97 protein-coding genes, 2 tRNA genes and 1 pseudogene (2 of these 100 only partly in view) are annotated in these 115,343 nt (G+C 71.2%); 68 read left to right on the top strand and 32 right to left on the bottom strand.

Translation table 11 applies throughout. The features are described from left to right. From ACZ49J_RS01600 to obgE, 5 genes are all read left to right on the top strand, one after another. Positions 1-720: the 3' end of an Rne/Rng family ribonuclease gene (locus tag ACZ49J_RS01600; protein ID WP_467455489.1), read on the top strand. The gene continues 3,462 nt to the left of window position 1, outside the view; the window shows 720 of its 4,182 coding nt (coding positions 3,463-4,182); the start codon falls outside the window, past its left edge; its stop codon occupies positions 718-720. A 427-nt stretch (positions 721-1,147) separates the two neighbouring features. Continuing rightward, a complete protein-coding gene (locus tag ACZ49J_RS01605) occupies positions 1,148-2,494 on the top strand; it encodes a phospholipase D-like domain-containing protein (RefSeq protein WP_467455487.1) in 1,347 nt (448 codons plus the stop codon). 232 nt (positions 2,495-2,726) lie between these two features. Next, on the top strand, positions 2,727-3,047 hold the full coding sequence (gene rplU / locus ACZ49J_RS01610) for a 50S ribosomal protein L21 (RefSeq protein ID WP_003990208.1): 321 nt from the start codon (positions 2,727-2,729) through the stop codon (positions 3,045-3,047). 14 nt (positions 3,048-3,061) lie between these two features. Further along, positions 3,062-3,316, top strand: coding sequence for a 50S ribosomal protein L27 (gene rpmA, locus ACZ49J_RS01615; RefSeq protein WP_030051735.1), 255 nt, complete (start codon positions 3,062-3,064; stop codon positions 3,314-3,316). A 129-nt stretch (positions 3,317-3,445) separates the two neighbouring features. Then, positions 3,446-4,882: a GTPase ObgE gene (gene obgE, locus ACZ49J_RS01620; protein ID WP_467455486.1), complete on the top strand. Its 1,437-nt coding sequence runs from the start codon at positions 3,446-3,448 to the stop codon at positions 4,880-4,882. Positions 4,883-4,925: 43 nt separating this feature from the next. On the opposite strand, the gene ACZ49J_RS01625 is transcribed toward obgE, so the two are convergent. After that, positions 4,926-5,894: a phage baseplate protein gene (locus tag ACZ49J_RS01625; RefSeq protein WP_467455485.1), complete on the bottom strand. Its 969-nt coding sequence runs from the start codon at positions 5,892-5,894 to the stop codon at positions 4,926-4,928. 124 nt (positions 5,895-6,018) lie between these two features. Continuing rightward, a complete protein-coding gene (locus ACZ49J_RS01630; RefSeq protein WP_467455484.1) occupies positions 6,019-8,094 on the bottom strand; it encodes a hypothetical protein in 2,076 nt (691 codons plus the stop codon). Between the two features lie 476 nt (positions 8,095-8,570). On the opposite strand from ACZ49J_RS01630, the gene proB reads away from it, so the two are divergent. From proB to ACZ49J_RS01655, 5 genes are all read left to right on the top strand, one after another. Next, positions 8,571-9,677, top strand: a complete 1,107-nt coding sequence (gene proB, locus ACZ49J_RS01635; RefSeq protein WP_467455577.1) for a glutamate 5-kinase — start codon at positions 8,571-8,573, stop codon at positions 9,675-9,677. 155 nt (positions 9,678-9,832) lie between these two features. Further along, positions 9,833-10,321, top strand: a complete 489-nt coding sequence (locus ACZ49J_RS01640) for a hypothetical protein (RefSeq protein ID WP_467455575.1) — start codon at positions 9,833-9,835, stop codon at positions 10,319-10,321. 147 nt (positions 10,322-10,468) lie between these two features. Continuing rightward, positions 10,469-11,755, top strand: a complete 1,287-nt coding sequence (locus ACZ49J_RS01645; RefSeq protein WP_467455482.1) for a glutamate-5-semialdehyde dehydrogenase — start codon at positions 10,469-10,471, stop codon at positions 11,753-11,755. 180 nt (positions 11,756-11,935) lie between these two features. Further along, a complete protein-coding gene (locus ACZ49J_RS01650; protein ID WP_467455480.1) occupies positions 11,936-12,553 on the top strand; it encodes an SCO2584 family spore wall biosynthesis protein in 618 nt (205 codons plus the stop codon). A 112-nt stretch (positions 12,554-12,665) separates the two neighbouring features. Continuing rightward, entirely contained in the window at positions 12,666-13,733 is a 1,068-nt protein-coding gene (locus tag ACZ49J_RS01655; RefSeq protein ID WP_467455478.1) for an SCO2583 family membrane protein, read from the top strand. An 85-nt stretch (positions 13,734-13,818) separates the two neighbouring features. On the opposite strand, the gene ACZ49J_RS01660 is transcribed toward ACZ49J_RS01655, so the two are convergent. After that, positions 13,819-14,907 carry a M48 family metallopeptidase gene (locus ACZ49J_RS01660; protein ID WP_467455476.1) on the bottom strand — a complete coding sequence of 363 codons (1,089 nt, stop codon included), beginning with the start codon at positions 14,905-14,907 and terminating at the stop codon, positions 13,819-13,821. A 101-nt stretch (positions 14,908-15,008) separates the two neighbouring features. Here ACZ49J_RS01660 and ACZ49J_RS01665 point away from each other — a divergent pair, with 101 nt between their 5' ends. The 10 genes from ACZ49J_RS01665 (at position 15,009) to ACZ49J_RS01710 (ending at position 21,038) form a co-directional block, all read left to right on the top strand. Further along, a complete protein-coding gene (locus ACZ49J_RS01665) occupies positions 15,009-15,173 on the top strand; it encodes a hypothetical protein (protein WP_194238631.1) in 165 nt (54 codons plus the stop codon). A 348-nt stretch (positions 15,174-15,521) separates the two neighbouring features. Then, entirely contained in the window at positions 15,522-15,686 is a 165-nt protein-coding gene (locus ACZ49J_RS01670; RefSeq protein WP_192583393.1) for a hypothetical protein, read from the top strand. Positions 15,687-15,745: 59 nt separating this feature from the next. Then, positions 15,746-16,456 carry a nicotinate-nucleotide adenylyltransferase gene (gene nadD, locus ACZ49J_RS01675; RefSeq protein ID WP_467455473.1) on the top strand — a complete coding sequence of 237 codons (711 nt, stop codon included), beginning with the start codon at positions 15,746-15,748 and terminating at the stop codon, positions 16,454-16,456. 16 nt (positions 16,457-16,472) lie between these two features. After that, positions 16,473-18,353 (top strand): LCP family protein, encoded by a 1,881-nt coding sequence (locus tag ACZ49J_RS01680; RefSeq protein ID WP_467455472.1) that lies wholly within the window; start codon positions 16,473-16,475, stop codon positions 18,351-18,353. 206 nt (positions 18,354-18,559) lie between these two features. Continuing rightward, a complete protein-coding gene (rsfS, locus tag ACZ49J_RS01685; protein ID WP_467455471.1) occupies positions 18,560-19,006 on the top strand; it encodes a ribosome silencing factor in 447 nt (148 codons plus the stop codon). Then, positions 19,003-19,677, top strand: a complete 675-nt coding sequence (locus ACZ49J_RS01690; RefSeq protein ID WP_467455470.1) for a histidine phosphatase family protein — start codon at positions 19,003-19,005, stop codon at positions 19,675-19,677. Before rsfS ends, ACZ49J_RS01690 begins: the two co-directional genes overlap by 4 nt. Before the next feature lie 210 nt (positions 19,678-19,887). Beyond that, positions 19,888-19,960: transfer RNA gene (locus ACZ49J_RS01695), tRNA-Ala, on the top strand. Positions 19,961-20,407: 447 nt separating this feature from the next. Beyond that, positions 20,408-20,581 (top strand): hypothetical protein, encoded by a 174-nt coding sequence (locus ACZ49J_RS01700; protein ID WP_467455469.1) that lies wholly within the window; start codon positions 20,408-20,410, stop codon positions 20,579-20,581. A gap of 3 nt (positions 20,582-20,584) precedes the next feature. After that, on the top strand, positions 20,585-20,818 hold the full coding sequence (locus ACZ49J_RS01705; RefSeq protein WP_467455468.1) for a hypothetical protein: 234 nt from the start codon (positions 20,585-20,587) through the stop codon (positions 20,816-20,818). Between the two features lie 147 nt (positions 20,819-20,965). Further along, positions 20,966-21,038: transfer RNA gene (locus tag ACZ49J_RS01710), tRNA-Ala, on the top strand. 130 nt (positions 21,039-21,168) lie between these two features. Here ACZ49J_RS01710 and ACZ49J_RS01715 read toward each other — a convergent pair. After that, on the bottom strand, positions 21,169-22,788 hold the full coding sequence (locus ACZ49J_RS01715; protein WP_467455466.1) for an NADH-ubiquinone oxidoreductase-F iron-sulfur binding region domain-containing protein: 1,620 nt from the start codon (positions 22,786-22,788) through the stop codon (positions 21,169-21,171). Beyond that, the gene (locus tag ACZ49J_RS01720; RefSeq protein ID WP_467455464.1) at positions 22,785-24,179 is read right to left on the bottom strand and encodes a cytochrome b/b6 domain-containing protein; all 1,395 of its coding nucleotides are present in this window, start codon (positions 24,177-24,179) and stop codon (positions 22,785-22,787) included. Before ACZ49J_RS01720 ends, ACZ49J_RS01715 begins: the two co-directional genes overlap by 4 nt. A gap of 423 nt (positions 24,180-24,602) precedes the next feature. Between ACZ49J_RS01720 and leuS the strand changes: the two genes are divergently transcribed. The 8 genes from leuS to holA all read left to right on the top strand — a co-directional run bounded on the left by leuS (position 24,603) and on the right by holA (position 35,877). Next, positions 24,603-27,491 (top strand): leucine--tRNA ligase, encoded by a 2,889-nt coding sequence (leuS, locus tag ACZ49J_RS01725; RefSeq protein ID WP_467455463.1) that lies wholly within the window; start codon positions 24,603-24,605, stop codon positions 27,489-27,491. A 183-nt stretch (positions 27,492-27,674) separates the two neighbouring features. Further along, on the top strand, positions 27,675-28,487 hold the full coding sequence (locus ACZ49J_RS01730; RefSeq protein WP_467455462.1) for a hypothetical protein: 813 nt from the start codon (positions 27,675-27,677) through the stop codon (positions 28,485-28,487). 72 nt (positions 28,488-28,559) lie between these two features. Beyond that, positions 28,560-29,405, top strand: coding sequence for a DegV family protein (locus ACZ49J_RS01735; RefSeq protein ID WP_467455460.1), 846 nt, complete (start codon positions 28,560-28,562; stop codon positions 29,403-29,405). A 133-nt stretch (positions 29,406-29,538) separates the two neighbouring features. Continuing rightward, complete coding sequence (locus ACZ49J_RS01740; protein WP_467455459.1) at positions 29,539-30,648, top strand: ComEA family DNA-binding protein; 1,110 nt, start codon at positions 29,539-29,541, stop codon at positions 30,646-30,648. Between the two features lie 98 nt (positions 30,649-30,746). Then, on the top strand, positions 30,747-33,329 hold the full coding sequence (locus tag ACZ49J_RS01745; RefSeq protein WP_467455458.1) for a ComEC/Rec2 family competence protein: 2,583 nt from the start codon (positions 30,747-30,749) through the stop codon (positions 33,327-33,329). Between the two features lie 237 nt (positions 33,330-33,566). Further along, the gene (locus tag ACZ49J_RS01750; RefSeq protein ID WP_467455456.1) at positions 33,567-34,448 is read left to right on the top strand and encodes a YceI family protein; all 882 of its coding nucleotides are present in this window, start codon (positions 33,567-33,569) and stop codon (positions 34,446-34,448) included. Positions 34,449-34,538: 90 nt separating this feature from the next. Beyond that, on the top strand, positions 34,539-34,784 hold the full coding sequence (locus ACZ49J_RS01755) for a hypothetical protein (protein ID WP_467455455.1): 246 nt from the start codon (positions 34,539-34,541) through the stop codon (positions 34,782-34,784). Positions 34,785-34,890: 106 nt separating this feature from the next. Continuing rightward, on the top strand, positions 34,891-35,877 hold the full coding sequence (gene holA / locus ACZ49J_RS01760; protein ID WP_467455453.1) for a DNA polymerase III subunit delta: 987 nt from the start codon (positions 34,891-34,893) through the stop codon (positions 35,875-35,877). Between the two features lie 191 nt (positions 35,878-36,068). Here holA and rpsT read toward each other — a convergent pair whose 3' ends face one another. Then, on the bottom strand, positions 36,069-36,335 hold the full coding sequence (gene rpsT / locus ACZ49J_RS01765; RefSeq protein WP_467455452.1) for a 30S ribosomal protein S20: 267 nt from the start codon (positions 36,333-36,335) through the stop codon (positions 36,069-36,071). A gap of 461 nt (positions 36,336-36,796) precedes the next feature. Between rpsT and lepA the strand changes: the two genes are divergently transcribed. Next, complete coding sequence (gene lepA, locus ACZ49J_RS01770; RefSeq protein WP_467455451.1) at positions 36,797-38,665, top strand: translation elongation factor 4; 1,869 nt, start codon at positions 36,797-36,799, stop codon at positions 38,663-38,665. A 294-nt stretch (positions 38,666-38,959) separates the two neighbouring features. Beyond that, positions 38,960-40,837 carry an AMP-dependent synthetase/ligase gene (locus ACZ49J_RS01775; RefSeq protein ID WP_467455450.1) on the top strand — a complete coding sequence of 626 codons (1,878 nt, stop codon included), beginning with the start codon at positions 38,960-38,962 and terminating at the stop codon, positions 40,835-40,837. Positions 40,838-40,946: 109 nt separating this feature from the next. Here the strand turns inward: ACZ49J_RS01775 and ACZ49J_RS01780 are convergent, their stop codons facing one another. Beyond that, positions 40,947-41,519: a response regulator gene (locus ACZ49J_RS01780; RefSeq protein ID WP_467455448.1), complete on the bottom strand. Its 573-nt coding sequence runs from the start codon at positions 41,517-41,519 to the stop codon at positions 40,947-40,949. Between the two features lie 15 nt (positions 41,520-41,534). Next, positions 41,535-45,614, bottom strand: coding sequence for a HAMP domain-containing protein (locus ACZ49J_RS01785; RefSeq protein ID WP_467455446.1), 4,080 nt, complete (start codon positions 45,612-45,614; stop codon positions 41,535-41,537). 193 nt (positions 45,615-45,807) lie between these two features. Here ACZ49J_RS01785 and ACZ49J_RS01790 point away from each other — a divergent pair, with 193 nt between their 5' ends. Further along, positions 45,808-47,793: a SpoIIE family protein phosphatase gene (locus ACZ49J_RS01790; protein WP_467455444.1), complete on the top strand. Its 1,986-nt coding sequence runs from the start codon at positions 45,808-45,810 to the stop codon at positions 47,791-47,793. Positions 47,794-47,851: 58 nt separating this feature from the next. After that, on the top strand, positions 47,852-49,084 hold the full coding sequence (gene hemW / locus ACZ49J_RS01795) for a radical SAM family heme chaperone HemW (RefSeq protein WP_467455442.1): 1,233 nt from the start codon (positions 47,852-47,854) through the stop codon (positions 49,082-49,084). Between the two features lie 299 nt (positions 49,085-49,383). Here hemW and ACZ49J_RS01800 read toward each other — a convergent pair whose 3' ends face one another. Both ACZ49J_RS01800 and ACZ49J_RS01805 read right to left on the bottom strand, forming a co-directional pair. Beyond that, the gene (locus tag ACZ49J_RS01800; RefSeq protein ID WP_467447230.1) at positions 49,384-50,193 is read right to left on the bottom strand and encodes a DUF3097 domain-containing protein; all 810 of its coding nucleotides are present in this window, start codon (positions 50,191-50,193) and stop codon (positions 49,384-49,386) included. Between the two features lie 34 nt (positions 50,194-50,227). Then, the gene (locus ACZ49J_RS01805; protein ID WP_467447231.1) at positions 50,228-51,007 is read right to left on the bottom strand and encodes an MBL fold metallo-hydrolase; all 780 of its coding nucleotides are present in this window, start codon (positions 51,005-51,007) and stop codon (positions 50,228-50,230) included. Between the two features lie 257 nt (positions 51,008-51,264). Here ACZ49J_RS01805 and hrcA point away from each other — a divergent pair, with 257 nt between their 5' ends. The 5 genes from hrcA to ACZ49J_RS01830 all read left to right on the top strand — a co-directional run bounded on the left by hrcA (position 51,265) and on the right by ACZ49J_RS01830 (position 56,457). Beyond that, positions 51,265-52,281 carry a heat-inducible transcriptional repressor HrcA gene (gene hrcA, locus ACZ49J_RS01810; RefSeq protein ID WP_467447232.1) on the top strand — a complete coding sequence of 339 codons (1,017 nt, stop codon included), beginning with the start codon at positions 51,265-51,267 and terminating at the stop codon, positions 52,279-52,281. Continuing rightward, positions 52,282-53,418, top strand: coding sequence for a molecular chaperone DnaJ (dnaJ, locus tag ACZ49J_RS01815; protein ID WP_467447234.1), 1,137 nt, complete (start codon positions 52,282-52,284; stop codon positions 53,416-53,418). A 289-nt stretch (positions 53,419-53,707) separates the two neighbouring features. Next, positions 53,708-54,802, top strand: a complete 1,095-nt coding sequence (locus ACZ49J_RS01820; protein ID WP_467447235.1) for a nitronate monooxygenase — start codon at positions 53,708-53,710, stop codon at positions 54,800-54,802. Further along, positions 54,799-55,539: a 16S rRNA (uracil(1498)-N(3))-methyltransferase gene (locus tag ACZ49J_RS01825; RefSeq protein ID WP_467447236.1), complete on the top strand. Its 741-nt coding sequence runs from the start codon at positions 54,799-54,801 to the stop codon at positions 55,537-55,539. The genes ACZ49J_RS01820 and ACZ49J_RS01825 overlap by 4 nt, the downstream gene beginning before the upstream one ends. 354 nt (positions 55,540-55,893) lie before the next feature. Next, on the top strand, positions 55,894-56,457 hold the full coding sequence (locus ACZ49J_RS01830) for a hypothetical protein (protein ID WP_467447237.1): 564 nt from the start codon (positions 55,894-55,896) through the stop codon (positions 56,455-56,457). 66 nt (positions 56,458-56,523) lie between these two features. On the opposite strand, the gene ACZ49J_RS01835 is transcribed toward ACZ49J_RS01830, so the two are convergent. Continuing rightward, positions 56,524-59,775 (bottom strand): S41 family peptidase, encoded by a 3,252-nt coding sequence (locus ACZ49J_RS01835; RefSeq protein WP_467447238.1) that lies wholly within the window; start codon positions 59,773-59,775, stop codon positions 56,524-56,526. A 200-nt stretch (positions 59,776-59,975) separates the two neighbouring features. On the opposite strand from ACZ49J_RS01835, the gene ACZ49J_RS01840 reads away from it, so the two are divergent. Genes ACZ49J_RS01840 through ACZ49J_RS01850 form a run of 3 tightly spaced genes read left to right on the top strand, consistent with a single transcriptional unit; the run spans position 59,976 to position 62,254 of the window. Beyond that, complete coding sequence (locus ACZ49J_RS01840) at positions 59,976-60,329, top strand: histidine triad nucleotide-binding protein (RefSeq protein ID WP_467447239.1); 354 nt, start codon at positions 59,976-59,978, stop codon at positions 60,327-60,329. Positions 60,330-60,335: 6 nt separating this feature from the next. Then, on the top strand, positions 60,336-61,241 hold the full coding sequence (locus ACZ49J_RS01845) for a ribonuclease Z (protein ID WP_467447240.1): 906 nt from the start codon (positions 60,336-60,338) through the stop codon (positions 61,239-61,241). A 20-nt stretch (positions 61,242-61,261) separates the two neighbouring features. Then, complete coding sequence (locus ACZ49J_RS01850; protein WP_467447241.1) at positions 61,262-62,254, top strand: adenosine deaminase; 993 nt, start codon at positions 61,262-61,264, stop codon at positions 62,252-62,254. A gap of 327 nt (positions 62,255-62,581) precedes the next feature. On the opposite strand, the gene ACZ49J_RS01855 is transcribed toward ACZ49J_RS01850, so the two are convergent. Then, positions 62,582-63,397: an IclR family transcriptional regulator gene (locus ACZ49J_RS01855; RefSeq protein WP_467447242.1), complete on the bottom strand. Its 816-nt coding sequence runs from the start codon at positions 63,395-63,397 to the stop codon at positions 62,582-62,584. 318 nt (positions 63,398-63,715) lie between these two features. Here ACZ49J_RS01855 and ACZ49J_RS01860 point away from each other — a divergent pair, with 318 nt between their 5' ends. The 10 genes from ACZ49J_RS01860 (at position 63,716) to ACZ49J_RS01905 (ending at position 73,802) form a co-directional block, all read left to right on the top strand. Then, a complete protein-coding gene (locus ACZ49J_RS01860) occupies positions 63,716-64,828 on the top strand; it encodes a carbohydrate kinase family protein (RefSeq protein WP_467447243.1) in 1,113 nt (370 codons plus the stop codon). Positions 64,829-65,181: 353 nt separating this feature from the next. Continuing rightward, positions 65,182-66,258, top strand: coding sequence for a PhoH family protein (locus ACZ49J_RS01865; protein ID WP_467447244.1), 1,077 nt, complete (start codon positions 65,182-65,184; stop codon positions 66,256-66,258). 12 nt (positions 66,259-66,270) lie between these two features. Then, entirely contained in the window at positions 66,271-66,768 is a 498-nt protein-coding gene (gene ybeY / locus ACZ49J_RS01870; protein ID WP_467447245.1) for an rRNA maturation RNase YbeY, read from the top strand. Continuing rightward, positions 66,765-68,072, top strand: a complete 1,308-nt coding sequence (locus ACZ49J_RS01875; RefSeq protein WP_467447246.1) for a hemolysin family protein — start codon at positions 66,765-66,767, stop codon at positions 68,070-68,072. Before ybeY ends, ACZ49J_RS01875 begins: the two co-directional genes overlap by 4 nt. After that, a complete protein-coding gene (locus tag ACZ49J_RS01880) occupies positions 68,069-68,428 on the top strand; it encodes an MmcQ/YjbR family DNA-binding protein (RefSeq protein WP_467447247.1) in 360 nt (119 codons plus the stop codon). The genes ACZ49J_RS01875 and ACZ49J_RS01880 overlap by 4 nt, the downstream gene beginning before the upstream one ends. Positions 68,429-68,498: 70 nt before the next feature. After that, entirely contained in the window at positions 68,499-68,852 is a 354-nt protein-coding gene (locus ACZ49J_RS01885; protein ID WP_467447249.1) for a cytidine deaminase, read from the top strand. Positions 68,853-69,080: 228 nt separating this feature from the next. Continuing rightward, positions 69,081-70,166: a hypothetical protein gene (locus ACZ49J_RS01890; protein WP_467447250.1), complete on the top strand. Its 1,086-nt coding sequence runs from the start codon at positions 69,081-69,083 to the stop codon at positions 70,164-70,166. Positions 70,167-70,672: 506 nt separating this feature from the next. After that, positions 70,673-71,149 carry a hypothetical protein gene (locus ACZ49J_RS01895; protein WP_467447252.1) on the top strand — a complete coding sequence of 159 codons (477 nt, stop codon included), beginning with the start codon at positions 70,673-70,675 and terminating at the stop codon, positions 71,147-71,149. Positions 71,150-71,392: 243 nt separating this feature from the next. Continuing rightward, positions 71,393-72,736: a beta-xylosidase gene (locus ACZ49J_RS01900; RefSeq protein ID WP_467447253.1), complete on the top strand. Its 1,344-nt coding sequence runs from the start codon at positions 71,393-71,395 to the stop codon at positions 72,734-72,736. Between the two features lie 118 nt (positions 72,737-72,854). Then, the gene (locus ACZ49J_RS01905) at positions 72,855-73,802 is read left to right on the top strand and encodes a COG1470 family protein (protein WP_467447254.1); all 948 of its coding nucleotides are present in this window, start codon (positions 72,855-72,857) and stop codon (positions 73,800-73,802) included. Positions 73,803-73,860: 58 nt separating this feature from the next. On the opposite strand, the gene ACZ49J_RS01910 is transcribed toward ACZ49J_RS01905, so the two are convergent. Then, on the bottom strand, positions 73,861-74,199 hold the full coding sequence (locus ACZ49J_RS01910) for a P-II family nitrogen regulator (protein ID WP_467447256.1): 339 nt from the start codon (positions 74,197-74,199) through the stop codon (positions 73,861-73,863). Next, positions 74,196-74,342: pseudogene (locus tag ACZ49J_RS01915) on the bottom strand (ammonium transporter); the annotation flags it as partial. The pseudogene ACZ49J_RS01915 and the gene ACZ49J_RS01910, both read right to left, overlap by 4 nt. 120 nt (positions 74,343-74,462) lie before the next feature. Between ACZ49J_RS01915 and era the strand changes: the two are divergent. After that, complete coding sequence (gene era / locus ACZ49J_RS01920; protein ID WP_467447257.1) at positions 74,463-75,416, top strand: GTPase Era; 954 nt, start codon at positions 74,463-74,465, stop codon at positions 75,414-75,416. Positions 75,417-75,760: 344 nt separating this feature from the next. Here era and ACZ49J_RS01925 read toward each other — a convergent pair whose 3' ends face one another. From ACZ49J_RS01925 to ACZ49J_RS01940, 4 genes are all read right to left on the bottom strand, one after another. Further along, complete coding sequence (locus tag ACZ49J_RS01925; protein ID WP_467447258.1) at positions 75,761-77,002, bottom strand: MFS transporter; 1,242 nt, start codon at positions 77,000-77,002, stop codon at positions 75,761-75,763. Continuing rightward, the gene (locus tag ACZ49J_RS01930; protein WP_467447260.1) at positions 76,999-78,315 is read right to left on the bottom strand and encodes a GH1 family beta-glucosidase; all 1,317 of its coding nucleotides are present in this window, start codon (positions 78,313-78,315) and stop codon (positions 76,999-77,001) included. Before ACZ49J_RS01930 ends, ACZ49J_RS01925 begins: the two co-directional genes overlap by 4 nt. A 271-nt stretch (positions 78,316-78,586) precedes the next feature. Further along, entirely contained in the window at positions 78,587-78,853 is a 267-nt protein-coding gene (locus ACZ49J_RS01935; protein ID WP_467447261.1) for a protealysin inhibitor emfourin, read from the bottom strand. A 20-nt stretch (positions 78,854-78,873) separates the two neighbouring features. Further along, positions 78,874-79,944 (bottom strand): M4 family metallopeptidase, encoded by a 1,071-nt coding sequence (locus ACZ49J_RS01940; RefSeq protein WP_467447262.1) that lies wholly within the window; start codon positions 79,942-79,944, stop codon positions 78,874-78,876. A 352-nt stretch (positions 79,945-80,296) separates the two neighbouring features. On the opposite strand from ACZ49J_RS01940, the gene leuA reads away from it, so the two are divergent. From leuA to ACZ49J_RS01965, 5 genes are all read left to right on the top strand, one after another. Continuing rightward, positions 80,297-82,018 (top strand): 2-isopropylmalate synthase, encoded by a 1,722-nt coding sequence (leuA, locus tag ACZ49J_RS01945; protein ID WP_467447264.1) that lies wholly within the window; start codon positions 80,297-80,299, stop codon positions 82,016-82,018. A 366-nt stretch (positions 82,019-82,384) separates the two neighbouring features. Next, the gene (locus tag ACZ49J_RS01950; RefSeq protein ID WP_467447682.1) at positions 82,385-83,044 is read left to right on the top strand and encodes a TerB family tellurite resistance protein; all 660 of its coding nucleotides are present in this window, start codon (positions 82,385-82,387) and stop codon (positions 83,042-83,044) included. A gap of 1,001 nt (positions 83,045-84,045) precedes the next feature. Continuing rightward, positions 84,046-86,142 carry an MMPL family transporter gene (locus tag ACZ49J_RS01955; RefSeq protein WP_467447265.1) on the top strand — a complete coding sequence of 699 codons (2,097 nt, stop codon included), beginning with the start codon at positions 84,046-84,048 and terminating at the stop codon, positions 86,140-86,142. An 88-nt stretch (positions 86,143-86,230) separates the two neighbouring features. Next, positions 86,231-87,499: a sensor histidine kinase gene (locus ACZ49J_RS01960; RefSeq protein WP_467447266.1), complete on the top strand. Its 1,269-nt coding sequence runs from the start codon at positions 86,231-86,233 to the stop codon at positions 87,497-87,499. Continuing rightward, a complete protein-coding gene (locus tag ACZ49J_RS01965) occupies positions 87,496-88,191 on the top strand; it encodes a response regulator transcription factor (protein ID WP_467447268.1) in 696 nt (231 codons plus the stop codon). Before ACZ49J_RS01960 ends, ACZ49J_RS01965 begins: the two co-directional genes overlap by 4 nt. A 229-nt stretch (positions 88,192-88,420) precedes the next feature. Here ACZ49J_RS01965 and ACZ49J_RS01970 read toward each other — a convergent pair whose 3' ends face one another. The 5 genes from ACZ49J_RS01970 to ACZ49J_RS01990 form a co-directional block, all read right to left on the bottom strand. Next, complete coding sequence (locus ACZ49J_RS01970; protein WP_467447269.1) at positions 88,421-89,407, bottom strand: dihydrodipicolinate synthase family protein; 987 nt, start codon at positions 89,405-89,407, stop codon at positions 88,421-88,423. Beyond that, positions 89,404-90,543 carry an oligopeptide/dipeptide ABC transporter ATP-binding protein gene (locus tag ACZ49J_RS01975; RefSeq protein WP_467447271.1) on the bottom strand — a complete coding sequence of 380 codons (1,140 nt, stop codon included), beginning with the start codon at positions 90,541-90,543 and terminating at the stop codon, positions 89,404-89,406. The genes ACZ49J_RS01970 and ACZ49J_RS01975 overlap by 4 nt, the downstream gene beginning before the upstream one ends. Then, positions 90,540-92,543 carry a dipeptide/oligopeptide/nickel ABC transporter permease/ATP-binding protein gene (locus ACZ49J_RS01980; RefSeq protein WP_467447273.1) on the bottom strand — a complete coding sequence of 668 codons (2,004 nt, stop codon included), beginning with the start codon at positions 92,541-92,543 and terminating at the stop codon, positions 90,540-90,542. The genes ACZ49J_RS01975 and ACZ49J_RS01980 overlap by 4 nt, the downstream gene beginning before the upstream one ends. After that, entirely contained in the window at positions 92,543-93,502 is a 960-nt protein-coding gene (locus ACZ49J_RS01985; RefSeq protein WP_467447274.1) for an ABC transporter permease, read from the bottom strand. The genes ACZ49J_RS01980 and ACZ49J_RS01985 overlap by 1 nt, the downstream gene beginning before the upstream one ends. 153 nt (positions 93,503-93,655) lie before the next feature. After that, positions 93,656-95,284: an ABC transporter substrate-binding protein gene (locus ACZ49J_RS01990; protein WP_467447275.1), complete on the bottom strand. Its 1,629-nt coding sequence runs from the start codon at positions 95,282-95,284 to the stop codon at positions 93,656-93,658. A gap of 216 nt (positions 95,285-95,500) precedes the next feature. Between ACZ49J_RS01990 and ACZ49J_RS01995 the strand changes: the two genes are divergently transcribed. Together ACZ49J_RS01995 and ACZ49J_RS02000 are read left to right on the top strand one after the other, a co-directional pair. Beyond that, positions 95,501-96,241, top strand: a complete 741-nt coding sequence (locus tag ACZ49J_RS01995) for a FadR/GntR family transcriptional regulator (protein ID WP_467447683.1) — start codon at positions 95,501-95,503, stop codon at positions 96,239-96,241. 89 nt (positions 96,242-96,330) lie between these two features. Further along, positions 96,331-96,771: a protein-tyrosine phosphatase family protein gene (locus tag ACZ49J_RS02000; protein ID WP_467447276.1), complete on the top strand. Its 441-nt coding sequence runs from the start codon at positions 96,331-96,333 to the stop codon at positions 96,769-96,771. Positions 96,772-96,787: 16 nt separating this feature from the next. Here ACZ49J_RS02000 and ACZ49J_RS02005 read toward each other — a convergent pair whose 3' ends face one another. Beyond that, the gene (locus tag ACZ49J_RS02005) at positions 96,788-97,621 is read right to left on the bottom strand and encodes an isoprenyl transferase (RefSeq protein WP_467447277.1); all 834 of its coding nucleotides are present in this window, start codon (positions 97,619-97,621) and stop codon (positions 96,788-96,790) included. A 56-nt stretch (positions 97,622-97,677) separates the two neighbouring features. Continuing rightward, the gene (recO, locus tag ACZ49J_RS02010) at positions 97,678-98,427 is read right to left on the bottom strand and encodes a DNA repair protein RecO (RefSeq protein WP_467447278.1); all 750 of its coding nucleotides are present in this window, start codon (positions 98,425-98,427) and stop codon (positions 97,678-97,680) included. Positions 98,428-98,632: 205 nt separating this feature from the next. On the opposite strand from recO, the gene ACZ49J_RS02015 reads away from it, so the two are divergent. Both ACZ49J_RS02015 and ACZ49J_RS02020 read left to right on the top strand, forming a co-directional pair. Continuing rightward, on the top strand, positions 98,633-99,013 hold the full coding sequence (locus ACZ49J_RS02015) for a hypothetical protein (RefSeq protein ID WP_467447280.1): 381 nt from the start codon (positions 98,633-98,635) through the stop codon (positions 99,011-99,013). Between the two features lies 1 nt (position 99,014). Next, the gene (locus ACZ49J_RS02020) at positions 99,015-99,635 is read left to right on the top strand and encodes a hypothetical protein (RefSeq protein WP_467447281.1); all 621 of its coding nucleotides are present in this window, start codon (positions 99,015-99,017) and stop codon (positions 99,633-99,635) included. 21 nt (positions 99,636-99,656) lie between these two features. On the opposite strand, the gene ACZ49J_RS02025 is transcribed toward ACZ49J_RS02020, so the two are convergent. The 3 genes from ACZ49J_RS02025 to ACZ49J_RS02035 form a co-directional block, all read right to left on the bottom strand. After that, positions 99,657-100,820: a M48 family metalloprotease gene (locus tag ACZ49J_RS02025; RefSeq protein ID WP_467447283.1), complete on the bottom strand. Its 1,164-nt coding sequence runs from the start codon at positions 100,818-100,820 to the stop codon at positions 99,657-99,659. A 188-nt stretch (positions 100,821-101,008) separates the two neighbouring features. Continuing rightward, positions 101,009-101,239 carry a hypothetical protein gene (locus tag ACZ49J_RS02030; RefSeq protein WP_467447284.1) on the bottom strand — a complete coding sequence of 77 codons (231 nt, stop codon included), beginning with the start codon at positions 101,237-101,239 and terminating at the stop codon, positions 101,009-101,011. Further along, on the bottom strand, positions 101,236-101,463 hold the full coding sequence (locus ACZ49J_RS02035) for a hypothetical protein (RefSeq protein ID WP_467447286.1): 228 nt from the start codon (positions 101,461-101,463) through the stop codon (positions 101,236-101,238). The genes ACZ49J_RS02030 and ACZ49J_RS02035 overlap by 4 nt, the downstream gene beginning before the upstream one ends. A 114-nt stretch (positions 101,464-101,577) precedes the next feature. Here ACZ49J_RS02035 and ACZ49J_RS02040 point away from each other — a divergent pair, with 114 nt between their 5' ends. From ACZ49J_RS02040 to ACZ49J_RS02065, 6 genes are all read left to right on the top strand, one after another. Beyond that, positions 101,578-102,411: a helix-turn-helix domain-containing protein gene (locus ACZ49J_RS02040; RefSeq protein WP_467447288.1), complete on the top strand. Its 834-nt coding sequence runs from the start codon at positions 101,578-101,580 to the stop codon at positions 102,409-102,411. Beyond that, complete coding sequence (locus tag ACZ49J_RS02045; RefSeq protein ID WP_467447289.1) at positions 102,393-102,614, top strand: DUF397 domain-containing protein; 222 nt, start codon at positions 102,393-102,395, stop codon at positions 102,612-102,614. Before ACZ49J_RS02040 ends, ACZ49J_RS02045 begins: the two co-directional genes overlap by 19 nt. Positions 102,615-102,817: 203 nt before the next feature. Further along, positions 102,818-105,946, top strand: a complete 3,129-nt coding sequence (locus ACZ49J_RS02050; protein WP_467447290.1) for an AfsR/SARP family transcriptional regulator — start codon at positions 102,818-102,820, stop codon at positions 105,944-105,946. 296 nt (positions 105,947-106,242) lie between these two features. Then, complete coding sequence (locus tag ACZ49J_RS02055; RefSeq protein ID WP_467447292.1) at positions 106,243-106,872, top strand: M15 family metallopeptidase; 630 nt, start codon at positions 106,243-106,245, stop codon at positions 106,870-106,872. Between the two features lie 286 nt (positions 106,873-107,158). Continuing rightward, entirely contained in the window at positions 107,159-108,553 is a 1,395-nt protein-coding gene (locus ACZ49J_RS02060) for a prolyl oligopeptidase family serine peptidase (protein ID WP_467447293.1), read from the top strand. Between the two features lie 135 nt (positions 108,554-108,688). Then, the gene (locus ACZ49J_RS02065) at positions 108,689-109,960 is read left to right on the top strand and encodes a poly(ethylene terephthalate) hydrolase family protein (protein WP_467447294.1); all 1,272 of its coding nucleotides are present in this window, start codon (positions 108,689-108,691) and stop codon (positions 109,958-109,960) included. 106 nt (positions 109,961-110,066) lie between these two features. Here ACZ49J_RS02065 and ACZ49J_RS02070 read toward each other — a convergent pair whose 3' ends face one another. From ACZ49J_RS02070 to ACZ49J_RS02085, 4 genes are read right to left on the bottom strand one after another with little or no spacing between them, the layout of a single operon-like run. Beyond that, on the bottom strand, positions 110,067-110,483 hold the full coding sequence (locus ACZ49J_RS02070) for a Fur family transcriptional regulator (protein WP_467447296.1): 417 nt from the start codon (positions 110,481-110,483) through the stop codon (positions 110,067-110,069). A gap of 59 nt (positions 110,484-110,542) precedes the next feature. Then, complete coding sequence (locus tag ACZ49J_RS02075; RefSeq protein ID WP_467447297.1) at positions 110,543-111,472, bottom strand: metal ABC transporter permease; 930 nt, start codon at positions 111,470-111,472, stop codon at positions 110,543-110,545. Between the two features lie 14 nt (positions 111,473-111,486). Beyond that, entirely contained in the window at positions 111,487-112,269 is a 783-nt protein-coding gene (locus ACZ49J_RS02080) for a metal ABC transporter ATP-binding protein (protein ID WP_467447298.1), read from the bottom strand. A 19-nt stretch (positions 112,270-112,288) separates the two neighbouring features. Continuing rightward, positions 112,289-113,260 carry a metal ABC transporter substrate-binding protein gene (locus ACZ49J_RS02085; RefSeq protein WP_467447299.1) on the bottom strand — a complete coding sequence of 324 codons (972 nt, stop codon included), beginning with the start codon at positions 113,258-113,260 and terminating at the stop codon, positions 112,289-112,291. Between the two features lie 229 nt (positions 113,261-113,489). Here ACZ49J_RS02085 and ACZ49J_RS02090 point away from each other — a divergent pair, with 229 nt between their 5' ends. After that, positions 113,490-114,869, top strand: a complete 1,380-nt coding sequence (locus ACZ49J_RS02090) for a glycine--tRNA ligase (protein WP_467447300.1) — start codon at positions 113,490-113,492, stop codon at positions 114,867-114,869. A gap of 161 nt (positions 114,870-115,030) precedes the next feature. After that, positions 115,031-115,343: the 5' end (the start) of a DUF4394 domain-containing protein gene (locus tag ACZ49J_RS02095; protein WP_467447684.1), read on the top strand. The gene runs 614 nt beyond the window's last position; only the first 313 of its 927 coding nucleotides appear in the window; the start codon lies at positions 115,031-115,033; its stop codon lies beyond the right edge, outside the window.

Raw genomic sequence — 115,343 nt, forward strand, 5'->3', positions numbered from 1 at the left:
GCGCCGAAGCCGCGGTACGACGCGGAGGCCGAACCGGCGGCGGTGGAGGACCCGGTGGTGGAGACCCCGCCCGCCGTGGTGGAGACGCCGCCCGCCGTCACGGAGGAGGCTCCGGTGGTCTCGGAGGAGCCCGGGGCCGACGCGGCCGCTGTCGCGGCCGAGGCCGCGCCCAAGGGACGTACGCGGCGGCGGGCGACCCGGAAGGTGTCGGCACCGGCGGGGGCGCCTTCGGGCGAGGAGGCCGTGGTGACGGTCTCGGAACCGGCTGCCGAGCCGGCCGCGGAGCCGGCTGCCGCTGAGCCGGTGGCCGCGGCTGAGGCCGTGGGTGAGGAGCCGGCCGAGTCGGCGGCGCCCGCGCGGCCGAGGCGGCGGGCCGTGCGGAAGGCGACGGCGCCCACCGCCCCCGCGGAGGCGGCTGTCGTGGTCGTACCGGCGGCTTCGGCGGAGGCGACGCCGGACGAGGGGTCTGCTGAGGCCCCTGCCGAGGCCCCCGCGGAAACCTCTGGCGAGGAGGCCGCGCCTGCCAAGAAGGCGGCGCGGAAGGCCGCGAAGAAGGCGACCGCGAAGAAGGCCGCCGTGAAGAAGACGGCGGCCAAGAAGACGGCTGCCGCCAAGAAGACGACGGCGAAGAAGGCGACGAAGAAGGCGACGTCCAAGAAGACGGCCGCGGCGACGCAGCAGGCGCCGTCCACGGTGACGGCTTCCGCCGAGGAGGGCTGAGCCTCTCGGCGCACCGGTGCCCCGGTCCAGCGGTTCGTCCGCCGGACCGGGGCACCGGTGCGCCTGTTCGTGGGTCGGAGGCGCGTCGTGATGCGGGTGCGCCCGACTGCTTTCACGGGCGCGGGAAACTGCGCGACAAGCCACACAGGACCCGCACCCGGCCACGTACAGAACCCGGCAGACGAGACACCCCCGCAGACGAGACCCCCGCCTGACCACCGGACGCCCGTGTGGGGAATGTCATCCGGAGACAACGTGACCCTTTTGGGTGACGATGGTGAGGTTTCTGAGGGGGTAGGGGTCCAATAACCGCACGGGCCCCTTGGATCACGGGTAAGTACCTGTAAAACTCATCGAGTCACATGAATGAACTCCGGGCGGGCTCAGGGGAGAGCGCTTGCCCGAGGGGTAACGGGGAGGGGATCGCATGGCGCGCGTGCGCCTGAAGGCCACTGGGCGGCACCGTGCTGTGAAGCCGGTGAAGGGCGGGCGGCAGGCCGTGGCGCTGGCCACGGTGTTGTCGGCGGCGGGCGTGCAGACGGCTGTGACGGCGGGGACCGCCGAGGCCGCGCCCACGTGGACCGAGGGGCCCATCTTCAACGACCCGCTGGGCACCAGCGACGAACAACTCGCGATCCGTACGCGGCTGATCCAGCTGACGGACGCGGCGCTTCCGGGTTCCACCGTCAAGGTCGCCGTCTACCACGTGTGGGAGGCGTCGGTGGTGAACGCGTTGATCGCCGCCAAGAACCGCGGGGTGAACGTGCAGGTGCTCCTCGACGAGTCGAGCATCAGCGACCGGCCCGCCAACACGTCGTACAGCACTCTGAAGTCGGCACTCGGCACGGACCGCACCAAGGGGTCGTACATCGCGACCTGCCCGGTGGACAAGTCGTGTCTGGGCGACCCGAGGTTCGGGCAGTCGATCATGCACAACAAGTTCTGGCTGTTCTCGGCCGTCGAGGGTGCCACGAACGTCGTCGTGCAGACCACGTCCAACTCGACGCCCTCGGCGCACACCAAGTTCTTCAACGACGCCCTGTTGCTGCCGAACAACCCGACGATGTACGACGCGTACGCGGACTACTTCGACACGATGGTCGCCAAGGACTGGAAGTCCTGGGAGTACCGGACCGTGAGCAACGGCCTCTACAAGGCGTACTTCTTCCCGCGGGCCGGGAACACACGGGACACCGACACCGTGTACTCCGTGCTCAACAACGTCCAGTGCACCTACAGGGACACCGCGGGAGTCACCCAGAAGACCTGGGTGCGGGTGTCCATCTTCAAGATCACGCGACTGGCCATCGCGGAGAAGCTGGTCGCGCTGAAGAAGGCCGGCTGCAACGTCAGCATCGTGTACGCCGAGTCGGACAGCGCCAAGAGCTCGGGCGGCACCCCGGGTACGTGGGAGAAGATGCACACGTCCGGTGGCCCGACGGTGCGCTGCTACAACGACGACCGGGACCCGTTGAACCCCGGGCAGAAGCTGACCACGCCGTACATCATCCACTCCAAGTACATTCTCGTGGACGGGATGTACGACGGCGTGCGGAACAAGATCAGCTTCACCGGGTCGGGGAACTACACCGGGCCCGCCCTGCGGGAGAACGACGAGTCGATCGTCAAGGTCGACGACGACGCCGTGCACGACATGTACAAGGCGCACTTCAACAAGGTGATCGGGGTCGCCTACCCGGGCAAGGCGGACACCACGGACCTGTGCAAGGGCGTGAAACCGCTGCCCGCGGACGGTGAGAATCCCGTCACGTGAGAGACGCCCGTCACGTGACGAATCCCGTCACGTGAGAGCGGAGGGGCTCGGTTTGACCCCTTCGGGCGTGGCCCCGTAACCTTGACCGTCGGCGTGTCAACGGATGTTCATGGCGCGCCACATCCCCGTAAACCTCATCCTTCCGGGCGCCGGGCGTCCCGGGAGAGGCCGTTCGCGTGCCGGGCGGCTGGACTGCGGGGGTGCCGTTCCCGAGCGAGAGAGTGAGATCCGCGTGTACGCCATCGTGCGCAGCGGTGGTCGCCAGCACAAGGTTGCTGTCGGCGACATCGTTGAGGTTGACAAGATTTCCACCGCCAAGGTTGGCGACACGGTCGAGCTCTCGACCCTGCTCGTTGTCGACGGCGACGCTGTGACCAGTGACCCGTGGGTGCTGGCCGGCATCAAGGTCCAGGCCGAGGTCGTGGACCACCACAAGGGCCAGAAGATCGACATTCTGCGCTACAAGAACAAGACCGGCTACCGCCGTCGTCAGGGCCACCGCCAGCAGTACACGGCGATCAAGGTCACTGAGATCCCCACGGCTGCGAAGTAAGGGACTGAGGAGAGATGGCACACAAGAAGGGCGCATCGTCCACCCGGAACGGTCGCGACTCGAACGCCCAGCGGCTCGGCGTGAAGCGCTTCGGCGGTCAGGTCGTGAACGCCGGTGAGATCCTGGTCCGCCAGCGCGGCACCCACTTCCACCCCGGCGCGGGCGTCGGCCGTGGCGGCGACGACACGCTGTTCGCGCTGCAGGCCGGTGCGGTGGAGTTCGGCACCAGCCGTGGCCGCAAGGTCGTGAACATCGTTCCGGTCGCCTGATCGGAATTCCTCGCGAGGCGGACCTCACTTCCCGGCAGGGAAGGCGGGTCCGCCTTTCGCGTGTTGCAGTAACTGCAACACCCACACAGCAGTACCGATGACACTCGTACGTTTCTGGAGGCACTGACCATGACCACCTTCGTGGACCGCGTCGAACTGCACGTCGCCGCGGGTAACGGAGGTCACGGCTGTGCCTCCGTCCACCGTGAGAAGTTCAAGCCGCTGGGCGGGCCCGACGGGGGCAACGGCGGGCGCGGCGGTGACGTGATCCTCGTCGTCGACCAGTCCGTCACCACGCTGATCGACTACCACCACTCGCCCCACCGCAAGGCCACCAACGGCAAGCCCGGCGAGGGCGGCAACCGCTCCGGCAAGGACGGCCAGGACCTGGTGCTTCCGGTGCCGGACGGGACCGTGGTGCTCGACAAGGCGGGCAACGTGCTCGCGGACCTCGTGGGGCACGGGACCTCGTACGTCGCCGCCCAGGGCGGCCGGGGCGGGCTCGGCAACGCGGCGCTGGCCTCCGCCCGGCGCAAGGCCCCCGGCTTCGCACTGCTCGGCGAGCCGGGCGATCTCCAGGACGTCGTGCTGGAGCTCAAGACCGTCGCGGACGTGGCCCTGGTGGGCTACCCGAGCGCCGGCAAGTCCTCGCTTATCTCCGTGCTCTCCGCCGCCAAGCCGAAGATCGCGGACTACCCCTTCACGACGCTCGTCCCGAACCTGGGCGTGGTGACCGCGGGCGCGACCGTGTACACGATCGCCGACGTACCCGGACTCATCCCGGGAGCCAGCCAGGGCAAGGGCCTGGGCCTGGAGTTCCTGCGCCATGTGGAGCGCTGCAGCGTGCTCGTGCACGTCCTGGACACGGCCACGCTGGAGTCGGACCGCGACCCCGTCTCCGACCTCGACGTCATCGAGGAGGAGCTGAAGCAGTACGGCGGGCTGGGCGACCGCCCGCGGATCGTGGTGCTCAACAAGATCGACGTGCCCGACGGCAAGGACCTCGCCGAGATGGTCCGGCCCGACCTGGAGGAGCGCGGCTACCGCGTCTTCGAGGTGTCGGCGGTCGCGCACACGGGCCTGAAGGAGCTGTCCTTCGCCCTCGCCGACCTGGTGGCCAGGGCGCGCGCGGCCCGGCCGAAGGAGGAGGCGACCCGGATCGTCATCCGGCCGAAGGCCGTCGACGACGCCGGCTTCACCGTCGTGCGCGAGGCCGACGGCCTCTTCCGCGTGCGCGGCGAGAAGCCCGAGCGCTGGGTCCGCCAGACCGACTTCAACAACGACGAGGCCGTGGGCTACCTCGCCGACCGGCTGAACCGCCTCGGCGTCGAGGAGGAGCTCATGAAGGCGGGCGCCCGGACGGGCGACGGCGTCGCCATCGGGCCCGAGGACAACGCCGTCGTCTTCGACTGGGAGCCCAGCGTCACGGCCGGCGCCGAGATGCTCGGCCGCCGTGGCGAGGACCACCGTTTCGAGGGCGTACGGCCCGCCGCGCAGCGCCGCCGCGACCGAGAGGCCGAGCGGGACGAGGCGCAGCGGGAGTACGACGACTTCGAGCCGTTCTAGCCGTGCCGGCGGGTGCCCGTGCCGCGACAGGCCTGCCGCGGCACTAGACCAGGACGTTCTTGTAGAAGATGTTCGAGAGGCGCTCGCCCGGGGTCGTGTTGGAGGCGAAGCCGAAGAAGAGGCGGGGCTCGCCTCCCGCGGTGGTGTAGACGGCCATGCCCTCCGGCTCGCGGTAGCTGAGGGTGGACCCGGCCGCTGTCAGGAACTTCTCCTTCACCTGACCGGTGTTCAGGTCGACGCTCCAGAGGTACGTCGCGGGGTCGTCGTGCGTACCCGTGAGGCAGTACAGGTACTGCCCGTAAGCCGTGTACCCCTGGAAGTCCCCCGCGGATGTGATGGTGCCCGGCTGCAGGAAGTCGCTGATCAGCGGGTTGCTGAAGTCGCCGTTCGTGGCGGCGGTCAGGTCGTACGCCGTGAAGCGATGGGTGCTGGCGCCCGTCGGCCGGTAGCGCACGATCAGCCGGTTGTGCGTGGGGTCGATGGCACAGGTGTGCCGGTCCGCGACGGACACCGGTGTGAGCTGCGTGACCGCCGACGAGCCGGGGGTCAGCGTGGCGCCGTTGGTGTACTTGAAGCGGGCGAGCCGTCGTCCGTAGCCGTCCGCGTCCGCGAGGGTGTCGGTCCACAGGTAGGTCGACGAGCCCACGGCCTGCGCGCCGATGGAGACGGCGTGGCCGAAGCCCGTCAGGTACATGTGGCCGATGGTGGTCCAGGTCGACCATGAGAGCTCGGTGATGCACAGGTCACCGGACTTGTCGTCCGAACCCTCTCGCAACTGGGCCACGAACAGCCGCTGGTTGGTCTGGTCGAAGGCGAAGCTCTGCATCACGGTGCCGTTGTAGAGCGCCCGGTTCCGGTACAGGTCGTGCGAGTCCACCCCGCTCAGCTGGAACCGCTTCGACGTCGGTACGGCCGCCGACGCGGCCCCCGCGCCGTATCCGAGTCCGAGCGCGGCCAGTCCGAGGCCGCCTGTCGCGCGGAGCAGTGTGCGGCGGCTCAGGGCTTCTTCCATCAGGTCCTCCCGTTGACAGATGGCACGCGTGTAGTCGGCATGCGTGTGAACAGCAGAAGGACCCTATGCGAAGGGCCCCGGGGAGTGATCTCCCGGGGCCCAACTCACGCCGTACGAACAGGCGTCACGCGTTCACGGAGTCCGTGCCGTTGGAATCCGGCTCCTCGGACATCTCCTCGGAGGCCTCACGCGGCGAGGGGATCTCGCCGGCCAGGCGGGACTCCATGAGCACGCGGCGGTCCTCCGCCTTCGCGCACAGGGTCTGGACCGCCCGGTTGAAGCGGGCCAGGGACGGCGGGTCGGACGGGCCGAGCAGGTGCTCCTTCAACTCGGCGCGCGCCGCGGTGAAGTGGTCCTTCTCCGGGTGGCGCACCGACTCCAGGAGGGCCGGGATGCCCTCGGCGGACGGAGTGAGGATGACGCCCGCCGACACCGTCGGGAAGTTCGTGCGGAACGCCTCCTCCGGCATGCCCGAGGTGTTGGCGACCGCGTACGGCTTCTCGCTGGACAGCCAGTCGGAGACCACCGACGAGACATCGCTGATCAGCAGGTCGGCCTGGTTGAAGCAGGCGAAGATCGCGGGGCGCGCGTCCGTGATGATCTGGTGCTCCCACTCCGGGAACGACGCCCAGTAGGCCTTCTCCCACGCGGTCGTGGCCTCGGCGATCGCCGCCTCGCGGTCGCCCCCGGGCGTGCTCTGGAGCAGCATGCGCTCCAGTTCGTCCGCGCTGCGCCGGAAGTGCGTCGAGGTGAGCTTGTCCAGCTCGACGGTGCGGCGGGCCAGCTCGGCGGCGGCCTCCGGTCCCGGGCGGGAGCCGGAACGCCGGGCGTTGGCCTCGCGGATCATCGCCTTGATGCGCTCGTTCGCGGCGCCCGCGCGCGGGTCGACGGAACCGGTCATCGGGTGCGGCTTGTACAGCAGGCGCACGCTGTCGTCGGCAAGGAGCCCGCGGACGATGTTCTCACCGGCCAGGACCACGGAGGTGTTGCCGGGGTTGCCGTCCCAGCCCTCCCAGGTGGGGGCGTACAGGACCGTCGTGTACGTGCCCGTGGGCGCGCCCGAGTAGGGGCGGATCGGCGCGAGCTGCGGCCGGCCGACCTCGACGATGTCCTTGTCCTCGACACCGACCTCCGCCAGCGCGTACCGCTCGCGCGCCGCGGGACCGGCGACCCACACCTCGTCGTACGCCTTCGCGTACGGGTTGCAGGAGGACAGCTTGTCGCTCTCGCCGTGGTTGATGAACGCGTGCTTGATCGAGGGGATGCGCAGCACCTGCGAGGTCTTCGCGGCGTTCGCCGGGTGCAGCATCATCTGCAGCGTCGAGTTCTCCAGCGAGAACATCGTGGCGACCTTCGGGAAGCAGATGATGGGCACGTCGGTGGCGTCGATCTTCTGCACCATGAACCGCTCGCGCAGCACGATCAGCGGCTTGCCCTCGACCCTGGACAGCGTGGAGAGCCACATGTTCGCCTGGTACGCCGACGTCGTGCCGCCGGAGAAGTACATGGCGACCGTCGGCCGGTAGTCGGCCAGCCACTGGTCCAGCCACTGCATGACCTTCTGCTCGCTCTGCGCCCGCTTCCCCGGGAGCAGCCAGGTGCCCAGGTACACCGTGCCGCCGAGGGCCAGGGCGAGCGCGACACCGAGGCCGATGCCGCCCCAGAGCCCGTCCTTGGTGGTGGCGGTGGCCATCAGACCGGCGGTGGTCGGCAGCGAGAACGTCAGCAGACGGTGGGCCTGGCGGCGGGCCAGCAGACGGGGCGGGGCGGTGGTCAGTCGCAGAGCGGACGCGTCGATGTTCCGCGTCACGATCGGCAGCGTCCGGCTGCGGCGCACCAGCACGGCCACGCCCTGGCAGGCGAAGTGCACCGTGTAGAAGGCGCACAGTCCGATCACCAGGGGCGCGTGCTCGGTCTCCGGGTCGATGCCCTCGATCCGCAGCAGACCCACCAGGACCAGCATGTCGCGCAGCAGCTGCCGTACCAGTGGCTCGAACCGGACCTTGCCGAGGATCGCGAGCAGACCGGGCTGCCGGTACTGCAGGGTGGTGTCCAGGACGAGGCCCGCCGCGCTCGCGGCGACGAACACCGGGACGTTCGGCAGCAGCGCGGAGATGATCTGGGCCGTGAAGAGCGCGAACATCGCCAGCAGCGCGGACAACTGCGCGATGCGGCGGGGGGCGAGCCTTGCGGAGGGCACGGGCTGGGCTCCTGCGGAGGGAATGACGACGGATGGGGGGAAGGCAAGCGGTGAGGGTAGTGGGGGCGGCCCGCCTCCGTGCGCGCGCCCCCGGGCGCTCTTTTCCGCGCCGGGAACGCCTCGAACAGGGAAGGCCGAACCATGACGGTAGGACCTAGGGCGCCGGAGGAGCAATCTCCGGAGGGATCAACTGCAGGAAAAGGTACATAATTTCTGGAACCTCACGGGAGTTCTGAGCGTCTTCTCATAGTCCTGTGACAGACATTCCATTCCCGTGGGAGTTCCATCTCTCCCTCTGCCATCCGTCCGCCTATCGTGCGCCGTTCCTGAGCCGTCCGGCGGGCGTCCATCCACCGAAATGCCGCGACATCCGTCCCTCGCGCTCACGTAGATTGCAGACACGGGTCGGTCGGAACAGCGGAAATGTGGGGATACGCGTGTCTACGGCAAGGCAGGGCGTCGCGGGACGGCAGAGCGTGGCGGAAGCGCGCAGGATCGTCGTCAAGGTGGGCTCCTCCTCCCTGACCACGGCCGCCGGGGGTCTGGACGCGGACCGGGTGGACGCCCTCGTCGACGTGCTCGCGAAAGTCCGCAGTGGCGGGGAGAAGGAGATCGTGCTGGTCTCCTCCGGTGCCATCGCCGCCGGGCTCGCGCCGCTGGGCCTGCGCCGGCGCCCCAAGGACCTCGCCCGGCAGCAGGCGGCCGCGAGCGTCGGCCAGGGCCTGCTCATGGCCCGCTACACGGCGTCCCTGGCCCGGTACGGCATCCGCGTCGGCCAGGTGCTCCTCACCTCCGACGACATGAGCCGCCGGGCCCACCACCGCAACGCCTCGCGCACGCTCGACAAGCTGCTCGCGATGGGTGCGCTGCCGGTCGTCAACGAGAACGACACCGTCGCCACGGACGAGATCCGATTCGGCGACAACGACCGCCTCGCCGCGCTCGTCGCCCATCTCGTCCGGGCCGACCTGCTGGTCCTGCTCTCGGACGTGGACGGCGTCTACGACGGCGACCCCAGCAGGCCCGGCACCTCGCGGATAGCGGAGGTGCGGGGACCCGGGGACCTCGCCCACGTCGAGATCGGCAGCGCGGGCAAGGCGGGCGTCGGCACCGGCGGCATGGTCACCAAGGTCGAGGCCGCCGCGATCGCCACCGGGGCGGGCGTTCCCGTGGTCCTGACCAGCGCGGTCCACGCGGCGGACGCCCTCGCCGGCCGCGACACCGGCACGTACTTCCACCCCACCGGCAAGCGCTCCGCCGACCGGCTGCTGTGGCTCCAGCACGCCTCCACCCCGCAGGGCTCGCTCACCCTGGACGACGGGGCCGTCCGCGCGGTCGTCGAGCGCCGCAAGTCGCTGCTGCCCGCGGGCATCGCGGCGGTCGAGGGCGACTTCGCCGCGGGGGACCCCGTCGAGCTGCGGGACGGCGAGGGGCGCGCGGTGGCGCGGGGGCTCGTCAACTTCGACGCCAAGGAGATCCCCCTGCTGATCGGCCGCTCGACGCGGGAACTGGCGCGCGAGCTGGGTCCCGCCTACGAACGAGAGGTCGTACACAGGGACGACCTGGTCCTGCTCCACCCGTGACCGAACGTGCCCGGGAAAGGCCGAATCACAGGCTTTCGGTGGTGCACGTTCCGTAAAACCGCCACGCGGAGCCGTCCGGCCTGCTCAACTTTGTTGCAGGGGATTCCGCCCGGCAAAGGCCCGGACAGTGCGAAAAGGAGGCCGTCGTGAGACGAGTGCGCCCTGGGGCGGCGGCGTCCCGCGGTGGTGGTACCTCCCACGGGGCGGGCGAGGAGCGCGCGCTGACCAGCGTCGCGGCCGGCGACGCGTACGACGGGGGGCAGCCTTCCGGGCAGCCGTCCGGCGCGGAGAAGCCGGCGGACGTTCCCCGGCTGTGGCATGTGACGCTCAGCGTCTCGGGGGACGAGGCCCCGCTGACGGAGGTACGGCGCGGTCTCGAACAGCTCGCCCACGACCACCCCTTCCTGCTGACCAGCCGCTACGCCACCGACCACGCCGAGATCCGCTACTGGGAAGAGGCCCGCGACCTGCACGACGCGGCCGCCGTCGCCCTGCGCCTGTGGGGCGAGCACCGGCAGACCGCCAAGCTGCCGCCCTGGGAGATCGTCGGCCTGGAGGTCATCGACCGCGAGACGTACCACCAGCGTGTCGCCGAGGGGTACGGTCCGCTGCCGGCGACGCCAGTCGGCGTACATCCGTTCTAAAGCGACCACGGACCGCAACCGTCAATTGAGGAACCACAGCGGCGAGTAACCACCTCCGCGAGAGCGGCGCCGGATCAGGCGTAAAAGGGCGTCTCGCGGTGTGGGACCGACGATGGACGTCTCCGCCCCGCGCACTACCCTTCCAGCATGACCACGCTCTCGCCGTACGACGCCATGTCCCCGGTCACCCAGGCCGCCTACCGTGCCAAGGCCGCCGCCGCCGATCTCGCGCCGATGCCGCGCGCCGAGAAGGACGACGCGCTGCTCGCGATCGCGGACGCGCTGGAGGTCCGCACGAGCGAGATCGTCGCGGCCAACGCCAAGGACATCGAGCGTGCCCGCGAGGCCGGCACCAGCGAGGCGATCATCGACCGGCTGACGCTGACCCCGGAGCGGGTGCGGGCCATCGCCTCCGACGTGCGCGACGTCGTGTCGCTGCCCGACCCGGTCGGCGAGGTCGTCCGCGGCTCCACCCTGCCGAACGGCATCGACCTGCGCCAGGTGCGCGTCCCGCTGGGCGTCGTCGGCATCATCTACGAGGCCCGGCCGAACGTGACCGTCGACGCCGCGGCCCTGTGCCTGAAGTCCGGCAACGCGGTGCTGCTGCGGGGCTCGTCGTCCGCGTTCGAGTCGAACACCGCGCTCGTCCGGGTGCTCCGGGACGCCGTCGGCGGTGCCGGGCTGCCCGCCGACGCCGTGCAGCTCGTGCCCGGCGAGAGCCGCGAGTCCGTCCGCGAGCTCATGCGCGCCCGCGGTCTCGTGGACGTGCTCATCCCGCGCGGCGGCGCCTCCCTGATCCGCACGGTCGTCGAGGAGTCCACCGTCCCCGTGATCGAGACGGGCACCGGCAACTGCCACGTCTACGTCGACGCCCAGGCCGACCTCGACACGGCGATCGAGATCCTGATCAACTCCAAGGCCCAGCGGGTGAGCGTCTGCAACGCCGCCGAGACGCTGCTGGTCCACCAGGACATCGCCCCCGAGTTCCTGCCGCGCGCCCTGGACGCGCTGGCCGACGCCGGCGTGACCGTGCACGGCGACGAGCGCGTGCTGGCCTACGCCAAGGACACGCGGGCCACCGTCGTCGAGGCCACGACGGACGACTGGGAGACCGAGTACCTCTCGTACGACATCGCCGCCGCCGTCGTCGACTCGCTCGACCGGGCGGTGGAGCACATCCGGCTGTGGACCTCCGGGCACACCGAGGCGATCGTCACGACCTCGCAGCAGGCCGCCCGCCGCTTCACCCAGCTGGTCGACTCGACCACCGTCGCGGTGAACGCCTCCACCCGCTTCACGGACGGCGGTCAGTTCGGCTTCGGCGCCGAGATCGGCATCTCGACGCAGAAGCTCCACGCCCGCGGGCCGATGGGGCTGCCCGAGCTGACGAGCACCAAGTACATCGTGACCGGCGACGGCCACGTGCGGCGCTGAGCACGAGGTGACGGAGCGCCCGGCGCGCGCCCGGCTCGCGGCGGAGGGTGTGCGCGCGGGCGCCCGCGGGTGCCCCAGGGAGCGCCGGGGCCGGTCACGTTCCCGTGAACTGTCTTCGCAAAGCGGATGAATTTCCATACCGTCTGCCCAAATTGACACCCCAGGACTACTCTGGATCCCGTGCCGGAGGACGTGGGGGGCACGCCGTTCCCTGACGGCTGGGAGCCCGACGACGACCGCGACCGCGGGGGTATGGACGAAGAGTTCGCCTCCGTGGTCTTTGACGAGGCCTTCGTGCGGGCGGCCGTGGTCCATGAGCCGACCGCCGTCGAACGCCTCCTGGCGGCCGCCCAGGCCCGCGCGGAGGCGCAGGAGGCCGAAGCGCGCCGGTCGCACACCAGAGGCGCGCACCGCGACGACGAGCGCTACGAGGACGGCTTCGGACCCGACGGTGATTTCGGCCACGGCCCGGACTTCGACGACCTGGACGATCCGGACATCCTGGAGGACCGCTACGGCGCGCCGGGGCCCTACGGCCGGGGATACGGCAAGCAGGTCCGCTGGCACCGGCCCGTCGCCTGGGTGCTCGCCCTCGTGATGGGCGTGGGCATGGTCGCCCTCGCCTTCACGGCGGTCTACCGCGGCGCCTCCTCGGGCGGCCGCCAGGACCAGGTCCCGAAGCCCGCCTCCACGGGCGTCGAGCAGGGCGGCGGCACGGGCCCGGCGGGCCCCTCCGGCCCTTCGGCGTCGGCCGACTATTCCCAGCCACCGGTGTCCGCGGTGCCGCGCACACCCTGAGCCAGGGCCCGTTCCGCGGTTCGACGACCGTTCGAGAACCTGGTGAGAACCTGTCAGAACTTGTCACACGGCCGGGCGTTTACCTGGCCCCCACGGGACCTACTCTGAAGGTATGGGCGGGCCAGGAGAGCCACCTGAGGGGCCACTCGAGGGACCTCCCGGTGGTGGCGAGGACGAATACCGATCCGTCGTTTTCGACGAGTCGTTCGTCCGGGCTGCCCGCCTCCAGGAGTTCTCCGCCCGGGAACGCATCGGCGACCACGCCCCCGCCGTACGCCGCCGCCCGCCCATGCGGCGCGGCCTGTCCCGGCAGGCGGTGATCCTCGTCCTGCTGATCGCCGTGGCCTTCGGCACCGCGATCTACATGGGCGTACGCCATCCGTACCAGACACCGGCCGCCCAGCCCACCGAGCCGCTGCGGATGACCGTCATCCCGCTCGCACCCCAGGCCCCCGTGCCCGGCTCCACCGACCCCGAGAACCTGTACGCGCACAGCCCGGCCGCACAGTTCCGCATCGGTGCCAAGGGCATCACCATGCCCGCCACCCGCCGCACCGCGCACTTCTCCGACAGCCAGGTCGTCACCGCCCTGAGCACCGCCAAGGACTACCTCGTGGCCTCCTCCCTCGCCCCTGAGGTGCTGAACGGCAGGTCCGTCCGGCCAGCGCGGATGCTGCTCGACCCGCAGCAGCTCGACCAGTTCGACCAGAGCTTCGACCGCCCCACCGCCGACGGACGGCACGCCCCCACCGGCTGGCTGATCCGCTTCGACCCCTCCCGCGCCGAGCTCGCCGACACCAAGGTCCGCGTTCAGGGCACACTGCAGGCCGCCGAGTACGACGCCCGCACCCTCGAGGTCATCGCCGAGCACACCCTGGTCTACGCGCTGCGGCCCGCCGGTGCCGACGACAAGGCCAAGGCCTCCCTGTTCACCGTCCGGCGCGAGCTGCACTTCCGCTTCGACACCGACGACCTGCGCACCCACCAGGCCGAGCTCGTCGTCTCCTACGTCCAGGCCGGGCCGCTCGCCTGCTCCGAGGACTCCACGAACCACCTGCGCCCGCTGCTCGCCGGTCAGACGGCCAAGGAGGGCGGCCCGGCCGGCACGGATCCCTTCGCCACGGGCGGCGCCACGGCCCTGTGCGGGTCGCTGGCCCAGAGCGCACAGCCGAAGGTGTGACCCGGGCCCCTCACGCGGCACTCAAGTGAAGGGCCCGGCCGGGCCGGATCCGCCGATCCGCCGAGCGGTCGGTGCGGCGCCCGCGTCACTCGTCCTCGGCGGGACGCCTGTCCTTGGAAGAGCCGCCACCGTTGCCCGCGAAGCCCTCGAACCCCCGCCGCACCCGGCCGCCGAGGTCGCCCGCGCCGCCCGCGAGGTCGCTGACCAGCTTCATCAGCGGGTCCTTGGAGTTCTTCACATCACTGGCGTAGCTCGCCGCGGACTGCCGGAACGAGTCGGTCACCGAGGTGTCCCGGTCCTCGTCGCGTCGAGGGTAGTGACCGTCCATGATCCGCTGGTAGTCGCGGGACTCCGCCCACTTCTTCAGCTCGGCCGCGCGCACCGTGGTGAAGGGGTGCGAGCGGGGCAGCACGTTCAGGATCTTCAGCACCGAGTCGCGCAGGTCGCCCCCGGCCTCGTACTCGTCGGCCTGCGCGAGGAACGCGTCCACGTTCATCTCGTGCAGGTGGTTGCCGCCCGCGATCTTCATCAGACCGCGCATCGAGGCCCGCAGGTCCTGGCCGACCAGCAGGCCCGCACGGTCCGCGGACAGCTCCGACTTGCGGAACCACTCGCGCAGCGCGGTCACGATCGCCATGATCGCGAGGTTGCCCAGCGGGATCCACGCCACCCTCAGGGCCAGGCTGGTCAGGAAGAGCAGGATCGTGCGGTAGACGGAGTGGCCCGAGAGCGCGTGGCCCACCTCATGGCCGATGACCGCCCGCATCTCCTCCTCGTCGAGCAACTCGACGAGCCCCGTCGTGACGACGATGATCGGCTCGTCCAGGCCTATGCACATCGCGTTCGGCTGCGGGTCCTGGTTGACGTACATCGGCGGGACCTTCTCCAGGTCCAGGATGTAGCAGGCGTCCCGCAGCATGTCGTTCAGATGGGCGAACTGCGCGTCCGAGACCCGTACCGAGTCGGACAGGAACAGCAGCCTCAGGCTGCGCTCGGGCAGCAGACCGCTGAGCGCCTTGAAGACGGTGTCGAAGCCGCTGAGCTTGCGCAGGGCCACCAGGGCCGAGCGGTCCGCCGGATGTTCGTACGCCCGCGAGGAGATCCCCTCGAAGCGCCTGCGCTGCCTGCTGGGCACCTTCTCGTGCCCGTTCTGCTGGTGGCTGTCGTCGGACATGTGTCCCCCATGCGTCTGATTGCCCTCTGTGGCCCCCCGAGGCGAGCTCCAGCCTAGGCGGAGATACCGTGGCGGGGCAGCACACCGTAAGGAGCGATCCCATGGAGCACGTCCCGGCAGCCCGCTGGATCACCGAGGCCGCGTCGGCGGCCGAGAGGCAGGGGCCGGGCAACCTGCTGCGTGTCGTGCTGATCGTGATGGTCGTCGGATGTGTTCTGGTCGGGTGGTTCCTCCTGCGCGGCTACCGGCGGGACGACGACGGCTGACGGCCGGCTCCTGGCCGGCGCGGGTCAGCGGGACTGCGGGGCGGTGGTGCGGTGGTTTCGGAACGGCTGCCACGTACGTCCTGGGCGGGGGCTCGCGTACGTGACCCGGGCGGGCGGTCCGGCACATGACCCCGGACGGGACTCCTGCGCGCCTCCCGCGCGGTCTCGGTGACCTCCTGGGCGCGGTGCGCACGGCCATGAATACGGACGCGGCGGCGGCCCCGTTCACCGGCCGGCCGGCCGCGGTGCGCGCCGACGGCGGAGTCGGGGTGATCGAGGCGGAGGCGCCCGCATACGATGGGCCGGAGTCTTTGTCCCGATCCCACACCCGGATAGGTCCAGCCGACGATGAGCTTCCACAGCACCGCTGCCCAGTTGGTCACTCTCGCCGCCGAGGGCGAGGAGCACGGCGGCAACCACGAGAGCCTCAGCCCCTACCTGACCGGCGGCGGAGCCCTCTTCGTGCTGCTGCTCCTGCTGTGGATCACCACCCGGTTCAACCGCGACCGCTGAATCCCCGCAAAAGGACGTTCGACCGGGGCTCGTCGGCCGGGCCGGTAGGGTCTGCACGCATGGGAGAGCAGGAAATGCCTACCGGTCCGGAGCACACCAAGGCGGACGGCCCGGCGCACGAGACGGAGCACGACCCGGCGATAGGCCAGGTGCACGGCCCCGGAAACGGCCCTTCCGCCACGGGGCGGCGACGCCTCGGAGTCATGGGCGGAACGTTCGACCCGATCCACAACGGGCACCTCGTCGCCGCCCAGGAGGTCGCCGCCCAGTTCCACCTCGACGAGGTGGTGTTCGTGCCGACCGGCGAGCCGTGGCAGAAGTCGCACCGCGCGGTCTCCCCGGCGGAGGACCGCTACCTGATGACGGTCATCGCGACCGCCGAGAACCCCCAGTTCTCGGTCAGCCGCATCGACATCGACCGCGGCGGCCCCACCTACACCACGGACACCCTGCGCGAGCTGCGGGCGCTCAACCCCGACACGGACCTCTTCTTCATCACCGGCGCCGACGCGCTGGGCCAGATCCTCACCTGGCGTGACACGGACGAGTTGTTCTCCCTCGCGCACTTCATCGGCGTCACCCGGCCCGGCCACACCCTGGCCGACCCGGGCCTGCCCGCGGGCGGTGTCTCTTTGGTGGAGGTTCCGGCGCTGGCCATCTCGTCCACGGACTGCCGTGCGAGGGTCGCGAAGGGCGATCCCGTCTGGTATCTGGTGCCGGACGGTGTGGTGCGCTACATCGACAAGCGTGAGCTGTACCGCGGCGAGTGAGCCGAGAGGGGCACCGGTGAACGACCGATACGACGCTGGCTACGGGGGCGACCAGTACGAACTCGTCGGCTACGACGAGTTCGGGCAGCCTGTGTACCAGCAGGTGCCGGCCCAGCCCCCGCAGGGGCCTCCACAGGGGTACGACCCCTACGGCACGCAGCCCCAGCAGCAGCCCCAGGGCTACGGCTACGACCCGTACGCGACCGGCGGCCGGCAGCAGGCCCCGGTTTCGTACGACACGGGCAGGCAGCAGCCGGCGGCCCCGTACGACACGAGTCAACAGCCGTACCCCTCCTACGACCCGTACGGGAGTGCTCCCGCCGACGGGCCCGCGGGGGCCGGCGCGGGCTACGACCGGTACGACCCTTACGGGCAGGCCGCCGGTACCGGCCGGCAGTCGCGGGCCACCGGCCAACAGGCCCACACCGCCGAGCAGACCCCCTACATCCCGCAGCAGTCGGGGCCCACCGGAGCCGCTCATGACGGCAGCGGGGCACGTCCGGGCGGCATGGCCGCCGGCGCTCCGGCCACCGACGGCCGGCCGCAGGACCACCCCGGCGGCCCGCCGGGCGAGCGGCCCGGTGACCACGACCCCCACGGCGACGAACGGGAGTACCGCACCGAGCAGTTCGCCTTCGTGGAGGAGCCCGACGGCAACTCCGAGGACGTCATCGACTGGCTGAAGTTCACGGAGAACCGCACCGAACGCCGCGAGGAGGCCCGGCGCCGGGCCCGCAGCCGGATCGTCGCCCTGGTGGTGACCTTCGCCCTGGTCGCCGTCGGCGGCGTCGGCTACCTGTGGTACGAGGGCAAGCTGCCAGGGACGTCGGCCGCGGAGGAGAAGGCGGGCACCACGACGGCCGCGGGCGCCCAGAAGCGGGACGTGCTCGTCGTCCACCTGCACAACACCGCCAAGGGCGGCACCTCCACGGCACTGCTCGTGAACAACACCACCACCAAACGCGGCGCCACCGTCCTGCTGCCCAACTCCCTCGCCCTGACGGACGACGACGGCAACACCACCACCCTCGCCAAGTCCGTCGACGACGACGGCTCCTCCGGAACCCGGGACGCACTCGACACCGTCCTGGGCACCAGCATCGAAGGCAGCTGGCGCCTCGACACCCCGTACCTGAACAACCTCGTCGAACTCGTCGGCAACATCGACGTCGACACCAACGCCGCCGTGCCCGACCCCGACGCCAGGAAGAAGGGCGAGGCGCCCCTGGTCAACAAGGGCAGGGCGCAGACCCTCAGCGGCAAGATGGCCGTCGCGTACGCCACTTACCGCGCACCCGGCGAGCCGCAGAACGCCCAGCTGGAACGGTTCGGACAGGTCATGCAGAGCGTGCTGCGCAAGCTGTCCTCCGACCCGCAGGCCGCCACGACCACCGTGCAGACGCTGGCCCAGATCCTCGACCCCCCACTGACCGACAACGACCTCGGGACCTTCCTCGCGGGGCTCGCCGACCGGGCCAAGGGCGGCGACTACGAGACCGACCTGCTCCCCGTGCAGCAGGACGGCACCCTGAGCACGCAGGCCGCCGACAAGGTGGTCAAGGATGTGCTCGGCGGCACCGCCAAGAGCCCTGACGCGGGCGACGCCGTCCGGGTCGGCATCAGGAACGCCACCGGCGCCAAGGACGCCACCGAACAGGCCCGGGTGGTCCTGCTCAACGGCGGCTACACCTTCCTCGACGCCGGCACCGCCTCGGCCCAGGCCACGTCCGAGGTCACGTATGCCGACGCCGCGAGCAAGGACGACGCCGAAGAGGTCGCCAAGACCCTCGGCCTGCCCGCCGGCTCGGTCAAGAAGGGCAGGACCACGTCCAGCGCCGACGTCTCGGTCGTCCTCGGCCAGAACTACAAGGTGACCGCCTCGGGCTCCTCGGGGTGACCGGAACCCGGTACGGGCCGGCCGGCGCGCCGGCCGGCCCGCCGGGACGCCGAGGAGGCTCCGGGAGGCGCCCGAGGCCCGGGCCTGAGCTCGGCCGATCAGGTGATCGACCGCGTGGCCGTTAACCCCTGGGGTGCCCTCGTCCGTCCGTGAGACCCTTGAGGTAGCCCTTGAGGGTTCACTGACCGTCGACCGAAAGCCTTGTAGTGACCGCTACCGACCGCGCTACCGAGCTCATCAACACCGCCGCCCAGGCGGCCGCCGACAAGCTCGCGCACGACATCATCGCCTACGACGTGAGCGACGTCCTGTCCATCACGGACGCCTTCCTGCTCGCCTCCGCACCCAACGACCGCCAGGTCAAGTCGATCGTCGACGAGATCGAGGAGCGGCTGAACAAGGAGCTGGACGCCAAGCCCGTGCGCCGTGAGGGCGACCGCGAGGCCCGCTGGGTGCTCCTCGACTACGTCGACATCGTGGTGCACGTCCAGCACAGCGAGGAGCGCGTCTTCTACGCCCTGGAGCGGCTCTGGAAGGACTGCCCCGAGCTGGAGCTGCCGGCCGACGCCAAGGCCACCCGGGGCAAGGCGGAGGAGCACGCCCGGCTGCTGGCCGCCGAGGAGGCGGCCGAGCTCGGCGGGGAGCTGCGATGAGCGCCGCCCCGGGCACGGAGGCGGCCGGCCGGAAGGGGCGCGGCCGCCGCCTCATCCTCTGGAGGCACGGCCAGACCTCGTGGAACCTGGAGCGCCGCTTCCAGGGCACCACGGACATCGAGCTCACCGAGACCGGTCTGGGGCAGGCACGCCGGGCCGCCCGGCTCCTGGCCTCCCTGAAGCCGGACGCGATCCTCGCCTCCGACCTCAGCCGCGCCGCCGCCACGGCCGCCGAGCTGGCCCTGCTCACCGGGCTCGACGTGACGCACGACGAGGGGCTGCGCGAGACCTACGCGGGCGTCTGGCAGGGGCTGACGCACGAGGAGATCATCGAGCGGCACGGCGAGGAGTACGCCGCGTGGAAGCGCGGTGAGCCGGTCCGCCGCGGTGGTGGGGAGCTGGAGACCGAGGTCGCCGACCGGGCCGCCCCCGTGGTGCTGCGGCACGCCGACAAGCTGCCCGCGGACGGCACCCTCGTGGTGGCCAGCCACGGCGGCACCATCCGCACCACCATCGGCCGTCTCATCGGCCTGGAGCCGCACCACTGGGAGAGCCTCGGCGGCCTCTCCAACTGCTGCTGGTCCGTCCTCGGCGAGGGCGCCCGCGGCTGGCGCCTGCTCGAGCACAACGCCGGGACCCTTCCGGAGCCGGTGCTCGGCGACGACGACTGACCCCCCGGCGGAGCGGCCGCAGGACGACCGGCACGCTCCGCGGGGAACGGCGCGGGAGGTCTTCGGCCCGGCCCACCGGACCTCCGCCCCAGCCGGTCACGTGGCCCCCGGGCCCGGATTTCACTTTCCGGCTGGTCGCAGGCTAGAGTTCTTCTTGTTCGCCCCGCCGAGCGGAGCGAAACACCACACGGCTTCGCCGCGTGAAAGCAAGGGGCTATAGCTCAGTTGGTAGAGCGCCTGCATGGCATGCAGGAGGTCAGGAGTTCAATTCTCCTTAGCTCCACAGATCGACACTCTTCAGTCGTCGAGGATCAGTACCGAGATCCCGTTCCCCTCAGGGGAGCGGGATTTTTCGTCGTGGTGCCCACGACCGGTTCCGAACTTCGCGCCCACTGGGAGGCGTTGCCACTGGCGGTCGCGGGGTACTCCCTCACGTGCACGGTCCTGTCTGTCTCAACGCCGCGTGCTGTACGCGACGGTCACCCGGACCGGGCGGCCGACCGGGGGGCGTGGCCTTCGGCACACTCTTCTCGAAGCGTTTTGAGTCACTTGGGGCCCCCGGGGCGTATACCTCTGCGGACGCCCTTCTCGCATGCGTGTGCGCAGTCGCCGGGACGGCATTCCTGGGTGCCGTGTCCGGACTGGTACGAAGGCGTCGCTGACCGTATTGGTCCGGCCGTGGCAGAATCAAACGGCCGGAAGGGGGCGGACCCGACGGGAGGGAGAAGCGATGCCTGGGAGCATCCGCGGGGAGGTCGGCGATCTCCTCGCCACGGTGGTGAGACGGAAGAACGCCACCCTCCTCAACTGCCCTTCCTGCGGCTCACTCCAAGTGGCCCAAGTCCTCGGTGACAACGGGGGGATCTCCTACGTGTGCACGACCTGCGGCCACAGCTGGAGCTGATCAATGGGTGCACACAGGAGGAAATGCGACTGGTGCGGCAGCGGCACGCCGATTGTCCGCGACATGGAACCCCTCAACCGCGACTACCAGTACTGGTGCGAGGAATGCGCGCGGGCGCTGATCATAAAAGGCGACCCGATCGAGGTGTACCGCGAGCTGGAGGGTGAGCCGATCTACGGCCGGCTCCTCGAGGAGCACTGCACGCTCAAGCGGTTCTACTCGTTCGTGACGGCCTGAACAGCGGGGCCAGGGGACATCGTTGAACGTATCCGGACAGAACGGAAACGATTTGGTGGTGCACCCGGGGGACCGTGTAATGTTGGCGTCGCCGCCGGGGAGACCGGGCGGCAGAGGCAGAAATGCGGTTCCGCCGCATGGCCGCGAGGGGCTATAGCTCAGTTGGTAGAGCGCCTGCATGGCATGCAGGAGGTCAGGAGTTCAATTCTCCTTAGCTCCACAGAAAACGATCCCGTCCGATCAGTTCGATCGGGCGGGATCTTCCGTTGATGGGCCCTCGGGTCCCACGACGACGTCCCACAACGACGTGAGGGGGGCCACCGCGACGCGGTGGCCCCCCTCACGCGTGCTCAGCGGCCGCTGCCCAGGGCCCGGCGGCCGCGGCCCTGCGAGAGGACCGGCAGGTTGTTGCGGGACGGCGCGGAGCCGCGCTCCTCCTCGATGCGCAGCGCGAGCGCCGGGCAGCGCCGTACCGCACGCAGGGCCTTCGCCTCGGCGTAGCGGGGCACCGCCGCCTGGGCGACGGTCGGGAAGCCGTCGGCGCCCAGCTCGAAGACCTCCGGGAGGATGTCCGCGCACAGGCCGTGGCCGCGGCACAGCGTCCAGTCGACGAAGATCTTCTGACGGCTGGGGCCGTTCTCCTCCTCGGCCGCCGCGCCGCCGGGGATGCCCGTGGGTGCCCTGCCGCCCTCGAAGAGCGGCAGAACGCCCTCCACGGGTCTTCCGCAGCCGTTCCCGAGGACGTGGGCGGCCAGGTCGTCCGTGAACGCCTTGATGGTCGACTCCAGGAACATCGCGGAGCCGTCCGGGTGCGAGCACGCGCCGCGCCGCTTCACGTTCTTGGCGACCTGCTTGAGGGCCTCCAGGGCGGCCGGGCCGCCGCCGTTGAGGATGTCCTCCATGCCGCGCGCCGCGGCCGGCAGGCCGAGGTAGCAGGGACCGCACTGCCCCGCGCTCTCCTCGGCCAGCCACTTCGCCACCTGCAGCGACTCGCCCAGCGGGCAGGTCTCCTGGGTGATCGGGAGGATCGCGCCCGCTCCGAGCGCACCTCCCACCGCGTCCAGGGAGTTGCGCGAGACGATCGCCTCGTTGACGGTCGCCGCGTCGATCCACTTGCCGTGGTAGCCGCCGGTGAGCACACCCTGCGGGACCGGCGGGGCACCGGCGAGCTGCAGGATGTAGCGCAGCGGTACACCCGTGGGCGCCTCGATCACCATGGGGCGCGCGACCGCGCCGGAGATCGTGAGCATCACGGTGCCCGGCTCGTCGTACAGACCGGTGTTGCCGTAGCGCTCGGAGCCGATGCGTGCGGCGATCGCGAGCTGGGCGAACGTCTCGGCGTTGGACAGCAGCGTGGGCGCGCCCCCGACACCGCTGCGCGACGCGCTGGTCTTGCGGCCGGGCGGGATGGCCGGGCCCCCGTCGATCGAGCGGATCAGCGAGGCGGCGGCCCCGGTCACCATGCGGACCGGGTTGCGCTGCACACTGGCGCGGATGGCCGCGCCCCGCCGGTTGCTCAGCCCGCGCTCGGAGAGGGCGGCCTCCATCGAGCGCTGGGTGGATTCACGTGTCACCCCGACGACGAGCTGGCGGGCGCCCAGGGCCTCCGCGACCAGCAGGGCGCCGTCCAGGATGAGGTGCGGGGCACGGTTGATCAGCACCGTGTCCTTGCGGCAGGCGGGCTCGTCCTCGCTTCCGTTGACGACGACCACCGGCCGGATGCCACGCTTGATCGCCGACTCGGCGACCGACCGCAGCTTCTTGTGGAAGGGGAAGCCCGCGCCGCCGCGCCCCTTCAGGTTGATCCGCTCGGAGAGCTGGGCGAGCTGCTCGCCGCCCATCGGTTCGAGCGGACCGTGCACCTTGAGGTGCATGGGGAGGTCGAGTCTCTCGACGAGGTCGAAACCCGAGGTGAGCTGGGGAAGACCCACCACACGGACTTCGGGGACGTCGGGAAGGGCCTCGTTCACTTAAAGCCTCCGGAAGGCGCGTTCCAGGGTTCGCCTGAACCCGGCGCCTCGTAGTCGTAGGCACCGGGAAGCGTTTCAGTGGCGGGACCGCTGTTGTACGTGTCGTTCGGGTTGTACGTGCCGTAGGGGGCGTTCGTCTCAGCCATTCCGTAGGAAGTTTCGGGAGTTCCCGAGTACGTCTGGCCCTGATACGTCTGGCCGGGGTAGGTCTGACCGGCGAACGTCTGGCCCGCGAACGTGTCCTGCATCGGGTCGTAGGCCGACGGGGGTGCCTCTCCGACCGGCGGCGGGGACGGGGCCGGCCAGCGCGTGCCCGTGGTGGAGCCCTCGTCGTAGCGCGGGATGGCCTCGGTGGGCTGCATGTCCATCGGCAGGTCCACGCGCTGGGGCGGCTGGGGCGTCAGCGGGTCCTGCTGCGTGCGCGGGGTGGCCGACACGGCACGGTAGGCGGCCGCGAAGCCGGGGCCGGGGTCCGGTGCGTCGGCGCGCGAGGCGGACTCGTAGAAGCCGGGGGACGGCGTCCGCGGCGGCGGCACCATCGTGTCCCCGAGGGGGCTGCCCCCGCGCGTGCCCATGCCCGGCAGCGGCGAGTCGCCTCCCCGGCCGCGGCCGGGGTCCTGGCCGAAGCCGGCCGCTCCGGCCATCGTGGCCTCGGCCATCCTGGCGCGGCTCATGTCCAGTTCCTCGCGGCCCGGCCGTGTGTCGGCGGTGCCCAGCACGGCGGCGACCCGGTCGGCCACCTGGCGCTTGAAGGGGCGGGGGGCCGCGCGCAGCATGAGGGCGGCGGCGACGCCGACGAGGCACAGGCTGTACAGGACGATGAAGACCGGCTTCGCCTCGCGACCCGCGTAGAGTCCGTGGACCAGCGCGAAGCACCAGGCCGGATAGGCCAGCATGTGGAACACCCGCCAGCGCGCCGCGACATCCGCCCGGGTCATGAAGGCGCTGCGGAGCGCGCCCGTGAGAGCCGTGGTGATCATGAGCAGGCCGGCGATCGAGCCGAACCCGATGAGGATCGCGGTGCCCGTGAAGCCGAGGCTGAAGGGGATGAGCGCGGCGTAGAAGGGCGCGTGCTCCAGAACGATCTTCACCGTGACGTGCAGCAGCAGGAAGGCGACCGAGGCGATCGCGGTCGTGCGGTGCACGGCCTGGGAGAGGATGCGCTGGCGCGTGTTGAGGAACAGCCGGTCGCTGGCGACCAGGCCCCAGATCACCGAGCAGGAGAGGGCGACCAGCGACAGCACGCCGGCGCCGAAGTCGAGGAACTCACGGACTGCGTCACCTCCGGCCAGCACGATCACGGGTATGAGCAGCAGAGCGGCAGCGGTCGCAGCCCCATAGGCCGAACGGCCCGTCCTGGGGAGCGTGCTGTTACTACTACGAGGGTTCATGGGGGCAACTCCGAACGGTTCGGGAAAGCGGTCCCGTGACTCGACTGTAAGTGGAGGCAAACCGAGCGGTACGAGGTTTGAGTTATTGGCTCGTTATCAAGGGGCAATCTCACACGCGTGATGCCCCTTAGCGGCTGTTACGCGAAGTAACTTTTGAACATCGTTCAACTTTTTTGGCTGGTTCCGGTGGCCGACGGACGACCCCCGCGCGTACCGGAACCTCGTCGCGGCGCGCTCGGAGGCTGCGGTACCCTGACGCCATGCGTGCCGTACGCCTTCTGCTTAGCGGGCCGCGCTGACCAGTCCCGACCACCGGCGAACCGTGGTCGGAGTCGGCGCGGCGTCCCCTCCTGTGCGAGGGGATTTTTCGTTTCTTGAACGTCACAGTCGCTGGCAGAGACGATCGATGGAGCTTTGAGGATCATGAGCGAGACGAACCCCGCTGCCGCCGCCGTGTCGGCGGAGGCAGCGCCGCACCGCTACACGGCCGCCGTCGCGGCCGAGATCGAGGCACGCTGGCAGGACTTCTGGGACGCGGAGGGCACGTACGCGGCGCCCAACCCGAGCGGTGACCTGGCGGACAGCCCGGAGCGGGCCGCCAAGCCCAAGAAGTTCATCATGGACATGTTCCCGTACCCCTCGGGTGCGGGCCTGCACGTCGGTCACCCCCTGGGCTACATCGCCACCGATGTCTTCGCCCGCTTCCAGCGGATGACCGGCCACAACGTCCTGCACACCCTGGGCTTCGACGCCTTCGGCCTGCCCGCCGAGCAGTACGCCGTGCAGACCGGCACGCACCCGCGCGTGTCCACCGAGGCCAACATCGAGAACATGAAGGTCCAGCTGCGCCGGCTGGGCCTGGGCCACGACAGGCGCCGGTCCTTCGCCACGATCGACCCGGACTACTACAAGTGGACCCAGTGGATCTTCCTGCAGATCTTCAACTCCTGGTACGACGACGAGGCGAGGAAGGCCCGCCCGATCGCCGAGCTGGTCGCCGAGTTCGAGTCCGGTGAGCGCGCCGTACCGGGACACACGCGCGCGTGGAGCGAGCTGACCGCCGCCGAACGCGCCGACGTCCTGGGCGAGTTCCGCCTGGCGTACGCCTCCGACGCGCCGGTCAACTGGTGCCCCGGCCTGGGCACCGTGCTGGCCAACGAGGAGGTCACCGCCGACGGCCGCTCCGAGCGCGGCAACTTCCCCGTCTTCAAGGCCAAGCTGCGCCAGTGGAACATGCGCATCACCGCCTACGCCGACCGGCTGCTGGACGACCTGGAGGCGCTGGACTGGCCCGAGGCCATCAAGCTGCAGCAGCGCAACTGGATCGGCCGCTCCGAAGGCGCCCGCGTCGACTTCCCCGTGGACGGCGAGCGCATCACGGTCTTCACCACGCGCCCCGACACCCTGTTCGGCGCGACCTACATGGTGCTGGCGCCCGAGCACCCGCTGGTCGAGAAGTTCACCGCGGACGCCTGGCCCGAGGGCACGCACCAGGTGTGGACCGGCGGACACGCGACCCCGGCCGAGGCCGTCGCCGCGTACCGCGCGCAGGCCGCCTCCAAGTCGGACGTGGAGCGGCAGGCCGAGGCCAAGGACAAGACCGGCGTCTTCATCGGCGCGTACGCCACCAACCCCGTCAACGGCGAGCAGATCCCCGTCTTCATCGCCGACTACGTGCTGATGGGCTACGGAACCGGCGCCATCATGGCCGTCCCGGCGGGCGACCAGCGGGACTTCGAGTTCGCACGCGCCTTCGAACTGCCGATCCGCTGCATCGTCGAGCCCACCGACGGCCGCGGCACGGACACGTCGACGTGGGAGGACGCCTTCGCGTCGTACGAGGCGAAGATCATCAACTCCGCCAACGACGAGGTCTCGCTGGACGGCCTGGGAGTCGCCGAGGCCAAGGCCCGCATCACCGAGTGGCTGGAGCGCCGGGGCGTCGGCGAGGGCACCGTCAACTTCCGGCTGCGCGACTGGCTGTTCAGCCGCCAGCGCTACTGGGGCGAGCCCTTCCCGATCGTCTACGACGAGGACGGCGTCGCCCACGCGCTGCCCGAGTCGATGCTGCCGCTGGAACTGCCGGAGGTCGAGGACTACTCGCCGCGCACCTTCGACCCGGACGACGCCGACACCCAGCCCGAGACCCCGCTGTCCCGCAACGAGGAATGGGTCAACGTCACGCTGGATCTGGGCGACGGCCCCAAGCGGTACCGCCGCGAGACCAACACCATGCCCAACTGGGCCGGTTCCTGCTGGTACGAGCTGCGCTACCTGGACCCGCACAACAGCGAGAAGCTGGTCGACCCGGCCGTCGAGCAGTACTGGATGGGCCCGCGCGAGGGCATGCCGCACGGCGGCGTCGACCTGTACGTGGGCGGCGCCGAACACGCCGTGCTGCACCTGCTGTACGCGCGCTTCTGGTCCAAGGTCCTGTACGACCTGGGGCACGTCTCGTCGGCCGAGCCGTTCCACAAGCTGTTCAACCAGGGCATGATCCAGGCGTACGTCTACCGCGACAGCCGTGGCATCGCGGTGCCCGCCGCCGAGGTCGAGGAGCGCGACGGCGCCTACTACTACCAGGGCGAGAAGGTCACCCGCCTGCTGGGCAAGATGGGCAAGTCCCTGAAGAACGCGGTCACTCCCGACGAGATCGCCGCCGAGTACGGTGCCGACACGCTGCGCCTGTACGAGATGGCGATGGGCCCGCTGGACGTGTCGCGGCCGTGGGACACACGCGCGGTGGTGGGCCAGTTCCGGCTGCTGCAGCGGCTGTGGCGCAACGTCGTGGACGAGACGACCGGCGAGGTCACCGTCGTCGAGGTCGAGGACGCCGACATCGACGTGGACACCCTGCGGGCGCTGCACAAGGCCATCGACGGCGTGCGCCAGGACCTGGAGGGCCTGCGGTTCAACACCGCGATCGCCAAGATCACCGAGCTGAACAACCACCTGACCAAGGCGGGTGGCCCGGTGCCGCGTTCCGTGGCCGAGCCCCTGGTGCTGCTGGTCGCGCCGCTGGCCCCGCACATCGCCGAGGAGCTGTGGCGCAAGCTGGGCCGCACCGACTCGGTCGTCCACCAGGACTTCCCTGTCGCCGACCCGGCGTACGTCGTGGACGAGACCGTCACCTGCGTCGTGCAGATCAAGGGCAAGGTCAAGGCGCGTCTGGAGGTTCCGCCGTCCATCTCCGAGGAGGAGCTGGAGAAGGTGGCGCTGACCGACGAGAAGGTCGTCGCCGCGCTGGGCGGTGCGGGGATCCGCAAGGTCATCGTGCGGGCGCCGAAGCTGGTGAACATCGTCACGGCGTGACACCCGCCGCGGCCGGGTGGGCGGCTGTTCCGCACGTCGGCGGCTCATCGGGCGGCCTGCGTACGGCTCCGGGTGATCCCTTACGGGCAGGTTCGGGGTTCTTCAGGAACTCTGGACCTGCCCGTGGCGTTTACCGTGGAAGAACAGCGCAGCAGCTGCCGAGCGGGTCGGAGGAGGAGCGTCGTGGAGGCCGTGATCGCAGTGGTCGCCCTGATCTTCGTGCTGTTCGTGGTGCTGGGCGCGTACGCCACGGTGAAGGTGGTCGGCGCCGCCAAGCGCGGTGTGGACCGCACGATCGAGCAGGCACGCCGCACGGTCGAGGACACCACGCTGCGCGCGAAGAGCTTCGCCCAGCCCGGTGTGGTGGGCCAGCTGGCGGACCTCCGTCTCAAGCTGCGCACATCGATGCGCGCCACCCAGGACGCGCTGCACGCTGGCGTGGCGGAGGACGAGTCCCTGAAGGAGTCGCTGGCGCTCTTCCAGCGTCTCAGCGCGCACGGGCACGAGCTGGACGCCGAGCTGAGGCGCCTGGAGTCCGACCCGGACCGCGCCAAGATCACCGAGCGGCTGCCGGACCTGCGCGAGCGCACCGAGCGGATCATCAATGCGGCGGACTCCCTGCGCTGGGCGGCGCGCGACCGGGCCCGCCGCTTCGCGGACGACGACCTCGACACACTCAGCGCCCAGATCGACGTCGAGGCGGGCGCGCTGCGGCACTGGACGACGGAACCCACCACGTCGGTGGACGGGCAATCCACCTCGTCGTCCGGAGACCAACCCGACTCATCGGCCGGGGGGCACGGACCGCCCTCCGCCGCCGCGCCTCCGTGGCCCGAGGCCCCGGCGCCAGAAGCCGCCGCCTCGACCGGGCAGACCTGGCCGGAGACACCCCGGTCCCGTGCCGCGGAGGAACCGACGCGGGCCGCCATCGACCCGCCGGCTCCGCGTGCCACCTACCCCTGGCAGAAGAAACCCCGCCCCGAGAGCACGACTTGATCCCACCCGTCCGACCGCAGGTGGGAGGGGCCGGGCTGCCACGCGCACGTTCCGGCAGGTAACCTCCAGCTCATGTCCCGCCATGTCGCTATCGTCACCGATTCAACGGCCTACCTGCCGCCACGGACGATGGAGCGTCACGGCATCACCGCGGTGCCGTTGACCGTGGTCCTCGGTGACCGGGCGCTCGAAGAGGGCACCGAGATCTCGGCGCGCTCGCTGGCGCAGGCACTCCAGAAGCGACGGCCCGTCACCACCTCCCGGCCCAGTCCCGAGCTGTTCGCCGAGACCTACCGCAAGGTCGCCGAGTCGGGAGCCACGGGCATCGTCTCCCTGCACCTGTCGTCCGAGTTCTCGGGCACCTACGACGCTGCCGTCCTCGCGGCGCGGGAGGCACCCGTGCCGGTACGCGTGGTCGACACCGGGATGGTCGCCATGGCACTCGGGTTCTGCGCGCTGGCCGCGGCCCAGTCCGCGGAGGCGGGCGGCACGGTGGACGAGGCCGTCACCGCCGCCGAGAAGCGAGCCGCGGGAACGTCCACCTTCTTCTATGTCGACACCCTCGACTACCTGCGCCGGGGAGGCCGGATCGGTGCCGCCCAGGCGCTGCTCGGCTCGGCCCTCGCGGTGAAGCCGCTGCTGCAACTGGACGACGGCCGCATCGAACTCCTCGAGAAGGTACGCACGGCGTCCAAGGCGATCGCCCGTCTGGAGGAGATCGTCGCCTCCCGCGCCGGCGGCGCACAGGTCGACATCGCGGTCCACCACCTCGCCGCGCCAGACCGGGCCCAGGCGCTCGCGGACCGGTTGCGGGCGCGGGTTCCCGGGCTGGTCGATCTGCACGCCAGTGAGGTCGGAGCGGTGATCGGCGCGCACACGGGGCCCGGGCTGCTGGGGGCGGTCGTCTCGCCCCGGTGACAGTTGCGCATCCGTCAGGTGGAACGGTCCCCGGTCGCTCGTGCGGGTGATCGAGTTATCCACAACCGGGCGGTAATCCACGGGAATTGAGCAAGATCATCACGAGTCCGCGTGAGTGTCCGATCCTCGTCGCATGGCACTTCGATCACGTTCACGCACAGCGACCGTCACCAGTGGTCCGGGCCGTGGGCCCGTCTCCGACGGCCGGGTCCGCCACCGCCGTTCCCTCGCCTGTGGCAGGTCCCGACGCCACCACGCCTCGGCGGAAGCGCTCCGCCTGCGCGCGGAAGCGCTCCTCCTGGAGGGGACAGCGCGCGGAACAGCAGAGGGAACAGGGGATAGGGCAGGGGAGCGGCGGGAGTTGGGCAATGACCCACCGGTTTCCCTGAACGGCCCGGGCGTCGCCCCGGGAGGGACGCCGGGCGGCGCCCAGGGAGGGATGACCGGGCGAGGGGCCGGTGTAGCCGACGCCATCGGCCGTCCCGCCGAGGGCGCGGGGGCGACCTGGCGGGAGCGGCTCGGGCCTGCGGTCCGGGAGCGGATGCCGCTGTGGCTGCAGACGAGGTGCGGGCTGGAGCGGAGAAGCGTGCTGGCGCTCGGCGTGGTGCTGGTCGTCGCGGCGGTCTTCGCCATGCAGCATTTCTGGGCGGGCAGGACGGAGCCGGTGAGCGCGCCTGCCGTGGTGCGCCCGGCGCCGCACGACGAACAGTACGGACAGCGGCCCGTGGCCGCGACGGGGGCCTCCCCGGGGGCGTCGGCTTCCGCAACGGGTCCCGTGATCGTGGTCGACGTCAGCGGAAAGGTGCGCCGTCCCGGAATCCAGCGGCTGCCATCCGGTTCACGGGTGGCCGACGCGCTGCGGGCGGCCGGCGGGGTGCGGCCGGGCGCGAGCACCGAGGGACTCAACCGCGCCCGCGTGCTCATGGACGGAGAACAGGTGGTGGTCGGCGGCCCGCAACCGCCCGCCGTGGGCGCCGCGCCGGGAGCCGGTGCGGGCGCCGTGCCGGGCGCCGGGAGCGCCGGAGGGCCCGCCACCGGTGGCGCCCCCGCCGCTCCCGTCTCCCTCAACACGGCCACCGCGGAACAACTCGACACACTGCCCGGCGTGGGCCCCGTGCTGGCCCAGCACATCATCGACTACCGCACCCAGCACGGCGGCTTCCGCTCGGTCGACGAGCTCCGCGAGGTCAACGGCATCGGGGAGCGGCGGTTCGCCGATCTGCGGAATCTCGTACGGCCATGAGGGGCGCCGAGCGAGAGCTCCACGCCCCTGAGCGGAGCGCGCGAAGAGGTGCGGACACCGCTGCCGAGCGCTCCGTACCCGGCCGCGCACCTGTGCACATGGCGTCCGTGAGCCGGCTGGGGGCCGCACACCCCAGGCAGGAGGGGCCGACGGACCTGCGGCTGGTACCGCCCGCGTTGGCGGCCTGGGCGACTGCCGCTGTCACGCTCGACGCAGCGGCCGAACGGATCACCGGCGTGGTGGTGATCTGTCTGGTCGCGGGCGCTGCCCTGCTCGTGGCCCGGCGGCACCGCGCACGCGTGCCGGTGCCCGGCGGGCTGGCTCACGGGCACCGGGCCGAGGGGGCCACAGGAGCGTTCTCCGTCGCCGCCGTCCTGCTCTGCGCCGCCGCGGCGGCTGCCTCCGCCGGACTGCACGGGGCGGATCTGCGGCGCGGTCCCGTCCCCGCGTTGGCCCGCCAGTACACACAGGTCACGGCCGAGGTCGAACTCACCTCCGATCCACGGCTCACCCGCCCCCGGATCAGAGGAGACCACGTGGCCCCGACGGCCGTTCTACTGAACGCCGAGGTCAGGCAGGTGACGAGGCCGGACGGGACGGTCCTCGCGACGCGGACGCCGGTCCTGGTGATCGTGGCCGCGAGGCCGGGTCCCACCCGTGCCGGGAGCGCGCGTGCGGGAGGTTCGGCAAGTGCGGGAATCGGGGGAACTGATGGCAGCTCAGAGAGGCCGGGCGTCGGTTCCGAACGCCGGGCCTGGCTGTCCCTGCTCCCCTCCACGCGGGTGCGCGTCGCCGCGCAGGTCGTGCCGGCCGTGCTCGGCGGGGACCGGATCGCCGCCGTGCTGCGCGTGCGGGGCGGCGGGCCGCCGGACATCGTGGCGGAGGCGTCCGGGACGCAGCGGTTCGCCGGGAGCCTGCGGAGCGGGCTGAGGCGGGCGACGGACGGGCTGGACGCCGACGCACGGGCGTTGCTGCCGGGGTTCGTCGTCGGCGACACCTCCCGGGTTCCGGCCGAGCTGGACGAGGCCTTCAGGGCCACGGACCTCACGCACCTCCTGGCCGTCAGCGGTGCGAACTTCACCATCCTCCTCGCCCTGTTCATCGGGCCGCCCGGGCTCGCCCAACGCGCCGAGCGGCGCGGACTCGCCCCGCTGCTGGGTATCCCGTTGCGTACCACCGCGCTGTTCGGGGGCGTGCTGACGCTGGGCTTCGTGATCGTGTGCCGGCCGGATCCGAGCGTGCTGCGGGCTGCGGCCTGCGGGTCGATCGCGTTGCTGGCCATCGCGACCGGGCGCCGAAGATCCCTGATTCCCGCGCTGGCCACGGCGGTTCTGCTGCTGGTGCTCTACGACCCGTGGCTGGCCCGCAGTTACGGCTTCCTGCTCTCGGTCCTCGCGACCGGCGCCCTGCTCACCCTTGCTCCGCGATGGAGCGCGGCGCTCCAGCGGTGCCGGGTGCCGCCGCGACCGGCCGAGGCGCTGGCCGCGGCTGCCGCGGCGCAGGCGGTGTGCGCGCCGGTCGTCGCGGTGCTGTCGGCGCGGGTGAGTCTGGTGGCGGTGCCGTGCAATCTGCTCGCGGAGTTCGCGGTGGCACCGGCCACGGTGCTCGGATTCGCCACGCTGGCGACAGCGCCCGTGGCGATGCCGGTCGCCAAGGCCCTCGCGTGGTGCGCGGGCTGGCCGACCGGGTGGATCGCGGACATCGCGCGCACCGGGGCCGCCCTGCCCGGCGGGGGAGTGGACTGGCCGGGGAGCTGGACGGGCGCGCTGCTGCTCGCCGTGGTGACGGTGGTGGTCGTCCTCGTGGGGCGGCGGATCGTGCGCCGTCCCCGGATGTGCCTGGCCGGCCTCGTGGTGTTCCTGCTCGTGGTGGTGCAGCCGCCGCCGCTGACCAGGGTGATCACCGGATGGCCGCCGCCCGGCTGGCGGTTCGCGATGTGCGACGTCGGACAGGGCGACGCGACCGTCCTCGCGGCGGGCGAGGGGGCGGGTGTGGTCGTGGACGCGGGCCCCGATCCGGTGGCGGTCGACCGCTGTCTGAGCGCGCTCGGCATCACGAGGGTCCCGCTCGTCGTGCTGACCCACTTCCACGCCGACCATGTGGCGGGACTGCCAGGGGTACTGCGCGGCCGGCCGGTGGGCGCGATCGAGACCACGGGGTTCGAGGAGCCGCTGGACCAGGCCGCGTTCGTGCGGGGGCAGGCGGCGGCCCGGCGCATTCCGGTGACGCGGGCCGTGGCGGGGCAGGGGCGGCGTACGGGGCACCTGGCGTGGCGGGTGCTGTGGCCGCCGCCGGGCACCGGTCCCGCGCCCGAGGGGCCGAACGACGCCAGCGTGACCATGCTCGTCCGGTCCGCCGGGCTGACCCTGCTGATACTCGGCGATCTCGAACCGCCTGCCCAGCGGGCGTTGCTGAGATCCCCGGCGGCCGCGGAGCTGGGAGCCGTGGACGTGCTGAAGGTGGCCCACCATGGCTCGGCGTACCAGGATCCGGAGCTCCTACGCGCCGTGGCACCGCGGCTCGCACTGATCTCGGTCGGCGCGGACAACCCGTACGGTCACCCGGCACCGAGCACGCTCGCGGCGCTGCGGGCCGGCGGCGCGACGGTGCTGCGTACGGACGAGGACGGAGCGGTCGCGGTCGTCGGCGGGGCACAGGGGCTGCGGGTGGCGAGGGAGTGAGGGAGGCGGGGGACGGGGAGGTGCTGGAGGCGTACGGCGCGAGATTCGGGATCGAGATCGAGCGGGTGTCGGAGGGGCGAAAGTCTGACAAGGCGGATTAATGGGGTTACTCGTGCGTAGCCCCAGCACATGCGCTGGTTTTTCCGATGTGGTCCTGTGTTGCCTCGAAAGCCCCAGCGGTGGTCGAATGCATCCTCGGCAACACACGATGTCGAGTCACGCAGGGATGTGTCACGGATGCTGGGCCGCTGGCGGGAGAACCGAACGAGGCAGGGGCAACGGGGCGGCCCCCTGGGCGCGGTACGGGTTCCGCCCGGTGCCGGAGTGCTCAGCTGCCGTGTGCTCGATCCGGTGAACGAGCCCGTGCGGCAGGCGGAGTTCGTCGTCAGCGACACGATGGGCCGCAAGGTCGTCTGCGGGGGTGCGGACCCCTACGGGTCGTTCATCGCGGCGGTGCCGGCGGGGGAGTACCGGCTCGCGGTGTCGGCCGAGGGATACACGCCGTACCGGGCGAACGCCGTCGTCGGTGAGAGCGCGCTGGCCTCGCTCGGTGACGTGACCCTGCAGATCGCCCAGCCGTACGAGCTGCCCTGGGAGGGGGACTGGGAGATCGAGCCGACGCATTCCTCGATCGGGTTCACCGCGCGGCACATCGGACTGGCGCATGTGCACGGGAGGTTCAACCGGTTCGCCGGGGCGATACGGATCGCGGAGTCCATGGAGCGGTCGGCGATGCACGTGGTGATCGACGCGGCGTCCATCGACACGAACGTGAGGATGCGGGACGACCATCTGCGGTCGGCGGACTTCCTGGACGTGGAGCGGTTTCCGACGCTGGAGTTCTACAGCGACCGGTTCGTGCACCGGGGCGGCAACCGCTGGGCGATCACGGGGGCGCTGTCGCTGCACGGGGTGACGCGGACGGTCACGCTCGACACCGAGTACCTCGGGCTGGGCAACGGTATGGAGGGGGAGGTGCGGGCGGCCTGCAAGGCCACGACCGAGCTTCGGCGCGACGACTACACGGTGAGCTGGCAGACGATGCTCGCGCGGGGCATCGCGGTCGTGGGGCCCAGCATCCGGGTCGACCTTGACGTGCAGATCGTTCCGAAGAGCTGACGGAGCGGAACTCTGACCTGGCGTCCGATGCCGCTCCGCACGTACGGGCCCGGCGGGGGAGCGTGGTGCGGGGTATCGGAAAATGTCCGCGTGAGTGATGTGAGACATGTGCTGGTGCTGCCCGACCGCGAGGCCGCGGAGGAGGCTGCGGAGGCGCTGGCCGACCGGTTCGGACTGGACGAGGAACCCCAGCTCGTACGGGACGCGCTGGCCGGGGAGGACGACGCGGAGGACGCCCAGTGGCTCGTCGTTCTGCGGGACGAGACGGAGCGGCTCGACGCCGTGGCGTTGGACGAGTTCGCGGGGGAGTGGGACGGCTGGCGGGAGGAGCCGTAGCCCTGTACTGGGGGCCGGTGAGGGCGTTCCTTGCGTTCGTGGGTTCCGGCGCGTGGAGTGTCCTGCTCGGGACGCGTTGTCAGTGGTGCGTGGGATGCTGTGAGAGATGGCCAGGAAGACTGCGAATGACGACCTTCTCGCCCCGGTCACGGTTGCCGTGGGCCAGGAGGACCTCCTGCTCGACCGTGCCGTGCGGGAGGTGGTGGCCGCCGCGAAGGCCGCCGACGCCGACACGGACGTACGTGACCTGACCTCGGACCAGTTGCAGCCCGGGACGCTGGCCGAGCTGACAAGTCCGTCGCTCTTCGCGGAGCGGAAGGTCGTGGTCGTACGCGGCGCGCAGGATCTCTCGGCCGACACGGTCAAGGACGTGAAGGCGTACCTCGGTTCGCCCGCCGAGGAGATCACCCTTGTGCTGCTGCACGCGGGCGGGGCCAAGGGCAAGGGGCTGCTGGACGCGGCGCGCAAGGCGGGGGCGCGGGAGGTGGCGTGCCCGAAGATGACGAAGCCGGCGGAGCGGCTGGGCTTCGTGCGGGGGGAGTTCCGCACGCTGGGGCGGTCCGCCACGCCCGAGGCGTGCCAGGCGCTCGTGGACGCGATCGGGAGCGATCTGCGGGAGCTCGCGTCCGCGGTGTCGCAGCTGGTCGCGGACGTCGAGGGGACCATCGACGAGGCAGTGGTCGGGCGGTACTACACCGGGCGGGCCGAGGCGTCGAGTTTTGAAGTGGCGGACCGGGCGGTGGAAGGGCGGGCGGCGGAGGCGCTGGAGGCGTTGCGGTGGTCTCTGGCGACCGGGGTCGCACCCGTGCTGATCACCAGTGCGCTGGCTCAGGGGGTGCGGGCCATCGGGAAGCTGTCCTCGGCGCGGGGCGGGCGGCCGGCCGATCTGGCGCGGGAGCTGGGGATGCCGCCGTGGAAGATCGACCGGGTGCGGCAGCAGATGAGGGGCTGGACGCCGGACGGGGTGGCGGTTGCCCTGCGGGCGGTCGCGGAGGCCGATGCGGGGGTCAAGGGTGGGGGCGATGATCCTGAGTACGCGTTGGAGAAGGCGGTTGTGACGATCGCGCGGGCGGCTCGGTCCCGGCGGGGGTAAGCGGAACAGCCGAGGGCCCCGGCTGTCCCCTGGGGAAGGGGAGCAGCCGGGGCCCTCGGGTGAAGCTCGGTGGACCTGTACCCGCGTGGCGAACGCAGGCCGCGTACAGGTCCGGGGTGCCGGATGGGAGCGGATGAGAGAGGGCCCGCTCTGGGTCCAGCCGGCGGTCAAGTCAGGAGTGAGCCGGAAGCTCAGCCCTTGAGGGAAGCGACCTGGGAAGCCAGCGCCGACTTCTTGTTGGCAGCCTGGTTCTTGTGGATGACGCCCTTGGAGACGGCCTTGTCGAGCTTGCGCGAGGCCTCGCGCAGCGCGACGGTCGCCTTCTCCACGTCACCCGCGGCCGTGGCCTCGCGGGTCTTGCGGATCGCGGTCTTCAGGGAAGACTTGACGGCCTTGTTGCGCTGCCGGGCCTTCTCGTTGGTCTTGATCCGCTTGATCTGGGACTTGATGTTCGCCACGAATGAGCCTTTTCAGGTTCAGGCACGCGAGACGCCGCAACGCCGCACGCGCCGGTGATTGATCTTCGAGTGGACCACCGGAGACTCCGGTGGAGCCGATCGCGCCTCGCGCTGAGAGGGCATGAGGCACAGCCCCCCACGGTACCAGTCGGCTTCCCGCCGCCCCAAACCGGTCCCGTGCGGGGTGCCTGCCGCGTGGTGGTTCCGCGCCGACCGATTGCCCTTCCCTGGGGGAAGCCCCCCGCCGTTGCGGGAAGGCCCCCACACCGCTTCACAGAGCGCCCGCCCACCCGGCTCACGCACCCGCCGCAACCCGGCCCGCACGCTCCTCCGCCTCCGGCTCGCGCGCCCCTCGTCGCCCGGGCCGGTCTCCACTCCTCACGCGTGGGACGATGGAGGCTACGTATCGATCCGACCCGAGACCGCAGACACTGCGGACGCCTCAAGAATCAGGACCCTGCGTGCCCGCGATCCCCAGCCATGTGCCCGAGCCGAGCCGTACCGACCCGGCGCTGATCCGCAACTTCTGCATCATCGCGCACATCGACCACGGCAAGTCCACGCTCGCCGACCGGATGCTCCAGCTCACCGGTGTCGTCGAGCAGCGGCAGATGCGCGCTCAGTACCTCGACCGCATGGACATCGAGCGCGAGCGCGGCATCACGATCAAGTCCCAGGCGGTGCGGTTGCCGTGGGCTCCGACCAAGGAGCCGGGCAACACGCACATCCTCAACATGATCGACACCCCAGGTCACGTCGACTTCACGTACGAGGTCTCGCGGTCGCTGGCGGCGTGTGAGGGGACCATCCTCCTCGTCGACGCGGCCCAGGGCATCGAGGCCCAGACCCTCGCCAATCTGTATCTGGCGATGGAGAACGATCTGACGATCATCCCCGTGCTCAACAAGATCGACCTGCCGGCCGCGCAGCCCGAGAAGTTCGCCGAGGAGCTCGGCAATCTCGTCGGGTGCGACCCCGACGACGTGCTGCGTGTCTCCGCCAAGACCGGCGTCGGCGTCGACGCGCTGCTCGACAAGGTCGTCGCCGAGATCCCCGCACCCGTCGGGGTCAAGGACGCGCCCGCGCGCGCCATGATCTTCGACTCCGTGTACGACTCCTACCGCGGTGTCGTGACGTACGTCCGTGTCGTCGACGGGCAGCTCAACAAGCGTGAGCGCATCCGGATGATGTCCACCGGCGCCACCCACGAGCTGCTGGAGATCGGCACCAACTCGCCGGAGATGCTCGGTGCCGACGGGCTCGGGGTCGGTGAGGTGGGCTACCTCATCACCGGTGTGAAGGACGTCCGCCAGTCCAAGGTCGGTGACACGATCACCAGCTTGAGCAAGGGCGCGACCGAACCCCTCGGCGGGTACAAGGACCCCAAGCCGATGGTGTTCTCCGGCCTCTACCCCCTCGACGGCTCCGACTACCCGGAGCTGCGCGACGCCCTCGACAAGCTCCAGCTCAACGACGCCGCGCTGGTCTACGAGCCGGAGACCTCCGCCGCCCTCGGCTTCGGTTTCCGCGTCGGCTTCCTGGGGCTGCTGCACCTCGACGTCATCCGGGAGCGGCTGGAGCGGGAGTTCGGGCTCGACCTCATCGCCACCGCGCCGAACGTGGTCTACCGCGTGCTCATGGAGGACGGCACGGAGCACACGGTCACCAACCCGAGCGAGTTCCCCGAGGGCAAGATCAGCGAGGTGTACGAGCCGGTCGTGCGCGCCACGATCCTCGCCCCGAGCGAGTTCATCGGCTCGATCATGGAGCTGTGCCAGACCCGGCGCGGGACCCTGCTCGGGATGGACTATCTGTCCGAGGACCGTGTCGAGATCCGCTACACGCTCCCGCTCGCCGAGATCGTCTTCGACTTCTTCGACCAGCTGAAGTCCAAGACCCGCGGCTACGCGTCGCTGGACTACGAGCCCACGGGCGAGCAGACCTCCAGCCTCGTCAAGGTCGACATCCTGCTGCACGGCGACAAGGTGGACGCCTTCTCCGCGATCACCCACAAGGACCAGGCGTACGCCTACGGAGTGCGGCTCGTCGCCAAGCTCAAGGAGCTGATCCCGCGGCAGGCGTTCGAGGTGCCCGTCCAGGCCGCCATCGGCTCCCGGGTCATCGCCCGCGAGACCATCCGCGCCATCCGCAAGGACGTCCTCGCCAAGTGCTACGGCGGTGACATCTCCCGTAAGAGGAAGCTGCTGGAGAAGCAGAAGGAGGGCAAGAAGCGGATGAAGATGGTGGGCTCGGTGGAAGTTCCGCAAGAGGCCTTCATCGCCGTGCTGTCCAGCGACGACGGCGGCGGGTCCGGCAAGGGCAAGAAGTAGGGGCAGGCGGGAGCTGCCGCCCGCCCCCCCACGAGCCTCGATGCCCCGTCCGCGTAGCGTCTATTACCCGCGGAAACAGGGCAGAATACGGGCCCGCCGCACCGAAGGAGCGGCGGGCCCGTACGTGCGCGTAGGGTCGCTCTTTGTAGGAGTTGTTGTAGGAAGTGACAGCACGCCGCCCCTTACGCACCGGGCAGTCGAGCTCTACCCTGATCACCACTCGATGGTTACTCGCGAGTTAAACAACAGCCGCTTTGAGCCAGCCGCACACTGTCGCGGGCCCCGGAGGATGTCGTGAGCGACACACTGACCCTGATCGAGAACCGTCCGCCGTCCGTGGCGGCCCTCTTCCTGGAGCGCGTGGCGGCCACGCCCGACGCGGAGGCCTACCGCTACCCCGTGCCCGCTGCCTCGGGTGCGGGCCCGGACGACTGGAAGTCGCTCAGCTGGGCGCAGGCCGCCGAGCGGGTCTACGCCATCGCGGCCGGGCTGATCGAGCTGGGCGTGCAGCCGGAGCAGCGCGTCGCCCTCGCCTCCGCCACCCGGGTCGAGTGGATCCTCGCCGACCTCGGCATCATGTGCGCGGGCGCGGCCACCACGACCGTCTACCCGTCGACGAACGCCGACGAATCCGCGTACATCCTCTCCGACTCCGAGAGCAAGGTCCTCATCGCGGAGGACGCGGCGCAGCTCGCCAAGGCCGTGGAGAAGCGGGCCGAGCTGCCCGACCTGACCCATGTCGTCGTCATCGACCCGGCCGGCGCCGATCTCTCCGAGGACTGGGTCCTCTCGCTCGCCGAGCTGGAGGAGCGGGGCGCGGCGTACCTGGAGAAGAAGCCCGACCTGATCCAGGAGAAGGTCGGCGCGATCACTTCCGAGCAGCTCGCCACCCTCATCTACACCTCCGGCACCACGGGCCGTCCCAAGGGCGTCCGCCTCCCGCACGACAACTGGTCGTACATGGCGAAGGCGATCGCCGCGACCGGCCTGGTCAGCGCCGAGGACGTGCAGTACCTGTGGCTGCCGCTCGCGCACGTGTTCGGCAAGGTGCTCACGTCGGGGCAGATCGAGGTCGGACACGTCACCGCGGTCGACGGCCGCGTTGACAAGATCATCGAGAATCTGCCGGTCGTCCAGCCGACGTACATGGCGGCCGTGCCGCGCATCTTCGAGAAGGTCTACAACGGGGTGGCCGCCAAGGCCCGCGCGGGCGGCCCGGCCAAGTACAAGATCTTCCAGTGGGCGTCCGGGGTCGCCCGCGAGTACGCCAAGGTCAGCCAGGACAACTTCCGCCGCACGGGCACCGCCTCCGTGCCGTTCAGCCTGGGCGCCAAGCACAAGGTCGCGGACGCGCTGGTCTTCAAGAAGCTGCGCGAGGCCTTCGGCGGGCACCTGCGGGCCTGCATCTCCGGTTCCGTCGCGCTGGCCCCCGAGATCGGCTTCTTCTTCGCCGGCGCGGGGATCCACATCCTGGAGGGCTACGGCCTCACGGAGTCGTCCGCCGCGTCCTTCGTCAACCCCGGTGAGGCGTACCGGACCGGCACGGTCGGCAAGCCGCTGCCCGGCTGCGAGGTGCGCATCGCGGACGACGGCGAGATCCTGCTGCGCGGTCCGGGCATCATGCAGGGCTACCACAAGCTGCCCGAGAAGACGGCGGAGGTTCTGGAGCCGGACGGCTGGTTCCACACCGGTGACATCGGCGAGCTCTCCCCGGACGGCTACCTGCGCATCACCGACCGCAAGAAGGACCTGTTCAAGACCTCCGGCGGCAAGTACATCGCGCCGACCGAGGTCGAGGGCCAGTTCAAGGCCCTGTGCCCGTTCACGTCCAACGTCATGGTCATCGGCGCCGACCGCAACTTCTGCACCGCGCTCATCGCCCTCGACGAGCCGTCCCTCCTCGGCTGGGCCAAGGAGAACGGCATGGAGGGCAAGTCGTACGAGGACGTCGTCGCCTCGCCCGCGACGGTCGAGCTCATCGACGGCTACGTCAAGCGCCTCAACGAGGGGCTCCAGCGGTGGCAGACGATCAAGAAGTTCCGTCTTCTGCCGCGGGATCTGGACGTGGAGCACGGTGAGCTGACGCCGAGTCTGAAGTTGAAGCGGCCGGTGGTGGAGCGGGAGTACAAGCATCTGATCGATGAGATGTACGCGGGGACCAGGGAGGCGTAGCCGGGAGAGGTGGGGGGGGGACTGTCCGTTGCTCTCCGGCCGCGGGTTGTTCGTGGCTGGTCGCGCCCGCGCGGCGGAGCCGCATATTCAACACAGCCCCGCGCCCCTTTCAGGGGCGCATCTCGTCCACCAGGCCTTGTAGGTCCCGGATCTGGGTGCGTATCGCTTCCTGGTCCACCGGACCGTTCGCCGCCAGTTGCTTCTCCAAGGACGCCAAACGGTCACTCACCCGGGCGAACAGCGTCTTTTCCTGGGCCAGCATCCGTTCCAGCTGCACATTCTTGCGGTGCAGGTCCAGGAACACGGCGACCTTGGCGCGCAGGACCCAGGGGTCGAAGGGCTTGGTGAGGTAGTCGGCGGCTCCGGTGGCGTAGCCGCGGAAGGCGTAGCCCGCGTCGGCGTCCGTGCCCGTCAGGAAGATGATGGGGACGTCCTTGGTCTGGTCGAGCCGTTTGATGTTCGCGGCCGTCTCGAAACCGTCCATGCCCGGCATGCGGATGTCGAGGAGGACCACGGCGAAGCGCCGCCGCAGCAGCGCCTTCATGGCCTCCTCCCCGGAACGGGCCCGTACCAGCGGCTCGTTGAGAGACCCGAGCACGGCCTCCAGCGCTATCAGGTTGTCCTCCATGTCGTCCACGAGGAGGATGCTGGCGCGCTCGTCGGACGTTGCCTCAATGCTCATCTCTGACTGCCTCACTCAGTCCGCTGCCTCATGGGCGCTCGTCCCCTCGGCATCGGATCGCCCCTCCGGCTCGGCGCCGTCCGCGTTCCCAGGATCCTCCGGATTCTCCGGGTCGAGAAGCGCGCAGACGACCGTGAGCAGCTGGTCGACGTCCACCGGCTTCGGTACGTAGTCGTTGGCGCCGCGCGCGATGGACTTCTCGCGGTCGCCCGGCATCGCCTTGGCGGTCAGCGCGACGATGGGCAGGCCCGCCCAGCGGGGAGTGCGGCGGATGGCGGCGATCGTCTCGTAGCCGTCCATCTCCGGCATCATGATGTCCATCAGGACGAGTTCGACGTCAGGGTTGCGCTCCAGTGTCTCTATGCCCTCGCGGCCGTTCTCCGCGTACAGGACGGGCATGCCGACGCGTCCGAGCACGTGCGTGAGCGCGAAGACGTTGCGGATGTCGTCGTCCACTATCAGCACGCGCCGGCCCGGCAGGACCTGTCCGGCGCGGCCCGACTTCCAGGCCTCCAGCTTGTTGGGCGCCGGCCAGGAGTCGTCCGGGTCGGGCCCGGTGAACGGCTCCGCCGACAACTGCTCGGGAACGGGCAGGACCCGCTCCTCCGGCACCGGTCCGGTCGCCGAGTGGCCGGGGCTGACGACCGGGACGTACAGCGTGAAGGTGGACCCCTTGCCGGGCACGCTCTCGGCGATGATGCGGCCGCCCAGCAGACCCGCGATCTCCCGGCTGATGGACAGGCCGAGGCCCGTGCCGCCGTACTTGCGGTTCGTCGTTCCGTCGGCCTGCTGGAACGCCTCGAAGATCACCGGGAGTTTCTCGGGCGCGATGCCGATACCGGTGTCGGAGACGGCGAAGGCGATCACCTCGTCGGTGTCCTCGCGGGTGTAGCGGTGGTCGGGGTCCTTGACGCGGTTGACGCGCAGCTCGACCCTGCCGCCCGCGGTGAACTTGATCGCGTTGGAGAGGAGGTTGCGCAGGATCTGCTGGAGGCGCTGCTCGTCGGAGTACATCTCGCGCGGCACGTCCTCGCCGACGGCCACCTCGAAGGCGAGGCCCCGGTCCAGGGTGAGCGGGCGGAACGTGGCGTGCACGTAGTCGAGCAGCTTGATCAGCGGGAGCTTCTTCGGGCGTACGTCCATCCGGCCGGCCTCGATCTTCGACAGGTCGAGGATGTCGTTGATCAGCTGGAGCAGGTCCGAGCCGGAGCGGTGGATCGTCGTCGCGAACTGCACCTCCTGGTCGGTGAGATGGCCGTCGGGGTTGTCGGAGAGCAGCCGGGCCAGGATGAGGAGGGAGTTCAGCGGTGTGCGCAGCTCGTGCGACATGTTCGCCAGGAACTCCGACTTGTACTGGGAGGAGGTCGCGAGCAGCGCCGCCTTCTCCTCCAGTTCGGCGTTCGAGCGCTGCAACTCCGCCTGCTGCTTCTGGAGTTCGTCCGAGCGCTCCTGCAGCTGCATGGCGAGGCGCTGGGACTCGCCGAGGAGCGACTCCGTACGGGAGTTGGCGATGATGGTGTTGATCGCGACGCCGATCGTGTTCACGAACTGGTCGAAGAACGCCAGGTGTACGTCAGAGAAGCGCGAGAAGGAGGCCAGTTCGATCACGCCGAGGAGTTTGTCCTCGAACAGGATCGGGATGATGACCACGCTGGACGGGGCCGCCTCGCCCAGACCACTGTTGATCTTGATGTAGTCCGGCGGAGCCTCCTCCACCAGGATCCGCTTCTTCTCCCGCGCCGCCTGCGCCACCAGCCCGTGCACCGGAAGGCCGCCCGTCTCCACGGTCGCGCCCTGCGCCGAGCCGTACCCGGCGATGAACGCGAGCCCCTTGCCGAGCCCCTTGCCGGGCGCGGCCGTGCGCAGCGCCGCTCCGTCCTCCTCGGGGTCCGCCAGGTAGAAGGCGCCGTACTGCGCGTTCACCAGCGGCGTCAGCTCGCGCAGGATCAGGTCGGCGACCTCCATCAGGTCCCGGTGGCCCTGCATCAGCGCCGCCAGCCGCGCCAGGTTGGACTCCAGCCAGTCCTTCGCGCGGGTGGTCTCGCGGAGGTTGGCCACCATCAGGTTGATGTTGTCCTTCAGCTCGGCGACCTCGCCCTGCGTCTCCACCGTGATCGAACGGGACATGTCGCCCTGTGCCACGGCCGAGGCCACCTCGGCGATCGCGCGGACCTGGGTGGTCAGGTTCGACGCCAGCTCGTTCACGTTCGTCGTCAGGCGCTTCCAGGTGCCGTACACGCCCTCGACCCGTGCCTGACCGCCGAGCCTGCCCTCGCTGCCCACCTCGCGGGCCACCCGCGTGACCTCGGAGGAGAAGGAGGAGAGGGTGTCGACCATGGTGTTGATGGCGGTCTTCAGCTCCAGGATCTCGCCGCGCGCGTCCACGTCGATCTTCTTGGACAGGTCGCCGTTGGCGACTGCGGTGGTGACCTGGGCGATGTTCCGCACCTGGGAGGTCAGGTTGTCGGCCATGTAGTTGACGTTGTCGGTCAGATCCCGCCACACACCGGACACCCCCAGCACCTGGGCGCGACCGCCGAGCCGGCCGTCGGTGCCCACCTCGCGGGCCACCCGGGTCACCTCGTCGGCGAAGGCGCGCAGCTGCTCCACCATCGTGTTGACGGTGTCCTTCAGTTCGAGGATCTCGCCGCGGGCGTCGACGGTGATCTTCTTGGACAGGTCGCCGTTGGCCACGGCCGTGGTCACCTGGGCGATGTTGCGGACCTGCGAGGTGAGGTTCAGCGCCATGAAGTTGACGTTGTCGGTGAGGTCCTTCCAGACCCCGGACACGCCCCTGACCTGGGCCTGACCGCCCAGGTTGCCCTCGGTGCCGACCTCGCGGGCGACGCGGGTGACCTCGTCGGCGAAGGCGGAGAGCTGGTCGACCATGGTGTTGATCGTGGACTTCAGCTCCAGGATCTCGCCCTTCGCCTCGACCGTGATCTTCTTGCCGAGGTCGCCCTGGGCGACGGCCGTGGACACCAGCGCGATGTTCCGCACTTGCGAGGTGAGGTTGTCCGCCATGAAGTTGACGTTGTCGGTGAGGTCCTTCCAGACCCCGGACACACCCCTGACCTGCGCGCGACCGCCCAGGTTGCCCTCGGTGCCGACCTCGCGGGCGACGCGGGTGACCTCGTCGGCGAAGGCGGAGAGCTGGTCCACCATCGTGTTGATCGTCGACTTCAGCTCCAGGATCTCGCCCTGCGCGTCCACCGTGATCTTCTGACTGAGGTCGCCGTTGGCCACGGCGGTGGTGACCTGGGCGATGTTCCGCACCTGGGACGTGAGGTTCGAGGCCATGAAGTTGACGTTGTCGGTGAGGTCCTTCCAGACCCCGGACACACCCCTGACCTGCGCACGGCCGCCCAACTGGCCCTCCGTGCCGACCTCACGGGCCACCCGGGTCACCTCGTCGGCGAAGGCGGACAGCTGGTCCACCATCGTGTTGACCGTGAGCTTGAGTTCGAGCAGCTCCCCGGTCGCCTCGACGGTCACCGTCCGGGTGAGGTCGCCGCGCGCCACCGACGTCGTCACCAGGGCGATGTCCCGCACCTGTGCCGTCAGCCGGGATGCCATCGTGTTGACGGCCTCGGTCACGTCCCGCCAACTCCCGGACAGGCCACGCACCTTGGCGCGCCCGCCCAGCCGCCCCTCCGTGCCGACCTCGCGCGCGACCCGGGTCACCTCACCCGTGAACAGCGACAACTGGTCGACCATGGAGTTCACGGCACGCCCCAACCGCCGCAGGTCACCCCGGAGTTGCCGGTTCCCGTCGTGCAGGTCGACCCGCTGGGTGAGGTCCCCGCCGGCCACCGCGTCCAGCACACGCGTGGCGTTGGCCGCGGGCGCCACCAGGGCGTCGAGGAGCTGGTTCACGTCGTCGACGCGGGACGTCCAGCTGCCCTGGCCCGGGCTCGCGGAGAGCCGCTCGTCGAGACGGCCGTACCGCACCAGCTCCCGCCGTACCCGCTGCACTTCCGTGGTGAAGTGCGTGCTGCGGTCGATGATCTGGTTGAACACGGCGGCGAGCTCGGCCACGATGCCGTGGCCCGCCTCCGGTGCCTTCCTGAAGTCGCCGTCCCGCGCGGCCGTCATGGCCGCGAGGAGAGGGCGTAGATCGGATGTCCGAATCTGTCCGTCTTCCTGACCGTCTTCGAGCACCCGCGTAGCACTGTTCTCACTCATGGTGGCCCACTTCGGTAACTCGGCGCTTATGGGCGTGGCCAGTCTGTCACTCTGTCCATGCCGCCCGAGGCCTATTCGTACGAACTGCTCAGGGAGCCGAACCGTGGGGGCCATTCCGACGCAACGCGAGTCGACGACTCGTGCTCCTGGTACGCCTGCGCACCGGGGCACGGACCGGCGCGCGGTCGCACGCGCGTCGTTGCCCGGCGGCCCGCTCGCGCCCGGCGCCGCCCGCCGCTTCGCCCGCGCCAGCCTCGACGAATGGGGGCGGCTCGCGCTGCCCGGCGCCGAATCCCTCACCGGCCGGTTCGCCGACGACGTCCTGGTCGTGGTCAGCGAGCTGGTCACCAACGCCGTCGTGCACGCCGGCACGGACGTCGACCTGCTGTGCCGTCTCGAACCCCCCGATCACCCCGAGCGCTGCGGCGAGGAGCCCGCCCACGTCGTCGTCGAGGTCTCCGACCACCACCCCGCGCGCGCCGTACGCGACGACGGCACCGAACGCCCGTACAGCACCGAGCGCCCGCACGCCACGGAGCCCTCCTACGGCACCCCGGAGTACGGGCGCGGTCTGCGGCTCGTCTCCGCGCTCTGCGACGCCTGGGGCATCACCTACCGCACCGGCGTGAAGACCGTCTGGGCGCGCCTGCCCGCCGACGGGTCCGCGGACGTCGAGGGTGAGCGGATCGAGGCGTACGCCGCCGACGCCGCCTTCGACCGGGGGACGATCGCCGCCGAGATACTCGCCCCCGCTCCCAGGCGCGGCACCGAGGGCGACAAGGACTGGCTGAACCGCGGCGCCCTCTCCTTCCTCGCCGAGGCCTCCGACCTGCTCGCCGGGCAGCTCGACGAGGACCTGGTCGCCGCGCTCGCCGGACAGCTGCTGGTGCCGCGCCTGGCCGACTGGTGCGCGGTGTGGCTGGAGGACGAGGGCATGGGCTGGCGCGGCGCCGAGGCCGGGCTCGGTACGGGCCCCCGGCTCGCCCGCGTCTGGCACGTCAGCGAGAACCGCATCGAGGGCCTCCGCCAGGCGCTGGAGAAGGACCCGCCGCGGCTGCCGGAGTCCGTACGGTCGCGGGCGGTGCCCGTGGCGTGGCCCGCCGAGGCTTTCGCCGACCAGGCCGAGACCGGTACCGCGCTCGCGTACCGGCTGATCGCGGGCGGCCGCCCGCTGGGCACGCTCGTCATCGGGCGGGCCGGACTGCTCCGCTTCGCCGACGAGGTCACCGGGCTCGTCGAGGACCTCAGCCGCCGGGTGGCCCTCGCGATCGGCGCGGCCCGCCAGTACGCCCGCCAGGCCACCATCAGCCGGGTCCTCCAGCGCGGGTTGCTGCCGGGCGCGGTCGCCGAGATCCCCGGGATGCACAGCGCGCTCGTCTACGAGCCGTGCGACAAGGGCGGCCCCAGCGGCGACTTCTACGACCTGTTCCCGGCCGGCGACGGCCGCTGGTGCTTCGCCCTCGGAGACGTCCAGGGCAAGGGCCCGGAGGCCGCCGTCGTCATCGGCCTCGCCCGGCCCTGGCTGCGGCTGCTGGCCCGCGAGGGCTACCAGGTCGCCGACGTCCTCGACCGCCTCAACCAGCTCCTCCTCGACGACGCCACGGAGGCGGCGGACGCGGCCGCCCGGGCCCTGGTGACGGCCGGCGGGCCCGGTCTCGGCACCGACGAGGGCCCCCAGACCCGCTTCCTGTCCCTGCTGTACGGCGAACTCGTCCCGTACGAGGGAGGCGTCCACTGCACCCTCGCCTCCGCCGGACACCCCCTGCCGCTGGTCCTCGGCCCGGACGGCGACGTCCGCCCCGCCGCCGAGCCGCAGACCCTGCTCGGTGTGATCGAGGACACCGCGTACACCTCCGAGACCTTCACCCTGCACCCCGGCGACACACTGCTGTGCGTCACCGACGGCGTGACCGAACGACGCTGCGGAACGGTGATGTTCGACGACGGGGACGGCCTCGCGGCCGCGCTGGCCGACTGCCGCGGGCTGAGCGCGCAGCTCGTCGCGGAGCGGATCAAGAGACTGGTGCACGAGTTCGGGGAGCGGCCACCGGAGGACGATCTGGCGTTGCTGGTGCTACAGGCGGAGTAATGGGCGAAGGACCTGGTGGTGGGGCAGTGCTTTCGGGCAGTGCTGGAGAATGGAGGACATGCCTTCCGCACTCCCCGACGGCGAGCCCGTCCCCGACGACGGGGCGCTGCCCGCGCACGCCCTGACCGGGGCCGCGGACCGGCCCCTCGGCTTCTACCTGCACGTCCCGTACTGCGCGACCCGCTGCGGCTACTGCGACTTCAACACCTACACCGCGACCGAGCTGCGCGGAACGGGCGGCGTCCTCGCCTCCCGCGACAACTACGCCGAGACGCTGATCGACGAGATCCGCCTGGCGCGGAAGGTGTTGGGCGACGATCCCCGCCCGGCCCGCACGGTCTTCGTCGGCGGCGGTACGCCCACGCTGCTCGCCGCCGGCGACCTCGTACGGATGCTGGGGGCGATCCGGGACGAGTTCGGGCTCGCGGACGACGCGGAGGTCACCACGGAGGCGAACCCGGAGTCGGTGGACCCGGCGTATCTGGAGGCGCTGAGGGAGGGCGGCTTCAACCGCGTGTCCTTCGGCATGCAGAGCGCGAAGCAGCACGTGCTGCGGGTGCTGGACCGCACGCACACGCCGGGGCGTCCGGAGCGCTGCGTCGCGGAGGCCCGGGCGGCCGGGTTCGAACACGTCAACCTCGACCTGATCTACGGCACGCCCGGGGAGTCCGACGACGACTGGCGGGCCTCCCTGGAGGCGGCGGTCGGGGCGGGGCCCGACCACGTGTCGGCCTACGCGCTGATCGTGGAGGAGGGCACGCAGCTCGCGCGGCGGATCCGGCGGGGTGAGGTGCCGATGACGGACGACGACGTGCACGCGGACCGGTACCTGATCGCGGAGGACGCGCTGTCGGCGGCGGGCTTCTCCTGGTACGAGGTCTCGAACTGGGCCACGTCCGTCGCGGGCCGCTGCCTGCACAACGAGCTGTACTGGCGCGGTGCCGACTGGTGGGGCGCGGGCCCCGGTGCCCACAGCCACGTCGGCGGGGTGCGGTGGTGGAACGTGAAGCACCCTGGGGCGTACGCGGGGGCCCTGGCGGAGGGGCGGTCGCCGGGGGCCGGGCGTGAGGTCCTGGCGGACGAGGACCGGCGGGTGGAGCGGATCCTGCTGGAGCTGCGCTTGCGGGAGGGGTGCCCCTTGTCGCTCCTTCGCGAGGCGGGGCTCGCCGCGGCGCGGCGCTTTCTGTCCGAGGGGTTGCTGGAGGAAGGGCCCTTCGGGGAGGGGCGGGCCGTGCTGACGTTGCGGGGGCGGTTGTTGGCGGATGCGGTGGTGCGGGAGCTGGTGGACTGAGCGGGGTCCGTCGGGGGAGGGTCCTTCGCCCCCGCCGCCCCTACCCGTCCCATCCCTGGGGGCTGCGCCCCCAGACCCCCGCTGTCGGCCTTCGGCCTCGTCCTCAAACGCCGGACGGGCTGAAAGATTCAGCCCCTTGGGGGCACCTCCCAGCGGTAGCTGGGGGAGTTTGAGGAGCGGGGGTCCGGGGGCCGGCCCCCGAAACGGGGTCCGGGGCGGAGCCCCGGCGGGGTCGAAGGGGCGGAGCCCCTGGGGATGGGACGGGTAGGGGCGGCGGGGGCGAGGAAACCCCCGCCGCCTCACGCCGGTGCCGTCACGAAGTCGATCAGTTCCTCCACCCGCCCCAGCAACGCCGGCTCCAGGTCCTTGTACGAGCGCACCGAGCCGAGAATCCGCTGCCACGCCTCCCCGGTGTTCGCCACGCGCCACCCCAGCGCCCGGCACACCCCCGTCTTCCAGTCCTGCCCGCGGGGCACGCGCGGCCACGCCTCGATCCCGACGGCCGCCGGCTTCACCGCCTCCCAGATGTCGATGTACGGGTGGCCCACCACCAGCGCGTGCTCGCTCGTCACCGACTCGGCGATGCGCGACTCCTTGCTGCCCGGGACGAGGTGGTCCACCAGGACGCCGAGCCGGGCGTCGGGGCCGGGCGCGAAGTCCGCGACGATGGCCGGCAGGTCGTCGACGCCCTCCAGGTACTCGACGACCACGCCCTCGATGCGCAGGTCGTCGCCCCACACCTTCTCGACGAGCTCGGCGTCGTGGCGGCCCTCCACGTAGATGCGCCCGGCCCGGGCCACGCGCGCGCGTGCGCCGGGCACGGCGACCGAGCCGGAGGCCGTACGGGTGGGGCGTACCGGCGCGGACGCGGCGGGGCGTACCAGCGTGACCACCCGGCCCTCAAGCAGGAACCCCCGCGGCTCCAGCGGGAACACCCGGTGCTTGCCGAAGCGGTCCTCCAGGGTCACCGTGCCCGCCTCGCAGCGGATCACCGCACCGCAGAAGCCGCTCCCGGGCTCCTCGACCACCAGCCCGGGCTCCGCCGGGACCTCCGGGACGGGCTTGGACCTCTTCCACGGCGGGGTCAGGTCCGGCGAGTACTGGCGCATTCGGATGACGATACGAGAACCAGCCGGACACTCCTCACGACACGCCGAAGCGGCGTGCCAGCGCGTCCCGTTGCGCCCGGACGAACGCCGCGTCCACCACCGCCCCGTGCCCCGGCACGTACACCGCGTCCTCGCCGCCCAGCGCCAGCAGCCGGTCCAGCGCCGCCGGCCAGTGCGAGGGGACGGCGTCCGGGCCGGCCTGGGGCTCGCCGGACTCCTCGACCAGGTCGCCGCAGAAGACCACCTCCGGCCACGGCGACGAGCCGGGCACCAGCACCACCAGGTCGTGCGCCGTGTGGCCCGGCCCGACGTTCGCGAGGAGTACCTGCGAGCCGCCGCCCAGGTCCAGCGTCCACTCCCCGGAGACGTGGTGGCGGGAACGGACGAGGTGGTCCACGGCCTCGGCGGCCTCATCGGCGTCCAGGCCGTGGCGCACGGCGTCGGCGCGCAGTTCCTCGCGTGAGCGTGCGCCGGTGAGGACCGCGTCCAGGCCCACCGCGCCGAACACCTCCACTCCCGCGAAGGCCGCCGCTCCGAGGACGTGGTCGAAGTGCGGGTGGGTGAGCGCGAGATGTGTCACATCGCGGAGATCCGTCACATCACCGGGATCCGTTCCCTTGCCGTGGCGGCCCAGCAGCTCCCGCGCCTCCGCGCGCAACCGAGCGCCCTCCCGCAGACTCGACCCCGCGTCGACCATGAGAGCGCGGCCCTCGCCGACGACCAGCCCGGCCGTGCAGTCCCAGCCAGGGAGGCGGCGGCGCCCCACGTGCGGAGCCAGTTTCTCCCACCCGGCCTCTTCCCAAGTCACCGTCATACGCCGACGCTAGCCCCAGGCCCCCCACCCCGGCACGACGGGCCGCTCCTGTTCCGGCGCTCCGCGCGTACTCGCCAGTACGACATCGCGGGACACGTCGGTACACGTCGGCACGACGGGGCGTGGCCGCCCTTGCCGGGGCCGTACCCCGCCGCCGTACACTGGTGGGAATGCTGGCACTCGCCTGCGCTGAGTGCCAAGGGGAAGCCGCGAGGAGCGCGGGAACGCGCGAGACGGATGCTCTGGAGGTGTGCGCGATGCTCAGTGAACGCAGGCTCGAAGTGCTGCGCGCCATCGTCCAGGACTACGTGGGCACCGAGGAGCCGGTGGGTTCCAAGGCGCTCACCGAGCGGCACAAGCTCGGGGTCTCGCCGGCCACCGTCCGCAACGACATGGCGGCTCTCGAGGAGGAGGGCTACATCGCCCAGCCGCACACCAGCGCCGGCCGCATCCCCACCGACAAGGGCTACCGCCTCTTCGTGGACAAGCTGGCGGCGGTGAAGCCGATGACCGCCCCGGAGCGGCGCGCCATCCAGAACTTCCTGGAGGGCGCCGTCGACCTGGACGACGTGGTCGGCCGGACCGTACGGCTGCTGGCGCAGCTCACCCGGCAGGTCGCCGTCGTGCAGTACCCGTCGCTCACGCGGTCCACCGTGCGGCACGTGGAGCTGCTGTCGCTGGCACCCGCGCGCCTGATGCTCGTGCTGATCACGGACACCGGCCGGGTGGAGCAGAGGATGATCGACTGCCCGGCTCCGTTCGGGGAGAGCTCGCTCGCGGATCTCCGCGCGCGGCTCAACAGCCGCGTGGCGGGCCGCCGCTTCACGGACGTACCGCGACTCGTGGAGGACCTGCCGGAGGCCTTCGACCTGGAGGACCGCGGTACGGTCGCCACTGTGCTCTCCACCCTCCTGGAGACGCTCGTCGAGGAGAACGAGGAGCGGCTGATGATCGGCGGCACCGCCAATCTGACCCGCTTCGGACATGACTTCCCTCTCACGATCCGGCCGGTGCTCGAGGCGCTGGAGGAGCAGGTCGTGCTCCTGAAGTTGCTGGGCGAGGCGAAGGATCCGGGCGTGACCGTGCGCATCGGCCACGAGAACGCGCATGAGGGACTCAACTCCACGTCCGTGGTCTCGGTGGGCTACGGTTCGGGCGGCGAGGCAGTTGCAAAACTCGGCGTGGTCGGACCGACCCGCATGGACTATCCGGGAACGATGGGAGCAGTACGAGCGGTGGCACGTTACGTCGGACAGATCCTGGCGGAGTCGTAAGTGGCCACGGACTACTACGCCGTACTCGGCGTGCGCCGCGACGCGTCCCAGGACGAGATCAAGAAGGCGTTCCGGAGGCTCGCTCGCGAGCTGCACCCGGACGTCAATCCCGATCCGAAGACGCAGGAGCGGTTCAAGGAGATCAACGCCGCCTACGAGGTGCTGTCGGACCCGCAGAAGAAGCAGGTCTACGACCTCGGCGGTGACCCGCTGTCCCAGGCGGGCGGCGGGGGTGCGGGCGGCTTCGGCGCCGGCGGGTTCGGGAACTTCTCGGACATCATGGACGCCTTCTTCGGTACGGCGTCCCAGCGCGGCCCGCGGTCGCGCACCCGCCGGGGCCAGGACGCGATGATCCGGCTGGAGGTCGAGCTCGACGAGGCGGCCTTCGGCACGACGAAGGACATCCAGGTCGACACGGCCGTCGTCTGCACCACCTGCAGCGGCGAGGGCGCGGCCCCGGGCACGTCCGCCCAGACGTGTGACATGTGCCGCGGCCGCGGTGAGGTGTCGCAGGTGACCCGGTCCTTCCTGGGCCAGGTCATGACGTCCCGCCCCTGCCCCCAGTGCCAGGGCTTCGGCACGGTCGTGCCGAACCCGTGCCCGGAGTGCGCGGGTGACGGCCGTGTCCGGTCCCGCCGCACGCTCACGGTGAAGATCCCGGCCGGCGTCGACAACGGCACGCGGATCCAGCTCGCCGGCGAGGGCGAGGTCGGCCCGGGCGGTGGCCCGGCGGGCGACCTGTACGTCGAGATCCACGAGCTCCCGCACCCGACGTTCCAGCGTCGCGGCGACGACCTGCACTGCACGGTCACCATCCCGATGACGGCGGCGGCCCTCGGCACGAAGGTCCCGCTGGAGACGCTCGACGGCATGGAGGAGGTCGACATCCGCCCGGGCACCCAGTCGGGTCAGTCGATCCCGCTGCACGGTCGCGGTGTCACCCACCTCAGGGGCGGCGGCCGGGGCGACCTCATCGTGCACGTCGAGGTCACGACCCCGACCAAGCTCGACCCCGAGCAGGAGCGCCTGCTGCGTGAGCTGGCGAAGCTGCGCGGCGAGGAGCGCCCGATGGGACAGTTCCAGCCGGGACAGCAGGGGTTGTTCTCCCGCTTGAAGGACGCGTTCAACGGGCGCTGACCGCGGTGACCGTGGTGACCGCGCTCGTCACCGTGGTCGCTGACGGCTGACGGCTGACGGCTGACGGCTGACGGCTGACGGGTGCGGGGCGTGTTCCCGCGCCCGTCGGACGCTTGCGGAGGCATGCGCACTGCCGTCGGCCGACATGCGTGGACCGATATGCCGGGTGGCTTGATTTCGCCCCTGTTCGAAGTCCCCCACCGTCCCTGACACGTGCCCATGCCGTCGGCCTATGCCAGGCGGAAGGCCTGATTCGGACCTTGTGGGGAGGACGTGACACCATGCGTTCATGTCCTCCGCACTGACCGATCTCTTCCCCAGGCCGATCGTGCAGGCCCCCATGGCGGGCGGTGTCTCCGTGCCGCAGCTCGCCGCCGCCGTGTCCGAGGCCGGTGGGCTCGGCTTCCTCGCCGCCGGGTACAAGACCGCCGACGGCATGTACCAGGAGATCAAGCAGCTGCGGGGACTCACGGGGCGCCCCTTCGGCGTGAACCTCTTCATGCCGCAGCCCGAGTACGCCGACCCGGCCGCCGTGGAGGTGTACGCCAACCAGCTCGCCGGTGAGGCCGCCTGGTACGACGCCGAGCTGGGCGACCCCGACAGCGGGCGGGACGACGGCTACGACGCCAAGCTCGCCGTGCTCCTCGACAACCCGGTGCCGGTGGTCTCCTTCCACTTCGGCTGCCCCACCCCCGAGGTGCTCGCGTCCCTCGCCGCCAAGGGCACCCTGACCCTCGTCACGGTCACCACGGCCGACGAGGCGCTGGCCGTGGAGCACGCCGGGGCCGACGCCGTGATCGTGCAGGGCGTGGAGGCGGGCGGTCACCAGGGCACCCACCGCGACGACCCCGAGCGGGACTGCGCGGGCATCGGCCTGCTGTCCCTGGTCGCGCAGGTACGCGAGGCCGTCTCACTGCCGATCGTCGCGGCCGGCGGCATCATGCGGGGCAGCCAGATCGCCGCAGCCCTCGCCGCCGGGGCGTGTGCGGCGCAGCTCGGCACGGCGTTCCTCGTGACTCCCGAGTCCGGCGCGAACGCGCTGCACAAGCAGGCGATGACCAACCCTCTGTTCGTGCGTACGGAGCTCACGCGCGCGTTCTCCGGGCGCCCGGCGCGCGGTCTCGTCAACCGTTTCATGCGCGAGCACGGCCCGTACGCCCCCGTCGCCTACCCCCAGGTCCACCACCTCACCTCCGGACTGCGCAAGGCGGCGGCCAAGGCGGGTGACCCGCAGGGCATGGCGCTGTGGGCGGGACAGGGCCACCGGATGGCGCGGGCCCTGCCCGCGGGGCAGCTGGTGGAGATGCTCGCGGCGGAGCTGGCCTCCGCGCGGGCGGGGCTGTCCGGGTGCCCCGACGGGACGGCGGGAGGCGGCGACCGGTGACCGCGCCGGTGTTCGTGGTGGACCACCTGGGCGGTGCGGGGGCGGAGTTCGTCCTCGACGGTCCCGAGGGGCGGCACGCGGTGTCCGTGAAGCGGCTGCGGCCCGGTGAGGACGTGGTCCTCACGGACGGGCACGGGCGGTGGACGCAAGGCGTGGTGAAGGCGGCCGAGGGCAAGGACCGGCTGGTGGTCACGGACCTGCGGCCCGTGCGGGAGGAGCCCGTCGAGTCTCCCCGCGTCACGGTCGTCCAGGCCCTCCCCAAGGGAGACCGGGGGGAACTGGCCGTCGAGACGATGACCGAGACCGGGGTGGACGTGATCGTGCCCTGGGCGGCCTCGCGCTGCATCACCCAGTGGAAGGGCGAGCGGGGGCTGAAGGCGCTGGCGAAGTGGCGGTCCACCGCGCGGGAGGCCGGGAAGCAGTCGCGGCGGGTCCGCTTCCCGGAGGTCGCGGACACGGCGACGACGAAGCAGGTCGCCGCGCTGCTCGCGGAGGCGGACTTCGCGGGTGTGCTGCACGAGTCCGGTGACGAGGCGCTGGCGGGCGTCGAGCTGCCCGCCGCCGGGGAGATCGTGCTGGTGGTGGGGCCCGAGGGCGGGGTGTCGCCGGAGGAGCTGGCGCTGTTCGCGGAGGCGGGGGCTCGGCCGTATCGCCTGGGTCGGAGTGTCCTGCGGACGTCGACTGCCGGTACGGCGGCGGTGGCGGTGTTGCTGGCGAGGACGGGACGCTGGTCCTGAGGGGCGTTGTTTTCGCCCCCGCCGCCCCTACCCTCCCCCACTCTCGGCTTCGCTCGAGCGGGGGGACCCCCACCATCCCTGGGGGCTGCGCTCCCAGGCCCCCGCTTATCGGACTTGCGGCCTCGTCCTCAGACGCCGGACGGGCTGAGAATTCAGCCCCTTGGGGGCACCTCCCAGCGGTAGCTGGGGGAGTTCGAGGAGCGCGGTCCGGGGCGGAGCCCGAGCGGGGTTGAAGGGGCGGCGCCCCTGGGGACGGGTAGGGGCGGGCGGGGGCGCAGTCATGCGTGCGCCCGGAGCGGAGCGTGGCCGCATGCGGCCTACCGTGTCGCGGCGGGCGGTGGCAGGCTGCCGTCCATGGGGGTATTGAAGCGTGCGGGGCGACGGCTGGGCGGGCGACGGGTTCTGCTGGGCCTGGGGCTCGGCGTAGGCGCCGTCGTGGGCGTTTCCGCCTGTGAGACAGGCGGGTTGAACACCGCCGCCGTGGCGTTCACCACGGACCAGGCCGGCACTCGGGAGCTGGAGCGGAAGGGCGCCGACGTGCGGTGGCTCACCTGCACGGGGTCCTACGACGACAGCGGCACGGGCGAGGGCGGCAAGAAGACGCGATCGCCCTCCGCCAGTGCCAACACGGTCGTGAACGTCGACTGCAAGGGCGAGACCGACGACGGAAAGGACATCAGTCTCAAGGGGAAGGTGACACGGGAGGTCAACGGCAAGTGCGTCCGTGGCGACCTCACCGCCAGGATCGCCGGCAAGGAGTGGTTCCAGGTGAACGTCCTGGGCAACTGCGACGCGCCCGACACCACTCCCACCCCGCCCGGTGGCGACGACCGCCCCGGCGAACCCGGCCCGACCGTCACCGTGACGAAGACCGTCTACTGCCAGTCACGTCCCACGTGCTGGCCCGAGGGCAAGTAAGCCGAACAGGGGGCGGCCAGGGGCGGCGGAGGCGAGACCAGCCCCCGCCACCCGCTCCCGCGCCCCTTACAACTCCGGCAGCGGCGGAGCCGTCTTCGCCGGTGTCTCCTCCAGCGCCGCCAGCGCGAGGCGGATCGCCTCGTCCAGCTGCACGTCCCGCCCCGCCGCGTAGTCGTGTGGCGCCTGCACGACCTCCACATCCGGGTCGACGCCGTGGTTCTCGACATCCCAGCCGTAGCCCTCCAGCCAGAACGCGTACTTCGGCTGGGTGACGAGCGTGCCGTCGACGAGGCGGTAGCGGCTGTCGATCCCGATCACGCCGCCCCACGTCCGCGTACCGACCACCGGCCCGAGCCCGAGCGCCTTGATCGCCGCGTTCACGATGTCCCCGTCGGACCCGGAGAACTCGTTGGCGACGGCGACGACGGGCCCGCGCGGCGCGTCCATCGGGTAGCTGTACGGCCGCATCCCGCGCGGCACGTCCCAGCCCACGATCCGCCGGGCCAGCTTCTCGACGACGAGTTGTGAGGTGTGGCCGCCGCGGTTCTCGCGGACGTCGACGACGAGACCCTCCCGCGCCACCTCGATCCGCAGGTCGCGGTGGATCTGCGCCCAGCCCGGCGCCTGCATGTCGGGCACGTGCAGATAGCCCAGCCGGCCCCCCGACTTCTCGTGCACGTACGCCCGCCGGTCCGCCACCCACGCGTGATAGCGCAGGGGCTCCTCGTCGGCGACGGGCACGACGACCGTGTGCCGCGGGTCCCCGCCGCCCGCGGGCAGGATGGTCAGTTCGACGGGCCTGCCCGCCGTGCCGACGAGCAGCGGCCCCGGCCCGGCCACCGGGTCCACGGCCTGCCCGCCCACCGCGATGATCGCGTCCCCGGCCCGTACCGCCACGCCGGGCGCGGCGAGCGGCGCGTGCGCCTCGGGGTCGGAGGTCTCCGAGGGCAGGACGCGGTCGATGCGCCACAGGGGCGAGCCCTGGGGGCCGTCCTCGTGCCGGGAGATGTCGGCGCCGAGCAGCCCCTGCCGCCGGTCGCCCCATCCCCCGCCGCCGCGCGGGGTGACGTACGCGTGCGACGTACCGAGCTCGCCCTGCACCTCCCACAGCAGGTCCACCAGGTCGTCGTGGGTGGCGACGCGGGCCAGCACGGGCCGGTACCTGTCCAGCACACCGTCCCAGTCGACTCCGCCGAGGTCCGGCCGCCAGAAGTTGTCCCGCATGAAACGGCCGGTCTCGTCGTACATCTGGCGCCACTCGGCGGCCGGATCGACGGTCTGCCGTACCCGCGCGAGGTCGACGGTGATGTTGGTGTCACTGTCCTCGTCGTTGGAGGCGCGCCGGTCGCTGGGGACGACCTTGAGCTTGCCGTCGGTCCACAGCAGCACCCGCTTGCCGTCGCCGCTGACCGCGAACCGCTCGGCGTCGGAGGCCAGGTACTCGACGCGCTGCTGGGCGAGGTCGTACCGCTCCAGGGAGGTCTTGGGGTCCGGGTCGTCGGGCGTGGCCCGCGAGTGGCCGAGCACGCCGCGCACCGGGTGCCGCAGCCACAGCACGCCGTCCTTGGCGGCCTTCAGGTCCGTGTAGCGCGCGGCCTCGACGGGGAACGGCACGATCCGGTCGCCGAGCCCTTCGAGGTCGATACGGGTCGCGGGGGCGCCCTCGCTGTCCGGGGTCTCCTCCTTCTCGGGCGCCTCGAAGGGGCGGCCGTGGCGCTGTGGCCCGAAGGGCGAGGGGGTGGTCGCGGCGAGCGTGATGAGGTGCGGACGTGAGCCGCCGACGAAGGCCAGGTCGAAGACGTGTTCGTCGTAGACGGGGTCGAAGGAGCGCGCCGACAGGAACGCCAGGTGCTTGCCGTCCAGCGTGAAGGCGGGCGAGTAGTCCCGGAAGCGGAGCGGGGTCGCCTCGGTCACCGACAGGTCGGCGGTGTTGGCGAGTTTGAGCTGGCGCAGGGGGTTCGGGCCGGGGTGGGACCAGGCGAGCCAGGCGGAGTCGGGCGAGAAGACCAGGCCGGAGACCTCGCCGTCCTCGCTCCGGTCGACCTCGCGCACCTCGCCGCTCTCCCGCTCCACGAGCAGGACGCGCCCGTCGTGCGAGGCGACCGCGGCCCGGCTGCCGTCCGGGGCCATGGCGAGTCCCAGCACCCTCCCCAGCTGCCCGGCGGCCAGCCGTCGTGGGGTGGCCCCGGGCGCGACTCCCGTCGCCGGGGCGAACTCCAGGGCGTCGTCGCCCTCGGCGTCCGTCACCCACACCACCCACTCCTCGCCGTCGGCGCGGAAGGTGATCGGCAGCCGGGCCCGTACGCCGTGCTCGGCGGCGAGCGCGCGGGTGGGACCGGACCGGTGGGTCACCCAGTGGACCGCACCCCGCACGGAGATGGCGCTGCCCCGCCCGGTGTGGTCGGGCGAGCCCGCGCCGAACCAGTGGCTCGCGTTCACGGGATGCGGCTGCAGGTCGGCGCGCTGCCCGCCGAGCCGGATGTCCAGCCGCCGCGGCTCGGCGCCGTCCAGGTCGTCGAGGAGCCACAGCTCACCGGCGGACGCGTACACGACGCGCGTCCCGTCGGTGGCGGCGTGCCGGGCGTAGAAGCCGTCGATCGCCGTGTGGCGCCGCAGATCGGACCCGTCGCCGAGGGACGAGTAGAGGGCCCCGACCCCTTCGTGGTCGGAGAGGAAGGCGACCCGTTCCCCCACCCACATGGGGTACTCGAGGTTCCCGTCGAGCTCGGCATGCAGCCGGACGAACTCCCCGACGCCGGTACCGGACTCCTCGCCGCCGCCCCGCTCGATCCACAGCTTGCCCGCCGTGCCGCCGCGGTACCGCTTCCACCAGGCCGCCTCACGGCCCATGGGCGCGGACAGCAGGACGGTGCTCGGCCCGTACGCGACGTGGCCGACGGGCCCGTACGGCAGGGTGGTCGCCGGTCCGCCGTCGAGCGGGACGGCACGCGCCCAGCTGCGCCGGAGGCTGGCCTGGCCCTGTGTGCTGAGCGCGAGGACCTCGCCGTCGGGTGTCCAGCCGCGCACCTGGGTCCGCCAACTGCCCCAGTACGTCAGGCGTGTGGACGGGCCGCCGTCGATGGGGGCGACGTGGACCTCGGGGGCTCCGTCGCGGGTGGAGCTCCAGGCGACGGTGGTGCCGTCCGGGGAGATGCGCGGATGGTTGACGGGGACGTTGTCTGCGCTGACCCGCCAGGCTCGGCCGCCGTCGAGAGGAGCGACCCAGACGTCGTCCTCGGCGGTGAAGGCGACCGATTCGCCGTGCAGGTGCGGAAAGCGGAAATACGCGGGAGATGCAGAGGCTGCAGGCTGTGTCACCAGGTCACTCTAGGCAGCGGCCGCCGTTCACGGGAGGGGTTTTCAGGGCCGACCCCCGGAATTGGGGGTCCGGGGAGCACGGCCCCTCGCCGGCGTCGAAGAGGCGGAGTCCCTGGGGACAGCACGGGCAGGGGCGGCGGGGCCGGCCGACGCCTCGCTACGATGCCCGTACGTGATCAATCGTCGGCGAGGAGGCGCGCATGGCAGGGGAGCCGCAGGACGACTGCCTGTTCTGCAAGATCGTGGCGGGACAGATCCCGGCGACCGTGGTCCGGGAGACGGAGACGACCGTCGCGTTCCGGGACATCAACCCCCAGGCACCGACGCACGTGCTGGTCATCCCGAAGGTGCACTACCCCGACGCCGCCTCCCTCGGCGCCGCCGAGCCCACCGTCGCCGCGGACGTACTGCGCGAGACCGCCGAGGTGGCCGCGGAGGACAAGCTGGAGAGCTACCGCGTCGTGTTCAACACCGGCAGTGGCGCCGGACAGACCGTCTTCCACGCGCACGCGCACGTCATCGGCGGGCGCGGGCTCGCATGGCCTCCCGGGTAAGTCGCCGTGTCCGTACGCGAACTGGTGGTCCTCGGTACCGCCAGCCAGGTCCCGACCCGCCACCGCAACCACAACGGGTACGTGCTCCGCTGGGACGGCGAGGGCATCATGTTCGACCCCGGTGAGGGCACGCAGCGGCAGATGCTGCGTGCCGGGGTCGCCGCGCACGACCTGCACCGGATATGTGTCACCCACTTCCACGGGGACCATTCGCTGGGCCTCGCCGGTGTCATCCAGCGCGTCAACCTCGACCGCGTCCCGCACGACGTCACCGCGCACTACCCGCGCTCCGGGCAGCGCTTCTTCGACCGGCTGCGGTACGCGACCGCGTACCGCGAGACCGTGCGGCTGACCGAGGCGCCGGTCGAGGAGGACGGCGTGCTCGCCGCCACCCCCGCGTACAGCCTGGAGGCGCGCCGGCTCTCCCACCCCGTCGAGTCGTTCGGGTACCGGCTCGTCGAGCCCGACGGGCGGCGCATGCTGCCGGAGCGGCTGGCCGCGCACGGGATCAAGGGGCCGGACGTCGGGCGGATCCAGCGGGAGGGGGCGCTCGGGGGCGTCTCGCTGAGCGACGTGAGCGAGGTGCGGCGCGGGCAGCGGTTCGCCTTCGTCATGGACACCCGGTTGTGCGACGGCGTGTACGCGCTGGCCGAGGGGTGCGACATGCTCGTCATCGAGTCGACGTTCCTCGACGAGGACGCGGAACTCGCGGAGGAGCACGGCCACCTGACAGCCGGTCAGGCCGCCCGCGTGGCGCGGGAGGCCGGCGTGCGGCACCTCGTGCTGACGCACTTCAGCCAGCGGTACACCGAGCCCGAGGAGTTCGCACGGCAGGCGCGGGCCGCCGGGTTCGAGGCGGAGCTGACGGTGGCGCACGATCTGCTGCGAGTGCCGGTTCCGAAGCGCAGATGAATCGGCCGTACGATGCCGTGATGCCCCTCCCCAAAGCTGAACTGCACCTGCACATCGAAGGCACCCTGGAGCCCGAGCTGGCGTTCGCGCTGGCCGCGAGGAACGGGGTCGCCCTGCCGTACGCCGACACGGAGGAGCTCCGGGAGGCGTACCGGTTCGAGGATCTGCAGTCCTTCCTGAACCTGTACTACGAGCTCATGGCCGTCCTGCGGACCGAGCGGGACTTCGAGGACCTGGCCGACGCGTATCTCGCCCGGGCCGCCGCGCAGGGGGTGCGGCACGCCGAGATCTTCTTCGACCCTCAGGCCCACATCGCGCGGGGCGTGGGGATGGGGACCGTGGTGGAGGGGCTGTGGCGTGCGCTCGGCCGCAGCGAGGAGACGCACGGCGTCTCCACCCAGCTGATCATGTGCTTCCTGCGGGACGAGTCCGCCGAGTCGGCGATGGAGACGCTGGACGCCGCGAAGCCCTATCTCGACCGGATCGTGGGCGTCGGACTCGACTCCGCGGAGGTCGGGCATCCGCCGGTGAAGTTCCGGGAGGTCTACGAGGCGGCGGCCGCGCTGGGGCTGCGACGGGTCGCGCACGCGGGGGAGGAGGGCCCGCCGTCGTACATCGTCGAGGCGCTGGACGTGCTCGGGGTCGAGCGGATCGACCACGGCCTGCGGTGCGTGGAGGACGAGGCGCTGGTGGAGCGGCTCGTACGGGAGCGGGTGCCGCTGACGCTGTGTCCGCTGTCGAACGTCCGGCTGCGCGCGGTGGACACGCTCGGTGACCACCCGCTGCCCGCCATGCTGGACGCGGGCCTGCTGTGCACGGTCAACTCCGACGACCCGGCGTACTTCGGCGGCTACGCCGGCGACAACTTCGACGCGGTGCGCGCGACGCTGGGCCTGAGCGAGGAGCGCCTGCGCGACCTGGCCCGCAACTCGTTCGTCGCCTCCTTCCTGGAGCACGACGAGGAGCGGCGCCGCCGGTATCTCGCCGAGGTGGAGGCGTACGAGTTCGGGTAGGGCGGGGGCGTTCTCGTCTGCCGGGTTCTGTGCGGGGGCGGCTGCGGGTGTGTTGTGGCTGGTCGCGCCGTTCCCCGCCCCAATGGGGCGCGGGGCCCGCGGGGCGTTGGGTGGCTGCGGCTCCGTTGCGGCTTGGGCGCCTGCGGTTTGTTCGTGGGTCGGGGGCGCGCGTACGCGGCTGCGGGTGCGTGGGGGCGGGCGTTGCCTTCGGTGCGTTGCGGCGTCGGGGGGGGCGGGGCTTTCAAGGGGCGCGGGGAACTGCGCGACAAGCCACGACGAACCAGCGGTCGCCCACAAACGGAACCCGGCAGACGATAGCGCGCAGGCTCAACGCCAGTTGACCGCACCCGACGCCCCGGGCGTCGCCGCCTCGACCTTCGCCCGGATCTCCCGCATCACCGCGACGATCCGCTCCTCATGGCTAGCGGAGAGCCGGGCCACCGGCACCGAGCAGCTGATCGCGTCCTGGGCGGGAGCGTCGTAGCGCAGGGCGAAGCCGAAGCCGACGATGCCGGGGACGCCCTCCTCCCGGTCCACGGCGTAGCCGCGCGCACGCGTGGCCGTGAGGTCGGCCAGGAGGGACTCGCGGGTGGTGTGGGTGTTGGGGGTCAGCCGGGCGTACGGAGGGTCGGGGAGTGCCTCGTCGGGGCGTTCCGCCAGGAGGGCCTTGCCCAGGGCGCCCGCGTGGGCGGGGAGGCGGCGGCCCACGCGGCTGATCGTACGCAGGTACTCGTGGGACTCCCGGGTCGCGAGGTAGGTGACGTCCGCGCCGTCCAGCCGGCCCATGTGAATCGTCTCGCCGAGCGCGTCGGAGGCCTCGTCGAGGTAGGGGCGCACGACGCGGACACGGGGGTCGGAGTCCAGATAGCTCGTGCCGGTGAGCAGGGCGCGGATGCCGATGCCGTAGAGCGAGCCCGTGGCGTCCGTGCGGACCCAGCCGCGGCCGATCAGGGTCTGGAGCAGGGCGTACATGGAGCTGCGGGGGACCTGGAGCTCGTCCGCCAGTTCCTGCAGGCGCGCGGGACGGTCGCCGCGGGCGGCCAGGAGCTCCAGGAGGTCCACCGTCCGGGCGGCGGACTTCACCTCGCGCACACCGCGCTCGTCCGTGCGCTCGTCCGTGCGCTCGTCCGTGGGTTCCGACATGAGCAGATCGTAAGGCGACCGCGCACGACCATTGACGGATGGTGTTCGCGTATCCAGCTCACGTTCGAGGGCGGCAGGGTCGCCGTCTCCGACGCGCCGGGCCTCGGCGTCGAGGTGGACCGCGCGGAGGTGGAGCTCCTGCACCGGCGGTGGCTGCCCCGCTGGCAGGGCGGTACCGCTCCCGGACGCGGTGGCCGCCTCGCCAGGGGGCGCGTGCGCGGTCGTACGGCGCGGGGGGAGGCTCCGGCGTGAGGGGCGGCGCCGTGTGAGGCGGTTGGTGCACACTGGCCTGATCCGCACCATGCCAGGGAGCACACCGTGACCGCGTCCAAGGGAGAGCGAACGCACCACCGGCCCCAGGTCGACCCCCTCGCCGCCCTGCGCACACCGGGCGACCCGCCGAGGGACGTGTACCTCACCGGCACCGTCTTCCTCGACATCGTCTTCACCGGGCTCGACTCCGCCCCCGTGCGCGGGACCGAGTCCTGGGCGCGCGGGATGGGGTCGAGCCCCGGCGGCGTGGCGAACATGGCGACCGCGCTGGCCAGGCTCGGCCTGCGCACGTCCCTGGCGGCGGCCTTCGGGGACGACCACTACGGGGAGTACTGCTGGGACGCGCTGGAGCAGGGTGAGGGCATCGACCTGACCCCGTCCCGCACGGTCCCCGGCTGGCACTCTCCGGTCACCGTCTCCATGGCCTACGAGGGCGAGCGCACCATGGTCTCGCACGGCCACGAGCCGCCCCCGGAGGAGACCGCGCCGGAGTGCCCGCCCCTCGCTCGCGCCGCCGTCGCGTCCCTGACGCCCGGAGTGCGCGCCCCCTGGATCGCGCAGGCCGCCGGCAAGGGGACCCGGATCTTCGCCGACGTCGGCTGGGACGACACCGGGCGCTGGGACCTGGCGGGCCTCGCCGACCTCGAACACTGCGAGGCGTTCCTGCCCAACGCGGCGGAGGCGATGCGCTACACCGGGGCCGACTGCCCGCGGGCGGCCGCGCACGCCCTCACCCGGCATGTGCCGCTCGCCGTGGTCACCCTGGGCGCGCAGGGGGCGTACGCCGTGGACGGGCGGACCGGTGAGACCGCCGAGGTGCCGGCCATCGCCGTCGAGGCGATGGACCCGACGGGGGCGGGGGACGTGTTCGTGGCGGGGTTCGTGACCGGGACACTGGCCGACTGGCCGCTCGCGGACCGGCTGGCCTTCGCCGGACTGACGGCCGCGCTGTCCGTGCAGGAGTTCGGCGGGTCGCTGTCGGCTCCCGGGTGGTGCGAGATCGCCGCGTGGTGGCGGCGGGTGCAGTCGCTGGAGGGGCAGGATCCGGCGGCGCTGCGGCGCTACTCCTTCCTGGACGGCCTGTTGCCCGAGGAGGCGGTGAGCCCCTGGCCGTTGCGGAGGGCTGTGCCGACGATCGGGTTCCGCCGGTCGGCGTGAGCGCGCGCGGCGGTCGACCCGGGGGTTCTCTCGCCCCGCCGCCCCTACCCGTCCCTCCCCCACTCTCGGCTCCGCTCGAGCGGGGGGACCCCCATCCGGGGCTCCGCCCCGGACCCCGCTCCTCGAACTCCCCCAGCTACCGCTGGGAGGTGCCCCCAAGGGGCTGATGAATCAGCCCGTCCGGCGCTTGATCGAAAGAGGATCGGTCCGGGGCGCGGCGCCCTGCTGCCACCCGACCGGTGGAAAAGTCCTACGGTCTTGTCAGTCCCCCGGCGTACCCTGGAAACCGCCAGACCGCCCATGGGGCGGGCGAGATGTACGAGGAGGACGAGCAAGGCCTACAGAGCCGGCCCATGACTCAATCACCCACAGCTCACACCTCCGCGCAGGAGCAGGCGAGAGCGCAGTTCACCGTTCCGGCCGCACACCCCATGGTGACCGTGCTGGGTTCCGGGGACCGTCTCCTGCGCGTGATCGAGAAGGCCTTCCCGGCGGTCGACATCCATGTCCGGGGCAATGAGATCAGCGCGGTCGGCGAGGCCGGTGAAGTCGCCCTTGTCCAGCGCATGTTCGACGAGATGATGCTGGTGCTCCGCACCGGGCAGCCGATGACGGAGGACGCAGTGGAACGCTCGATCGCCATGCTCAGGGCGAGCGAGAACGGGGAGAGCGACGGCCAGGAGACCCCGGCCGAGGTGCTCACACAGAACATCCTGTCCTCGCGCGGCCGCACGATCCGCCCCAAGACGCTCAACCAGAAGCGGTACGTCGACGCCATCGACAAGCACACGGTCGTCTTCGGCATCGGTCCCGCCGGTACGGGCAAGACCTACCTCGCCATGGCCAAGGCGGTGCAGGCCCTGCAGTCCAAGCAGGTCAACCGCATCATCCTGACCCGCCCGGCGGTGGAGGCGGGGGAGCGGCTCGGCTTCCTGCCCGGCACGCTGTACGAGAAGATCGACCCCTACCTGCGCCCGCTGTACGACGCGCTGCACGACATGCTGGACCCGGACTCGATCCCGCGGCTGATGGCCGCCGGGACCATCGAGGTCGCGCCCCTGGCGTACATGAGGGGCAGAACGCTTAATGATGCCTTCATCATCCTGGACGAGGCCCAGAACACGAGCCCCGAGCAGATGAAGATGTTCCTCACCCGCCTCGGCTTCGACTCGAAGATCGTGATCACGGGTGATGTCACCCAGGTCGACCTGCCGGACGGGACGAGGAGCGGTCTGCGCCAGGTGCAGGAGATCCTGGAGGGCGTCGAGGACGTCCACTTCTCGCGGCTGTCGTCCCACGACGTCGTACGGCACAAGCTGGTGGGCCGTATCGTCGACGCGTACGAGAAGTACGACAGCAGGAACGGCACGCAGAACGGCACCCACAAGGGCGGCCGCGGCAAGGCCGGACACGGGCACAAGGGGAAGTAGACCAGCACGACCATGTCGATCGACGTCAACAACGAGTCCGGAACCGAGGTCGACGAGCAGGCGATCCTCGACATCGCCCGCTACGCGCTCGCACGGATGCGCATCCACCCGCTCTCCGAGCTCTCGGTGATCGTCGTGGACGCCGACGCCATGGAGCAGCTGCACATCCAGTGGATGGACCTGCCCGGCCCGACGGATGTCATGTCCTTTCCCATGGACGAGCTGCGGCCGCCGGCCAAGGACGACGACGAGCCGCCGCACGGCCTCCTCGGCGACATCGTGCTGTGCCCCGAGGTCGCCGAGAAGCAGGGCAGGGAAGCGGAGACGCAGCACACCATGGACGAGGAGCTCCAGCTGCTCACCGTCCACGGCGTGCTGCACCTGCTCGGTTACGACCACGAGGTGCCGGACGAGAAGGCCGAGATGTTCGGCCTCCAGGCGGCCATCGTGGACGGCTGGCGCGCGGAGAAGGGTCTGACCGGCCCTTCCCCGGCCCCCACCGTGTCATGAGCGCATCGCTCGTCACCGGCGCCGTCGCCCTGGTCGTCGTCGCCTGGCTCGCCGCCTGCGCCGAGGCGGGCCTCGCGCGGGTCTCCAGCTTCCGCGCCGAGGAGGCCGTACGGTCCGGGCGGCGCGGCAGCGCCAAGCTCGCCCAGGTCGCGGCCGACCCCACCCGCTACCTCAACGTGGCGCTGCTGGTCCGTGTCGCCTGCGAGATGGCGGCCGCCGCGCTGGTCACGTACGCCTGCCTGATGGAGTTCGACAAGACGTGGGAGGCCCTGGTCGTCGCCATCGGCGTGATGGTCCTCGTGTCGTACGTCGCCGTCGGGGTCTCGCCGCGCACGATCGGCCGCCAGCATCCGCTGAACACGGCGACGGCGGCCGCGTACGTGCTGCTCCCGCTGGCCCGGATCATGGGCCCGATCCCGCCGCTGCTGATCCTCATCGGTAACGCGCTCACCCCCGGCAAGGGCTTCCGGCGCGGTCCCTTCGCCTCCGAGGCCGAGCTGCGCGCGCTGGTGGACCTCGCCGAGAAGGAGTCCCTGATCGAGGCCGAGGAGCGCCGCATGGTGCACTCCGTCTTCGAACTCGGCGACACCCTCGTCCGTGAGGTCATGGTCCCGCGGACCGACCTGGTCGTCATCGAGCGCTACAAGACCATCCGCCAGGCCCTCACCCTCGCCCTGCGCTCCGGTTTCTCCCGCATACCGGTCACCGGCGAGAGCGAGGACGACATCGTGGGGGTGGTGTACCTGAAGGACCTGGCCCGCAAGACGCACATCAGCCGCGACGCCGAGAACGAGCTGGTCTCCACCGCCATGCGGCCCGCGGCCTTCGTCCCCGACACGAAGAACGCGGGTGACCTGCTGCGCGAGATGCAGCAGGAGCGCAACCACGTCGCCGTCGTCATCGACGAGTACGGCGGCACGGCCGGCATCGTCACCATCGAGGACATCCTCGAGGAGATCGTCGGCGAGATCACCGACGAGTACGACCGCGAACTGCCCCCGGTGGAGGAGCTCGGCGAGGACCGCCACCGCGTGACGGCCCGCCTCGACATCGGCGACCTCGGCGAGCTGTACGGCATCGAGGCCTACGACGACGAGGACGTCGAGACGGTGGGCGGCCTGCTCGCGAAGGCGCTGGGACGCGTGCCGATCGCCGGTGCCTCCTCGGTCGTCCCCCTCCCGGACGGCCGGGAGCTGCGCCTGACCGCCGAGGCCGCCGCCGGCCGCAGGAACAAGATCGTCACGGTGCTCGTGGAGCCGATCGGGCCGTCCGAGCCCGTGGAGGAGGAGAAGGAGTCCGAGTGACGCCCCAGGAACTGCGCGCGTTCTGCCTCTCCTTCAACGCGGCCGTGGAGGACTTCCCGTTCAACCCGGAGACCTCCGTCTTCAAGGTGCTGGGCAAGATGTTCGCCCTGTCGTACCTGGACGGCCGCCCGCTCACCGTCAACCTCAAGTGCGACCCGGAGGACGCCGTACGCCTGCGCGCCGAGTACGAGGGTCTGATCATCCCCGGCTGGCACATGAACAAGCGCCACTGGAACACGGTCACGGTCGACGGCGACCTCCCGGACCGCGTCGTCCGCGAACTCATCGAGGACTCCTACGACCTGGTGGTGGCCGGGTTGCCGCGCGCGGAGCGGCTCCGTCTGGACCGCTCCTGAGGACGGCTCTTCGCGTGGGGTGACCCGCCTGGGTGTGACGGTGGTTCCGGCGCGTACGTATGCTCGGGACATGACCGACAGCAGCACGCTCGACCCCGAGGACCGCAAGATCGTCACCCTGGCCCGTTCGGCCCGGGCCCGTAACGGGGTGCCCGAGGGGGCGGCCGTACGGGACGAGACGGGGCGTACGTACGTGGCCGGGACCGTCGCCCTCGACTCGCTGCGGTTGAGCGCGCTGCGTACGGCGGTCGCCATGGCCGTGGCGTCCGGGGCGAAGTCCCTGGAGGCGGCCGCGGTGGTGACGGAGGCGGAGAGCGTACCGGAGGAGGACCGGGCGGCGGTGCGGGACCTCGGTGGTGCGGAGACTCCGGTGCTGGTCGCGGGGCCGGATGGTGCGGTGCGGGGGACCGTGACGGCGGGCTGAAGCGTTCGGGCCGAGGCGTTGGGGCGGGCGCCACGACGTGGCGGTGCGCCGCAGAGCGCACCGCACTCACCTGACCGAAACCGTACCTCTCCCTGCATGTGACGCATTGACCCCACAGTGTCATCGCGGTTGCATGCATGCGGGCCTCCGGTGGAGAGCTGGAGGAGGGACCGTGTCCCGCATGGGGGGAAAATGGGGAGAAACGCGAACGGGAGCACCACCAGACGTGTGCGGGCAGGCCTGAGCGTGGCGGTCGCGGTCTGCGCGGTCACGGCGGTGCTGCCCGCAGCCGCTTCGGCTGAGCCGATGACACTGCCGGGCGTCGCGAGCGAGAGCGGAGCCGGGGTCGAGCGGATCAGTGTCGCGACCGACGGCACCCAGGGCGACGGCGACTCCGCCGGCGCCACGATCACGGCCGACGGCCGGCGTATCGCCTTCTCGTCGTCGGCGAACAACCTCACACCCGACAACAGGATCACAGGCGAGAAGGTGCTCGTACGCGACCAGCATGCGAGCCGGACCAGTCTGATGAGCACCAACGCGTCCCCGATCGAACGCCCGGTGATCAGCGGTGACGGGCAGTACGTCGCCCTGTGGGGGCTGCGGTTCAGAGACACGAAGGTCTTCCTGTCCCAGGTGAGCTCGGGGAGCACGATCAGCCTCAACTGCTCCGGCCTCAGCTGCAGCCAGCCGTCGCTGAGCGCGGACGGCCGCTACATCGCCCACGTCGCCACCTTCACTCGGCCGCCGTCCCGGCAGCGCATCGAGGTACGGGACTGGCAGGCCGACACCACGCAGACCGTCGCCGAGATCATCCACCCCGTCTCGGCCCGTCCGTCCATCAGCGGCGACGGCCGCTTCGTCGCCTACCAGGACGCCCTGGCGGAGGACGTCTTCGTGTGGGACCGGACCGACGGCACCTCCTCCGGCCCGATCGACGGCTACTCCAAGGCGGCGACACTCGTCCAGATCAGCAAGGAGGGCGGCAAGGTCGTCTACCTCTCGGGTTCCGACACCTACGTCCACGACGAGAGCTCGGGCACCGACCAACTGGTGCCGAACGTGCGGGGCGTGGCCATCGATCCCACCGGCCGCTATCTGCTGTACGCCCCACACGACACGAACGGACCGTCGCTCACGCTGCGCGACCTGGAGACGGGCACCGACGAGATCGTCTCGAACCAGCCCGCCTCGGCCGGGACCGACGCGGTCAGCGCCGGCGGGCGCGACGTGGTCTTCACGTCCACGGCCGACGACATCGTGCCCGGCGACACGAACGGTAAGTCGGACGTCTTCGTCCGCCGCTTCTACTGATTGCCCCGGCTGCTCCGACAGCCGGCGGAGCCCCCGCGCTGGAGTGGATCGGCCGGTAGGCGGGGCGCCGAGTGGGGTGAAAGTCGTCCGCGCGCGACAGAGCCCCACGGCGACGGAGACCACACCGCCGGACAGAATGACGTAATCCGCCTCAAACGCGGCGCCGCCCCGCACCCGCCCTGCGCACACCTTCGGCCACTTTCGCGGACCCTCACAAGAACCGGCGGGGTGTGTCTTGCAATCCCTGGTCGCCCACGCGTCAATGGAGCCGTTCTTCCGACGGACCGTCAGATCCCGCCGCGCGGCGTGCCGCACCCCGCCTGCGGCGGGTGGTTCGCGCGCACGCGTCTCCCCGCATCCTCACCGGCCCGGCCCCACCTCGCGCTGCCCGGTCCAAAAGACGGGCGCCAACCGGTCCGGTGACGAGTCCGCGTGCCCGGACGGAGGCGGTCCGTAGCTCCGTCCCACATGGCAATTCCCGTACCAGGGAAGGAAACGCGATTCACATGAGACGCAAGCGATTCGGAATCAGCGCCGCGCTGGTGACCGGGGCGGTCGCCGCCACCGGGCTCGCCCTCGCCCCCGGCGCCGCGGCCGTCGCGCCCCAGGCGGCGACGATCACCGCCAACTGCGGCCTGTACGGTGGCGGCTCCGCCACCCTCACGGCCACCCAGACCGGCACCTCCGCCACCGTCACCGTCAGCTCCAAGAGCATCACCGCTCCCCTCGCGCTCGGCAAGGACTCCATCCGGTCCACCCTCACGTTCGTGAAGGCGGGCGGCGGCACGACGACGTTCACCGGCACCAAGAACCCGGCGATGGCCGCCGGTGACGGCGTCACGGTCGGGCCGCTCCCCGGCACTGTCGCCGCCGGGGACAGCCTGGAGGCGTACGGCGGCTCCCTCAAGATGGTGATCTTCGGCATCACCGTGACGTGTACCGCCACGGGACCGCAGTCGCCGGGACCGTTCGTCTTCGAGTGACCCCTCGCATGTGCAACGCGTGAAGGCCGGTGCCGTCCCGGGTGGCCTCCGGGGCGGCACCGGTCGCGCCTCCCGCCCCAGGATCGACGGTCAAGTGGCCTGTCCTCCAGGGACGTTGCCAGGAACTGATGGCCCATCAGTTCAGGTGCCGCGCTTCCATTGACTTCTCACACAACCCGCACATCAATGGCCCCCTGTCGGCGCGGACGAGCCGCTGCGCCCGCATCCCTCAAGGGGGTATCCATGGGATCCATCCGCCACAGAGGCGTCGCACGAAGACGCCGTCTGGCCGCGCTCCTCGGCGCGACCGCGCTCGCCGTCACCGCCTCGGGGGCGCTCGCCGCGCCCGCCGGTGCCGCGAGTGCGCAGTCAGCCGCCGTGGACTTCGCCACGCACTGCGTTCCGCCGCCGATCGCGGGCATCCCGCCCATCGACGGCACCACCACCGCGCAGATAACGGTGGACAATGCCACCCCGAAGGTGGGCGACACCGTCACCGTGACCTACACGGTGGTCAAGCCCGCTGCCAGCAATCCCACCCAGCTCGACCTGCCGGCCGACATCATGACGCCCACGGGCAAGGTCACCCTGGGCGGGGCGCAGACGGGCAGCATCACGGTCGCGGGGCCGAAGAAGAACGACCCCGTACCCGGACTCGGCCCCTTCCCCTCGTTCTCCATGACCGGCACCTTCACGGTCACCTCGCCCGGCTCGATCACTCTCTCGCCCGGCGACTACAACATCCACACCAGCTACATCCTCGAACTGGACACGCCCTGCACGGTGACCAACGCGCCCGCGCCGGTCTCCGAGACGGTGACCGCCACGGATGGCAGCCAGACCAACCTCCGTGCCATCTCGCTGGGTTCGGCCTCCGGCAGCCCGGGTGCCAGTGTCACCGTCACCGGCAGCAACTTCACGCCGGGGGCGACCGTCACCCTCGCGGGCCGGTCGGGCGCGGAGCAGACCGCGGACAAGGCCACCGTGACCGCGGACGGCCAGGGCGCCTTCAGTGGTGCGCTGACCGTGAACGACAAGACGACGACGGGCGTCGTGGCGTACGAGGGCGACAGCTGGAGCGACAGCAAGGGCTCCCCTCCGGCCGCGTACGTCGTGATCGACGACACCCCCGTCCCCGGCGACAGCCAGAAGATCAAGGCGAAGGTCACCGCGGGGACCCTGTCCATGAGCCAGGCCGGGGACACCGTCGACCTCGGCTCCGTCGAGTTCGGCTCCGGCGGCACGGCCGACGGCGATCTGCGGACTGTCACCGTCAAGGACCACCGCGGCGGTACGGCCGGCTGGTCGCTGACCGGCAAGGTCACCGACTTCACCGGGCCGGGGGCGAGCATCCCCGCCTCCAACCTGAGCTGGACACCGGCCTGCGACACCGAGCAGGGCAGCCCGAGCACCTGCCAGGCCGGTTCGGCCGGTTCGGTGGGCAGTGAGGGCGCGACCCTGGCGTCCGCTCCCAACGGCACGCGCACCGGCGGTGAGTTCACCGTGGACGCCAAGCTCTCGCTGAAGGTTCCCGCGCCCACGCCGCCGGGTTCGTACACGGGTGTCCTGACGCTCACCCTCACCTGAGGGCCGTCGTCCCACGTGGGCCGGGCGCGCACCCGCCCGCCCACCACGCCGCCCGCACCACCGGGCGTCCAGACAACCGAGCAACCGTCCGCCGCGCCGTCCGTGGGGGTCCGCACCCATGCGCAAGCCGTACGCCCTCCTCCTGACCGCCCTGCTGCTGCCTCTGTCGCTGCTGTGGCCGGCCGGCTCCTCGTATGCCGCCGACAACGGCAGCTGGTCCGTGTTCCCCGTCTCCTCCGAGGTCTCCCAGCGGCCGTACTTCTACGTCACCGCCGACCCCGGCACCACCATCAGGGACAAGATCGTCGTCGCCAACAAGACCAGCAGACCGCTGACGTTCCGCCTCTACGCGGCCGACGCCTACAACACCGCCCGGGACGGCGGGTTCGCGGTCCGTACCGTGAAGGAGAAGCAGCGCGGAGTGGGCGCCTGGGCGAAGCCCGCGAAGTCCCGGGTGAGAGTTCCGGCGCGCGGCTCCGTCACCGTGCCGTTCACTCTGCGCGTGCCCGAGCGGGCCGAACCGGGCGACCACCCGGGCGCGTTGGTGGCCCTAGACGAGCGGATCGACACCGGCGACGGGTCGCTCGGGGTCGGGGTCCAGCGGGCCGTGGGCGCCCGCGTCTACCTCCGGGTGAGCGGGCCCACGGTCCCCGCGCTCGCCGTCGAGAAGGTCCGGGTCCGCCACACGCGGCCCCTCGTGCCCGGCACGGGCGACAGCACGGCGAAGATCTCGTACACCCTCCACAACACGGGCAACGTCACCCTCAACCCACGCGTCGAGCTGAAGGCCCAGGGCCTCTTCGGCCGGACGCTGCTGTCCCGCGACCTGAAGGGAATCCCCTCGGAGCTGCTGCCGGGGCAGAGCGTGCGCCTCACCGAACCCTGGCGCGGGGCGCCACAACTCGACTGGGGCGACATCACGTTGACCGCCTCCGCCAAGGACACCCGCGAGTCGGCCGGTGTCTCGTTCCTCGCGCTGCCGTGGCTGGTGGCGGCGGTGCTGGGCGTCGGACTGGTGGCGGGGGGAGTGGTGTTCAGGGTGCGGCGGCGCCGGGCGCTCCGCTGAACGCCGCTTCGTGTGAACGGCCTGCTCCGTACGAACGGCCGCCCCGTGACGAGACGTCTCAGAGCGCGTCCGGGCCACGCTCGCCCGTGCGGACCCGTACGACCGTCTCGACGGGCATGATCCACACCTTGCCGTCGCCGATCTTGCCGGTCTGCGCGGCCTTGACGACGGCGTCGACGGCCGCGTCGGTGTCCGCGTCGTCGACGACGACCTCGACGCGCACCTTCGGAACGAGGTCGACGCGGTACTCGGCGCCGCGGTACACCTCGGTGTGGCCGCGCTGGCGGCCGTAACCGCTGGCCTCCGAGACGGTGAGACCGTGGATGCCGAGCTCCTGGAGCGCGGTCTTGACCTCGTCGAGGCGGTGGGGCTTGACGATTGCGGTGATGAGCTTCATGCCGGGGTGCTGACCTTCCGCGCGCCGGGAACGGACGATGCCGATGTGGTGACCGGGGCGCCGTGGCCCAGGACGCCGTGATCGTAGGCCGTTTCGGCGTGCGCCGTAAGGCCCGGGCCGGTGTGCTCCCGCTCCTCGTCAGAGGGGCACCGCCGTGCGCTGCCGCGATGGCTCGTCGCGTTCGGGTCTGCGAAATCCCACCGGGGGACGCGTGGGCGGACGACTGTGCGGAGGGAGTCTGTGGATCAGGGAGAATGGGCGCCATGAGCGTTCGTACCCAGTCATCCGAAGAGCCGGTCGAGGCCGTCCACCGGGCGGGCTTCGCCTGCTTCGTGGGGCGCCCCAACGCGGGCAAGTCCACCCTCACGAACGCTCTGGTCGGGCAGAAGGTGGCGATCACCTCGAACCGGCCGCAGACGACGCGGCACACGGTACGGGGCATCGTGCACCGGCCGGACGCGCAGCTGATCCTTGTCGACACCCCCGGTCTGCACAAACCGCGCACCCTGCTGGGGGAGCGGCTGAACGACGTGGTGCGGACGACGTGGGCCGAGGTCGACGTGATCGGCTTCTGCCTCCCCGCGGACCAGAAGATCGGTCCCGGTGACCGCTTCATCGCGAAGGAGCTGGCCGGGATCAGGAAGACCCCGAAGGTCGCCATCGTCACGAAGACGGACCTCGTCGACTCCAAGGCCCTCGCCGAGCAGCTCATCGCGATCGACCAGCTCGGCAAGGAGCTGGGCTTCGAGTGGGCGGAGATCGTCCCGGTGTCGGCGGTGGGCGACAAGCAGGTGAACCTGCTGGCGGACCTGCTCGTCCCGCTCCTCCCGGAGGGCCCGGCCCTCTACCCCGAGGGCGACCTGACGGACGAGCCCGAGCAGGTCATGGTGGCCGAGCTGATCCGTGAGGCGGCGCTGGAGGGTGTCCGGGACGAGCTTCCGCACTCCATCGCGGTGGTCGTGGAGGAGATGCTCCCCCGCGAGGACCGCCCGGCGGACAAGCCCCTCCTCGACATCCACGCCAACCTGTTCATCGAGCGCCCCAGCCAGAAGGGCATCATCATCGGCCCCAAGGGCAAGCGCCTGAAGGAGGTCGGCATCAAGTCGCGCAAGCAGATCGAGGCGTTGCTGGGGACGCCGGTGTTCCTGGATCTGCATGTGAAGGTGGCGAAGGACTGGCAGCGGGATCCGAAGCAGTTGCGGCGACTGGGGTTCTGACCTGTTTTCTCGCCCCCGCCGCCCTTACCCGTCCCGTCCCCCAGGGGCTCCGCCCCTTCGACCCCGCCGGGGCTCCGCCCCGGACCCCGGTTTCGGGGGCCGGCCCCCGGCCCCCCGCTCCTCGAATTCCCCCAGCTACCGCTGGGAGGTGCCCCCAAGGGGCTGAGTTTCCGCGGCCGGGGCTTGGATTTTCAGCCCGTCCGGCGTTTGAGGGCGAGGCCGAAGGCCGATACGCGGGGGTCTGGGGGCGCAGCCCCCAGGGATGGGACGGGTAGGGGCGGCGGGGGCGAGTAAAAGCCCCGGTGGCACCACCCGGCAGGCGGACTCCGCCAGCACCCCGGACCTCAGTCCACCCCTCGTATCCGGCTGACGAGCACCGCTCCCGCCAGCCCGAGCGCCGCCGACACCAGGTACAGCACCCGGTAGCCACCCAGATGCGTCACGATCGGCGCCGCCAGTGCGGGGGCGGCGACCTGCGGCAGGGCGTTGGCCACGTTGATGACGCCGAGGTCCTTGCCCCGGTCCAGGGCCTTGGGCAGGACGTCCGTCATCAGCGCGAAGTCGACCGACATGAACACCCCGAAACCCACGCCAAGGACCGCCGCCGCGACGATCGCGCCCGGCCAGGTCGGCCAGGCCGACAGCATGGCCGTGGCCGCCGCCATCAGCACCCCGGACCAGAGGACGAACGGTTTGCGACGGCCCACGCGGTCCGACCAGACGCCGCCCACCACGACCGTGGCCAGCAGCGTCACACTGTTCACCGCGGTCAGGACCAGCACGCCCTCCTCGGGGTCCGCGTAGTGGAGACGGTCCCTCAGGTAGTACAGGAGGTAGAGGATCACCAGGGCGTTGCTCAGGTTGATCAGGAAGCGGGTCAGCCAGGCCCAGCCGAAGTCGGGGTAGCGGCGCGGGCTCAGCCAGAAGCCCCGCACGAAGGCCTTCGCGGACCACACCGGCCGGTCCGCCGCCCCGAGCCGGAGATCCCGGTGGCGGAGCACGTACGGCAGGACACCCGCCACCGCGAACACCGCGCACGCCGCATAGCCCGCCGCGATCCCGCCCGCCGCCGTCGCGAGGCCCGTGCCGGTGACCGCGCCCAGGATCTGCGCCGCTCCCAGCCACCCGCCCACGGCACCCCGTTGCAGCCGGGGCACGCGGTCCGGCACCGCAGCCGTCACTGCCGCGAAGGCCGCGTTCAGGGTCAGCTGGACCAGGCACCAGCCGAGCGTCATCAACCACAGCCCGTCCGCCCCGGCGAGCAGCAGCAGCGACAGCGCGCCGCCCGCCGCGCCGGCCACGATCCAGGGGGTACGGCGGCCCCAGCGGGCCGTGGTGCGGTCCGACAGCGCGCCGAAGAACGGGTTCGCCACCAGCGACACCGCCGCGCCGGCGCCCGTCACCCACGCCAGCAGCGTCTCCTTCGACATGCCCGTGCCGGGCGCGAAGTCCTCCGCCTGCCGGGCCAGGAGGATCTGGAGCGGGCCGTACCAGCCCACCCAGATCGCCACGTTGGCCAGCGAGAGCGCCGCCGTCCAGCCCCGGCCGACCCGCTCGACGGGCTCGGCGAGGGCACCCGCCGTCATCTCTGGGCCCGCAGCACGTCCCGCAGCCAGCCGTAGGACGACTTCGGGGTCCGCACCAGCGTGTCGAAGTCGACATGGACGAGGCCGAAGCGGCGCGCGTACCCCTCCGCCCACTCGAAGTTGTCCATCAGCGACCACACGAAGTAGCCGCGCACGTCCACGCCCGCCTCGACCGCCTTGTGCAGCGCGCGGATGTGGCTTTCGAGGTACGAGATCCGGGCCTGGTCGTCGATGCCCTCGTAGGAGCAGCCGTTCTCAGTGATGACGACGGGCGGGAGGCGGTCGCCGTAGCGCTCGTGGAAGTTCGTGAGCAGCTCCGTCAGCGCCTCGGGGACCACCGGCCAGCCGAAGTCCGTCACCGGGACGTTTTCGATCTCCCGCACGGAGAAGGGGAGTTCGGCCGGGATCGTCAGTCCGCCGAACTCGATGTCCTCGCCCTGCGGGGCGCCCACCCTGGTCGGCGCGTAGAAGTTGACGCCGTAGAAGTCGAGGGGCTCGCCGATGACCTTGAGGTCCGCCGCGACGTCACCCGGCATCAACTCGCCGATGCCCTCCGGGTACTCGCCCAGCAGGACGGGCTCGGCGAAGAGACGGTTCAGCAGCAGGTCGTAGAAGTTCGCCGCCTCCACGTCCGCCTGCTCCCGGGAGGCCGGCCAGGTCGGCCCGTGCGAGTTGGCGATCCCGATGTCGGCGGCTCCGGCGGCGCGCAGGGCCTGTACGGCCAGACCGTGGGCCAGGAGCTGGTGGTGGGCGGCGGGGAGCGCGTCGAACATCAGCTGCCTGCCCGGGGCGTGCGCGCCCAGCGCGTGCCCGAACAGGGTGTGTTCGGCGGGCTCGTTGAGGGTGATCCACTTCTGCACGCGGTCACCCAGGCGTTCGGCGACGACGGAGACGTACTCCCCGAAACGCGCGGCCGTGTCCCGCTCCAGCCAGTCCAGGGTCACCGGCAGGTCCCAGTGGAAGAGGGTCGGGACCGGTCGGACCCCGGCCGCGCACAGCTCGTCCACGAGGCGGTCGTAGAAGTCCAGGCCGCCCCGGGAGTTGACGCGTGGCCAGGAGATCGAGAAGCGGTACGCGTCCACGCCGAGGCCGGCGAGGAGTGCGACGTCCTCCGGGTAGCGGTGGTAGTGGTCGCAGGCCACCGCCGCGGTCGAACCGTCCTTGATCCGTCCGGGTTCGGCGCTGAAGGCGTCCCACACGGAGGGCTCGCGTTCGTCCGCCGCGCCTTCGATCTGGTGGGCCGAGGTCGACACGCCCCACAGGAAGCCGGACGGGAACTGCGGTATGGGGTTCGGGTTCGGATTCGTCGCCATGTGCGGATCATCCGTACCAGCGGTAACGGAAGTCAACGCGTTGGGGTGAACTGGGGGTTGCGCTCCGCGGACAGCGGGCGGCCAACGGCTTTTCCTCGCCCCGCCGCCCCTACCCGTCCCATCCCTGGGGGCTGCGCCCCCAGACCCCCGCAGCGGCCTAGCGGCCTCGTCCTCAAACGCCGGAGGGGCTGGAAAATCCAGCCCCTCCGGCGCTTGAGGAGCGGGGTCCGGGGCGGAGCCCCGGGGGCGAAACCACCTTCCCGTCGGCCGCCTACGCGCCCTCCTTCAGCACTCTCGTGATCAGCTTGCGCTGTTCCTCCGTGAGACGGGGGTCCGAGCAGTACACGGTCCTGCCGTCCACGGTGATCTGGTAGCTGAAGCCGTCCGGCACCCCGATGGGCGGCGTGCCCCGGCCGTCGGCGACCGCCTTCTCGGCCAGGGCGTGCCAGTCCTGGGCGTCGGCCCGTCCCGAGGTCTCCACCTCGGCGTGCCGCTCGATGCCCGCGAATCCGCCCGTGCGCCTCACCTGAATACGCATGGGTCCTGTCTAGTACGGAACTACAGCGTCCGCACCCCGACCTGCTCCCACGCCTTCAGCACGGCCTGCAGCTCCTCACCCTCGCCGTAACGGGCCCGCGCGGCGGCGACCGTCAGGGTGGCGAAGTCGGCGAAGAGGGCCTTCGACGACAGCTCGCCGCCCGTCAGCACGTCGTACCAGACCTGCCCGGCACGCTCCCAGGCGTGCCCGCCGAGCGCCGTGGCGGCCAGGTAGAACGCGTGGTTCGGGATGCCGGAATTGATGTGGACGCCACCGTTGTCACGGCCGGTCCGCACGTAGTCGTCCATCGTCGCGGGCTGGGGGTCCTTGCCGAGGACGTCGTCGTCGTACGCCGTGCCGGGGGCCTTCATGGAGCGCAGGGCCGTGCCGGTGACGCGCGGGGCGAGCAGGCCCGCGCCGATCAGCCAGTCGGCCTCGGCGGCGGTCTGGCCGAGCGTGTACTGCTTGATCAGCGAGCCGAAGACGTCCGACATGGACTCGTTGAGCGCACCCGGCTGGCCGAAGTACGTGAGGTTCGCCGTGTACTGCGTGACGCCGTGCGCGAGCTCGTGGCCGATGACGTCGACCGGGATGGTGAAGTCGAGGAAGATCTCCCCGTCACCGTCGCCGAAGACCATCTGCTCGCCGTTCCAGAAGGCGTTGTTGTAGTCGCGGTCGTAGTGCACGGTCGCGTCGAGCGGCAGCCCGTCGCCGTCGATCGAGTCGCGCTCGTAGGCCTTGAGGAGCAGCTCGAAGGTCGCGCCCAGACCCGCGTACGCGCGGTTGACGGTGGCGTCCGTGCCGGGCTCGTCGCCCTCGCCGCGCACCACGCGGCCGGGCAGGTCGGTGCCGTGCCGGGCGTCGTGGATCGTGCGGTGCGGTTTCCCGGCCTCGGCTCCGGCGGGGGCGGCGATGGCCGGCGCGCCGAGGACCGTGGTCAGACGGCGGTGGGTGCGCTCGAAGGCGTCGCGTTCCAGGGTCCTGCGTGCCGGGTTCGCGAGCGCGGGGTCCTCGGCTTGCGCCAGCTTGTCGAGGACATGCGGTGGTACGACGGTGCAGAAGACGGGCTCATGGCCCCCGTTGGTCGTCATGCCGGGCACCCTTGCACTGAGTCATGGCACTGTCACTACCCGCAACCATGATTGGTGAAATGTGGTGACACGGTCGTCGCTTCTCCGTGCCGAAGTGGCGCCGGAGTGGTATGGGGCACTTTTTGTCACGTTCCTCCCTCCGGTCCCGCATACTGATACGGCCACTCGCGCGGAGCGCGGTTCCGCTAGGCTGCGCAGCATCATGCGTTTCGGGCTGCTCCTCCTTAGCTGCCGCGGCGAGGGCCTGTAATCAAGGCCGACCCCCTCCCCGCGGAGTTTGGCGTTGCGCCGTCGGCCGTTTTCCGGCCCACCGGACAGCGGACGTCCGGACACCTCTAGGAGCCCACGCATCATGGCGAACCGCCAGCAGCCCACCTCCATGCCCGTCCACAAGTACCGCCCGTACGACCAGGTCGACATCGCCGACCGCACGTGGCCCAACAATCGGATCACCCAGGCCCCGCGCTGGCTCTCCACCGATCTGCGCGACGGCAACCAGGCCCTGATCGACCCGATGTCGCCCACGCGCAAGCGCGCGATGTTCGACCTGCTGGTGAAGATGGGCTACAAGGAGATCGAGGTCGGCTTCCCCGCCTCCGGCCAGACGGACTTCGACTTCGTACGGTCCATCATCGAAGACCCCGGCGCCATCCCGGACGACGTCACCATCTCCGTACTGACCCAGGCCCGCGAGGACCTGATCGAGCGGACGGTCGAGTCCCTGAAGGGCGCCAAGCGCGCCACCGTGCACCTGTACAACGCCACCGCCCCCGTCTTCCGCCGGGTCGTCTTCCGCGGCTCCAAGGACGACATCAAGCAGATCGCCGTCGACGGCACCCGGCTGGTCATGGAGTACGCGGAGAAGCTGCTGGGCCCGGAGACGGAGTTCGGCTACCAGTACTCGCCGGAGATCTTCACCGATACCGAGCTGGACTTCGCGCTGGAGGTCTGCGAGGCGGTCATGGACGTCTGGCAGCCCGGCCCGGGCCGCGAGATCATCCTCAACCTGCCCGCCACGGTGGAGCGTTCGACCCCCTCCACGCACGCCGACCGCTTCGAGTGGATGGGCCGCAACCTGTCCCGCCGTGAGCACGTCTGCCTGTCGATCCACCCGCACAACGACCGCGGTACGGCCGTCGCCGCCGCCGAGCTGGCGCTGATGGCCGGCGCCGACCGCGTCGAGGGCTGCCTGTTCGGGCAGGGCGAGCGCACCGGCAACGTCGACCTGGTCACCCTGGGCATGAACCTGTTCTCGCAGGGCGTCGACCCGCAGATCGACTTCTCCGACATCGACGAGATCCGCCGTACGTGGGAGTACTGCAACCAGATGGAGGTCCACGCACGCCACCCGTACGTGGGCGACCTGGTCTACACGTCCTTCTCCGGCTCCCACCAGGACGCCATCAAGAAGGGCTTCGACGCGATGGAGGCCGACGCGGCGGCCAAGGGCGTCACGGTGGACGACATCGAGTGGGCCGTGCCGTACCTGCCGATCGACCCCAAGGACGTCGGCCGTTCCTACGAGGCCGTCATCCGCGTCAACTCGCAGTCCGGCAAGGGCGGCATCGCGTACGTCCTGAAGAACGACCACAAGCTGGACCTGCCGCGCCGCATGCAGATCGAGTTCTCGAAGATCATCCAGGCGAAGACGGACGCCGAGGGCGGCGAGGTCACCCCGAAGGACATCTGGGCGATCTTCCAGGACGAGTACCTGCCGAACCCGCGGAACCCGTGGGGCCGTATCCAGGTGCGCAACAACCAGTCGACCACCGACACCGACGGCGTGGACACCCTCACCGTCGAGGCCGAGGTCGACGGCACGGAGACCACCCTGGTCGGCACCGGCAACGGCCCGATCTCGGCCTTCTTCCACGCGCTGCAGGGCATCGGCGTGGACGCCCGGCTGCTGGACTACACCGAGCACACGATGAGCGAGGGCGCCTCCGCGCAGGCCGCCTCGTACATCGAGGTCGCCATCGAGGACAAGGTCCTGTGGGGCATCGGCATCGACGCCAACACGACCCGCGCCTCCCTGAAGGCCATCGTCTCGGCCGTCAACCGCGCGACCCGCTGACGCGCTCCTTCCACCACGGTCCCCCGCGCCCCGCCAGGGGCGCGGGGAACTGCGCGATCAACCACAAACGACCCGCGGCTTCAAGACGGCGCGCGGTCCCACGGGGAACCCGCACCTGCAGAAACAGCCCACCCAGCGGAGCGAACCGGCCATTCGTTCGCCATATCACGAACGGGCCTCGACTGGAGGGCTGACTCCACCTCGACAATGTGGCTAACATCACGGGGGCGCGGCGACGTTGCCGCGGCGTTACGGAGGTGCGACGTGCAGCCAGACGGACGGGACGGCCGGGGTGCCCACGAGGCCCGCGCGCCGCACGTACCGGGCTCCCGTACGGCCGGTACGGCGAGCCGCACGAGGACCCGCCTGAACCGCGTCCTGGGCACACGCACCGCGTGGACGCCGGTCGGCGACGGCGAGTTCTTCTGCCCCGGATGCGGGGGCGACCGCAACTACCAGCGCCTCATGGGCCGCCGCCGGCTCACCCTCGCGGGCGTCCCCCTCGTCCCGCGCGGGGAGACGGGCCCGGTCGTGGAGTGCGCGGCCTGCCGCCACCACTACGGCACCGAGGTCCTGGACCACCCGACGACCACCCGCTTCTCCGCGATGCTGCGGGACGCCGTCCACACCGTCGCGCTCGCCGTCCTGGCGGCCGGCGGCCCCTGCGCGCCCGCCGCCCTGTCGACCGCCGCGGCCGCGGTGCGCTCCGCCGGCTTCGACGACTGCACGAAGGACGGGCTCGGCGCCCTCGTCGAGGCCCTGGCCGCCGACACGGGCCGTATCCTCGGCGCGCCCTGCGGCGCGGGCCTTGCGATAGAGCTCCACGAGGCCCTGGACCCCCTGGCCCCCCACCTCGCCCCGCCCGGCCGCGAGACCATCCTGCTCCAGGGCGCCCGCATCGCCCTCGCCGACGGCCCGTACACACCCGCCGAACGGGATGTCCTGTCCACGGTCGGTGCGGCCCTCACGATCACCTCGGACGAGGTCACGCGCCTGCTCCTGGAGGCGGCACGGACGCCGTCGTAGGGGCGGGCCTCGTGCGGTCGGCCGCGGGGAGCAGCGTGCGGCCTGCGGAGTGTGGTCCCGCGCGGTGGCTCAGTGGGGGCGCTTCGGCCCCGCCCAGCCCCTCGCCTTCTTGACGGTGTTCCGGAGTGCCCTGCGCGCCCTGCGAGAGGGGAGATCCGGAAAAAGCCCGTGATGTGGCTCCGTCTGCCCGGGTCCCGACCGCTCCCCTCCGGGCGGGTGGCGGGCCACAATCGTCTTTCCGGTACGTGCTGGGGACGAGGGGGAGCGCGTGAGGCACAGCATGCGCTGGGCGCTCGTGGTGGGGCTTGACGTCGCGGCGTTCGCGGCCGTTTTCCTGATCGTGTAGAGGATCTGACCAGGCACTTCGGCCCCCACCACATAGAGACGCTCGTCCAGCTCGACTGGTGGTCCCAGGCGCTGCGCCGTACTGGCCGATGGCGCAAGGCACTGGAGGTGGCCCGGGCCCGCAGCGCGCATTTCGAGCGACTGTACGGACCCGACCACCTCTGGACACTCGGCGCCCGGTGGCTCGTCGCGTCGACGGCCCGCCGGACCGGCCGTGTCCGTACCGCCCTGCCCGAGTACGAGGCGCTGGCCGCCGACCGAGCCAGAATCCACGGCCGGGATCATCCTTTGGCCTGGAACGCACGGTGCGGGCACGCGTACGCCACGCTCTGGGCCCTCCGGCCGCACCGGGCCGTGGCCCTCTACGACGCCGCGATCCAGGACGGACCAAGGATTTTCGGCCCTCGCAGCCGCCAGGTGGAGCAGCTCGTCAGATGGCGCTCTTCCCTCCTCTGCCTCTTCACCGGCCATTGGCCCCGCATGGTCAGGGTCCTCCGGGTCACCCGGGGCACGCCCTTACTCCCCAGGGAGTAATCCCCGCCCCGTGCCACCCGGGGCGGTACGCCCGAACTCGCCCGCGCGCCCGACGAATGACCGCCCGTCCACCGGGAGTCTGGTGAACGTCCAGAAACCCGGCGAGGAGGGGGTACCCCGGTATGGGGCCCGGAGACAGAAGCAGGCGTGTGAGGCGGGGTGTGCCCTGGCTGGTGGTGGGGCTGTGGGTGGTCCTGCTCGCGGTCGTGGCGCCGTTCGCGGCGAAGCTCGCGGACGTGCAGCGGGACCGGGCCGTGGACTACCTGCCGGCGAGCGCCGACTCGACACAGGTGGCGAAGATCCAGGATCAGCTGCCCGGAGGGGAGAGCACCGAGCTGGTGCTCGTGTACCACCGGGACGGCGGGCTGACCGCCGCCGACCGGGACACAGCCGCCGGGCAGGTCGCGGAGATCGCCCGCGAGAACCGGCTGGGCACCGAGCCCCGGGGCGTGCCGTCCGAGGACGGGACGACTCTGATGTACCCGGTCGCCAGCACCGAACCCGGCTCCGACGAGAAGAAGCGGGACGCGTTCGTCCACCAGGTGCGGGACGTCGCCCACGGCGAGGACGGGCTGACCGTCGAGGTCGGTGGGCCGGGCGCCCTCGCCACCGACGCCACTGAGATCTACAACTCGCTCGGCGGGCCGCTGCTCTACACCACCGTCGCGGTCGTGGCGCTGCTGCTCGTCCTCATCTACCGCAGCCCGTTCCTGTGGCTGGTGCCGCTCGTGGTCGCCGGAATCGCCGACTACCTGTCCATGGGCGTCGCCTACGGGCTCCACCAGGCCTTCGGGACCACCGTCTCCGGGCAGAGCTCGGGCGTGATGACCATTCTCGTGTTCGGCGCGGGGACCGACTACGCCCTGCTGCTCGTGTCCCGGTACCGGGAGGAGCTGCGGCGCGTGGAGCGGCCGTACGCCGCGATGAGGGCCGCCCTGCGCGGGTGCGGGCCCGCCGTGCTGGCCTCGTCGGGGACCGTGGCGGCCGGGCTGCTGTGCCTGCTCGCCGCCGACCTCAACAGCAGCCGCGGCATGGGCCCGCTGGGAACCCTCGGTGTGCTGTGCGCGCTCGTCGCCATGCTCACGCTCCTTCCCGCCGTGCTCGTGCTGCTGGGACGGCGCGTGTTCTGGCCGCTGGTGCCCGCGTTCGGCAGCGAGCCGAAGCAGCGGCGGAGCCTGTTCGCCGCGATGGGCTCGTCCGCGGGACGGCGGCCGCTGACCGTGCTCGCCGGCGGTGCCGCGCTGCTGGGCGCCCTCGCGCTCGGTGTGCTGAACCTGCCCGGCTCGCTCAAGCAGGAGGACTCCTTCGTCGACCGGCCCGAGGCGGTCGCCGCGATGGAGACGCTCGCCCGCGCGTACCCCGGTCAGGGCACCCAGCCCATCACCGTGATCGCCCCGACCGCGGAGGCGGACGCCGTCCTCGGGCGGGTCAGGGGGCACGAAGGGGTCGCCGCCGTCGAGCGCGGACGCAGCGGGGGAGGCTGGACCGAGATCTCCGTCACCGCGAAGGCCGCGCCCCAGTCGGCCGCCGAGACCGCCACCATCACGTCGCTGAGGGCGGAGCTCGACGCCTCCCACCGGGGCGCCCTCGTCGGTGGGCCCAGCGCCGAACAGATGGACCTGGAGGACACCAACGACCGGGACCAGCTCGTCGTCGTGCCCCTCGTGCTCGTCTTCGTGCTGCTCATCCTGATCGCCCTGCTGCGCAGCCTCGTCGCGCCGCTGCTGCTGGTCGCCGCCGTGGTCGCGGTGTGGGCGGCCTCGCTCGGGATCGGAGGACTCGTCTTCGGGCCCGTGTTCGGGTTCGAGGGGACCGACCCGGGGCTGGGGCTGCTGTCCTTCGTGTTCCTCGTCGCCCTCGGCGTCGACTACGGCATCTTCCTCATGCACCGGATGCGGGAGGAGTCCCTGGCCGGGGCGGAACCGAGTGCCGCCGCGCTCACCGCGCTGCGCACCACGGGTGGGGTCATCGCCTCCGCCGGCCTCGTGCTGGCCGCCACCTTCGCCGTCCTGACGAACATGGGCCTCGTGGCGCTGGTCGAACTCGGCTTCGTGATCGCCGTGGGCGTGCTGCTCGACACCTTCCTCGTCCGCACCTACCTGGTGACCAGCGCGAGCGTCGCCCTGCGCCGGAAGGTGTGGTGGCCCGGCCGGTTGTCGAAGGAACCGGACGTGCCGCCCGGGCGGGCGCCGGCGCCGGAGCGGATGTCCGTTGGCTGAGCACGGCCGGGGCGCCCCTCCCTCCCGGAGGGGCGCCCTTCTGACGGATCTCTCCCGGAGCCGTGCGTTCCTGACCGAGGATGAGTGTGTGCAGGCAACCACCACGCCCGTCCGGGCGACCACGCCGACGACACGGCCCCATCTCGGCGAGCGGATCATGGCGGCGGCCAGCCGCGACCCCCGCACCGCCCCGCACAGCACCCGCAATGACGCCCTGCTGGCCATGGCGCTGGCCGCCCTCGCCACGGCCCTCGTCCCGTTCGGCGAGCACGGGCTCCGGCCCGACGCACTCGGCTGGACCCTGCTGTTCCTCGCCCACGTGCCCCTCGTCTGGCGGCGCCGCCGTCCCCTCCTGGTCCTGCTCGCGGTGGTGGCCCTCGCCGCCCCGTACCACGCCCTCGACAACAACCACACCGCGCCCATCCCCGCGACCATGACGGTCCTCTACACGGTCGCGGCAACCGGCACGGCGCGCCGTACGCTCCTCATCGGCGCCTCCGTCCTCGGCATGACGCTGACCGTCAACGCCCTCACCAACTCCGACGGCGTGGGGGAGGTCCTGCGGATCTTCGGCTGGGTCATCGCCGTCCTCTTCTGTGGCATGAGCACCCGCTTCTACCGCCAGTACGTCGCCGCCATCGTCGAACGCGCCGAGCGCGCCGAACGCACCCGCGAGGAGGAGGCCCGCCGCAGGGTCGCCGAGGAGCGGCTGCGTATCGCCCGCGACCTGCACGACCTGCTCGCGCACAGCATCACGCTGATCGGCGTCCAGACGTCGGTGGCCGCGCACGTCCTGAACGCCGACCCCGACCGGCTCGACCGGGCTGCGGTCGCCAAGGCGCTCGACGACATCGCCGAGACCTGCCGCACCGCGCGCGGCGAACTGCGCGGCACGCTGGAGGTGCTGCGCGACCCGGAACGCGGCGTCGAGCACGGGGTGGAGGCGCGCGGGCCCCTGCCCGGTCTCGACGGACTGCCCGACCTCGTGGACGCGGCCCGTGCCGGGGGCGCGCGCGTCGAGGCCGCGGTCACGGCGGACGGGGTGCCCTCGGCGGTGGGCGCCGCCGCGTACCGGATCGTGCAGGAGGCCCTCACCAACGCGGTACGGCACGCGGGGCCCGATGCCGCGGTTCGGGTGGTCGTGCGGGGTGACGCGGGGGCTCTGCGGGTGACGGTGACGGACGACGGGACGGGGGGTGGGGGTGGGCTGGGGGGCGCCCCTGGCTTCGGGCTGGTCGGTATGCGGGAACGGGCTCGTAGTGTCGGTGGGACGGTGGAGGCGGGGCCACGGGCTGGGGGAGGGTTCGAGGTGGAGGCGGTGTTGCCGTTGGGGACGGGGGAGAGGGTGGTTCGGTGAGCAGGTCGTCTCAGGGGTGCCCTGCGACGAGCATTCGCGTACTCCTCGCCGACGACCAGACCCTCGTCCGTGCCGCCTTCGCCATGCTCGTGGAGTCGGCCCCGGACATGGAGGTGGTGGGGCAGGCGGGCACGGGACGGGAGGCCGTGCAGCTGGCCCGCAGCACGCGGGCGGATCTGGTCGTGATGGACCTGCGCATGCCCGACCTCGACGGCATCGAGGCGACCCGGCTGATCGCCTTGGACGAGGACCTGGCCGGCGTCAAGGTACTCGTCCTCACCACGTACGACACCGACGAACACGTCGTGGAGGCGCTGCGGGCCGGAGCCTCCGGGTTCCTGGTGAAGGACACGAAACCGGCCGAACTCCTCGACGCGATCCGTACCGTGGCGGCCGGCGACGCCCTGCTCTCACCGGGCCCGACCGCCCGCCTGATCGCCCGACTGCTGCGCAGCCCCTCGGCTCCGGTCCCGGCGGGCGGCCCGGAGTGCCTCTCCGACCGGGAGCGGGAGGTTCTCGGCCTGGTCGCGCGCGGCCTCAACAACACCGAGATCGCCGAGGCGCTCGGCCTCAGCCCCCTCACCGCGAAGACCCACGTCAGCCGCATCATGGGCAAGCTGGGGGCGCGGGACCGGGCGCAGCTGGTGATCGTGGCCTACGAGTCGGGACTGGTGACGCCGGGTACGGCGTGACACCGGGCACGGCGTGAGCCGGGGCGCGATGAGCTGGTGGGGTAGCCACCACCCTGGAGCTCCGCCCCGGACCCCGCTCCTCAAACGCCGGAGGGACTGATGAACGAGTCCGTCCGGCGTTTGAGGACGAGGCCGCGAGGCCGACAGCGGGGGTCTGGGGGCGTAGCCCCCAGGGGACGGGAATGAGGACGGGAATGGGTAGGGGCTGTTGTAGGGGGCGAGAAACCCCCTACAACAGCCCCGCCGTCGCCAGATACTTCCCCACCCGCTCCACCTCCCCCTCCGACAACGCCACCTGGGGCTCCGCGGTGGCCCCGCACGCGATGACCCCCCGGAGCCGGAGCGCCGCCTTGAAGGCGCCCAGCGCCGAGGAACTGCCGCCCATCCGGCCGTCGGAGGCGCCGGCACCCACCATGCCGAACAGCGCGAACAGCCGCTCCTGCTCCGCCCGCGCGCGCTCCCAGTCGCCCGCACGGCAGAGGTCGTAGAGGCGGACGTAACCCGCGGGGTCCACGTTGGCGAGCCCGGGCACCGCGCCGTCCGCCCCCATGGCCAGGGCGGAGTCGACGACGACTTCCGAGCCCGTGAGGACGCTGAAGCCGCTGATGTCGTGGCGGGCGCGGGCCCCGGTCACCACCGCCCTGAAGGCCGCCTGGTCGCCGCTGGAGTCCTTCAGACCGGCCAGCACCCCCTCGGCCGCGAGGTCGAGGACCAGGCCCGGGTCCAGTTTCGTGTGCACGGAGACCGGGATGTCGTACGCGATCACGGGGACCGGCGAGCGTTCCGCGATCAGCCGGTAGTGGCGGGCGATCTCGGCGGGGTGCGTGGTGGTGTAGAAGGGCGCGGTGACGACGACGCCGTCCGCGCCCGCCCCGATGACGGCCGCCACATGGTCCAGGACCCGGGGCGTGGTCATGTCGATCGCGCCGGCCAGGACGGGCAGCCGGCCGCCGACGTGCGCCACGACGGTCTCCACGACCAGCCTGCGCTGCCGGTCCGTCAGGTACGCGGCCTCCGACGACGAGCCGAGCACGAACAGTCCGTGCACACCCCCGGCCATCAGATGGTCGACCAGGCTCAGCAGGGAGGGGACGTCCACCTGGCGGTCCGGTGTCAGCGGCGTACAGACGGGGGGCACGACACCGGTCAGCGGGAAAGAAAAAGGCGCGGAGCGCGGCCTCAGAAGGGTGGTGGTGGGAGACGGGCGGGCGGTCATGGGTGCTCCCTGGGTTCTTTCCGTACGCCGGGTACGGGGGCGTCGGCCATGGCGGTGGCCTCGGGCGGCGGTGCGGAGGCGGCTGCCTGGGCCACGAGTTCCCGGGTGGGCCGCCCCTCCTCCACAGGATGGTGGCATCGGAAGCGGTGACCGGGCGCCGACGCGGCCGCGAAGTCCGGCATCACCTCCGCGCACACCTCGTCCGCCTTCCAGCAGCGCGTACGGAACGGGCAGCCGCTCGGCGGGCGCGTCGCCGACGGGACCGGCCCGGCCAGGGGAATCGGGTCGATGGGATCCAGCAGTCCGGGCGTCGCGGAGAACAGCGCGCGGGTGTAGGGGTGGCGGGCGCGGTCGGTGACCTCGGCGGCCGGGGACTCCTCGACGATACGGCCGAGGTACATGGTGATCACGCGGTCGCTCATGCGCCGTACGGTCTGGATGTCGTGCGACACGAACACCAGCGCCAGGCCCAGGCGCTCCTTCAGGTCCAGCAGGAGGTTGAGGATCTGGGCGCGTACGGAGACGTCCAGGGCGCTCGTCGGCTCGTCCGCCACCACCAGGTCCGGGTCGAGGGCGAGGGCCCGGGCGATGGCGACGCGCTGGCGCTGGCCGCCGGACAGCTGGCCGGGAAGGGCGTCGGCGAGTGCCTCCGGCAGACCCACCAGGGACATCAGCTCCTGTACGCGGGTCTCGCGTTCGGCCGGTGTGCCGCGCCGGTGGACGTCCAGGGGGTCACGGAGGATCCGGCGGACGGGCAGCCGCCGGTTCAGCGCCGTGGACGGGTCCTGGAAGACCATGCCGGTGCCCCGGCCGACCGTCGCGCGCCGCTCGGCGGGCTTCATCGCCCACAGGTCCCGGCCCCGGAAGGAGACCGCCCCGGACGTCGGCCGCTGCACGCCCACCAGCACCTTGGCCAGCGTCGACTTGCCGCAGCCCGACTCGCCGACCACGCCCACCGTCTCACCGGGCGCGATGCGGAAGTCGGCGCCGGTGAGGGCGTACACGCGGTCGCGGGTGAACAGGCCGCCGCTGCGGGCCTTGTGGACGACGTGGGTGTCGGAGAGGGCGACGAGCCCGGTCGGTTCGGTGGGTCCGGTGGGCCCGGTCGGTTCGGTGGGCCGGGTCGGCTCACTCATGTCGCGGCCTCGCTTCCCGTCGTCGGCTCGGGGGCGGTCAGGTCGGTCGCCGGATGGTGGCAGGCGGCCGCATGGCGTGGCCCGCCGCGGAGGTCGGGGCGGGTCGTGTGGCACACCTCGGTCGCCATCGGGCAGCGGTCGGCGAACCGGCAGCCCCGGGGAAAGCCGGCGGGGGAGGGGACCGTGCCCTTGATCTGCGTCATGCGCTCGGCGGCCGACTCCAGGGAGAGCACGCTGCCGAGCAGTCCGCGGGTGTAGTGGTGGGACGGGCTGTCCACCAGGTCGGCGGTCACGCCGGTCTCCACGATCCGGCCGCCGTACATCACGATCACCCGGTCGGTGACGTCCGCGACGAGCGCCAGGTCGTGTGAGACCAGGATCAGCGCGAAGTCCAGCTCCTCGCGCAGCCGCAGCAGCAGCTCGATGACCTGCGCCTGCACGGTGACGTCGAGGGCGGTCGTCGGCTCGTCGGCGACGATCAGCCTCGGTTCACGGGACAGGGCCATGGCGATCAGGACGCGCTGGCGCTGGCCGCCGGAGAGCTCGTGCGGGTAGCTGCGCAGGGTGCGGTCCGGGTCGAGGCCGACGAGCTGCAGCAGTTCGGCCGGGGTGCGCTTGCCGCCCCGCCGTACGACCTGCTTCAGCTGGGCGCGGATCGTCATCGCCGGGTTCAGGGACGACAGCGCGTCCTGGTAGATCATCGCCATCTCGTGGCCGAGCAGCCGGCGCCGTACGCGCGTCGGCTCGGCCAGCAGGTCCCGCCGGCCGAAACGGACCTGTCCGCGCACCCGGGCACCCTTCGGCTCCAGGCCCATCACGGCCAGCGCGGTCAGCGACTTGCCGCAGCCCGACTCGCCGACCAGGCCGACGACCTCACCGGGGTGCACCTCGAAGCTGACGCCGTCCACGATGTCGACGCCGCCGTGCCGCTGGTCGAAGCCGATGGCGAGGTTCTCGACCGCGAGCACGGGCTGCCCGCCGGGCAGGGGCCGGGCCCGGGAACGCAGCCGTCGCGCGGCGTCCGTGAGCCCCGGCAGCTCCAGCACCTTCCCGCTGCCCGGCTCGGGCGCCTCCCACCGGTCCTGCTCGTCCGCGCGCGGCTCCACCTCCCGGGGCGCGGGCGCCGCCCACGCGTCCGAGACACCCTCGGAGAGGATGTTCAGCGCCAGCACCGTGATCAGCATCAGCAGCCCCGGGAACACGGTCGCCCACCAGCCGCCGGTCAGCACCATGTTCTTGCCGTCCGCGATGACGCTGCCCCACGACGGGTCCGGCGGCCGCACGCCCGCCCCGATGAACGACAGCGACGCCTCGAAGACGATGGCCTCGGCGACCTGCACCGTGCAGAACACCAGCACGGGGGCGGCACAGTTGACGGCCACGTGCTTGACCACGATGTGCGGTGTCCGCGCCCCGATCACCCGCTCGGCCGTCACGTAGTCCTCGCCGTACTGGTCCAGGACGTTGGCCCGTACGACCCGCGCGACCGGCGGGGTGAACAGGAACGCGATCGCGCAGATCAGCACGGTGATGCCACCGCCGAACACGGCCACGAGCACGGCGGCCAGCGCGATGCCGGGAAACGCCATCACGACGTCCAGGCACCGCATCAGCGTCTCGTCCACCGCCTTGCGCGAGGTGGCCGCGACCGCACCGATGACCGCCCCCACGACCAGGGCGAGACCGGTGGCCCCGAGCCCGATGGCCAGCGACCACCGGGCCCCGTACATCAGCCGGCTCAGTATGTCCCGGCCGAGGCTGTCCTGCCCCATCCAGTGATCGGCCGACGGACGACCCGTACCGCCCACGAGCGTCTGCTGGTCGAGCGGGTCGTGCGGGGCGAGCAGCGGCGCCAGCAGCGCCACCAGCACCACGACCGACAGGAAGCAGACGGCGATCCGCGACAGCAGCGGAAGCCGCCGCCAGCCGCGCACGGTGATGCCCGGACGGGACAGGGCGTCCGTGAGCCGCCTGCGCGTCGTCACCATGAAGCCGCCCATCAGCCGGCCTCCCTCAGCCTCGGGTTGACCAGCAGATAGAGGATGTCGATGACGAGGTTGACGACCACGAAGCCGGTGGCGGTGGTCAGCACCACGCCCTGGACGACCGCCGGGTCACCGTTCTTCACGGCGTCGATCATCAGCTTGCCCATCCCCGGCAGCGAGAAGATCGTCTCGATGACGACGGCGCCGCCGAGCAGATACCCGACGCGCAGCCCCAGCACGGTCAGCGGATTGATCAGCGCGTTACGGAGCACGTTCCGGCCGACCACGACCCTCGGCGGCAGCCCGCTCCCGATCGCCGTCCGCACGTAGTCCTTGTCCAGCTCCTCCACCACCGCCGTCCGTACGATCCGGGTGAGCTGCGCGGCCACCGGCAGCGACAGCGCGAACGCGGGCAGCGTCATCGTCTTCAGCCACCCCGTGAAGGAGTCCGCCGGGTTGACGTACCCGCCCGTCGGGAACCACCCGAGGTCCACCGCCAGGTACTGGATCATCAGCAGCGCCAGCCAGAACCCGGGCGCCGCCACCCCGGTCAGCGACACCACCCGGATGACCTGGTCCGGCAGCCGGTCCCGGTAGATCGCGGCGGTGACCCCGCCCACCAGGGACAGGACCACCGCGATACCGAGACCCAGGAAGGTGAGCTGCACCGTGAGCGGCAGGGCGGTGGTGACCTGCTCCACCACGGGCGCCCTGGTCAGCGCGCTGGTCCCCATGTCCCCGTGCAGCAGATCCCCGACGAACCCCACGTACCGCACGGGCAGCGGGTCCAGCAGCCCGTTCTCCTCCCGGAACCGGTGCAGTTGCTCCGGCGTGGGGTTGGCCCCCTGGAAGAACGCGGAGGCCGGATCGACGTCCGAGAACCGCATGACCAGGAACACGAACAGCACGATCCCGAGCATGAGGGGGACGAGCAGGGCGATGCGCCGGAGCAGGATGCGAAGAATGGCGATCACGTACGGACTCCCGGAGTACTGAGAGGGCGTGGGCGCGCCCCTGCGAGGGGCGCGGGGCCGTGCTTGTTCATGCGGCTCCGCCGCGCGGGCGCGACCAGCCACAACGAACGCAGCCGCCAGACGAACGCAGCCCCCACGGCGCACCCGCGAAAGCTAGACCCACTTCGCCTGAAGCACATTGATCCCGGGATAGGGCTGCGCCCTTATCCCGGACAGCCGCTTCGGATCCCACGCCGTCATCAACTCGGTGTGCACCACCGGATACAAGACGGCTTGCTCTGCCACGACGTCGACGTAGTCCTGGATCATCGCCTTCTTCTTCTCGGCGTCCGGCTCCCGCGCCGCCTTGTCCATGTCCTTGAAGAGCTGCCTGGCCACGGAGTCGTCGGCCCACCGGGTGTACTGCATCCAGAGGTTCGTCGGCGTGTAGTTGTACCGCATGATCAGATCGGCATCGAGCCCGAACTGGTTGGGATTCGAGGCCGCGGCCACCACCTGGTAGTCCTGCTTCTGGTCCATCTTCGTGAAGACGGCCGTGGTCTCCTGCGGCGACAGCGTGGTCTCGACGCCGATCGCGTCCCAGGACGACTTGATGGTCGGCAGGCAGTCGACGATCCAGCTCACGTTCACCGCGAGGATGTCGATCTTCAGCCCCTTGACCCCGGCCTCCCTCAGCAGCTGCCTGGCCCTGTCGGGGTCGTAGTCGTACACGGTCTTCGCCCGCCGGTACGTGGGGTTGGCCTCGTTCAGGAACGACGAGGACGGCGTCCCGTGCCCCTTCAGCGCCACCCGCACCATGTTCTCGGTGTCGATGGCGTAGTGCAGCGCCTGCCGGACCCGTACGTCGTCGAAGGGCTTGTGCCGGGTGTTGAACATCAGGAAGAGGTTGTTCATCCCCGAGCCGCCCTTCACCGTCAGCCCGCCCTTCTCGAGCTGCGTGATGTTGGCGTACGGGATGTTGTCGGCGATCTGGGCGCCGGCGCTCGCACCCGAGATCCTGGCGACGCGCGGGGCGGCGTCCACGATGGTCAGCCAGTTCATCTTCTTGAAGGCGGGCTTGCGCGGGCCGTTGTAGCCGGAGTACGCCTCGAACGTGGTGTTGGACTTCGGGTGGTGCGCCGTCTGCCGGTACGGACCCGAGCCGATCGCCTTGCCCTTGATGGCGTCCTCCCACGCGCCCGGCTGGGAGAACACGTGCTTCGGCATGATCTTCGCGAGGGTCAGCCGTGAGATGCCTTCCGGGAAGGGGAAGTTCAGCACGAGCTCGACGTTCTGCGCGTCGATCTTCCTCACTTCCCTCAGCCAGCCGGCGAAGAAGCCCTTGGCGAGGGTCTGCGTCTTCGGATCGAGAATCCGGTCGAACACGAACACGACGTCGTCGGCGGTGACCGGCTTCCCGTCGTGGAACGTGGCGCCCGCCCGCAGCGTGAACCTCCACGACGTGCCGCCGAGGTCGCTCGGCACCTCGGTGGCGAGGGCCGCGTACGGCTCGCGCGAGATGGGGTCGGTGTCGAGGAGGCCCTCGTAGATGTGGTTGTTGGCGGCCATGCAGAAGGCGGACGCGGTCTGGGTCGGGTCCCAGCTGCCGTCGTTGCCGTAGCCGATGACGGCGGTCAGCGTTCCGTTCCCGCCGCCCGAGTCACCGGTGTCGTTGGTGGACTCGGGCCCGGACGAGCAGGCGGTCAACGACGAGGAGATGGCGGCGGCGGCACCCAGCGCGCCGGAGTACTTCAGGAACGACCGGCGGTGCAGCGCCGGCACGTCGGGGGTCACGTCGCGCACGGTTCCTCCAGCAGCAGCGATTGATCCGAAGCGATTGATCGAGGCGATTGATCCGAGGAGATACGACGTCCTACGTCCAGGTGGCAGCGTGACCTTAAGAGGGGCCGTGGAGGGGGTCAAGGGATCGCGCACGAATGGCGTATCTTCCAGAGGTGCGACCAATGGCAAGGCGAAATCCGTCCGGAGGTGGGACGTCGGATGTCCAGCGAGCGTACGATGCGGCGCATGTCTCAGGAGACCGGGAACCGGCGCCGGCCCGAGCGGCGGGTGAGCAGCCAGATCCAGCGTGACGTGGTGCAGCTGATCCTCGACCGAAAACTCCGGGCGGGCGCGCCGCTGCCCACCGAGACGGAGCTGATGGAGGACCTCGGCGTGAGCCGGAACTCCGTCCGTGAGGCCCTCAAGGCACTCCAGGCCCTCGACATAGTCGACATCCGGCACGGCTACGGCACCTACGTGGGCGAAGCCTCCCTCACCCCCCTGGTCGACGGACTGACCTTCCGTACGCTCGCCCGGCCCGACGACGATCCGGGCGCCCTCGCCGAGATCCTCCAGGTGCGCGAGGTGCTGGAGGAGGGCCTGATCCGCCGGGTCGCGGCCACGCTGTCCGACGCCGAGCTGGACCGCCTGGAAGCCGTGGTCGACCGCATGGAGGCGGCCGGGAAGGCGGGGGAGCCCTTCCCCGAACTCGACCGCGAGTTCCACGAGCTGCTGTACGCGCCCCTCGGCAACGCGCTCGTGCCGCAGCTGCTCGGCGCCTTCTGGAGCGTCTTCCGCAGGGTCTCGGGCGCGCGCGGCTGGACGGACGACCCGTCGCCCGAGCTCACGGTGCGTCGCCACCGCGACATCGTCACGGCCCTGCGCGCCCACGACGTCGAGGCCGCCCAGCGCGCGATGGCCGACCACTTCCGCGGTATCGAGGCGCGGGCGGCACAGGAGTCGCGCGGCGTCGGCTGACGACCGACCGGACCCGCCCTGAATGCCGCCCGCACCCCGCCCTGCCTGAATCCCGCCTTCCGTCCCCGCCCGGTGCCTAGGCTGGCCCGATGACCGAGCCCTGGAACCCGACGGACCCCGGCGTGCTGCGCCTGCCCTCAGGACGCCTGGTGCGCGGCCGCGGTCTGCGCAACCCCCTGCCGGACGGCCCGGCGCCCACGTACGCCCTGTACCTCCTCGGCAAGCGGCCACCCGAAGTCCCGTGGAACGCCGACTGGTTGCGCTGGCCCGACTTCCGCCTGCCCAGCGACCGCGCCCGGGCCGGTGAGCTGCTCCGGGACGCCTGGTCCCGCGCCGCGACCGAGCGCGTGGAACTGGCCTGCGGCGGCGGTCGCGGCCGTACGGGCACCGCCCTGGCCTGCCTCGCGGTCCTGGACGGCGTACCTGCCGAGGAGGCGGTCGCGTACGTGCGCGAGCACTACGACCGGCACGCGGTGGAGACCCCGTGGCAGCGGCGGTACGTACGGCACTTCGCGGTCCCCGTCGTCTGACAGGGCGCGACCGGACCTACTGCTGCTTGCCCTCCATCGCCAGGAGCTCCTCGTTGGGGACGGCACCCCCGAAGCGGCGGTCGCGTGAGGCGAACTCCACGCACGCGCGCCACAGATCGCGCCGGTCGAAGTCGGGCCACAGGACGTCCTGGAAGACCATCTCGGCGTAGGCGCTCTGCCAGATCAGGTAGTTGGAGGTGCGCTGCTCGCCGCTCGGGCGCAGGAACAGGTCCACCTCGGGCATGTCCGGGTAGTAGAGGTACCGCGCGAAGGTCTTCTCGTTGACCTTCGCCGGGTCGAGCCGGCCGGCCTTCACGTCCTCCGCGAGGGCCCGCGCCGCGTCGGCGATCTCCGCACGGCCGCCGTAGTTCATGCAGAAGTACAGCGTGAGCCGGTCGTTGTCCTTGGTCTGTTCCTGGGCGACCTGGAGCTCCTTGGCGACCGACTTCCACAACTTGGGCATACGGCCCACCCAGCGCACCCGGATGCCGAGCTCGTCGAGCGTGTCGCGGGTCTTGCGGATGAAGTCGCGGTTGAAGTTCATCAGGAAGCGCACCTCGTCGGGCGAGCGCTTCCAGTTCTCGGTGGAGAAGGCGTACAGCGAGATGTTCCCGACACCCATCTCGACGGCGCCCTGGAGCACGTCCAGCACGCACTCGGCACCGACCTTGTGCCCCTCGGTGCGCGGCAGTCCGCGCTCCTTGGCCCAGCGGCCGTTGCCGTCCATGACGATCGCCACATGGTTGGGTACCAGCTCGCCGGGCAGCTTCGGCGGGCGGGCGCCGGACGGGTGCGGCTCCGGCGTCCTGTACTCGCGGCGCTGGCGCCCCAGGATCCCGCGTACGACCATGTGCTTCTCGTCTCCTCGTGCTTGCTGCTTCTTCTCGGTTCCAGGTCAGGTCAGGGTCAGGACTTCTCGACGTACCGCAGGGAGCGCAGCCCGCGCTCCAGGTGCCAGTGCAGGTACGCGGACACCAGTCCGTTCCCCTCCCGCACGTACCGCGGCTCGCACGCGTCCGCCGTCTCCCAGTCTCCCGTGAGCAGCGCGCCGAGCAGTTCGAGGGCCTGGGGAGACGGTACGACACTGCCGGGCACCCGGCAGTCCGCGCACACGGACCCCCCGGACGCCACCGAGAAGAACCGGTTCGGGCCCGGCAGCCCGCACTTCGCACAGTCGCTGAAGCTGGGCGCGTACCCGTTCACGGCGAGGGAACGGAGCAGGAACGCGTCGAGAACGAGGTGCGGGGCGTGCTCACCGCGGGCGAGGGTGCGCAGGCCGCCGACGAGCAGCAGGTACTGCTGTACGGCGGGCTCCCCCTCGTGGTCGGTGAACCGCTCGGCGGTCTCCAGCATCGCCGTCCCGGCCGTGTAGCGGGCGTAGTCGGCGACGATGCCGCCGCCGTACGGAGCGATGGTCTCGCTCTGCGTGCACAAGGGCAGCCCGCGGCCGACGAGTTCGCCGCCGCGGGCGAAGAACTGCACGTCCACGTGGGAGAAGGGTTCGAGGCGGGCACCGAACTTGGACTTGGTGCGGCGTACGCCCCGGGCCACGGCCCGTACGCGGCCGTGACCCCGTGTGAGCAGCGTGATGATCCGGTCCGCCTCACCCAGCTTCTGGGTGCGCAGCACGATGCCGTCGTCGCGGAACAGACTCATGGGGTCCATTCTGACCTACGGATGGACGGGCCGGGGTCTGTCGTCAAGTGGCTCGAGAGTCCCAGCGACACGCCGTGAGCGCGGTGTGCCGCTGGGACTGAGAAGCCGATTTGTCTTGCCCTGTGGGTCGCCAACCGCATCGCTCCCGACCGTTCGCCCGAGCCGGTGGCGCTATGTTGAGGCGGCAACGCACGGGGAGGCGGATGTGACCGATCAGACGGAGATACCGTACAGGGCGGCTTCGGAGCCGGAATGGAACGTACTCGCGGCCGCCATGGTCGAGGCTGGGACGGCACGGGTCAGTCTGCACCCGGACGAGAGTGCTCCTGAAGTGATCATGGTGAGCGGGCCGTGCCCTTGCTGCGGGCACGACACAGTGTTCTCCGAGCGGCTCATGGCCTATTCCAGCGCCTTACCGGGCGGGGCCCGGCGCGGTCTGCTGTCCTGGGCCATGCATCGGGTCGTCGTCGAGCAGGGCGCGCGGGACATCGAGGTGATCTGCGACTGCAGGACCGTCCACCCCGACGCGGGGGAGAACCAAGGGTGCGGGGCGTCCTGGGTACTGCACGTCGAGTGGGGGCTGTGACGTGGGCATCCGTGTGACGCCCGGCGCACCGAGCACTCCGGCGAGCCGACTGCGCGCGGAGGAATCACGCCGCCTGCTGGACGGCGAGCTGACCCGCGTACGGGCCCAGGCGGAAAGCTGGCGCAACGGGCTCGCGGCCCTGCTCGCCCTGTTGACCTCGGTCGGCGTGATCAAGGGTCCCGACACCGTCCAGGGACTGTCCCCGTGGGCCCGGGGCGCGGTGGGGCTCCTGCTTCTGACGGGGCTGGTGCTGGCGGCCGGCGGGGCGTTCTTCGCGATGCGGGCGGCCTTCGGACTCCCGAAGCGCAGGCTCACTGCGGGCTCGCTGGAGGAGTTGCTCACCTATGAACGTCTCAGCGCGCGCAGGGCCGTCACCGATCTTCGGCTGGCCATCTGGGCCGGGTTCATCGCGCTCGCTGTGGTGACCGCTGGAGTGGGCCTGACCTGGTACGGCGATCGGCCCAAGCCGGGGGTGAAGGTGGTGGACACCAACGGCCGCGTGCTGTGCGGAACGCTCGTGGCAGTGGATTCCCATGACGTGCGGGTGCGCGTGGGCGGGGTGGAACGGCGGATGCGGACGGAGCGGATCGCCTCTGCCACGTCCGTGGCGGCCTGCCCATAGGCGGCGGCCCTGGCAGTCGCACTACTGGGACGCCGTCCTTCTCCAGCGGGCGTGAGGACGGACGCCTTTGAGGTGCAGTTGCAGGACCTCGGGGGCGGTCCGCTCCCAGAGCAACTCCACGACCCGGCGGTACCCCTCGCCCAGAGCGATGGCCCGCTCCGCATGTTTCGAGGTCTGCTGCTCCCTGATGTCCATGCGTATGACCTCGCGCCGCTGCGACGCCGGCGGATGGGTGCGGGACCCGTGTGCCTCAGCGGCTCGTCCGGTCAGCAGCAGGGACAGGGCCCGCGTCAGCACGTCGTATGCCGAGAAGAACAGCTCGACACCCGCATGGGCGAGTTCCGCGCTGACGCCGTCCTGGTTCATCGCCCGGACGGACAGGTACCAGCCGAGTACATCGGCTCGGTGCTCCTGCACCCAACTCCAGGTGACCTCGGTGAGTTCCGGGCCCGAGTCACCCAGCAACTGGCGGTGCGTCCTGCCGTCTGCCAGGTGGCCGTCCAGCACATGACCGTATTCGTGGCCGAGAACGAAGAGTTCCATTGCCCGGCAGAAGATGGAGGCCAGGTTGCGGACCTTGGGCGGAGGGAAGTACTGCGGGGCGCCGCCCGGTTCGCCGCGCAGAAGATAGGCGAGGACGACCTCCTGGAACCGGCGCACGGCTTCGGGCGCGTCCCGAAGATGCCGTCGGACGGCTGCGACATCGGTGTCGGCTGCCAGCTTTCCGTTGCCGATGTCCGTGATGGGCGTCGCCAGTGTCACCGCCTTGCTGAACAGGTTGGCGAAGTCGAACAGTTGGTCCTCGAAGACCACGAGATACTCGGTGGAACCGGGTACGACGAGACTCACGGCGTTGATGTCGCCTGTCGCGAGTGAGCCGAGGACGGGGCGGGTGAAGGGCGGCCGGATGTGCCGTTCGAGGTCGTCCGCGAGGCTGTGGATGAGGAAGTAGCCCGGGAAGTGCTCCTCGGGGCCGGGCGGAGGCCAGTGGTCCGGGAGACGGCTCATGCGGTGGAGGACGTACTCCGGGTCCATGGTCCCCTTGGGCAGACCACGCCTCGCGAAGTGGCGCAGCATCTCACGAGACCGCTCGATGGAGTACCGCCCCGTTGCGCCGCGTGTCTCGTGGACCATTGCCTGCAGCTTCCACAAGTAGGCCTCTGCCTGGCTCGGTCCTGCCGTCATCGTGCTTCTCCCGTGTGCCTGCCGGGCGCCAACGGTATAAGGCAACCCGGCTGCTCCGTACGGCCTTTGGCGTGGAGTCGGCCGAAAGTCGGTCCTCAGGTACCCGAAGGTCCGAGCCGCGCGGGGCGGAGCTGGAGGTCCGGCACCGCCCGGCGTTCGAGGAAGGGGCGGCCGGGCCGAGCAGGCCTTCACGGCACCTCGCCCCTGCTCCGCGCGTTCTCGTACGCCGTCGCCGCCCGCAGCCGTTCTATCGTCGTCGCGGCCCGCAGGGACTCGGGCGCGCAGTCCCACTCCCGGCCCCCTCCCACCGGTCTCAGCTGCACGTAGGGCCCCTCGTGCCCCATGACCCGGCCCACCTGTCCGCTGCGGGTGTCGACGGCGTACGACCCGACCGGCGGCTTCTTCCCGGCACCGCTCACCGCAACGCCGCCGCGAGGCGTGCCGCGACGGCGACGGAACAGCGGCCCAGATCCACCAGCGGACAGGGCGCCTCTCGCGCGAGGGTCGCCGGGTCGATTCCCAGTGACGGCAACACGATTCCGGCTCTCGCGAGTGCCTGCCGCAATTCCTCCACCGTTTCCTCCGCCTCTTCGACGCAGAGCGCCGAGTGCCGTCCCCCGAGTGATGCGTTCGCTGCCTTCACGGTGCTCCCCTGAGCTGTCGGGTTTCACTCTTCGCATCTCTATAGTGACGCTCCGCGTCTACACTCGGCAGGAGTCTGTGCTCTACAAGTGCTCGGCAGTGCAAAGGGGTTGCCGTGGGCAACGGTTCGCGTCAGGCCGCGTGGGAGTTCTTCGGGGCCGAGTTGAAACGGCGCCGGGAAGACGCGGGGTTCACGCAGGTGGAGTTGGGGGCGCGGGTATTCGTCTCCGGCGGTTACATCGGCCAGTTCGAACAGGCCATTCGCAAGCCGCAGTTGGATGTGGCCCAGCGGATTGACGAGGTGCTGGGTGCCGAGGGGTTCTTCGAGCGCACGTGGCGAAAGCTGATTGATGACAAGCGGTACGCGGATTACTTCGCGGCGGTTGTGGAGCTGGAGCGGACGGCGACGAAGATCTGCGAGTTCGCGCCCGCTGTGATTCCAGGTCTGCTGCAGACGGCAGAGTACGCGCGGGCGGTCACGCTGGCGGCCAACCCGTTCGTCACCGACGAGCACGTGGAAGAGAAGGTGGCCGCCCGGCTGGAGCGCGCCGACATCCTGGACGACGCTACAAGGCCCGAGTATTGGGCGATCCTGCACGAGAACACGCTGCGGGTGCCCGTCGGCGGTCCTTTGGCCATGGCCGGGCAACTGGAGCACGTCACCGCGTTGGCACAGGAGCGGAAGGTGCTGGCGATGGTGGTCCCCCGCTCGGCGGGAGCGTGTGCCTCCATGGCGGCGATGATGCAGCTCATGGAGTTCGAGGACGCGCCGCCAACCCTCTATACAGAGACGTCGTTCTCGGGTGACCTGCTTGACAACCCGGCTGTGGTGAAGCGGGCCCAGCGCGCCTACGATCTGCTCAGGGGCGCCGCGCTGTCGCCGGAGGCGTCCCTCGCCCTGATCGACTCGGCGGCTGAGGACCACAGACGATGCGCGAGTACGACCTGAGCACCACCCGCTGGCGCAAGAGCAGCTACAGCAACGGCGAGGGCGGCAGCTGCGTCGAAGTAGCCGACGGAGTCCCCGGCATCGTCCCCGTCCGCGACAGCAAGTCCCCCCACGGCCCCGTCCTCCTCATCTCCCCGGTCGCCTGGGCCGAGTTCGTCGGCGCCGTGGCTGAGCTGGGTGAGAGGGCACAAGTTCTCAAGTGACCCGAGCGAGCCGCCGGCGGGAAATCTCCGCCGGTTCCGCTCCGAACGCTCGTCGAATGGCCTCCAGGGCCCCTGCTTTTCAGCAATTTCCTCGTGCATCATGTGTTCCGGGAAACCACGACGCCCTACCCGCGCGTCACCCGTTGCGTGCGCAACCGCTGTCGCTGATGGCTGTGATCCGACGGCACGGAAGATGGGGACCCTTGGAGCTGGAATACCGCTTGCTCGGCCCGGTCGAGGCGTGGTGGGGCGGCACGCCCGTGCGTCTCGGCGGGCCCAAGCCGCGGGCGCTGCTGGCCGTGCTGCTGCTGCGCGCCGGGCAGGTCGTGCCCGCTGACGCGCTCGTCGACGCCATCTGGGGCGAGGAACCGCCCGACACGGCGCGGGCGCTGGTGCAGTCGTACGTCTCGGCGCTGCGGCGCGCCCTGCCCGGGGAGGCGGGAGAGACGATCGAGACGCGGTCGCCGGGGTACGTGCTGGAGCCGGGGCCCGGGCGGGTCGATCTCGTACGGTTCGAGGAGCTGACCGCTCAGGGGCGGCGGGCCGCCGCCGAGGGTGATCACCGCTCTGCCGCACGGTCCCTGCGTGAGGCGCTGGCGCTGTGGAGGGGGCCGGCGCTCGGCGGGGTCGGGGGCGCGCTGCGCGGTGAGGCCGTACGGCTGGAGGAGGCCCGGCAGGCGGCGCTGGAGGAGCGGATCTCCGCCGAGCTGGAGATCGCCGGGCAGGAGGCGGACCTCGCGACGGAACTCACCGCGCTGGTCGCGGCCCATCCCACGCGGGAGCGGCTGCGCGGCCAGCTCATGCTCGCGCTCTACCGGCTGGGCCGGCAGGCCGACGCCCTCGCGGTGTACGGCGAGGGGCGCGCCGTTCTCGCCGACGAACTGGGCATCGATCCGGGTCCCGAGCTGAACCGGATGCACGAGGCGGTGCTGCGGGCCGATCCCGGGCTGCTTCCCGGACGGCGGGCCGCCGGCACCGGCCCGGCCGCCCGTACGGGCGCCGCGCCGCGGCCGGTGTCGCTGCTGCCGCCCGCGCTCGGCGACTTCACGGGACGGGAGGCGGAGTCGGCTCAGGTGGCCGAGTGGCTGACCGGGCCGCGCGGCGCGATGCCCGTGGTCGTGGTGTCCGGGCCCGCGGGCGTCGGGAAGTCCGCCCTCGCCGTGCAGGCCGCCCACCGGGTCGCGGAACGGTATCCGGACGGCCAGCTCTACGCCGAGCTGCACGGCTTCAGCGAGCCCGTGCCGCCGGGGGAGGTCCTCGGGCGGCTGCTGCGCGCACTGGGCGCCGATCCGCCCGAGGACCCGGCCGAACGCGGCGACCTCTTCCGCAGCCTCGTCGCGGGGCGCCGCATCCTGCTGGTCCTCGACGACGCGGGCAGCGAGTCGCAGGTGCGTCCGCTGCTGCCGGGCAGCGCGAGCTGCGGGGTGCTGGTGACCTCGCGGACACGGCTCGGCGGGCTCGTCGGCGCCCGCCGGACCGACCTCGACGTCCTGGACGACGTCCGGGGGCTGGAACTGCTGACCCGGGTCATCGGCACCACGTGGGGCGATGGGCGGGAGGAATCCGCCGCGCGGCGGATCGTCGACCTGTGCGGCGGGCTGCCCCTGGCCCTGCGCATCGCCGGAGCGCGGCTGGCGATCCGCCGCCACTGGACGCCCAGCATGCTCGCCGACCGCCTCGCGGACGAACACCGCCGGCTCGACGAGCTGTCCGTGGGCGACCTGGAGGTACGGGCGAGCCTCGGCCTCAGCTACCGGGCGCTGGACGGCAGCGCCCGCCGCGTGCTGCGCCGCCTCGCCACGCTGGGCTCCACCGACGTCGCCGCCTGGACGGTGGCCGCGCTCGCCGACGTACCGGAGGACGAGGCGGAGGAGGTGCTGGAACGGCTCGTGGACGCCCAGCTGCTGCACTGCCCCGGCACGGACCCGGTCGGCCAGCCCCGCTACCGCCTCCACGACCTGGTCCGCGTCTACGCCGCGGAACGAGCCGAGGCAGAGGACTCCGCCCCCGACCGCACCGCCGCCGTGGGCCGCGCCCTGACCGCCGGCCTGTACCTGATGGACCGCGTCACGGAGGCGGCGCCGCCGGGAGCGGTGATACTGCGCCAGAGCCGCGCGGCCGCCGAGGGCCCGTACGACGACCTCGCCGGTCGTGACAAGCCGCCCGGCCCTTCCGCCACGCAGCCACCTTCCACCCCCCAGACCGCCGTCAGCGCCCGGACCACCGAGCGGGTCCTCGCCGACCCGTTCACCTGGTTCGACGCCGAGGCGGGCGCGCTGACCACGGCCGTCGAACGGGCCGCCGCGCTCGGGCTGCACACACTGGCCTGTGAGGCCGCGGCCACGCTGTGCTCGTCCTCGTTCGCCATCAGCAGCCGCTTCGACGCCTGGTGGCGCAGCCACGACGCCGCCCTCGCCGCTGCCCGGCGCGCCGAGGACCTCTGGGGCGAGGCCCTGCTGCTCATCGGCCTGGGCCAGCTCCGCTACGAACAGGACCGCTGCGCCGAGGCACTGGACTACTTCCAGCAGGCGGAGCGGCTCTGCGCGGACCTCGGTGACGTACGCGGCCGCTCCGCCGCCCTGACCGGCCTCGGCAGTGCCTGCCGTGAGCTGGGCGAACTGCGCGCCGCCGAGCGCGCCCTCGCCGACGCCGCCGACGGCTTCCGGCGGCTCGGCGACGACACCGGCATCGGTCTCGCCTGCCGGTACGCCGGTTCCGTACGCCTGGAACTCGGCGACCACGGCACGGCCCTCACCCTCCTCGACGAATCGCTGGAGGCGTACCGGCGGCAGGGCAGCCGCCGTGGCGAGGCCCTCGCGCTGCGCACGCTCAGCCTCATCCACCGGTCCCTCGGCGCGTACGAGACGGCGGCGGGGCTGGCGGGGCGGGCGCGGGAGATCCTGCTGGCCCTCGGGGACCCGCTGATGGCCGCGTACTGCGCGCGGGCGTGGGCCAAGGCGCGGCTGCGCCTCGGTCGTACCGGGGAGGCGGAGTCGGCGCTGCGCGCGGCGCTCGGTGTCTGCCGGGCCCACCAGGACCGTTTCGGCGAGGCGCTGACCCTGCGCACACTCGGCGAGTGCGCGCTGGCCGACGGCCGCCCCGCCGAGGCGGAACGACTGCTGACCGCGTCGATCGCCGGCTGGGACGTGCTGGACCTGCGCCTCCCGCGCGCCCGCGCCCTGCGGGACCTGTCCACGGCGCGCGAGGCGCTGGGCGACGGGGCGGGGGCGGCGGCGCTGCGCGCGGAGGCGACCGCCGTGTTCACCGCCTGCGAGGCCCGCGAACGCGACGAGCCCTGGCCCCGGCCGCCCGAACTGTCACAAAGGTCCTAGGCACCCCTGGAGATCGCAACGTCTTGCCGGGGACTTGCAGAGAACTTGCAGCGGCCTGCGCCAACCTCATGGGTGTCGGGGGACAACTGGTCGGCCGGGTGAGTCCTCACCACCCGGCCGACCAAGGGGCACCACCCAGCCAGGGGGAAGCCAGGCACAGCCCGGGGGAGTTCCGGGGCAGGGGCATCGGGGCACGACTGTCCCTGCCCCGGGGCATCACCACGCGACCGCAGATCGCCTCGACCCGCCCGCATCGCCGTACACCTGTACGCCCGAACCGCCGCGAGAGACGACGCATGCCCCCGATCATCCTCATGAACGATCCCGCGGTCGCCGGTGTCCCCGTGCGGGACTGCGGTGAACCCCTCGTCGATCTGCGGGAGTTGCCCTTCGTGGCCGTGGACTCCCGGCAGGCCGACCCCGAGGGCGCCTACGCGATGGTCCGCGAGGGCGTCGCCTGGCGGCTGGCCCGCGCGGCGCGGCTGCTCCCCGACGGCGTACGACTGCTGGTCACCGAGGGATATCGTCCGCTCGCCCTCCAGGTCACCTACTTCGAGGCGCACGCGGCGAGCCGTTCCCTGCCCTCCCCGGAGAGCGGCCCGCACGTCGCCGGCGCGGCCGTGCACCTCACCCTGTGCACGGCCTCGGGCGAGGAACTCGACCTCGGCACGCGGGTCGGCGCGAGCCCCGAGGAGAGCGCGGACGCCTGCCACACCGACGCCCCGGACATCTCCGGCGAGGCCCGCCGCAACCGCCGCGTCCTCTCCGCCGCGCTCACCACGGCAGGCCTGGTCAACTACCCCACCGAGTGGTGGCACTGGTCCTACGGCGACCGCTACTGGGCCCTCATGACCGGGGCTCCGGCGGCCTGCTACGGCCCGGTGGACGACGTCCGCGCACAGCGGCCCGCCAGGCAGGGCTCCTAGGGCCCTCCGTGGACGCCGCCGGTTGACGCAGGGTGGTGACCCGCGTGGGCGACGGTCACAGGGCGCTGCCGCCCGCATAGATGCACGTATCGCATGGACAGATCTCGGTTTGTTGCTGGACACCGATCCGTTGGTGCTCGGAAACTCTCGCGTAACACCTCGGCCCGCCCCGCTCAGCTTCCACGCACCGCCGCCGAGTGCCGCCCCGGGAAAGCGAGCGCCGCCATGCCGGCAGCCCTGGGTTTCGCCGCGATCGCCGTCTGCCACCGACCGAGACGAGGACCCCATGAGACGGATCACCAGACGCACGGTGCTCGCCGTCACCGCAGGTGCGGTCGCGGCGCCGGCCGTGAGTACGCCGGCCGCCGAGGCCGCCGCCCCCGCGGGAGCCACATCTCCAGGACGACAAGCGGCCCCAGGACGCAATCCGGTCCTGCGAACGGACCTCGTCACGCGGGTGACCCCGAGGAACAACTGGCTGGTGACAGCCGTCGCCATCCAGTACTCGCACCGCATCGACCTACGCGGCGGGGTGATCCCGTCCTCGGCCTTCCAGGTGAAGGCCACTGTGGGCGGGCAGACCGCGGCTCGCACGGTGACCCGGGTCTACACCAACACCGCCGCCGAGGTGGACGACCGGTCCCGGCCCGGACGGCCGGGGGACTACCTGATCATCGAACTCGACCCGAACGACTCCAACGCGCGGGCCGCCGGCACCGATCCCCTCCCGCTCGACCGCGCCTACTCCGTCAGACAGGTGGCGGACGTGCGTACGCCGGACGGTGACCCGGTACTGAAGGCCGGTCCCTTCGCGGTCCGGAACGACGACGTCGTCACTCCCGTGGTCGACGACTTCACCGCCGGGTCGTTCACCGACTCCGCGGGGTTCGAACTGGACTTCCGGCTGTACCGGCCCCAGGGATTCGCGGGGAACCCTCGGACGCGCACCCGGTACCCGCTCGTCGTCACCCTGCACGGCGGTGGCGAAGTCGCGGACAACAACATGACCCAGCTCACGTCCAACCGGATCGCGGTCACGTTCGCCAAGCCGGAACGACAGCGCCGCAACCCCGCGTTCGTCCTCTCTCCGCAGATCCCCCTGCCCCGTCCCATGGACGGCCCCGACGGCACGGACTGGACCGACGCCAAGGTCCAGGGCGCGCTGATCGAACTCATCGACACCTTCGTGAGCGAGCACTCCCGGAACGTGGACACGGCCCGGCTCTATCTCGTCGGCCTGTCCTCGGGTGGGCGCGGTATCTACAGCCTGCTGGCGAAGCGACCCGACGTGTTCGCGGCTGCCCTGCCCACGGCCGGCTGGGGCGACGCGGCCACCATGGAAAGGATCACGCACATCCCGATCTGGGCCGACCACTCCGTCGACGATCCGGTCGTCCCCTACCGGGAAGGCCGGTTCGGCAAGCCCGGCACCTGGACACTGATGAACGCGCTGGAGACCGCCGGCGCACGGGTCAGCCGTGGGGAGTGGGCCAACGATCTGCCGAAGGCACAGTTCGAGGCCCGGTCCCGGGAGCTCCTGAAGCAGGCGCGGGCCGCGCGCAGCCACATCCTGTTCACGAGCTACACGCCCGGAACGACACCGGTGAACCCCCACCTCTCATGGGCCCAGACGTACGAGAACGACGTGGTCATCGACTGGCTCTTCGAGCAGTCCCGCTGATCCTGCCGCCCTCACCTACGGGCGTACCTCGCTGTCCGGTTACCGCGCTCTCACCGCTTCCCCGGAGGTAGACCGATGCGTTCATTCCGTCGTTCGACCAGCACGACCGCACCGTTACGGACCCGACCCCGTGCCATGACGGCACTGGTCGCACTGGCGACCACCATCGGCCTGGCGCTGGCCCTGCTGACAGCCGCGGCCCCGCCCGCGGCCGCCGCCGACCTGCTGTCCCAGGGCAAGCCCGCGACCTCCTCGTCCACGGAGAACGCGTCCACCCCCGCGTCGGCGGCCGTGGACGGCGACACCCGGACGCGCTGGTCGAGCACGTTCAGCGATCCGCAGTGGCTGCGAGTGGACCTGGGCACCACCGCCACCATCAGCCAGGTGGTGCTGCGCTGGGAGGCCGCGTACGCCCGCGCGTTCCGCATCCAGACCTCCGACGACGGCACCACCTGGACCACCGTCTACTCGACCACGACGGGCACCGGCGGCGTGCAGACCCTCGACGTGAACGGCGACGGCCGGTACGTCCGCGTACAGGGCACCCAGCGCGGCACCGCCTACGGCTACTCGCTGTGGGAGTTCCAGGTGTACGGCTCCGGTGGTGGCGTCCCTCCGGGCAACGGGATCCCCGACCCGACGACCGCTTCCCTGGAGGCCCCCAACGGGCCGCTGACCACCGCCGAGTACACCGTTCCCAGCCCGAGCGGATACGGCTCAGGAACCGTCACGTACCCCACGGCCAGTGGCTCGTACCCGGGCGTCGTGCTGATGCCGGGTTATCAGGGCACACAGCAGAACCTGCGGTGGCTCGCACCCCGCCTCGCCTCCTGGGGCTTCGTCGTCATCAACGTCGGAACCAACACGCTCACCGACGACCCCGCCTCACGCGGCCGTCAGATCACCGCAGCCGGCACCCAGCTGCTCGCGCTCGGCAACGCCACCGGCAACCCGCTGTCGGGGAAGCTCAACGGCACCCTGGGCGCGGCCGGTCACTCGATGGGCGGCGGTGGCGTCATGGCGGCCCTCCGGGACGACTCACGCTTCCGGGCGGGCGTACCCACAGCCCCGTACTACCCGAACGCGAACTTCTCCGGCGTCACCGACCCCACCTTCTTCCTGACCTGTCAGAGCGACCCTGTCGCCCACGGCGACACCTACGCGCTGCCCTGGTACAACTCCATGTCCCAGGCCGAGAAGCTCTACATCGAGGTTCCGGGCGACCATCTGTGTCCGATGACGGGCTATGGCGACAAGGCCAAGCAGGGCAAGTGGATCGTGTCGTTCCTCAGCCTCTGGCTGCGTGCCGACACCCGCTTCAGCCAGTTCCTGTGCGGTCCCGTGCGTGATGCCGACAAGAACAACACATCCCTGGTCACGCGCTGGACGGACACCTGCCCGTTCTGACCGGCTCGCTCGGATCGCTCCGCGGCCCGGGCACGGGCCGCGAGGGGGCCGCCGGCACCGCGGGGCCTCGCCCCGCGGACCTCCACCCGCGCGCAACCCACACCGCTCAACCGCCGGAGGCCCCCGCACAGTCGGCGCACGTGCCGAAGATCTCCACCGTGTGGGCCACGTTCACGTACCCGTGCTCCGCCGCGATCGCGTCCGCCCACTTCTCCACCGCGGGCCCCTCCACCTCGACGGCCTTGCCGCAGACACGGCAGACCAGGTGGTGGTGATGCTCCCCCGTGGAGCAGCGGCGGTACACCGACTCACCGTCGGAGGTGCGCAGGACATCCACCTCGCCCGCGTCGGCGAGGGACTGCAAGGTGCGGTACACGGTGGTCAGCCCGACCGAGTCGCCCTTGTGCTTGAGCATGTCGTGGAGCTCCTGCGCACTGCGGAACTCCTCGACCTCGTCGAGCGCCGCCGCCACGGCTGCACGCTGCCGGGTGGCACGACCCCGTACGGGTCCAGCGGTCGTCACCGTCGCCTCCTCACGTCTGCGCTTTGCCGGGCCATTGTGCCAGTCCGGGCTGAGAGGAGTCAGACGCCGATGCCGTCCCTCCCCGCCGGGGAACCGCCACCGGCCTGAGCCGTCGCCCTGCCCGCCTCCGGGATCGCGCACTCCGCCGGATCGCCCGCCCCGTGTTCCAGCACCCGCGCCCTCCGCCGCGCCAGCGGCGCCGCCAGTGCCGTGAGCAGCAGGAACGCCCCGATGGTCAGCAGCACGATCGTCGCCCCGGGCGGCACGTCCTGGTAGTAGGACGTGACCGTGCCGCTGATCGTCACCGTCACCCCGATGGCCACCGCGATCGCGAACGTCGCCGCGAAGCTCCGGCTGAGCTGCTGCGCCGCCGCCACGGGCACCACCATCAGGGCGGAGACGAGCAGGAGGCCGACCACCCGCATCGCGACCGTCACCGTCACCGCCGCCGTCACCGCCGTGAGCAGGTTGAGCGCCCGCACCGGCAGGCCCGTGACCCGCGCGAACTCCTCGTCCTGGCTCACCGCGAACAGCTGGCGGCGCAGACCGATCGTCACGAGCACCACGAAGGCCGCCAGCAGGCAGATCGCCGTCACGTCCGACGGCGACACCGTCGACAGGGAGCCGAAGAGGTACGAGGTGAGGTTCGCGGTGGAGCCCGTCGGCGCGAGGTTGATGAACATCACACCGCCCGCCATGCCCCCGTAGAAGAGCATCGCCAGCGCGATGTCGCCGCGCGTCCGCCCGTACCAGCGGATCAGCTCCATGAGCACCGCGCCCAGCACGGACACCAGCGTCGCCATCCACACCGGGGACCAGGACAGGAGGAAGCCCAGGCCCACACCCGTCATCGCCACGTGGCCGATGCCGTCGCCCATCAGGGCCTGGCGGCGCTGGACGAGGTAGATGCCGATCGCGGGGGCGGTGATGCCGACGAGGACGGCGGCGAGCAGCGCCCGCTGCATGAAGGCGTAGTTCAGGAGGTCCATGGTTCAGTGCCTTCTCAGCTCAGCAGGCCCGTACGGATGGGTTCCGCGCCCGGAGCCGCGTGCGGGTGGACGTGGTCGTGGCCGGGCAGCGCGTGCTGGCCGACCGCCTTGGGAGGCGGGCCGTCGTGGACCACGCAGCCGTCGCGCAGGACGACCGCGCGGTCGATCAGCGGCTCCAGCGGCCCGAGTTCGTGCAGGACGAGGAGGACGGTCGCGCCCTTGCCCACCTGCTCCCGCAGGGTCTCGGCCAGCACCTCCTGGCTGGCGAGGTCGACGCCCGCCATCGGCTCGTCCATGATCAGCAACTCGGGCTCGCAGGCGAGGGCGCGGGCGATCAGGACGCGCTGGTGCTGGCCGCCGGAGAGGGCGTTCACGGAGTCCTTCGCCCGGTCCGCCATGCCGACCAGGGTCAGGGCGCGGCGTATCGCCTCGTGGTCGGCCTTGCGCAGGACGCCGAACCGGGCGCGCGACAGCCGGCCCGAGGCGACCACCTCCGTCACCGTCGCCGGGACGCCGCCCGCGGCCGTGGTGCGCTGCGGCACGTACCCGACCCGCTTCCAGTCGGAGAAACGGGCGCGCGGGGTCCCGAAGATCTCGATCTCGCCCGCGCCGACCGGCACCTGGCCGATGATGCTGCGGACGGCCGTCGACTTGCCGGAGCCGTTGGCGCCGAGCAGCGCGACGACCTCACCGCGACGCACGGTGAGGTCGATGCCGCGCAGGACGGTGCGCGAGCCCAGCTCGGCACGGACGCCGCGCAGGGATATGACGGCCTCGGTGACGGGCTCGTCGCTCATCCTTACGTCCTCCACAGGGTCACTTGGCGCCCAGTGCGGTCTGCAGCGCCTTGAGGTTGGCTTCCTGCACCGAGAAGTAGTCCTTGCCCCGGGACTTGGACGTGATGCCCTCGATGGGATCGAGCACGTCCGTCTTCAGGTTCGCGTCCTTGGCGACGGTCTTCGCGGTCTTGTCGCTGACGAGGGTCTCGTAGAAGACGGTGGAGACGCCGTCGGCCTTCGCCATCTTCTCAAGCTCCTTCACGCGGGCGGCGCTCGGCTCCGACTCGGGGTCGAGGCCGGCGATGGCCTCCTCGGTCAGGCCGTAGCGCTCGGCGAGGTAGCCGAAGGCGGCGTGGGTGGTGATGAAGACCTTGGTCTTCGTGTTCTTCAGGCCGTTCCTGAACTGCGAGTCGAGCGCGCCGAGCCTCTCGACCAGTTCCTCGGTGTTCGTCTTGTAGACGTCCGCGTGGTCCGGGTCGGCCTTCTCGAAGGCGGCGCCGACGCCCTTGGCGACCTCGGCGTACTTCACCGGGTCGAGCCAGATGTGGGGGTCCTTGCCGCCCTCCTCCTCGCCGTGCTCGTCGTCGTGTTCGGCCGCGTGGCCGCCGACCTCGTTGCCGTGCTCCTCCAGGGAGGTCAGCGTCGTGGCGTCGATCTTCGTCTTGACCCCGGACTGGGAGACCGCGTCGTCGACGGAGGGCTGGAGGCCCTTGAGGTAGAGGACCGCGTCCGACTCCTGCAGCTGCGCGGTCTGCTTGGCGCTGATCTCCAGGTCGTGCGGCTCCTGGCCGGGCTGGGTGAGACTGGTGACGTTGGCGTACTTCCCGCCGATCTGCTCGGCGAGGAAGGCCATCGGGTAGAACGACGCCACGACGTCGAACTTGTCCGTGTTGCCCGTGGCCGCGGACGAGTCCGAGCACGCGGTGAGGGTTCCGAGGCCGAGGACGGTGGCCGCCGCGACTGCGGTCCCGGATATGACAGAGCGACGGTGTCGTCGTACTACGTTCATGACAGTCATTTTCACCAAAGTTGGAAATGATTGTCAACAAGCCTCCGGTAAGAGACCGGAGTAAGGCCGGGGTAAGGGGACGGTGACCGTTTTGCGGCATCTCCTGACCGAACCGATTTGATTGGAGGGGAGCCTCCGCCGGTAACCTGAAGCATTCGCTCTGAGGCGCATCGCTTCCCTCCCGGAGCGCATCCGCTTCGTCGCCCGTCGTCGTAATGAAGAGAGCACCGTGGCCGCCGACAAGATCGACACCATCGTCAGCCTGAGCAAGCGCCGTGGCTTCGTATTCCCGTGCAGCGAGATCTACGGTGGCCAGCGTGCCGCCTGGGACTACGGACCGCTGGGTGTCGAGCTCAAGGAGAACATCAAGCGCCAGTGGTGGCGCTACATGGTGACGTCGCGCGAGGACGTCGTCGGTATCGACTCCTCCGTGATCCTGGCGACCGAGGTCTGGGTCGCCTCCGGCCACGTCGCGACCTTCACCGACCCGCTCACCGAGTGCACCTCCTGTCACAAGCGGTTCCGCGCGGACCACCTGGAGGAGGCGTACGAGGCGAAGCACGGCCGCATGCCCGAGAGCCTCGCCGAGGTCAACTGCCCGAACTGCGGCAACAAGGGCCAGTTCACCGAGCCCAAGCAGTTCTCCGGCCTGCTCTCCACCCACCTCGGCCCCACGCAGGACTCCGGCTCCATCGCCTACCTGCGCCCCGAGACCGCCCAGGGCATCTTCACCAACTTCGCCCAGGTGCAGACCTCCTCGCGCCGCAAGCCGCCGTTCGGCATCGCGCAGATGGGCAAGTCGTTCCGCAACGAGATCACGCCGGGCAACTTCATCTTCCGCACCCGCGAGTTCGAGCAGATGGAGATGGAGTTCTTCGTCAAGCCGGGCGAGGACGAGAAGTGGCACGAGTACTGGATGCAGGAGCGCTGGAACTGGTACACGGGCCTGGGCCTGCGTGAAGAGAACATGCGCTGGTACGAGCACCCGCAGGAGAAGCTCTCCCACTACTCCAAGCGCACCGCCGACATCGAGTACCGCTTCCGCTTCGGCGGCAGCGAGTGGGGCGAGCTGGAGGGTGTCGCCAACCGCACGGACTACGACCTGGGCGCCCACTCCAAGGCGTCGGGCCAGGACCTGTCGTACTTCGACCAGGAGGCCGGCGAGCGCTGGACGCCGTACGTGATCGAGCCGGCGGCCGGTGTGGGGCGCACCATGCTGGCCTTCCTCCTGGACGCGTACGTCGAGGACGAGGCGCCCAACGCCAAGGGCAAGATGGAGAAGCGCGTGGTGCTGCGCCTCGACCCGCGGCTCGCCCCCGTCAAGGTCGCCGTGCTGCCGCTGTCCCGCAACCCGGAGCTGTCCCCGAAGGCGAAGGGGCTCGCGCAGGCGCTGCGGCAGCACTGGAACATCGAGTTCGACGACGCGGGGGCGATCGGCCGGCGGTACCGGCGCCAGGACGAGATCGGGACGCCGTTCTGTGTGACGGTGGACTTCGACACGCTGGACGACAACGCGGTCACTGTTCGTGAGCGGGACTCGATGAAGCAGGAGCGGGTGTCGCTGGACCAGATCGAGGGGTACCTGGCGGGGCGTCTCATCGGCTGCTAGTCGCGCGCATCTGAAGGCGGGCTGAAATACCCCGGTTCTGTCACGTCCGTAACGGATGTAACAGAACCGGGGTTTTCGCAATCCCGGGGACAAACCGCTCCGAAGGAAGGGGCATGCGGGCCCGCAGAGCGCGGGCCGGAAACCTTCCCACGGGGGCGGACATGCGCAAGCAGGCAGTCATAGGCGTACTGACGATGGCGGTGGCGATCGGGACGGTCGGAACCGTCGGGACGGGAGTCCTGGGCGGGGACGGGGCGTCGTCCTCCGTGAGCGACGTCGCGTCCAGGGCGCAGCTCGGCGGGGCGCCCAAGGCGCTCGCCGGAAGCGGCCCGAGGGCCGTCGGGCTCACGTCCGACCAGCGGCTGGTCACGTTCAAGACCGACCGGCCCGGCGCCGTCATCCCGCTCGGCAGGGTCTCCGGACTCAAGGGCGACAACAAGCTCGTGGGCATCGACTACCGCGTGCAGAACGGCA

The sequence above is a fragment of the Streptomyces sp. NPDC030840 genome (genome assembly GCF_055572015.1).

Bases quoted from the DNA above. Each gene is read 5' to 3' on its own strand.
- ACZ49J_RS01605 (WP_467455487.1), top strand. From the start codon at position 1,148: ATGGCGCGCGTGCGCCTGAAGGCCACTGGGCGGCACCGTGCTGTGAAG.
- rpmA (WP_030051735.1), top strand. From the start codon at position 3,062: ATGGCACACAAGAAGGGCGCATCGTCCACCCGGAACGGTCGCGACTCG.
- obgE (WP_467455486.1), top strand. From the start codon at position 3,446: ATGACCACCTTCGTGGACCGCGTCGAACTGCACGTCGCCGCGGGTAAC.
- ACZ49J_RS01625 (WP_467455485.1), bottom strand. From the start codon at position 5,894: ATGGAAGAAGCCCTGAGCCGCCGCACACTGCTCCGCGCGACAGGCGGC.
- ACZ49J_RS01645 (WP_467455482.1), top strand. From the start codon at position 10,469: ATGACCACGCTCTCGCCGTACGACGCCATGTCCCCGGTCACCCAGGCC.
- ACZ49J_RS01655 (WP_467455478.1), top strand. From the start codon at position 12,666: ATGGGCGGGCCAGGAGAGCCACCTGAGGGGCCACTCGAGGGACCTCCC.
- ACZ49J_RS01660 (WP_467455476.1), bottom strand. From the start codon at position 14,907: ATGTCCGACGACAGCCACCAGCAGAACGGGCACGAGAAGGTGCCCAGC.
- ACZ49J_RS01665 (WP_194238631.1), top strand. From the start codon at position 15,009: ATGGAGCACGTCCCGGCAGCCCGCTGGATCACCGAGGCCGCGTCGGCG.
- ACZ49J_RS01670 (WP_192583393.1), top strand. From the start codon at position 15,522: ATGAGCTTCCACAGCACCGCTGCCCAGTTGGTCACTCTCGCCGCCGAG.
- nadD (WP_467455473.1), top strand. From the start codon at position 15,746: ATGGGAGAGCAGGAAATGCCTACCGGTCCGGAGCACACCAAGGCGGAC.
- ACZ49J_RS01690 (WP_467455470.1), top strand. From the start codon at position 19,003: ATGAGCGCCGCCCCGGGCACGGAGGCGGCCGGCCGGAAGGGGCGCGGC.
- ACZ49J_RS01700 (WP_467455469.1), top strand. From the start codon at position 20,408: ATGCCTGGGAGCATCCGCGGGGAGGTCGGCGATCTCCTCGCCACGGTG.
- ACZ49J_RS01705 (WP_467455468.1), top strand. From the start codon at position 20,585: ATGGGTGCACACAGGAGGAAATGCGACTGGTGCGGCAGCGGCACGCCG.
- ACZ49J_RS01720 (WP_467455464.1), bottom strand. From the start codon at position 24,179: ATGAACCCTCGTAGTAGTAACAGCACGCTCCCCAGGACGGGCCGTTCG.
- leuS (WP_467455463.1), top strand. From the start codon at position 24,603: ATGAGCGAGACGAACCCCGCTGCCGCCGCCGTGTCGGCGGAGGCAGCG.
- ACZ49J_RS01735 (WP_467455460.1), top strand. From the start codon at position 28,560: ATGTCCCGCCATGTCGCTATCGTCACCGATTCAACGGCCTACCTGCCG.
- ACZ49J_RS01740 (WP_467455459.1), top strand. From the start codon at position 29,539: ATGGCACTTCGATCACGTTCACGCACAGCGACCGTCACCAGTGGTCCG.
- ACZ49J_RS01745 (WP_467455458.1), top strand. From the start codon at position 30,747: ATGGCGTCCGTGAGCCGGCTGGGGGCCGCACACCCCAGGCAGGAGGGG.
- ACZ49J_RS01750 (WP_467455456.1), top strand. From the start codon at position 33,567: ATGCTGGGCCGCTGGCGGGAGAACCGAACGAGGCAGGGGCAACGGGGC.
- holA (WP_467455453.1), top strand. From the start codon at position 34,891: ATGGCCAGGAAGACTGCGAATGACGACCTTCTCGCCCCGGTCACGGTT.
- ACZ49J_RS01780 (WP_467455448.1), bottom strand. From the start codon at position 41,519: ATGAGCATTGAGGCAACGTCCGACGAGCGCGCCAGCATCCTCCTCGTG.
- ACZ49J_RS01785 (WP_467455446.1), bottom strand. From the start codon at position 45,614: ATGACGGCCGCGCGGGACGGCGACTTCAGGAAGGCACCGGAGGCGGGC.
- hemW (WP_467455442.1), top strand. From the start codon at position 47,852: ATGCCTTCCGCACTCCCCGACGGCGAGCCCGTCCCCGACGACGGGGCG.
- ACZ49J_RS01800 (WP_467447230.1), bottom strand. From the start codon at position 50,193: ATGCGCCAGTACTCGCCGGACCTGACCCCGCCGTGGAAGAGGTCCAAG.
- ACZ49J_RS01805 (WP_467447231.1), bottom strand. From the start codon at position 51,007: ATGACGGTGACTTGGGAAGAGGCCGGGTGGGAGAAACTGGCTCCGCAC.
- hrcA (WP_467447232.1), top strand. From the start codon at position 51,265: ATGCTCAGTGAACGCAGGCTCGAAGTGCTGCGCGCCATCGTCCAGGAC.
- ACZ49J_RS01820 (WP_467447235.1), top strand. From the start codon at position 53,708: ATGTCCTCCGCACTGACCGATCTCTTCCCCAGGCCGATCGTGCAGGCC.
- ACZ49J_RS01830 (WP_467447237.1), top strand. From the start codon at position 55,894: ATGGGGGTATTGAAGCGTGCGGGGCGACGGCTGGGCGGGCGACGGGTT.
- ACZ49J_RS01840 (WP_467447239.1), top strand. From the start codon at position 59,976: ATGGCAGGGGAGCCGCAGGACGACTGCCTGTTCTGCAAGATCGTGGCG.
- ACZ49J_RS01850 (WP_467447241.1), top strand. From the start codon at position 61,262: ATGCCCCTCCCCAAAGCTGAACTGCACCTGCACATCGAAGGCACCCTG.
- ACZ49J_RS01855 (WP_467447242.1), bottom strand. From the start codon at position 63,397: ATGTCGGAACCCACGGACGAGCGCACGGACGAGCGCACGGACGAGCGC.
- ACZ49J_RS01865 (WP_467447244.1), top strand. From the start codon at position 65,182: ATGACTCAATCACCCACAGCTCACACCTCCGCGCAGGAGCAGGCGAGA.
- ybeY (WP_467447245.1), top strand. From the start codon at position 66,271: ATGTCGATCGACGTCAACAACGAGTCCGGAACCGAGGTCGACGAGCAG.
- ACZ49J_RS01875 (WP_467447246.1), top strand. From the start codon at position 66,765: ATGAGCGCATCGCTCGTCACCGGCGCCGTCGCCCTGGTCGTCGTCGCC.
- ACZ49J_RS01885 (WP_467447249.1), top strand. From the start codon at position 68,499: ATGACCGACAGCAGCACGCTCGACCCCGAGGACCGCAAGATCGTCACC.
- ACZ49J_RS01895 (WP_467447252.1), top strand. From the start codon at position 70,673: ATGAGACGCAAGCGATTCGGAATCAGCGCCGCGCTGGTGACCGGGGCG.
- ACZ49J_RS01900 (WP_467447253.1), top strand. From the start codon at position 71,393: ATGGGATCCATCCGCCACAGAGGCGTCGCACGAAGACGCCGTCTGGCC.
- ACZ49J_RS01905 (WP_467447254.1), top strand. From the start codon at position 72,855: ATGCGCAAGCCGTACGCCCTCCTCCTGACCGCCCTGCTGCTGCCTCTG.
- ACZ49J_RS01910 (WP_467447256.1), bottom strand. From the start codon at position 74,199: ATGAAGCTCATCACCGCAATCGTCAAGCCCCACCGCCTCGACGAGGTC.
- era (WP_467447257.1), top strand. From the start codon at position 74,463: ATGAGCGTTCGTACCCAGTCATCCGAAGAGCCGGTCGAGGCCGTCCAC.
- ACZ49J_RS01925 (WP_467447258.1), bottom strand. From the start codon at position 77,002: ATGACGGCGGGTGCCCTCGCCGAGCCCGTCGAGCGGGTCGGCCGGGGC.
- ACZ49J_RS01930 (WP_467447260.1), bottom strand. From the start codon at position 78,315: ATGGCGACGAATCCGAACCCGAACCCCATACCGCAGTTCCCGTCCGGC.
- ACZ49J_RS01935 (WP_467447261.1), bottom strand. From the start codon at position 78,853: ATGCGTATTCAGGTGAGGCGCACGGGCGGATTCGCGGGCATCGAGCGG.
- ACZ49J_RS01940 (WP_467447262.1), bottom strand. From the start codon at position 79,944: ATGACGACCAACGGGGGCCATGAGCCCGTCTTCTGCACCGTCGTACCA.
- leuA (WP_467447264.1), top strand. From the start codon at position 80,297: ATGGCGAACCGCCAGCAGCCCACCTCCATGCCCGTCCACAAGTACCGC.
- ACZ49J_RS01955 (WP_467447265.1), top strand. From the start codon at position 84,046: ATGGGGCCCGGAGACAGAAGCAGGCGTGTGAGGCGGGGTGTGCCCTGG.
- ACZ49J_RS01970 (WP_467447269.1), bottom strand. From the start codon at position 89,407: ATGACCGCCCGCCCGTCTCCCACCACCACCCTTCTGAGGCCGCGCTCC.
- ACZ49J_RS01975 (WP_467447271.1), bottom strand. From the start codon at position 90,543: ATGAGTGAGCCGACCCGGCCCACCGAACCGACCGGGCCCACCGGACCC.
- ACZ49J_RS01980 (WP_467447273.1), bottom strand. From the start codon at position 92,543: ATGGGCGGCTTCATGGTGACGACGCGCAGGCGGCTCACGGACGCCCTG.
- ACZ49J_RS01995 (WP_467447683.1), top strand. From the start codon at position 95,501: ATGCGGCGCATGTCTCAGGAGACCGGGAACCGGCGCCGGCCCGAGCGG.
- ACZ49J_RS02000 (WP_467447276.1), top strand. From the start codon at position 96,331: ATGACCGAGCCCTGGAACCCGACGGACCCCGGCGTGCTGCGCCTGCCC.
- ACZ49J_RS02005 (WP_467447277.1), bottom strand. From the start codon at position 97,621: ATGGTCGTACGCGGGATCCTGGGGCGCCAGCGCCGCGAGTACAGGACG.
- recO (WP_467447278.1), bottom strand. From the start codon at position 98,427: ATGAGTCTGTTCCGCGACGACGGCATCGTGCTGCGCACCCAGAAGCTG.
- ACZ49J_RS02025 (WP_467447283.1), bottom strand. From the start codon at position 100,820: ATGACGGCAGGACCGAGCCAGGCAGAGGCCTACTTGTGGAAGCTGCAG.
- ACZ49J_RS02045 (WP_467447289.1), top strand. From the start codon at position 102,393: ATGCGCGAGTACGACCTGAGCACCACCCGCTGGCGCAAGAGCAGCTAC.
- ACZ49J_RS02055 (WP_467447292.1), top strand. From the start codon at position 106,243: ATGCCCCCGATCATCCTCATGAACGATCCCGCGGTCGCCGGTGTCCCC.
- ACZ49J_RS02060 (WP_467447293.1), top strand. From the start codon at position 107,159: ATGAGACGGATCACCAGACGCACGGTGCTCGCCGTCACCGCAGGTGCG.
- ACZ49J_RS02065 (WP_467447294.1), top strand. From the start codon at position 108,689: ATGACGGCACTGGTCGCACTGGCGACCACCATCGGCCTGGCGCTGGCC.
- ACZ49J_RS02075 (WP_467447297.1), bottom strand. From the start codon at position 111,472: ATGGACCTCCTGAACTACGCCTTCATGCAGCGGGCGCTGCTCGCCGCC.
- ACZ49J_RS02080 (WP_467447298.1), bottom strand. From the start codon at position 112,269: ATGAGCGACGAGCCCGTCACCGAGGCCGTCATATCCCTGCGCGGCGTC.
- ACZ49J_RS02085 (WP_467447299.1), bottom strand. From the start codon at position 113,260: ATGAACGTAGTACGACGACACCGTCGCTCTGTCATATCCGGGACCGCA.